At 67.2% G+C, this 98813-nt stretch carries 103 protein-coding genes and 4 tRNA genes; 58 read left to right on the forward strand and 49 right to left on the reverse strand.

The window, feature by feature from the left end; all coding sequences use genetic code 11:
• Positions 1 to 66: 66 nt before the first annotated feature.
• Both ICN82_RS05430 and ICN82_RS05435 read left to right on the forward strand, forming a co-directional pair.
• Complete coding sequence (locus tag ICN82_RS05430) at positions 67 to 1896, forward strand: ABC-F family ATP-binding cassette domain-containing protein (RefSeq protein WP_193180513.1); 1830 nt, start codon at positions 67 to 69, stop codon at positions 1894 to 1896.
• Between the two features lie 122 nt (positions 1897 to 2018).
• Positions 2019 to 2306, forward strand: coding sequence for a hypothetical protein (locus ICN82_RS05435; RefSeq protein ID WP_193180515.1), 288 nt, complete (start codon positions 2019 to 2021; stop codon positions 2304 to 2306).
• Here ICN82_RS05435 and ICN82_RS05440 read toward each other — a convergent pair.
• The 7 genes from ICN82_RS05440 to gyrA all read right to left on the reverse strand — a co-directional run bounded on the left by ICN82_RS05440 (position 2270) and on the right by gyrA (position 11141).
• Positions 2270 to 2884, reverse strand: coding sequence for a TetR/AcrR family transcriptional regulator (locus tag ICN82_RS05440; RefSeq protein ID WP_193180517.1), 615 nt, complete (start codon positions 2882 to 2884; stop codon positions 2270 to 2272). The genes ICN82_RS05435 and ICN82_RS05440 overlap by 37 nt on opposite strands.
• Complete coding sequence (ppk2, locus tag ICN82_RS05445) at positions 2877 to 3755, reverse strand: polyphosphate kinase 2 (RefSeq protein ID WP_193180519.1); 879 nt, start codon at positions 3753 to 3755, stop codon at positions 2877 to 2879. Before ppk2 ends, ICN82_RS05440 begins: the two co-directional genes overlap by 8 nt.
• A 42-nt stretch (positions 3756 to 3797) precedes the next feature.
• On the reverse strand, positions 3798 to 4724 hold the full coding sequence (gene metA, locus ICN82_RS05450; RefSeq protein ID WP_193180521.1) for a homoserine O-acetyltransferase MetA: 927 nt from the start codon (positions 4722 to 4724) through the stop codon (positions 3798 to 3800).
• A 40-nt stretch (positions 4725 to 4764) separates the two neighbouring features.
• Entirely contained in the window at positions 4765 to 5628 is an 864-nt protein-coding gene (locus ICN82_RS05455; RefSeq protein ID WP_193180523.1) for an ATPase, read from the reverse strand.
• Positions 5629 to 5743: 115 nt separating this feature from the next.
• Positions 5744 to 6778: a glycosyltransferase family 2 protein gene (locus tag ICN82_RS05460; protein ID WP_193180525.1), complete on the reverse strand. Its 1035-nt coding sequence runs from the start codon at positions 6776 to 6778 to the stop codon at positions 5744 to 5746.
• A 149-nt stretch (positions 6779 to 6927) separates the two neighbouring features.
• Positions 6928 to 8064, reverse strand: a complete 1137-nt coding sequence (locus tag ICN82_RS05465) for an OmpP1/FadL family transporter (protein WP_193180527.1) — start codon at positions 8062 to 8064, stop codon at positions 6928 to 6930.
• 338 nt (positions 8065 to 8402) lie between these two features.
• Positions 8403 to 11141 (reverse strand): DNA gyrase subunit A, encoded by a 2739-nt coding sequence (gene gyrA, locus ICN82_RS05470; RefSeq protein ID WP_193180529.1) that lies wholly within the window; start codon positions 11139 to 11141, stop codon positions 8403 to 8405.
• A gap of 188 nt (positions 11142 to 11329) precedes the next feature.
• On the opposite strand from gyrA, the gene ICN82_RS05475 reads away from it, so the two are divergent.
• Positions 11330 to 11599: an usg protein gene (locus tag ICN82_RS05475; protein WP_193180532.1), complete on the forward strand. Its 270-nt coding sequence runs from the start codon at positions 11330 to 11332 to the stop codon at positions 11597 to 11599.
• A gap of 137 nt (positions 11600 to 11736) precedes the next feature.
• The gene (gene coaD, locus ICN82_RS05480) at positions 11737 to 12237 is read left to right on the forward strand and encodes a pantetheine-phosphate adenylyltransferase (RefSeq protein ID WP_193180534.1); all 501 of its coding nucleotides are present in this window, start codon (positions 11737 to 11739) and stop codon (positions 12235 to 12237) included.
• A 34-nt stretch (positions 12238 to 12271) separates the two neighbouring features.
• On the opposite strand, the gene ICN82_RS05485 is transcribed toward coaD, so the two are convergent.
• The 11 genes from ICN82_RS05485 to ICN82_RS05535 form a co-directional block, all read right to left on the reverse strand.
• The gene (locus ICN82_RS05485; protein WP_193180537.1) at positions 12272 to 12436 is read right to left on the reverse strand and encodes a DUF1127 domain-containing protein; all 165 of its coding nucleotides are present in this window, start codon (positions 12434 to 12436) and stop codon (positions 12272 to 12274) included.
• A 278-nt stretch (positions 12437 to 12714) separates the two neighbouring features.
• Positions 12715 to 13716, reverse strand: coding sequence for a type I glyceraldehyde-3-phosphate dehydrogenase (gene gap / locus ICN82_RS05490; RefSeq protein ID WP_193180545.1), 1002 nt, complete (start codon positions 13714 to 13716; stop codon positions 12715 to 12717).
• Between the two features lie 152 nt (positions 13717 to 13868).
• On the reverse strand, positions 13869 to 14234 hold the full coding sequence (locus ICN82_RS05495) for a hypothetical protein (protein ID WP_193180547.1): 366 nt from the start codon (positions 14232 to 14234) through the stop codon (positions 13869 to 13871).
• Positions 14235 to 14432: 198 nt separating this feature from the next.
• Positions 14433 to 15437, reverse strand: coding sequence for a type I glyceraldehyde-3-phosphate dehydrogenase (gap, locus tag ICN82_RS05500; protein WP_193180555.1), 1005 nt, complete (start codon positions 15435 to 15437; stop codon positions 14433 to 14435).
• A gap of 266 nt (positions 15438 to 15703) precedes the next feature.
• A complete protein-coding gene (gene grxD / locus ICN82_RS05505; RefSeq protein ID WP_193180557.1) occupies positions 15704 to 16069 on the reverse strand; it encodes a Grx4 family monothiol glutaredoxin in 366 nt (121 codons plus the stop codon).
• Between the two features lie 239 nt (positions 16070 to 16308).
• On the reverse strand, positions 16309 to 16551 hold the full coding sequence (locus ICN82_RS05510; RefSeq protein ID WP_193180559.1) for a BolA/IbaG family iron-sulfur metabolism protein: 243 nt from the start codon (positions 16549 to 16551) through the stop codon (positions 16309 to 16311).
• Between the two features lie 139 nt (positions 16552 to 16690).
• Positions 16691 to 18850, reverse strand: a complete 2160-nt coding sequence (purL, locus tag ICN82_RS05515) for a phosphoribosylformylglycinamidine synthase subunit PurL (RefSeq protein ID WP_193180561.1) — start codon at positions 18848 to 18850, stop codon at positions 16691 to 16693.
• A gap of 116 nt (positions 18851 to 18966) precedes the next feature.
• Positions 18967 to 19437 carry a host attachment family protein gene (locus ICN82_RS05520; protein ID WP_193180570.1) on the reverse strand — a complete coding sequence of 157 codons (471 nt, stop codon included), beginning with the start codon at positions 19435 to 19437 and terminating at the stop codon, positions 18967 to 18969.
• On the reverse strand, positions 19413 to 19802 hold the full coding sequence (locus ICN82_RS05525) for a DUF4112 domain-containing protein (protein WP_193180572.1): 390 nt from the start codon (positions 19800 to 19802) through the stop codon (positions 19413 to 19415). Before ICN82_RS05525 ends, ICN82_RS05520 begins: the two co-directional genes overlap by 25 nt.
• Entirely contained in the window at positions 19789 to 19947 is a 159-nt protein-coding gene (locus ICN82_RS05530) for a YqaE/Pmp3 family membrane protein (RefSeq protein ID WP_193180573.1), read from the reverse strand. The genes ICN82_RS05525 and ICN82_RS05530 overlap by 14 nt, the downstream gene beginning before the upstream one ends.
• Before the next feature lie 248 nt (positions 19948 to 20195).
• Positions 20196 to 21107 carry a LysR family transcriptional regulator gene (locus ICN82_RS05535; protein ID WP_193180574.1) on the reverse strand — a complete coding sequence of 304 codons (912 nt, stop codon included), beginning with the start codon at positions 21105 to 21107 and terminating at the stop codon, positions 20196 to 20198.
• A 148-nt stretch (positions 21108 to 21255) separates the two neighbouring features.
• Between ICN82_RS05535 and ICN82_RS05540 the strand changes: the two genes are divergently transcribed.
• The 5 genes from ICN82_RS05540 to ICN82_RS05560 all read left to right on the forward strand — a co-directional run bounded on the left by ICN82_RS05540 (position 21256) and on the right by ICN82_RS05560 (position 25475).
• Positions 21256 to 22158 carry a lysophospholipid acyltransferase family protein gene (locus tag ICN82_RS05540; protein WP_193180575.1) on the forward strand — a complete coding sequence of 301 codons (903 nt, stop codon included), beginning with the start codon at positions 21256 to 21258 and terminating at the stop codon, positions 22156 to 22158.
• Complete coding sequence (locus ICN82_RS05545; RefSeq protein WP_193180576.1) at positions 22158 to 22979, forward strand: glutamate racemase; 822 nt, start codon at positions 22158 to 22160, stop codon at positions 22977 to 22979. The genes ICN82_RS05540 and ICN82_RS05545 overlap by 1 nt, the downstream gene beginning before the upstream one ends.
• Positions 22980 to 23003: 24 nt before the next feature.
• Positions 23004 to 24029 (forward strand): N-acetyl-gamma-glutamyl-phosphate reductase, encoded by a 1026-nt coding sequence (gene argC, locus ICN82_RS05550; protein ID WP_193180577.1) that lies wholly within the window; start codon positions 23004 to 23006, stop codon positions 24027 to 24029.
• 7 nt (positions 24030 to 24036) lie between these two features.
• Positions 24037 to 24480: a cytochrome c maturation protein CcmE gene (ccmE, locus tag ICN82_RS05555; protein WP_193180578.1), complete on the forward strand. Its 444-nt coding sequence runs from the start codon at positions 24037 to 24039 to the stop codon at positions 24478 to 24480.
• Positions 24481 to 24566: 86 nt separating this feature from the next.
• On the forward strand, positions 24567 to 25475 hold the full coding sequence (locus tag ICN82_RS05560; protein WP_193180580.1) for a lysophospholipid acyltransferase family protein: 909 nt from the start codon (positions 24567 to 24569) through the stop codon (positions 25473 to 25475).
• Between the two features lie 3 nt (positions 25476 to 25478).
• On the opposite strand, the gene ICN82_RS05565 is transcribed toward ICN82_RS05560, so the two are convergent.
• A complete protein-coding gene (locus ICN82_RS05565) occupies positions 25479 to 26147 on the reverse strand; it encodes a DUF1223 domain-containing protein (RefSeq protein ID WP_193180582.1) in 669 nt (222 codons plus the stop codon).
• 239 nt (positions 26148 to 26386) lie between these two features.
• Here ICN82_RS05565 and acnA point away from each other — a divergent pair, with 239 nt between their 5' ends.
• From acnA to ribD, 4 genes are all read left to right on the forward strand, one after another.
• Complete coding sequence (acnA, locus tag ICN82_RS05570) at positions 26387 to 29134, forward strand: aconitate hydratase AcnA (RefSeq protein WP_193180584.1); 2748 nt, start codon at positions 26387 to 26389, stop codon at positions 29132 to 29134.
• A gap of 119 nt (positions 29135 to 29253) precedes the next feature.
• The gene (locus ICN82_RS05575) at positions 29254 to 29691 is read left to right on the forward strand and encodes a hypothetical protein (protein WP_193180586.1); all 438 of its coding nucleotides are present in this window, start codon (positions 29254 to 29256) and stop codon (positions 29689 to 29691) included.
• A gap of 107 nt (positions 29692 to 29798) precedes the next feature.
• Positions 29799 to 30269, forward strand: coding sequence for a transcriptional regulator NrdR (nrdR, locus tag ICN82_RS05580; protein ID WP_193180588.1), 471 nt, complete (start codon positions 29799 to 29801; stop codon positions 30267 to 30269).
• 4 nt (positions 30270 to 30273) lie between these two features.
• Complete coding sequence (gene ribD, locus ICN82_RS05585; RefSeq protein ID WP_330998965.1) at positions 30274 to 31371, forward strand: bifunctional diaminohydroxyphosphoribosylaminopyrimidine deaminase/5-amino-6-(5-phosphoribosylamino)uracil reductase RibD; 1098 nt, start codon at positions 30274 to 30276, stop codon at positions 31369 to 31371.
• 57 nt (positions 31372 to 31428) lie between these two features.
• Here ribD and ICN82_RS05590 read toward each other — a convergent pair whose 3' ends face one another.
• The 3 genes from ICN82_RS05590 to recA form a co-directional block, all read right to left on the reverse strand.
• Positions 31429 to 31719 carry a DUF1330 domain-containing protein gene (locus tag ICN82_RS05590; RefSeq protein ID WP_193180591.1) on the reverse strand — a complete coding sequence of 97 codons (291 nt, stop codon included), beginning with the start codon at positions 31717 to 31719 and terminating at the stop codon, positions 31429 to 31431.
• Positions 31719 to 34379: an alanine--tRNA ligase gene (gene alaS / locus ICN82_RS05595; protein WP_193180592.1), complete on the reverse strand. Its 2661-nt coding sequence runs from the start codon at positions 34377 to 34379 to the stop codon at positions 31719 to 31721. The genes ICN82_RS05590 and alaS overlap by 1 nt, the downstream gene beginning before the upstream one ends.
• Before the next feature lie 158 nt (positions 34380 to 34537).
• The gene (gene recA / locus ICN82_RS05600; protein ID WP_193180593.1) at positions 34538 to 35611 is read right to left on the reverse strand and encodes a recombinase RecA; all 1074 of its coding nucleotides are present in this window, start codon (positions 35609 to 35611) and stop codon (positions 34538 to 34540) included.
• 365 nt (positions 35612 to 35976) lie between these two features.
• Between recA and clpS the strand changes: the two genes are divergently transcribed.
• The 3 genes from clpS to ICN82_RS05615 are packed head-to-tail and all read left to right on the forward strand — an operon-like array spanning position 35977 to position 38129.
• The gene (clpS, locus tag ICN82_RS05605; RefSeq protein WP_226898309.1) at positions 35977 to 36297 is read left to right on the forward strand and encodes an ATP-dependent Clp protease adapter ClpS; all 321 of its coding nucleotides are present in this window, start codon (positions 35977 to 35979) and stop codon (positions 36295 to 36297) included.
• 21 nt (positions 36298 to 36318) lie between these two features.
• Positions 36319 to 37326: a class I SAM-dependent methyltransferase gene (locus ICN82_RS05610; RefSeq protein ID WP_193180595.1), complete on the forward strand. Its 1008-nt coding sequence runs from the start codon at positions 36319 to 36321 to the stop codon at positions 37324 to 37326.
• A complete protein-coding gene (locus ICN82_RS05615) occupies positions 37323 to 38129 on the forward strand; it encodes an SDR family NAD(P)-dependent oxidoreductase (protein WP_193180596.1) in 807 nt (268 codons plus the stop codon). Before ICN82_RS05610 ends, ICN82_RS05615 begins: the two co-directional genes overlap by 4 nt.
• On the opposite strand, the gene ICN82_RS05620 is transcribed toward ICN82_RS05615, so the two are convergent.
• Together ICN82_RS05620 and ICN82_RS05625 are read right to left on the reverse strand one after the other, a co-directional pair.
• Positions 38110 to 38496, reverse strand: a complete 387-nt coding sequence (locus ICN82_RS05620; RefSeq protein ID WP_193180597.1) for a hypothetical protein — start codon at positions 38494 to 38496, stop codon at positions 38110 to 38112. The two genes, ICN82_RS05615 and ICN82_RS05620, sit on opposite strands and share 20 nt — an antisense overlap.
• A 184-nt stretch (positions 38497 to 38680) precedes the next feature.
• Positions 38681 to 39343, reverse strand: coding sequence for a hypothetical protein (locus ICN82_RS05625; protein ID WP_193180598.1), 663 nt, complete (start codon positions 39341 to 39343; stop codon positions 38681 to 38683).
• Positions 39344 to 39837: 494 nt separating this feature from the next.
• On the opposite strand from ICN82_RS05625, the gene ICN82_RS05630 reads away from it, so the two are divergent.
• From ICN82_RS05630 to ICN82_RS05640, 3 genes are all read left to right on the forward strand, one after another.
• Positions 39838 to 43452, forward strand: a complete 3615-nt coding sequence (locus ICN82_RS05630; RefSeq protein WP_193180599.1) for a vitamin B12-dependent ribonucleotide reductase — start codon at positions 39838 to 39840, stop codon at positions 43450 to 43452.
• Between the two features lie 349 nt (positions 43453 to 43801).
• Complete coding sequence (locus tag ICN82_RS05635; protein ID WP_193180600.1) at positions 43802 to 44389, forward strand: P-loop NTPase family protein; 588 nt, start codon at positions 43802 to 43804, stop codon at positions 44387 to 44389.
• A 35-nt stretch (positions 44390 to 44424) separates the two neighbouring features.
• The gene (locus tag ICN82_RS05640) at positions 44425 to 45291 is read left to right on the forward strand and encodes a 50S ribosomal protein L11 methyltransferase (protein ID WP_193180601.1); all 867 of its coding nucleotides are present in this window, start codon (positions 44425 to 44427) and stop codon (positions 45289 to 45291) included.
• Between the two features lie 91 nt (positions 45292 to 45382).
• Here the strand turns inward: ICN82_RS05640 and ICN82_RS05645 are convergent, their stop codons facing one another.
• Complete coding sequence (locus ICN82_RS05645) at positions 45383 to 45586, reverse strand: DUF1127 domain-containing protein (RefSeq protein ID WP_193180602.1); 204 nt, start codon at positions 45584 to 45586, stop codon at positions 45383 to 45385.
• A gap of 313 nt (positions 45587 to 45899) precedes the next feature.
• Between ICN82_RS05645 and ruvC the strand changes: the two genes are divergently transcribed.
• Genes ruvC through ruvB form a run of 3 tightly spaced genes read left to right on the forward strand, consistent with a single transcriptional unit; the run spans position 45900 to position 48140 of the window.
• Positions 45900 to 46406, forward strand: a complete 507-nt coding sequence (gene ruvC / locus ICN82_RS05650; protein WP_193180603.1) for a crossover junction endodeoxyribonuclease RuvC — start codon at positions 45900 to 45902, stop codon at positions 46404 to 46406.
• Entirely contained in the window at positions 46403 to 47083 is a 681-nt protein-coding gene (ruvA, locus tag ICN82_RS05655; RefSeq protein ID WP_193180605.1) for a Holliday junction branch migration protein RuvA, read from the forward strand. The genes ruvC and ruvA overlap by 4 nt, the downstream gene beginning before the upstream one ends.
• A 34-nt stretch (positions 47084 to 47117) precedes the next feature.
• Positions 47118 to 48140 carry a Holliday junction branch migration DNA helicase RuvB gene (ruvB, locus tag ICN82_RS05660; protein WP_193180607.1) on the forward strand — a complete coding sequence of 341 codons (1023 nt, stop codon included), beginning with the start codon at positions 47118 to 47120 and terminating at the stop codon, positions 48138 to 48140.
• Between the two features lie 145 nt (positions 48141 to 48285).
• Here ruvB and ICN82_RS05665 read toward each other — a convergent pair.
• From ICN82_RS05665 to ICN82_RS05675, 3 genes are all read right to left on the reverse strand, one after another.
• A tRNA-Gly gene (locus tag ICN82_RS05665) sits at positions 48286 to 48359 on the reverse strand.
• 80 nt (positions 48360 to 48439) lie between these two features.
• Entirely contained in the window at positions 48440 to 49360 is a 921-nt protein-coding gene (locus ICN82_RS05670) for a tyrosine recombinase XerC (protein WP_193180609.1), read from the reverse strand.
• Positions 49357 to 50052, reverse strand: coding sequence for a DUF484 family protein (locus ICN82_RS05675; RefSeq protein WP_193180611.1), 696 nt, complete (start codon positions 50050 to 50052; stop codon positions 49357 to 49359). The genes ICN82_RS05670 and ICN82_RS05675 overlap by 4 nt, the downstream gene beginning before the upstream one ends.
• A 136-nt stretch (positions 50053 to 50188) precedes the next feature.
• On the opposite strand from ICN82_RS05675, the gene ICN82_RS05680 reads away from it, so the two are divergent.
• A complete protein-coding gene (locus ICN82_RS05680; protein ID WP_226898304.1) occupies positions 50189 to 50995 on the forward strand; it encodes an alpha/beta hydrolase family protein in 807 nt (268 codons plus the stop codon).
• Between the two features lie 111 nt (positions 50996 to 51106).
• Positions 51107 to 51760, forward strand: a complete 654-nt coding sequence (fsa, locus tag ICN82_RS05685; protein WP_193180613.1) for a fructose-6-phosphate aldolase — start codon at positions 51107 to 51109, stop codon at positions 51758 to 51760.
• A 151-nt stretch (positions 51761 to 51911) separates the two neighbouring features.
• Here fsa and ICN82_RS05690 read toward each other — a convergent pair whose 3' ends face one another.
• From ICN82_RS05690 to ccmI, 5 genes are all read right to left on the reverse strand, one after another.
• Positions 51912 to 52418 (reverse strand): bactofilin family protein, encoded by a 507-nt coding sequence (locus ICN82_RS05690; protein WP_193180615.1) that lies wholly within the window; start codon positions 52416 to 52418, stop codon positions 51912 to 51914.
• Positions 52402 to 53712, reverse strand: a complete 1311-nt coding sequence (locus tag ICN82_RS05695) for a DUF5930 domain-containing protein (RefSeq protein WP_193180616.1) — start codon at positions 53710 to 53712, stop codon at positions 52402 to 52404. The genes ICN82_RS05690 and ICN82_RS05695 overlap by 17 nt, the downstream gene beginning before the upstream one ends.
• 386 nt (positions 53713 to 54098) lie before the next feature.
• Positions 54099 to 54329, reverse strand: coding sequence for a DUF1289 domain-containing protein (locus ICN82_RS05700; protein ID WP_193180617.1), 231 nt, complete (start codon positions 54327 to 54329; stop codon positions 54099 to 54101).
• Positions 54322 to 54804, reverse strand: a complete 483-nt coding sequence (gene ruvX / locus ICN82_RS05705) for a Holliday junction resolvase RuvX (RefSeq protein ID WP_193180618.1) — start codon at positions 54802 to 54804, stop codon at positions 54322 to 54324. The genes ICN82_RS05700 and ruvX overlap by 8 nt, the downstream gene beginning before the upstream one ends.
• On the reverse strand, positions 54801 to 56030 hold the full coding sequence (gene ccmI, locus ICN82_RS05710) for a c-type cytochrome biogenesis protein CcmI (RefSeq protein ID WP_193180619.1): 1230 nt from the start codon (positions 56028 to 56030) through the stop codon (positions 54801 to 54803). The genes ruvX and ccmI overlap by 4 nt, the downstream gene beginning before the upstream one ends.
• Positions 56031 to 56312: 282 nt before the next feature.
• Between ccmI and ICN82_RS05715 the strand changes: the two genes are divergently transcribed.
• Entirely contained in the window at positions 56313 to 56468 is a 156-nt protein-coding gene (locus ICN82_RS05715; RefSeq protein WP_193180620.1) for a hypothetical protein, read from the forward strand.
• Between the two features lie 261 nt (positions 56469 to 56729).
• On the forward strand, positions 56730 to 57332 hold the full coding sequence (locus tag ICN82_RS05720) for a superoxide dismutase (RefSeq protein ID WP_193180621.1): 603 nt from the start codon (positions 56730 to 56732) through the stop codon (positions 57330 to 57332).
• Between the two features lie 63 nt (positions 57333 to 57395).
• Here the strand turns inward: ICN82_RS05720 and xth are convergent, their stop codons facing one another.
• Positions 57396 to 58193, reverse strand: coding sequence for an exodeoxyribonuclease III (gene xth, locus ICN82_RS05725; protein WP_193180623.1), 798 nt, complete (start codon positions 58191 to 58193; stop codon positions 57396 to 57398).
• Positions 58194 to 58342: 149 nt separating this feature from the next.
• Between xth and ICN82_RS05730 the strand changes: the two genes are divergently transcribed.
• Positions 58343 to 59425: a sulfotransferase gene (locus ICN82_RS05730; protein WP_193180624.1), complete on the forward strand. Its 1083-nt coding sequence runs from the start codon at positions 58343 to 58345 to the stop codon at positions 59423 to 59425.
• 43 nt (positions 59426 to 59468) lie between these two features.
• On the opposite strand, the gene ICN82_RS05735 is transcribed toward ICN82_RS05730, so the two are convergent.
• Positions 59469 to 59795, reverse strand: a complete 327-nt coding sequence (locus tag ICN82_RS05735) for a HesB/IscA family protein (RefSeq protein ID WP_193180700.1) — start codon at positions 59793 to 59795, stop codon at positions 59469 to 59471.
• A gap of 84 nt (positions 59796 to 59879) precedes the next feature.
• Here ICN82_RS05735 and ICN82_RS05740 point away from each other — a divergent pair, with 84 nt between their 5' ends.
• The 7 genes from ICN82_RS05740 to scpB all read left to right on the forward strand — a co-directional run bounded on the left by ICN82_RS05740 (position 59880) and on the right by scpB (position 66843).
• On the forward strand, positions 59880 to 61031 hold the full coding sequence (locus tag ICN82_RS05740) for a deoxyguanosinetriphosphate triphosphohydrolase (protein WP_193180627.1): 1152 nt from the start codon (positions 59880 to 59882) through the stop codon (positions 61029 to 61031).
• Between the two features lie 93 nt (positions 61032 to 61124).
• A complete protein-coding gene (locus ICN82_RS05745) occupies positions 61125 to 61565 on the forward strand; it encodes a hypothetical protein (RefSeq protein WP_193180629.1) in 441 nt (146 codons plus the stop codon).
• Positions 61566 to 61673: 108 nt separating this feature from the next.
• A complete protein-coding gene (gene argS, locus ICN82_RS05750) occupies positions 61674 to 63419 on the forward strand; it encodes an arginine--tRNA ligase (RefSeq protein WP_193180631.1) in 1746 nt (581 codons plus the stop codon).
• A gap of 87 nt (positions 63420 to 63506) precedes the next feature.
• Positions 63507 to 64373 (forward strand): SPOR domain-containing protein, encoded by an 867-nt coding sequence (locus tag ICN82_RS05755; protein ID WP_193180632.1) that lies wholly within the window; start codon positions 63507 to 63509, stop codon positions 64371 to 64373.
• A 3-nt stretch (positions 64374 to 64376) separates the two neighbouring features.
• Positions 64377 to 65372: a glycoside hydrolase family 3 N-terminal domain-containing protein gene (locus ICN82_RS05760; RefSeq protein WP_193180641.1), complete on the forward strand. Its 996-nt coding sequence runs from the start codon at positions 64377 to 64379 to the stop codon at positions 65370 to 65372.
• Complete coding sequence (locus tag ICN82_RS05765) at positions 65369 to 66148, forward strand: segregation and condensation protein A (protein ID WP_193180643.1); 780 nt, start codon at positions 65369 to 65371, stop codon at positions 66146 to 66148. The genes ICN82_RS05760 and ICN82_RS05765 overlap by 4 nt, the downstream gene beginning before the upstream one ends.
• Positions 66145 to 66843: an SMC-Scp complex subunit ScpB gene (gene scpB, locus ICN82_RS05770; protein WP_407943748.1), complete on the forward strand. Its 699-nt coding sequence runs from the start codon at positions 66145 to 66147 to the stop codon at positions 66841 to 66843. The genes ICN82_RS05765 and scpB overlap by 4 nt, the downstream gene beginning before the upstream one ends.
• Positions 66844 to 66958: 115 nt before the next feature.
• On the opposite strand, the gene ICN82_RS05775 is transcribed toward scpB, so the two are convergent.
• The 3 genes from ICN82_RS05775 to ICN82_RS05785 all read right to left on the reverse strand — a co-directional run bounded on the left by ICN82_RS05775 (position 66959) and on the right by ICN82_RS05785 (position 70237).
• Complete coding sequence (locus tag ICN82_RS05775) at positions 66959 to 67525, reverse strand: cytochrome b (protein ID WP_330998966.1); 567 nt, start codon at positions 67523 to 67525, stop codon at positions 66959 to 66961.
• A gap of 177 nt (positions 67526 to 67702) precedes the next feature.
• Positions 67703 to 69517, reverse strand: coding sequence for a translational GTPase TypA (gene typA, locus ICN82_RS05780; RefSeq protein ID WP_193180647.1), 1815 nt, complete (start codon positions 69515 to 69517; stop codon positions 67703 to 67705).
• 93 nt (positions 69518 to 69610) lie between these two features.
• Positions 69611 to 70237 carry a YitT family protein gene (locus ICN82_RS05785; protein WP_193180649.1) on the reverse strand — a complete coding sequence of 209 codons (627 nt, stop codon included), beginning with the start codon at positions 70235 to 70237 and terminating at the stop codon, positions 69611 to 69613.
• Between the two features lie 363 nt (positions 70238 to 70600).
• On the opposite strand from ICN82_RS05785, the gene ICN82_RS05790 reads away from it, so the two are divergent.
• Positions 70601 to 71404 (forward strand): hypothetical protein, encoded by an 804-nt coding sequence (locus ICN82_RS05790; RefSeq protein WP_193180651.1) that lies wholly within the window; start codon positions 70601 to 70603, stop codon positions 71402 to 71404.
• Positions 71405 to 71446: 42 nt separating this feature from the next.
• Here ICN82_RS05790 and ICN82_RS05795 read toward each other — a convergent pair whose 3' ends face one another.
• Entirely contained in the window at positions 71447 to 72661 is a 1215-nt protein-coding gene (locus tag ICN82_RS05795; protein WP_193180653.1) for an NADP-dependent isocitrate dehydrogenase, read from the reverse strand.
• 194 nt (positions 72662 to 72855) lie between these two features.
• Here ICN82_RS05795 and ICN82_RS05800 point away from each other — a divergent pair, with 194 nt between their 5' ends.
• Positions 72856 to 74034 carry a DUF2235 domain-containing protein gene (locus ICN82_RS05800; protein ID WP_193180655.1) on the forward strand — a complete coding sequence of 393 codons (1179 nt, stop codon included), beginning with the start codon at positions 72856 to 72858 and terminating at the stop codon, positions 74032 to 74034.
• Between the two features lie 9 nt (positions 74035 to 74043).
• On the opposite strand, the gene ICN82_RS05805 is transcribed toward ICN82_RS05800, so the two are convergent.
• The gene (locus ICN82_RS05805) at positions 74044 to 74616 is read right to left on the reverse strand and encodes an HD domain-containing protein (protein ID WP_226898305.1); all 573 of its coding nucleotides are present in this window, start codon (positions 74614 to 74616) and stop codon (positions 74044 to 74046) included.
• The gene (locus tag ICN82_RS05810) at positions 74613 to 75266 is read right to left on the reverse strand and encodes an alpha/beta hydrolase (RefSeq protein WP_193180657.1); all 654 of its coding nucleotides are present in this window, start codon (positions 75264 to 75266) and stop codon (positions 74613 to 74615) included. Before ICN82_RS05810 ends, ICN82_RS05805 begins: the two co-directional genes overlap by 4 nt.
• Before the next feature lie 152 nt (positions 75267 to 75418).
• Here ICN82_RS05810 and iscR point away from each other — a divergent pair, with 152 nt between their 5' ends.
• The 10 genes from iscR (at position 75419) to ICN82_RS05860 (ending at position 83629) form a co-directional block, all read left to right on the forward strand.
• A complete protein-coding gene (gene iscR, locus ICN82_RS05815; RefSeq protein WP_193180659.1) occupies positions 75419 to 75877 on the forward strand; it encodes a Fe-S cluster assembly transcriptional regulator IscR in 459 nt (152 codons plus the stop codon).
• Positions 75874 to 76923: a cysteine desulfurase family protein gene (locus tag ICN82_RS05820; RefSeq protein WP_193180661.1), complete on the forward strand. Its 1050-nt coding sequence runs from the start codon at positions 75874 to 75876 to the stop codon at positions 76921 to 76923. The genes iscR and ICN82_RS05820 overlap by 4 nt, the downstream gene beginning before the upstream one ends.
• A 45-nt stretch (positions 76924 to 76968) precedes the next feature.
• Positions 76969 to 78501 carry a Fe-S cluster assembly protein SufB gene (sufB, locus tag ICN82_RS05825; RefSeq protein WP_193180712.1) on the forward strand — a complete coding sequence of 511 codons (1533 nt, stop codon included), beginning with the start codon at positions 76969 to 76971 and terminating at the stop codon, positions 78499 to 78501.
• A 134-nt stretch (positions 78502 to 78635) separates the two neighbouring features.
• Positions 78636 to 78947: a heavy metal-binding domain-containing protein gene (locus ICN82_RS05830; protein WP_193180714.1), complete on the forward strand. Its 312-nt coding sequence runs from the start codon at positions 78636 to 78638 to the stop codon at positions 78945 to 78947.
• A 136-nt stretch (positions 78948 to 79083) separates the two neighbouring features.
• A complete protein-coding gene (sufC, locus tag ICN82_RS05835) occupies positions 79084 to 79839 on the forward strand; it encodes a Fe-S cluster assembly ATPase SufC (protein WP_193180663.1) in 756 nt (251 codons plus the stop codon).
• Entirely contained in the window at positions 79839 to 81125 is a 1287-nt protein-coding gene (locus tag ICN82_RS05840; RefSeq protein WP_193180665.1) for a SufB/SufD family protein, read from the forward strand. The genes sufC and ICN82_RS05840 overlap by 1 nt, the downstream gene beginning before the upstream one ends.
• Entirely contained in the window at positions 81125 to 81631 is a 507-nt protein-coding gene (locus ICN82_RS05845) for a YIP1 family protein (protein ID WP_193180667.1), read from the forward strand. The genes ICN82_RS05840 and ICN82_RS05845 overlap by 1 nt, the downstream gene beginning before the upstream one ends.
• Positions 81632 to 81640: 9 nt before the next feature.
• Positions 81641 to 82267 (forward strand): YIP1 family protein, encoded by a 627-nt coding sequence (locus ICN82_RS05850; protein ID WP_193180669.1) that lies wholly within the window; start codon positions 81641 to 81643, stop codon positions 82265 to 82267.
• Complete coding sequence (locus ICN82_RS05855; protein ID WP_193180671.1) at positions 82260 to 83480, forward strand: cysteine desulfurase; 1221 nt, start codon at positions 82260 to 82262, stop codon at positions 83478 to 83480. The genes ICN82_RS05850 and ICN82_RS05855 overlap by 8 nt, the downstream gene beginning before the upstream one ends.
• Before the next feature lie 72 nt (positions 83481 to 83552).
• A tRNA-Arg gene (locus ICN82_RS05860) sits at positions 83553 to 83629 on the forward strand.
• 562 nt (positions 83630 to 84191) lie between these two features.
• Here ICN82_RS05860 and ICN82_RS05865 read toward each other — a convergent pair.
• The 4 genes from ICN82_RS05865 to ICN82_RS05880 all read right to left on the reverse strand — a co-directional run bounded on the left by ICN82_RS05865 (position 84192) and on the right by ICN82_RS05880 (position 86310).
• A tRNA-Ser gene (locus tag ICN82_RS05865) sits at positions 84192 to 84281 on the reverse strand.
• A gap of 351 nt (positions 84282 to 84632) precedes the next feature.
• Positions 84633 to 85382: a helix-turn-helix transcriptional regulator gene (locus ICN82_RS05870; protein ID WP_193180673.1), complete on the reverse strand. Its 750-nt coding sequence runs from the start codon at positions 85380 to 85382 to the stop codon at positions 84633 to 84635.
• Position 85383: 1 nt separating this feature from the next.
• Positions 85384 to 85824, reverse strand: a complete 441-nt coding sequence (gene aroQ / locus ICN82_RS05875; RefSeq protein ID WP_193180674.1) for a type II 3-dehydroquinate dehydratase — start codon at positions 85822 to 85824, stop codon at positions 85384 to 85386.
• A 96-nt stretch (positions 85825 to 85920) separates the two neighbouring features.
• Positions 85921 to 86310, reverse strand: a complete 390-nt coding sequence (locus ICN82_RS05880) for a RidA family protein (RefSeq protein WP_193180676.1) — start codon at positions 86308 to 86310, stop codon at positions 85921 to 85923.
• A 222-nt stretch (positions 86311 to 86532) separates the two neighbouring features.
• On the opposite strand from ICN82_RS05880, the gene ICN82_RS05885 reads away from it, so the two are divergent.
• From ICN82_RS05885 to ICN82_RS05920, 8 genes are read left to right on the forward strand one after another with little or no spacing between them, the layout of a single operon-like run.
• Entirely contained in the window at positions 86533 to 87546 is a 1014-nt protein-coding gene (locus ICN82_RS05885) for an ABC transporter substrate-binding protein (protein WP_193180678.1), read from the forward strand.
• Entirely contained in the window at positions 87546 to 88349 is an 804-nt protein-coding gene (locus tag ICN82_RS05890; protein WP_226898306.1) for an ABC transporter ATP-binding protein, read from the forward strand. Before ICN82_RS05885 ends, ICN82_RS05890 begins: the two co-directional genes overlap by 1 nt.
• The gene (locus tag ICN82_RS05895; protein ID WP_193180680.1) at positions 88336 to 89214 is read left to right on the forward strand and encodes an ABC transporter permease; all 879 of its coding nucleotides are present in this window, start codon (positions 88336 to 88338) and stop codon (positions 89212 to 89214) included. Before ICN82_RS05890 ends, ICN82_RS05895 begins: the two co-directional genes overlap by 14 nt.
• Positions 89211 to 90476: a cytosine deaminase gene (locus ICN82_RS05900; RefSeq protein WP_193180681.1), complete on the forward strand. Its 1266-nt coding sequence runs from the start codon at positions 89211 to 89213 to the stop codon at positions 90474 to 90476. Before ICN82_RS05895 ends, ICN82_RS05900 begins: the two co-directional genes overlap by 4 nt.
• The gene (locus tag ICN82_RS05905; RefSeq protein ID WP_193180682.1) at positions 90473 to 91876 is read left to right on the forward strand and encodes an FAD-binding oxidoreductase; all 1404 of its coding nucleotides are present in this window, start codon (positions 90473 to 90475) and stop codon (positions 91874 to 91876) included. The genes ICN82_RS05900 and ICN82_RS05905 overlap by 4 nt, the downstream gene beginning before the upstream one ends.
• A gap of 43 nt (positions 91877 to 91919) precedes the next feature.
• Entirely contained in the window at positions 91920 to 92501 is a 582-nt protein-coding gene (locus ICN82_RS05910) for an NAD(P)H-dependent oxidoreductase (protein WP_193180683.1), read from the forward strand.
• Positions 92502 to 93146: an NAD(P)H-dependent oxidoreductase gene (locus tag ICN82_RS05915; RefSeq protein WP_193180684.1), complete on the forward strand. Its 645-nt coding sequence runs from the start codon at positions 92502 to 92504 to the stop codon at positions 93144 to 93146.
• Positions 93147 to 93203: 57 nt separating this feature from the next.
• On the forward strand, positions 93204 to 93992 hold the full coding sequence (locus ICN82_RS05920; protein ID WP_193180685.1) for a creatininase family protein: 789 nt from the start codon (positions 93204 to 93206) through the stop codon (positions 93990 to 93992).
• Positions 93993 to 94039: 47 nt separating this feature from the next.
• Here ICN82_RS05920 and ssb read toward each other — a convergent pair whose 3' ends face one another.
• Positions 94040 to 94585 carry a single-stranded DNA-binding protein gene (gene ssb, locus ICN82_RS05925; protein WP_193180686.1) on the reverse strand — a complete coding sequence of 182 codons (546 nt, stop codon included), beginning with the start codon at positions 94583 to 94585 and terminating at the stop codon, positions 94040 to 94042.
• 154 nt (positions 94586 to 94739) lie between these two features.
• Here ssb and ICN82_RS05930 point away from each other — a divergent pair, with 154 nt between their 5' ends.
• The 3 genes from ICN82_RS05930 (at position 94740) to ICN82_RS05940 (ending at position 96734) form a co-directional block, all read left to right on the forward strand.
• Positions 94740 to 95351 carry a lytic transglycosylase domain-containing protein gene (locus ICN82_RS05930; RefSeq protein ID WP_407943749.1) on the forward strand — a complete coding sequence of 204 codons (612 nt, stop codon included), beginning with the start codon at positions 94740 to 94742 and terminating at the stop codon, positions 95349 to 95351.
• A gap of 140 nt (positions 95352 to 95491) precedes the next feature.
• The gene (locus ICN82_RS05935; RefSeq protein WP_193180688.1) at positions 95492 to 96181 is read left to right on the forward strand and encodes a hypothetical protein; all 690 of its coding nucleotides are present in this window, start codon (positions 95492 to 95494) and stop codon (positions 96179 to 96181) included.
• 118 nt (positions 96182 to 96299) lie between these two features.
• Positions 96300 to 96734, forward strand: a complete 435-nt coding sequence (locus ICN82_RS05940) for a CBS domain-containing protein (protein WP_193180690.1) — start codon at positions 96300 to 96302, stop codon at positions 96732 to 96734.
• Between the two features lie 24 nt (positions 96735 to 96758).
• Here the strand turns inward: ICN82_RS05940 and ICN82_RS05945 are convergent, their stop codons facing one another.
• Together ICN82_RS05945 and ICN82_RS05950 are read right to left on the reverse strand one after the other, a co-directional pair.
• A complete protein-coding gene (locus tag ICN82_RS05945; protein ID WP_193180692.1) occupies positions 96759 to 97238 on the reverse strand; it encodes a disulfide bond formation protein B in 480 nt (159 codons plus the stop codon).
• A 20-nt stretch (positions 97239 to 97258) separates the two neighbouring features.
• Positions 97259 to 97837, reverse strand: coding sequence for a YqaA family protein (locus tag ICN82_RS05950; protein WP_193180694.1), 579 nt, complete (start codon positions 97835 to 97837; stop codon positions 97259 to 97261).
• A 345-nt stretch (positions 97838 to 98182) separates the two neighbouring features.
• Here ICN82_RS05950 and ICN82_RS05955 point away from each other — a divergent pair.
• Positions 98183 to 98266, forward strand: a tRNA-Leu gene (locus ICN82_RS05955).
• A gap of 275 nt (positions 98267 to 98541) precedes the next feature.
• Here ICN82_RS05955 and ICN82_RS05960 read toward each other — a convergent pair.
• Positions 98542 to 98751 carry a thioredoxin domain-containing protein gene (locus ICN82_RS05960; RefSeq protein WP_226898308.1) on the reverse strand — a complete coding sequence of 70 codons (210 nt, stop codon included), beginning with the start codon at positions 98749 to 98751 and terminating at the stop codon, positions 98542 to 98544.
• Between the last annotated feature and the right edge of the window lie 62 nt (positions 98752 to 98813).

Consider the following 98813-nt stretch of genomic DNA (forward strand, 5'->3'; position numbering starts at 1 on the left):
GGCCGCGGCGGGGCGCGGGCGCGCGAGGGCCTTGACGCCGGGCGCAGCGCGTCATAGCTCGCCGCCATGGCGCGCGCACCCCTTCTCCAGTTATCCGGCATCTCCCTCACCTTCGGCGGCAATCCCGTCTTCGACGGGCTCGACCTTGTCGTCCAGCAGGGCGACCGCGTCGCGCTGGTCGGGCGCAACGGCTCGGGCAAGTCCACCCTGCTGAAGGTTATGGCCGGGCTGATCGAGCCGGACCAGGGCGCACGGGTCCTCAGCCCCGGCACCTCCGTGGGCTACATGGATCAGGATCCGGACCTGTCGGGCTTTGCCACGCTGGGCGATTACGCGGCCCGCGACCTGGATCCGGCGGAAAGCTACAAGGTCGAGATGGTCGCGGAAGGCCTGAAATTCGACCCGGCCATGCCGGTGGGCACGGCCTCGGGCGGGCAGAGGCGGCGCGCGGCGCTGGCCAAGCTGCTGGCCGAGGCGCCCGAGCTGATGCTGATCGACGAGCCGACCAACCACCTGGATATCGAGGCGATCGCCTGGCTGGAGAAGACCCTGGCCGAGACGCGGGCGGGCTATGTGCTGATCTCCCACGACCGGGCCTTCCTCAACGCGCTGACCCGTGCGACGCTGTGGATCGATCGCGGGTCGGTGCGGCGTGCCGAGCAGGGATTCGCGAAATTCGAGGAATGGCGCGACAAGATCTGGGCCGACGAGGACGAGGCCCGCCACAAGCTGGACCGCAAGATCAAGGCCGAGGCCCGCTGGGCGGTGGAGGGCATCTCAGCGCGGCGCAAGCGCAACCAGGGCCGCGTGCGCGCGTTGCAGGGGCTGCGCGAGGAACGCGCCAGCCAGATCCGGCGCCAGGGCACGGCCGCGCTGAGCCTTGCCGAGGGGCCGCAATCGGGCAAGCGGGTGATCGAGGCGAAGGGGCTGACCAAAAGCTTCGGCGACAAGCCCATCGTGAGGGATTTCGACCTGCGCGTGCTGCGCGGCGACCGCGTGGCCATGGTCGGCCCGAACGGCGTGGGCAAGACGACGCTGCTGAAGATCTTGACCGGCGAGATCGCCCCGGATGAAGGCAGCGTGCAGCTGGGCACCAACCTGGAGATCGCGGTCTTCGACCAGAATCGCGCGCAGCTGGACCCGGAGGCGACGCTCTGGGACAGCCTGACCAACGATCCGCAGATGTCGGTCTCGGGCCGGTCCGACCAGGTGATGGTGCGCGGCCAGGCCAAGCATGTGGTCGCCTATCTGAAGGATTTCCTCTTCGACGAGGCGCAGGCGCGCGCCCCGGTCAAGTCGCTCTCGGGCGGCGAGAAGGCGCGGCTCCTGCTGGCGCGGATCATGGCGCGGGAATCGAACCTGCTGGTGCTGGACGAACCGACCAACGACCTGGACGTGGAGACGCTGGACCTGCTGCAGGACGTGCTGGGCGAGTATGACGGGACGGTGATCCTGGTCAGCCATGACCGCGATTTCCTCGACCGCGTGGCCAGCACGACCATCGCCATGGAGGGCAATGCCCGCGTCACCGCCTATCCGGGCGGCTGGAGCGACTACCAGGCGCAGAAAGACCCCGCGCCGTCCGAAGACGCGGGAAGGCCCAGGACGGAAAAGCCGGTACAGGCTGCCGCCGCCGCGCCGGGGCCCGCGCCGAAACCGGCGGCAAAGCCGCGGCTGAGCTTCACCGAGAAGCACCGGCTGGAGGAGCTGCCCGCCACGATCGCGCGGCTGGAGGCGGAGATCGCCAAGCTGGAGCAGCTGCTGGCCGATCCCGATCTGTTCACCCGCGAGCCGGTCAAGTTCCGCAAGGCGACCGAGGCGCTGGTGGCCCGGCAGGAGGCGCTGTCCTCGGCCGAGGAGGAATGGCTGGAACTCGAGGAGAAGGCCGGCGGCTGAGGGAATCCTCCCGCCGGTAACCGCTCTGCCTCTTTTCCTGCCGGATGCGGTCGGGCTTCACCCCGGATTAATCCTGCCAACCATAGGCTTCGCCCGTGGGAATGACAGGAAGGTGGTGCCAGGTGAGACCCGGACCGGATGACCATGGCAGGGATGACCTGCTTTGCGCAGAAGTCGCGGAGCTGACCCTTGATCTGCGCAACTTCTCCTATGCCCTGAGCGATGTCTTTGCCGATGCCAGGGTGCCGGACCGGCCGGAGATGGCGGCGGCGATCCTGGCGCTGAAGGCGCGCTCGGAGGGTCTCGCCGATCGGCTGGATCGCGCGGCGCGGGAAACGGGGCCGCTGGCCGCTGCCTCGCGGCTGCAATCCGCTCAATCCGGCGCGATCAGGCCCAGTCCGCGCAGGTAGATGCCGATCCCGGCCTCCAGCAGTTCCTCCGCCGCGAAGGGCGAGCGGCGCCCGGGCGCGCCGCGGGCATAAAGCTCGACCACGCCGTGGCTCATCGCCCAGATATGGGCGCTGAACATCGCGGCAGGGGGGCGTTTGCCGGGCGGGATGCGTTCGCTGAGCTTTTCGGCGGCGCGTTCCAGAACGCCGCGGGCCCGTGCCGCCGCAACGGCCAGCTCGGGGCTGCGATTGACCGAGATGCCGCTTTCGAACATGGCGACGTAATGGCCCGGATACTTGCCGGCAAAGGCCAGATAGGCCCGTCCCGTCGCCTCGAAGGCGGCGACCGCGGTGGGCCGTCCCTCGTCGAAGGCGTAGTCCATCAGGTCGGCGAAGATCTCGTAGCCCTGGCGCGCCGCCTCGGCGATGAGATCCTCGCGCCCCTGGAAATGCCGGTAGACCGCGGCCGGCGTGACGCCCGCGGCCTTGGCGGCCTCGGAAAGCGTGAAGCCGGTGGGGCCCTTCTCGGCAATCAGGACCAGCGCCGCCTCGACCAGCGCCTGGCGGAGGTTGCCGTGATGGTAGCCGCGCTTAGGCATGGAAGAGGTCGGGACCTCCGCAGATCTGCGGATCGGGGGCGCAGGCAACCTCTTCGTCGCGCCCGGCATAGGGGATCTGGTGCAGGACGCTGCGGATCGCGGCGATGCGGGCCCGTCTCTTGTCGTCGGACCGGATCACCGTCCAGGGCGCGGCAACGGTATGGGTCGCATCGAAGGTCTCGCGGATCGCCTCGCCGTAATCGTCCCATTTCTTCAGCCCGTCCACGTCCACCTGGCTGAGCTTCCATTGCTTCAGGGGATCCTGCTCGCGGGCGAGGAAGCGGCGCAGCTGTTCCGCGCGGCTGACCGTGAGCCACAGCTTGACCAGGTGGATCCCGTCCTCGATCAGCGCGGTCTCGAAATTCGGGCAGAGCCGGAAGAAGCGGGCGCGTTCCTCGGTCGAACAGAATCCGAAGACCTTCTCGACCACGCCGCGATTGTACCAGGAGCGGTCGAAGAGCGTGATCTCGCCGGCCGCGGGCAGGTGCGGCATGTAGCGCTGCAGGTAGAACTGGCTCTGCTCGCGCGGGCTGGGGGCGGAGAGGGCCACGACCCGGGCAACGCGGGGGTTCATGTTCTCGCGGAACCGCTTGATCGTGCCGCCCTTGCCGGCCGCGTCGCGTCCCTCGAACAGCACGACGACGCGCAGCCCCTCGCGCTGGACATGGGTCTGGAACTTGGCCAGCTCGATCTGCAGCCGGTACAGCTCCTTTTCGTAAAGCTTGGCCTCCATCCGTTCGGGATAGGGATAGGCCTCGCCCAGGATATCGTCCTTGGAGGCGCCGGCGATCGCCTCGCGGATCTCCGCGGGGGCGTCGCTTTCGTAGAATCGGCTGATCTCGCCGCCGAAGGGCAGGGTTTTCTTGCTCATGGCATCACCTTGCCCGAGCCGCCGCCGCGACGCCAGCCCGTGTCACGTCTGCGGGGTTCCGATCCTGGAGAGATCGAATTGCGTGGTCTGGTAGATCTCGTTGATCCAGTTGCCGTAGAGCAGATGCGCATGGCTGCGCCAGCGGTTCAGGGGGGCGCGTGACGGGTCGTCATCGGGATAGTAGTTGCCGGGCACGTTGATCGGCGTGCCCGTGGCGACATCGCGGTCGTATTCGTGCTTCAGCGTGTCGCTGTCATACTCGAAATGGTTGAAGATATAGAGCGCGCGATGGCCCGGATCCTCCACCAGGCAGGGGCCGGTCTCGTCGCTGCCCAGCAGGATGCGCAGGCCCGGCACGGCCTCGATCTCGGCCTGCCGCATCTCGGTCCAGCGGCTGACGGGGATCACGAAATCATCCGAGAAGCCGCGCAGATAGGGCGAGGCGGGGGCGAGGTTGCGATGGCGGAAACAGCCGAAGGCCTTCTGCGGCAGGATGTGTTTCTGCACGCCGTGCAGCGCGTAGATCATCGCCATGCCGCCCCAGCAGACGCCGAAGGTCGAATGCACGTTGGTCTGGGTCCAGGCGAAGACCTCGCGCAGCTCGTCCCAGTAGGTGACCTGGTCGAAATCCAGGTGCTCGATCGGGGCGCCGGTGATGATCAGCCCGTCGAACTTCTCGTGCTTCACCTCCTGGAAGGGGCGGTAGAAGGTCTCCATGTGCTCGGCGGCAGTGTGGCGCGACTGGTGTTCGGTCATGCGGATCAGCTGGAAGTCGATCTGCAGCGGCGTCGCCCCGATCAGCCGCGCGAATTGCGTCTCGGTCGTGATCTTCTTGGGCATCAGGTTCAGCAGGCCGATCCTCAGCGGCCGGATGTCCTGATGCGCGGCGCGGGTGTCCGACATGACCATGACGCCCTCGCGGTCCAGCACGGAATATGCGGGCAGCTCGGCGGGCAGGGTGATGGGCATTGTCGGTCTCCGGATGGGTCAGGCGTCGGATGTAGCCGTCTCAGCCCCGCGCCTCAAGGGCCCGGGCGATGAGGTCGTTAAAACCGGCCTCGTCGCGGACCTCGGCCACGTCGCGCGCCTGCACCGTGACCCCCCAGTTTTCCGCCATCGCCTTGTAGCGCGGGCGGCGATGGGCGAGGGCGCGGGCATACATCCAGCGGATGAAGGCGTCGGGATCGACCCCGGTCTCGTCCAGGCGGTGTTCCCGCAGGTACTCGGCCCAATGCGTCCGCAGGAAACCGGGTTCGTAATACATCGGCTTGGGCGCGCGGTCGAAGCGGGCCACCAGCGCGTCGCGATGTTCGGCCGTGTCCTCGATCCAGACCATCAGCGCGGTCTGCGACAGGGCGGTCAGGACCGGATCGGCCGGATCCTGCGGATCGACCACCTCGCAGATCGACCCGCCGCTGTCGCAGACGAAATTGCCGTATCCGTAGAGATCCTTCGCGCGGCGCACGAAATGGGCCGTGTCCAGCAGCGCCGAGATCTCGGCCGTGCGATGCTGTTGCTGGCGCAGCATGTATTCCTCGAAGGGCAGTCCGCCCCGGGCCGGATCGCCGGGCTTGCCCAGATAGGTCGAGAGCGGCGCGAGATTGTCGAAGGTGATGTTGGAGGCGATGTAGATCGAGTCCGAGCGCAGCAATTCGGCCAGGAAGGGATTGCGCATCGCCTCGCGCTTGAAGTTGTCGACGATATGCTCGCCCATGTAGCGCGTGCCGATGCGGTAATCGACCGAGTAGTGGAACCAGTCGCCGGCCGCGCGCAGCGTGTTGGACAGATGGGTCTTGCCCAGCCCCGACATGCCGAAGAGCAACACGCGCTTCTCGGTCGTCGCGCGCCAGTCCTGTGCGGTGGGAAGCGTCATGGGAACCCCGTCCTGCTATCGTCTACGGCGTCCGCCTAGCAGCGCGCGGGGGCGGGGTTCAATGGCCATTTCGCCGCCGCGCGAGGGCACCGGGCGCCCCCGGGGGGCGCCGGGGTCAGGCGGCGTGCGCCGCGCGTGCCATCACGTCCAGCCCGACCGGATGCCATTTCCGGCCGAAGACGCGCATCTCCGGGTCGGTCTGCGGGCAGGGGCCGGGAAGCCCGGTCTCCAGCAGCATCGACCGGTCCACCGCCACCAGCAACCCGTGTTCCTCCAGGCGGATCAGCATCTCGGTCCGGGTGGTGGTGAATTCGTCGAAGACTTCGCGCATGCCGTCCTCGCCCTTCGCCTCCAGCTGGCGTTCGAGCATGTCGAAGATCTTCTGCTTGCGCAGATCGCCGAAGGGGCGGTAGCCGCCGTGATACATCCGGTAGCGGGCCTTGACGGCAAAGGTTTCGCGGTCGCGGTTGGGGCAATGGGCCAGCATCAGCCGCCGCATCAGCCGCGGCTTCAGCTTCTCGCCGCCATTCACCCGCGCGCGATGCACGCCGAAGACCAGGTCGGGCACCCCGGTCCGCACGATGACCTTGCCGTCGATATGGCTGAGAAACCCGGTGGGAACATCCTCCCAGAACCGGGGAAAGGCCCGCTGGTGCAGTCCGCGCTCCTGTTCGGTCAGTCCGACGCGCCCGCGGAAATAGGTCACCGGCAGGCGCGGATCCAGCGGCAGCAGCAATTCCCAGGGTTCCGCCCGGACCGACAGCACCTCCTGCGGCAGGTTGCGCAGCAGCCGTTTCAGCGGCACTTCGCTGAACAGGAACTCGTCGATGTCGATATGGGCCAGCCATCCCTGGCCGCAGCGCTGATAGGCATCGGTCGCGTTCTGGTCCTGGCGGTGCTGGAACCGCTCGGGCCGGGTCTTCCAGGAGGTCGCGGCCCAATAGGCGTCGTCGCAGCGGATGACCGTCACCCGCGGATCCGGCCCGCGGGCGCCGGGGAAGTCGTGATCGGGCCGGTCGAGATAGATGAAGACATGCGACGCGCCCGCCGCAAGGTGGAAATCGATGAAGGCGTGGATTTCGGGGCTGGGATTGATCGTCGTGCTGACGGTCGCCCAGCTGGCCGGCGCGGAAGGGGACTGGGAGGACATGGGGCGCTCGGAAAAAGGAAGAAACAGAAGGGAAACTTCCATGGATGCGCCGAGGATGCAAGCGCTTAGCCGGTCCTGCTGCCTCCTGACGCGCGGCCGCCCGCCGCCGCCGGTTCCGGGCGGCCCGCGGGCCGCCCCGGCGGGGCGGATCAGAAGCGGTAGCCCACCTTCACCCCCAGCGAGACCGCCTCGTTCCCGGAGAAATCGGCCCGCGCGACATCGGCGGTCTGCGCCTTGGCATCGCCCAGCCACGTATAGCGCAGCCCCGCCGAGATATCGACCGCGCCGATCGTGTACTTGCCGCCCAGCCGCAGCGCCTGGCTGCCATGGGTGGGGGCCAGCGGCGAGACCATGTCGTCGCCATCGACATCGTCGTAGATATAGGCCAGCGAGGCCGAGAAGGCCTCGGTGAAGCGGTGGCCCAGGCCGATCGTGTAGGTGATGCTGTCATCGAGCGAGACCAGCCCCGTGCCGGTCAGCGCGGTGAACTGCTCGGGCTCCACCTTGAACTGCGAATGATCGACCCAGCGGATCTGCCCGAAGGCCAGCCAGTCGGGCGCGATGCCGGTCTGCAGGTCCAGGTTAAGCGCGCGGGGCGTCTTGACCTTGGTCTTGCCGGATGTGCCCAGGCTGGTGCCGCCAAGCGTCTCGCGCGTGTCGAATTCATGCTCGATTTCCGAGAAATATGTGACCGCCACCAGCAGCGCGATATCGGGCCGTTCATAGGCGCCGCCCAGCAGGTAGCCATAGCCCTCGTCGCTGTCGAGCTTGACCTCGTAGCCCGAGACCGCGCCATAGCCCAGCCCCGACAGGCCGATCGATCCGTCCGCCGTCTGCCGCCTGATCCCGCCATGCAGGCTGAAACGGTCATCGATGCGATAGCGCCCGATCAGCGACAGCGTGTAGCTGTCCGCTTCGGCGAAGGTGCCGCCCAGCATGGAGCCCGCCGCTTCGTTGTAATCGACATCGACGCCGAAATCCTCGCCCCCCATGAAGATCAGCGAGATGCGTTCGTTCAGGTCGTATTTCAGCCCGAAGCGCAGCAGGTCGAAATCGGCTGCCACATCGTCATAGCCTTGGCCGCTGTTATATCCGAAGAAGGGCAGGCCCTGCGGTTGCGCGACATCGCGGCCGCTGACATCGGGCCAGGTGCGGGCGAAGCCCAGCTCGACGTAATTGCCCTGCTCGAACAGAAGCCCGACCTCCTGGCCGGATCTGTCGATGCCGCCCGCCTGCGCGGCCGCCGCGGCGCCCAGCCAGGCGAAACCGGTGATGATTGCCTTCATGTGATCCTCCCTCCCGGCCGGATTGCTGTTGGTTTTTCGGCGGCCGGACCCCTTATCGGTGCGCCATGAGGACGCGCAGGTCAATTCCGTGATCCGCTTCCGGACCTCCTCGGACACCGCCGTGACGCAACGTTTCCGCGGCGGCGGTCGGTCCGGCCGGGATCATGATGCCGCAAGGGCAGGCCGGGCGTCGATGCCGTTCCCGGCGGGGGGCGGCGGAAAGCCGGGGGGATGGGCAGGAAGGACACAGCCGCCCCGGCAGGCGGGACGGCTGTCTTCGGCCCGGGCAGGGCCTCGATGGGATGTCAGGCGGGGCGGCCGCGACCGCCCGCCGGATATCATTCCTCGGCGCCGCCCTCGGGATCGGCCTCTGTCTCGCCCTGATCGGCGATCCAGGCGACAGAGACGACCTCCTCGCCCTCGGCGGTGTTGAAGACCCGCACGCCGCCCGCCGCGCGCGAGCGGAAGGAAATCCCCGCCACGGGGCAGCGGATCGACTGGCCGTTGGAGGTGGCCAGCATGATCTGGTCGTCCAGCATCACCGGGAAGCTGGTGACCAGCCGCCCGCCGCGCATGGCCTTGTCCATCGCCGCCACGCCCTGGCCGCCGCGGCCGCGCACCGGGTAGTCATGCGAGGAGCTCAGCTTGCCGAAGCCGCGCGCGGTGATCGTCAGGATCAGATCCTCCGCCGCCGACATTTCCGCATAGCGGTCCTGCGGCAGGGCGACATCGGCCACGGCCTCCTCGTCCTCGGTCTCGGCCTCCTCGGTCATCCCCTCGACGGCGCGGCGCATCTTGAGATAGGCGGCGCGTTCCTCGGAGCTGGCCTCGAAATGGCGGATCACCGACATGGCGACGACGCTTGCATCGCCGGGCAGCTTGATGCCGCGCACGCCGGTGGACTTGCGCCCCTTGAACACCCGCACCTCGGTCACCGGGAAGCGGATCGCACGGCCCAGGTCGGTGAACAGCATCACGTCATCCTCCTCGGAACAGATGCGTGCATTGACCAGTTTGACGCCCTCGGGCAGGTCCATCGCGATCTTGCCGTTGCGCATCACGTTGGTGAAATCGCCAAGCGCGTTGCGCCGCACGTCGCCCTCGGAAGTGGCAAAGACGATATGCAGTTCGTTCCACTGCTCCTCGGGCCGGTCGACGGGCATGATCGCCGCGACGCCGACGCCCGGGTTGATCGGCAGGATGTTGACGATCGGCTTGCCGCGCGCCGAGCGGCCGCCCTGGGGCAGGCGCCAGGTCTTCAGCTTGTAGACCATGCCGTCGGTGGTGAAGACCAGAAGAGGCGTATGGGTATTGGCCACGAAAAGCGTGGTGACCACGTCCTCGTCCTTCATGGACATCCCCGACAGGCCCTTGCCGCCGCGGCGCTGCGCGCGGTAATCGGCCAGCGGCGTGCGCTTGGCATAGCCGGTCTGGGTGATGGTGACGACCATGTCCTCGCGCTCGATGAGGTCCTCGTCCTCCATGTCGCCGGACCATTCGGTGATCTCGGTGCGGCGCGGCACGGCGAAGGCGGCGCGCACCTCGCGCAGCTCGTCGGAGATGATCGACATGATCCGCTCGCGCGAGCGCAGGATATCCAGGTATTCGCGGATCTTGCGGGCCAGCTCTTCCAGCTCGTCGGTGACTTCCTTGACGCCGATCTGGGTCAGCCGCTGCAGGCGCAGGTCGAGGATCGCGCGGGCCTGGGTTTCCGACAGGTTGTAGGTCCCGTCCTCGTTCATCAGATGGGTCGGATCGTCGATCAGGCGGATATAGCCCGCGATCTCGTGGGCGGGCCAGCGGCGGGTCATCAGCGCCTCGCGCGCCTCGGCCGGGTCCGCGGATTGCCGGATGGTCTGCACCACCTCGTCGACATTCGACACGGCAACGGCCAGGCCGCACAGGACATGGCTGCGCTCGCGCGCCTTGCGCAGTTCATAGGCGGTGCGCCGCGCCACGACCTCTTCGCGGAAGGAGATGAAGGAGCTGAGGAACTTGCGCAGGGTCAGCTGTTCGGGGCGGCCGCCGTTCAGCGCCAGCATGTTGCAGCCGAAGGAGGTCTGCATCGGCGTGAAGCGCCACAGCTGGTTGAGCACCACGTCCGGCGTCGCGTCGCGCTTCAGCTCGATCACCACGCGCACGCCGATCCGGTCGGATTCGTCCTGCACATGGGCGATGCCCTCGATCCGCTTCTCGCGCACCAGATCGGCGATCTTCTCGATCATCGCCGCCTTGTTCACCTGATAGGGGATCTCGTCCAGCACGATGGCATAGCGGTCCTTGCGGATCTCCTCGATCCGGGTCTTGGCACGGATGATGACCGAGCCGCGGCCCTCCAGATAGGCCTTGCGCGCGCCGGACCGGCCCAGGATGATGCCGCCCGTCGGGAAATCGGGGCCGGGCACGTATTCCATCAGGTCGGCGCTGTCGAGATCGGGATTCTCGATCAGCGCCAGCGTGGCATCGACCACCTCGCCCAGGTTGTGCGGCGGAATGTTGGTGGCCATGCCGACCGCGATGCCGCCGGCGCCATTGACCAGCATGTTGGGGAAACGGGCGGGCAGAACGGAGGGTTCGCGGTCCTTGCCGTCATAGTTGTCCTGGAAATCGACGGTCTCCTTCTCGATATCCTCGAGAAGCGCCATCGCCGATTTCTGCATCCTGACTTCGGTATAGCGCATGGCCGCCGCGCTGTCGCCATCCATGGAGCCGAAATTGCCCTGGCCATCCAGCAGGGGCAGCGACATGGAAAACGGCTGCGCCATCCGCACCAGCGCGTCGTAGATCGCCGCGTCGCCATGCGGGTGGTATTTCCCCATCACGTCGCCGACCGGGCGCGCGGATTTGCGATAGGGTTTCTCGTGGCTGTTGCCGGTTTCGAACATTGCATAGAGAATGCGCCGATGCACCGGCTTCAGCCCGTCGCGCAGATCGGGGATCGCGCGGCTGACGATCACGCTCATCGCATAGTCGAGATAGCTCGACTTCATTTCCTCCGCAATCGAAACGGCCGGACCCTCGTAGCGAGGCGCCGGATTTTCGTCTTTGTCGTCAGGGGTTTCCGGGGTGTCGCTCATTTCTGCCTGCTTGCTTGTGACTGAGGGGTCCAGCTGTGACGACGGGTATAACAGAGGGGCGGACAAGCCTGCAATCACGCAGTCGCGGCTGTGTCATCATCCATTCATGGAGAGTGACAACAGTTTGTTTTCGTTGACCTTTAATTCGACTCGGGCAGCATGGAAGGGCATGAACCACGAGGTCGAGAATGGCAGCAAGCGAAACCGAACTGATGCTGAAGGGCTACGGGCTGACAACCGCCGAGATGCTGTACCGGATGCCGGATTACCGCAGCGTGCTGAACAGCTTCGTCTGGCAGGATTACGATCTGGCCCCGGACTATCCGCGATTGTTCAAGTTCATCGAATTCTGGCAGGGCGAGATCGAGGGCCCGCTTCATTCGGTCCGCTTCACCCATCGCAAGATGATCGCGCCCGGCGAGTGGCGCAACGTGGTGGGCGAATTCCGCTATCACTGACCGCGGGCGGCCCGCCCGGGTGGCGCCGCGCCAACGGTTCCGAAACAAAATTGCGCGCGGCTTGCCAACATTCTTGAATCCGCGGCGGTTTTGGGGTGGTCTGCCCGCCAATCACTGGCGACGAGGGACCGCCCAATATGCGTACTGGTTTGTATCCGGGCACGTTCGACCCGCTTACCATGGGTCACGTGGACATCATCAAGCGCGGCTGCAAGCTGGTCGATCACCTGGTGATCGGCGTGGCGATCAATCGCGACAAGGGCCCGCTCTTCTCGCTGGAGGAGCGGGTCGCGATGATCGAGGCCGAGACGGAGATGCTGTCCGAGGGCAGCAATTGCCGCATCACGGTGCATCCGTTCGAGAACCTGCTGATCCATTGCGCCGAGGATGTGGGGGCGAACGTGATCCTGCGCGGGCTGCGCGCCGTGGCGGATTTCGAGTACGAATACCAGATGGTCGGCATGAACCGCGCGCTGAGCCACGAGATCGACACCGTCTTCCTCATGGCCGAGGCCCAGCATCAGGCCATCGCGTCGAAGCTGGTCAAGGAAATCGCCCGGCTGGGCGGCGACATCTCGAAATTCGTCACCCCCGCCGTGCAGGCGGCGCTGATGGACCGGGTGGCCGAGCGCCGCTAGGCGGACGGTCCGGCCGGGCCGGACCGGTGCCGTCTCAGTAGCCGTAGACCGAGCGATGCGCGACGGCGCGGAAATCGGCGCGGCTCAGCCCCAGATCGGCGGCTTCGCGGTCGGAGAGCAGGTTCAGTTCGCTCAGCGTGCGGCGGAAACGCCCGCGCTGTTCGAAACGGCTTTTCCAGGTGTTCACGATCTTCGTCATTTTCGGCCTCGTCGGATGGGTCTGTCTGCGGTGTTGACCCATAGATAGGCGATGGCGCTAGCGGCAAAAACCGCCAAACGGGCAGTCCCGCCATGCGTGCGCCGCAATGCAGCGTAAATTATTCTTTCACCAGTGCATGGGGTTGCGGGGCGTGATTGCAGCTGGTGCATGGCAGCCCTGCTGCAACCGTATCGTGGGGGATGGGGCAGGCACGGGGCATGAAAAAACCGCGCAGCGGGGGCTGCGCGGTTTCGCATCTTTCGTCGGGGGGCAGGCGCTCAGAGCGTCTTGCCGATCTCCGCCGCGGTATCGACCATGCGGTTGGAGAAGCCCCATTCATTGTCGTACCAGCTGAGGATCCGCACCATGTTGCCGTCCAGAACCTTGGTCTGATCGGCCGCGAAGGTGGAGGAATGCGGGTCGTGGTTGAAATCCATCGACACCATCGGACCGTCCGCATAGCCTAGGACGCCCTTCAGCGGGCCCTCGGCCGCGGCCTTGATCAGCGCGTTGACCTCCTCGGCGGTGGTGTCGCGGGCGGCCTCGAAGGTCAGGTCGACGCAGGACACGTTCGGGGTCGGCACGCGGATCGCGACGCCGTCGAGCTTGCCCGCCAGTTCCGGCATCACGAGGCCGATGGCACGGGCGGCGCCGGTCGAGGTCGGGATCATGTTCATCGCCGCGGCGCGGGCGCGGTACAGATCCTTGTGCATCGTGTCCAGCGTCGGCTGGTCGCCGGTATAGCTGTGGATCGTCGTCATGAAGCCGCGGGTGATGCCGATGCCTTCATGCAGGACCTTGGTGACCGGCGCGAGGCAGTTGGTGGTGCAGGACCCGTTGGAGATCACCTTCTGCTCGGCGGTGATCGTTTTGTCGTTCACGCCGAAGACGACCGTGTTGTCGGCGCCCGAGGCAGGGGCCGAGACCAGCACGCGCGCCGAGCCGTTTTCCAGGTGCAGCGCGGCCTTCTCGCGGGCGGTGAAGATGCCGGTGCATTCCATCGCGATATCGACATTGGACCAGGGCAGTTTCGCGGGATCGCGTTCCGCGGTGACCTTGATCTTTCCCTTGCCGACATCGATCCAGTCCTCGCCGGTCGTGACCTCGCCCTTGAAGCGGCCATGGACACTGTCATAGCGGAACAGATGGGCGTTGGTCTCCACCGGGCCCAGATCGTTGATGGCGACGACCTCGATATCGGTGCGCCCGCTTTCGATGATTGCGCGCAGGACGTTGCGGCCGATGCGGCCAAAACCGTTGATTGCGACCTGAATGGCCATTGATGCCTCCCTTTCATGGTGCAGGGGTCGGCGTTAGCCCTAACAGGTCTGTCGATGCCGTCAACAGGAAGCTGGTGGCGCTAACAGGGGTAAAAGGACGCAACCGCCCCGGCCGGTGCGGTGCCGACCGGGGCGGTGCGGGGCGCTGCATCCTAGCTGTCGCGGGCCGCCATGGCGCGCAGCTCGTCGGAGGCGGCATCGCTGCGGGCTTCGGCGCTGTCGGCAGCGGTTTCGGCGATCTGCGCGGCGCCCTCTGCGGTGCTCTGCGCGGCTTCGGCGCGGTTCTCGCGGCTTGCCTGCACCGCCTCCGCGACCTGTTCGGCGCTGCCGGTGACGGCCTCGGTCGCATGTTGCAGGATCTCATGCTGGGATTGCACGACCGACCGCGTTGCCTCCTGTCCGCGCTCCTGCGCGTGGATGGCGGCCTCGGCGGCCTTGCGGCGGGCCTCGGCCTGCGCCTCGGCGACCGCGGTGATGGCGCGACCTGCGCCGACGGGAATTTCGCTGTGTTCGGACATCGTTTCCTCCTCCGGGGTGGGAAAGGCAGCACCGCCATGGGCTGCACGTTCCGGGGAGGAACGAGGAGAGAGGCCGCGTGTTCCGCCACGCGATGACGCCACGGCAACATTCCGCCCGGCGCCCGGCCCGCGACGGGAATGGCCCCGGCTCGGGGGCCGGGGCGGGACGGCGCGCGGGACCGGCGCCGGGGCGGCAGGTCAGTGCAGCAAGCGCCCCATCGCCGCGGCGGTATCGGCCATGCGGCAGGAGAAGCCCCATTCATTGTCATACCAGGCCAGCACGCGCACCGTGCGCCCGCCGACGACCTTGGTCTGTTCGGGGGCGAAGATCGAGGATTGCGTCGTGTGGTTGAAGTCGATGGAGACCTTTGGTTCGGGATCATAGCCCAGCACGGCGCGCATATGGCCTTCGGCCGCCTCGCGCACCACCTCGTTGACATCGGCGACGGTGACGTCGCGCCCGGCCTCGAAGGTCAGGTCCACACAGGAGACATTCGGCGTGGGCACGCGGATCGACGATCCGTCCAGCCGGCCCTCCAGTTCCGGCAGGACCTCCTTCAGCGCCCTTGCCGCGCCGGTGGAGGTGGGGATAATCGCCATCGCCGCGGCACGGGCGCGGTAGAGGTCGCTGTGGCGGCGGTCCAGCGTCGGCTGGTCGCCGGTATAGGAATGGATCGTGGTCATGATCCCGCGCTCGATGCCGATGGCGTCATTCAGCACCTTGGCCAGCGGCGCGAGGCAGTTCGTTGTGCAGGAGCCGTTGGAGACCAGCGTGTCCGTGTCCAGCAGGCTGCGATGGTTGACGCCGTAGACGATGGTCTTGTGCACGTTCTTCGCGGGGGCGGAGAACAGCACCTTGCGCGCCCCGCGATCCAGGTGGACGGCGCCCTTGTCTCCGTCATTGAACTTGCCGGTGCATTCCAGCACGACATCCACCCCGCTCCAGTCCAGCTCGCGCGGCTCGTAGGTGGAGAAGACGCGGATCGGGCCGCGGCCCATGTCCAGCATGTCGCCCTCCACCTTCACCGTGCCGCCGAAGCGTCCATGGATGGAATCGTATTTCAGAAGATGCGCATTGGTCTCGATCGGGCCCGTGGCGTTGATCTTGACCACCTCGACATCGTTGCGGCCGCTTTCGGCGATATGGGCGAGCGTGCAGCGGCCGATGCGGCCGAAACCGTTGATGCCGATGGTGATCGTCATGGGACAGGCTCCTGAACAGGGCTGCAGGGCGGTCGGGGACACGCCGAGCCGGTGGCGAACTGGCCTCGGTATACCCGTGCGTACAGCGCCGAAAAAGCCAAAAAGACAATCAACAGAATGTGTTAGCGGTAAAGGTGGGGTGTTAGCGCGACCGGTTGCGGTAACTGTTCTGCGCCGCGGCGACACAAGCGGGAAAAACAGGCCAGGCGCGCGAATCCGCTAGCGGTAGCGGGCGGCCGGGACGCGCAGGCGCCCCGGCTGCGGGATCAGGCATTGGCCTGGCGGATCTTCTCGGCGGCATCCTTGGAGAAGGCGACGCCTTCCTTTTCGAACAGCGCGTCGAGTTCGCCCGACAGCGTCATCTCGGTGATGATGTCGCAGCCGCCGACGAATTCGCCCTTGACGTAAAGCTGCGGGATGGTCGGCCAGTCGGAGAAATCCTTGATCCCCTGGCGGATCCCGTCATCGGCCAGGACATTCACGTCGGCGAAGTCCACGCCCATGAAGTTCAGCACGCCCGCCACGCGGCTGGAGAAGCCGCATTGCGGCATCATCTTGGTGCCCTTCATGAACAGGACCACGTCATTGGAGGTCACGGTGTCCCTGATCTGCTCTTCCACGGTGGTGGTCATGCGTTGTCTCCTTGGTCTGTGGGCGGCGCGGCCCGCCTCGGGCGGAAACCGCCATGGCAGGTGCTCTGTGCGCCGATCTGGTCGTTGCGTCTCAGAAGCGCCCGGTACCCGCGGATATCGGTCGCCTCAAGTCCCAGCTCGGGATCCCCCTCCATCCCGTCCGCGCCGGATCCAGGCTTCCGCGAAAGCGGCCAGCACCAGCAGCGCGGCAAGCAGGACGGGGATCCAGAGCGTTGCGCTCACTCCGGCGCCTTGGTGGTCAGCGCCAGCGCGTGCAATTCGCCCGCCTTGCCGTCCATCCGGCCCTTCAGCGCGGCATAGACGGCGCGCTGCTGCTGCACGCGGTTGAGGCCGCGGAAGCTTTCGTCGATGACCTCCGCGGCATAATGGTTGCCGTCCCCGGCCATGTCGGTGATCTGGATCTGTGCCTGCGGGAAGGTCTCGCGCAGCAGGGTCTCGATTTCCTCGGCTTGCATCGGCATGAGAGTGTCCTTTGTGTCTGTCGAAATCTAGGGCCGCCGCATCCGCCCCGCAAGGCGGAAACGCGCCGATCCCCCCATGCGCAGGGCGCACGGGGGGAGGCGGGGCAGTCCCGGAGGGCGGGGCGGTCCGCTGCGCGGATCAGCCCAGCGTGGCGGCGAAACTGTCGCGATAGAGCGCCAGGAGATCGGCCAGCGGCGCGGTGGCGCCGCCGAGGCTGACCGTGTCGCCGCCGAAGCGGCCGACCACGGTGGCCGGGATCCCCTTGCCGCCGGCCAGGACCAGCAGCTCCTCCGCCTCGTCGAAGCTGCAGGCCAGCAGGTAGCGCGCCTGGTCCTCGCCGAAGAGTTCCTCCGTCGTGGCGGGCTCGAGCGTCACGCCGGTCCCGGCGGCGGCGGCCATCTCGAAGGCGGCCAGCGCCAGGCCGCCATCGCCCAGATCGGTCGCGGCATTGACCAGCTTGCGGTTGTTGCGCAGGAACACGCCATGGCGGCGCTCGGCCTTCAGATCGACGGCGGGGGCATCGCCCTCGGCGCGGCCCAAGAGTTCCCAGATCAGCGCGGACTGGCCCAGATGGGTGCCCGGCGCGCCCAGCAGGACCGCCAGGTCGCCTTCCTCGGGGCGGCTGCCGATCAGGTTCTTCGCGTTCTTCAGCAGGCCAACCGCGCCGATCGTCGGCGTCGGCAGGATCGCCTTGCCGTCGGTCTCGTTGTAGAGCGAGACGTTGCCCGAGACGATCGGCATGTCGAGCGCCGCGCAGGCCTCGCCGATGCCTTTCAGCGCGCCGACGAACTGGCCCATGATCTCGGGCTTCTCGGGATTGCCGAAATTCAGGTTGTCGGTCGTGGCCAGCGGCTTGGCGCCCGCCGCGGTGAGGTTGCGATAGGCTTCGGCCACCGCCTGCTTGCCGCCCTCATAGGGGTTCGCCTGCACGTAGCGCGGCGTCACGTCGGAGGTGAAGACCAGCGCCTTCTTCGTGCCGTGGACGCGGATCGCGCCGCCGCCGAGGCCCGGACGGCGCACGGTATCGGCCATGACCATGTGGTCATACTGTTCGTAGACCCAGGATTTTGAGGCGTGGTTGGGCGACCCGACCAGCGCGCGCAGCCCCTCGATGGCGTCGATCTGGGGCAGCTCGCCGAGCGGCGCGGCGGGCGGGGTCTCCACCCAGGGGCGGTCGTATTCGGGCGCCTCGGAGGAGAGTTTCGACAGGGGAAGATCGGCCTTCACCGCGCCGCCATGAACGATGACGAACCGGTCCTCGGGGATGGTCTCGCCGACGATGGCGAAGTCCAGTTCCCACTTGTCGAACACCGCCTTGGCGACATCCTCCTTCTCGGGATTCAGCACCATCAGCATCCGCTCCTGGGATTCCGACAGCATCATCTCGTAGGCGGTCATGTGCTCCTCGCGAACCGGCACCTTGTCGAGGTCCAGCCGGATGCCCAGGCGGCCCTTGTCACCCATCTCCACGGCCGAGCAGGTCAGGCCTGCCGCGCCCATGTCCTGGATCGAGATGACCGCGCCGGTCTGCATCAGCTCCAGGCAGGCCTCCATCAGTCGTTTCTCGGTGAAGGGGTCGCCGACCTGCACGGTCGGGCGCTTCTCCTCGATCGTGTCGTCGAATTCCGCGCTGGCCATGGTGGCGCCGCCGACGCCGTCGCGGCCGGTCTTCGCGCCCAGATAGACGACCGGCATGCCCACGCCCGAGGCGGCGGAGTAGAAGATCTTGTCGGCATCGGCCAGCCCGGCCGCGAAGGCGTTGACCAGGCAGTTGCCGTTATAGGCCGGGTGGAACCGCACCTCGCCGCCGACGGTCGGCACGCCGAAGCAGTTGCCGTAGCCGCCCACGCCCTCGACCACGCCATGCACCAGCTGCCGGGTCTTGGGATGGCCCACCTCGCCGAAGCTGAGCGCGTTCATCGCCGCGACCGGGCGCGCGCCCATGGTGAAGACGTCGCGCAGGATGCCGCCGACACCGGTCGCCGCGCCCTGGTAGGGTTCGATATAGGAGGGGTGGTTGTGGCTCTCCATCTTGAAGACCACGGCCTGTCCGTCGCCGATATCGACCACGCCCGCATTCTCGCCGGGACCGCAGATCACCTGCTCGCCGGTGGTGGGCAGGGTGCGCAGCCACTTCTTCGACGATTTGTAGGAGCAGTGCTCGTTCCACATGGCCGAGAAGATGCCGAGTTCGGTGAAGCTGGGCACGCGTCCGATGATCTCCACCAGACGGTCGTACTCGTCGGGCTTCAGCCCGTGGGCGGCGATCAGGTCAGGGGTGATCTCTGGCTCGTTCATGGGGTCCGTCCGTTCCTGGGTTTGGCGCACCTCTAGCGGCAGGCGCGGCAAAGCGGAAGGCCGGTGGACCGCCCCGCCGCGAAAAAAGCGGCGGAACGGCAGGGCAGGGGTGGCGCTCAGGCGGCTTCGGCCATTTCCCGGGCCACGATCCGCTCGACCTCGTCGAGGGGGACATTGGTCACCACCTTGGGAATGTCGAGAACCAGCCGCGCCTGCACCTCGCCGTGAAGCTCCTTGCGCAGGGTGGACAGGACCGGTCGGCTGGCGAGGATGACGAGCGTGTCGAACCGGCCCGCATGGGCGGACTTGTAGAGCATGTCCGCCAGATCGGTTGCGAAGCGTTCCTTCTCCAGCTGGTGCCAGTCGGTTTCCTCCACCGAGGAGCGCTGGACCGAGGGGCCGTCGTTGAACCGCCCCGCGCGGTCGGTCTTCCAGTCGCCGGATGGCGGGTTCTCCTGCTCCTCCTTGGAGATCACCGCCAGGTTCATGTCGATCTCGTCGCCGACATTGCGCAGGAACAGCGCCTTCTCGCCATCCGCGATCAGCACCCAGGCGCCCTGTTTCAATCCCGAATTGCGTTCGGCCATCTCGTTTCCTCCTTCTTTTCATGCATGCGGGCCATTTCCCGCGACAGGAGCGCCACGTTCCGGCGGTTCGCCTTGAACGCCAGGTCGAAGACATCCCCCGCCAGCGGGACGGAGCCCAGCACCGTGTCGAGGCCGACATTCAGCCCCATCCGCGCCAGCACCCGCTTGCGCGCTCCGAGGCGGTGCGCCTCGTAGATCACGTAGAGCGACGGCAGGGCGGTGGCCGCGTCGCCGATCCCCGGGACCAGCAGCCCGATCAGGGAATCCCAGCCGAAGCGGATGCCGAAGAGGCTGAACCGCGCATCCATCAGCGCGGCGATCCGCTCGGCCCGGGCCAGCCGCCCTGCGCGCTCAGCGTCTTGCAATGATCCACACCGCGTGGACGATGCCGGGGATATAGCCCAGCAGGGTCAGCAGGATGTTGAGCCAGAAGGCTCCGCGCAGGCCGACCTGCAGCGCGACGCCCAGCGGCGGCAGCAGGATGGCGATGACGATCCGCAAGAAATCCATGAGTTTCCCACCTTTGGCTTATGTCTCGTGCTTCGGCAGGACAACGTGGCGGGGGCTGGGCGGTTCCGTGCCGCCTGCGCAGGACTGCCGGGAGGCGGGCAAAAAAAATGGCCGAGACGAAGCTCGGCCAAAGTCCAACAGGGAGGTAGAAGAAGGCCAAAACCTTCATCTGTCGCCGACATATGCGGCCCATCCCTGCCTTTCAAGGTGAAAATTTCCGCAGTTGCGAAATATCGGCGGATACGGGCCTATTCGCTCGCGCCTGCAGAAATCTGGGCATTGCGGCGATAGGTGGCGATCTCTTCCATCACGAAGTCGCGGAAGGCGGCGATGCGCTTGGACTGGCGCAGTTCCTCTGGATAGGCCAGATAGACGGGCACCTCGCCGCTGTCGACATCGGGCAGCACCCGCACCAGGCCGGGCACGTCATGGGCGACGTAATGGGGCAGCACGCCGATGCCCAGATGGTTCAGCACGCCCTGAAGGACGCCGAAGTAATTGTTCACCGTCAGCAGGGACGGCATGTCCTCGGCCATCAGCGCCTGCACCATCCGCAGCCCGGCCATCACCTGGAAGCTGGTGGCGTTCTGGCAGATCAGGCGGTGGCTGCGCATGTCGGCGCGGGTCACGGGGGTGCCGTATTCATCCAGGTACTGCTGGGTCGCGTAGAGCCGCATGTGCACCGCCATCAGGCGCTTGCGGATCAGGTCGGCCTGGGACGGTTCCTTCATGCGGATGGCGACATCGGCCTCGCGCATCGGCAGGTCCAGCACCCGTTCCTCCAGCATCAAGTCGATCTTGAGATCGGGATATTTCTTGTAGAGCGCGGGCAGGCGGGGCACCAGCCAGAGCGAGCCGAAGCCCGTGGTGGTGGTCACGCGCAGCTCGCCGAAGACCTCTTCCTCGCTGTCGCGGATCCGCGCGGCGGCGGCATCGAGCCGCTTGACCATCGCCGAGGTCGCATCGAACAGCAACTCGCCCTGCTCGGTCAGGATCAGCCCGCGGGCATGGCGGTGAAACAGCGTCGTGTTCAGCGACGTCTCCAGCGCCCGGATCTGGCGGGAGACCGCCGATTGCGACAGATGCAGGTGCTCGCCCGCGTGGGTGAGGCTCCCCGCATCCGCAACTGCGTGGAAAATCCGTAGCTTGTCCCAGTCCATGATCCTGCCCGTGTTGATCGTACCAAACCTGACATGGGCTGCCGAGGATTGCAATTATGAGAAATCAGCTTTGCGCCTGGACTATGGCCCCCTTGCCGCAGGAGGCGTCGCGCTGATATTCAGCCTGTCACCCAGACGAGGACAGCCCATGGGCCGCATCGGCCGAGACGACCAGCAGCACAGGCGCGAGATAGCGCGCGACATCAGCTATGCAAGCTCCGCAGGCAGCCGCGGCGGGCGGGCCGTGATCCGCGTGATGGAGAACGCCACGGGGCGGATCCGGCTGATCCGCCAGGCACGGGGATATGAACAGGATGTCGCGCAGGGGCGCGATTTCTGGGAGGTGATGGCCGAACGCTACGGGCTGTCGCTGCGCATCCTGTCGGGCAGCCTGTCGAACATCCCCGCGACCGGGCCGGTGGTGGTGATCGCCAACCATCCCTTCGGCATACTCGACGGCCTGATGATGGGGCTGATCCTGCGCCGGGCGCGCGGCGATTTCCGCATCCTCGCCAACCAGGTCTTCCGCCGCGCCGAGGACCTGGAGAAGGTGATCCTGCCGATCAGCTTCGATGACAGCCGCGAGGCGGTGCTGGCCAACCTGGAGACCCGGCGCGCGGCGCTGAGCTATCTTGCCGCGGGCGGCGCGATGGGAGTGTTCCCGGGGGGCACGGTCTCCACCTCGCTCACCCCGTTCGCGCAGCCCATGGACCCGGGCTGGCGCAGCTTCACCGCGCGCATGATCGCGAAATCCGGCGCAGCGGTGGTGCCGGTCTTCTTCGTCGGCCATAATTCGCGGTTCTTCCAGCTGGCCAGCCACCTGCACCAGACGCTGCGGCTGGGCCTCCTGATCAAGGAGTTCAAGGCGCGGGTGAACCGCCCCGTCGATGTGGTGATCGGCGCGCCGATCCCGCCCGAGGCGCTGGCGCCTTATCTCGGCGATGCGCGCGCGATGATGGACTTTCTGCGCGAAGCCACGTATCGCCTGTCTCCGACGCCCGTGAAATCCATGGGCTACGGGTTCGAATTCGAGGAAAAGCACCGGAACTGATGGCTGTCGGAATCTTCGACTCAGGCCTGGGCGGACTGACCGTCCTGGACGCGGTGTCCCGGCGCCTGCCGGATGTGCCCTTCGTCTATTACGGCGACAATGCCCACGCGCCCTACGGGGTGCGCACGGCCGATGACATCTACGACCTGACCACGCGGGCGGTGACGCGGCTGTGGGAGGCGGGCTGCGACCTGGTGATCCTGGCCTGCAACACCGCCTCGGCGGCGGCGCTGCGGCGGATGCAGGAAACCTGGATCCCGGCGGACAAGCGCGTCCTGGGCGTATTCGTGCCGCTGATCGAGGCGCTGACCGAGCGGCAATGGGGCGACAATTCCCCGCCGCGCGAGGTCGAGGTGAAGCATGTCGCGCTATTCGCCACGCCGGCCACCGTCTCGAGCCGCGCCTTCCAGCGCGAACTGGCCTTCCGCGCGATCGGCGTCGATGTCGAGGCCCAGCCCTGCGGCGGGCTGGTCGATGCGCTGGAGGCCGGCGACGAGATCCTGGCGGAGGCGCTGGTGCGGTCCCATGTCGAGGCGCTGAAGCGGCGGATGCCGCAGCCCGAGGCGGCGATTCTGGGCTGCACGCATTACCCGATCCTCGAACATGTCTTCCAGGAGGCGCTGGGGCCGGGGGTTCGGGTCTATTCCCAGGCCAACCTGGTGGCTGCCAGCCTGGAGGATTACCTGCGGCGGCATCCGGGGATGGAGGGGCCGGGCCGCGAGACGCGGTTCCTGACAACCGGCGATGCGCGCGCCGTGTCCGACAAGGCGACGCAGATCCTGCGACGACGCATCGCCTTCGAACATGTCGACCATATCTGACCTACTGATCCGCAAGGACCTGCCATGACCAAGAAAATCGCTGTCCTCGGCGCCTCGGGCTATACCGGGGCGGAACTTGTCCGGCTGATCGCCACCCATCCCTCCTTCGAGATCGCGGCGCTCAGCGCCGACCGCAAGGCGGGGCTGCCGATGGGCGAGGTCTTCCCGCATCTGCGCCATCTCGACCTGCCGGTGCTGCAGAAGATCGACGAGGTCGATTTCTCCGGGATCGACCTGGCCTTCTTCGCGCTGCCCCACGGGGTCGCCCACGGGCTGGTCCGGCAGATCCCCGACCATGTGAAGATCGTCGATCTTTCCGCCGATTTCCGCCTGCGCGACGCGCAGGAGTACCGCAAGTGGTACAAGCTCGACCATGGCGCGATGGATCTGCAGCCCGCCGTCGCCTACGGCCTGCCCGAGATCTACCGCGACCGGATCGCGGGGGCGCGGATCACCGCCAATACGGGCTGCTACGTGGCGACCTCGCTGCTGCCCTTGATCCCGCTGCTGCGGGCCGGGGCGGTGGGCGCGGAGGATATCGTGATCGACGCCAAGTCCGGGGCCTCCGGCGCGGGCCGCGGCCTGAACGAGCCGCTGCTCTTCTCCGAGGCCAATGAGGGGTTCAAATCCTACGGCGTCGCCGGGCATCGCCACATGGGCGAACTGGACCAGGAACTGAGCCTGGCCGCGGGCCGCCCGGTGCTGGCCGCCTTCACGCCGCATCTGGTACCGATGATCCGCGGCATGCAGGCGACGATCTACGCTGCGGGGGATGCGGCGGAAATCCAGGCGGTGCTGGAAAAACAGTATGCCGGCGAGCCCTTCGTCGATATCCTGCCGATGGGCGCCATTCCCCAGACCCAGCATGTCAAGGGATCGAACCTGTGCCGGATCGCGGTCCATGCCGACCGCCGCCCGGGCCGGGTCATCATCCTGTCGGTGCTGGACAACCTGATGAAGGGCGCCTCGGGGCAGGCGCTGCAATGCGCCAACATCATGCTGGGAGAGGCGGAGACCGCGGGGCTGAACCTGGCCCCGGTCTTCCCGTAAGAGGCCGATGAGGGGACTGAAGAAGAAACGCCGCATCCAGATCGTCCTGCTGGCCGTCATCCTGCTGGCAGTGTCCAGCGGGCTGATCGGCTATGCGATGCGCGACGGCATCAACTTCTTCCGTTCCCCCAGCCAGGTGATGGCCGAGCCCCCGCGCGAGGCCGAGGTGTTCCGCATCGGCGGCTTGGTCGAGGAAGGCAGCCTGGTGCGCGGCCAGGGGGAGACGATCACCTTCCGCGTGACCGATGGCGGCGCCTCGGTCGCGGTGGCCTATACCGGGGTGCTGCCCGATCTCTTCGACGAGGGTCAGGGGATGGTCGGCACCGGGCGCTATGTCGGCGGGGTCTTCCGCGCCACCGAGATCCTGGCCAAGCATGACGAGACCTACATGCCCAAGGAAGTCATCGACGCGCTGAAGGAACAGGGCGTCTACGAGGCGCCGGAAAGCTGATCGCGGCGGGCGCGCGATTGCCGCCCGGGGTGATCGCGGCTAAGACCGGGGCAAGGCGGCCGGACCGCCCGGACGGAGCAAGGACCATGGCGAAAAAGACGAAATCCGCGCGGCAGGCCGCCTGGGAAGCGGCGGCGATCCGGGCCTTGCTGAGCTGGCCTAAGGTCCTGCCTTTCGGGATGCGCCGCGCCGTGGTGGCCTGGCTGATGGCCTGGATCGTGGCGCCGGTGGCGGGCTATCGCGGGCGCATCCGCGCCAACCTGGCCCATGTGATGCCCGACCTGCCCGAGCCCGAGATCCGCCGCCTGATGCGCCGCGTGCCGGCCAATGTCGGGCGGATGCTGACCGAACTGGCCGCGGGCGAGGAATTCCTTGACCTGCTGCGCGACGAGCCGCTGACCGGTCCGGGGGTCGGTGCGCTGGACGAGGCGCGCGCGGCGGGCCGTCCGGTGATCGTCGTCTCGGGGCATTTCGGCAATTTCGATGCGATGCGCGGGGTGCTGGCGCTGCGCGGCCACCGGATCGGCGCGATCTACCGGCCGCTGAACGATGCCGCGCTGGATGCGGATTTCCTGGCCATGCTCACCGCCATCGCCGAGCCGGTCTTTCCGCGCGGCCGGGCCGGGCTGGCGCGGATGATCCGGTTTCTCAAGCAGGGCAATGCGGTGGCGATCCTGCCCGACCAATACGTCAATCGCGGCGAGGCGCTGACCTTCTTCGGCCAGCCTGCGCCCACGGCGCTGTCGGCGGCGGAGATGGCGCTGAAATACGATGCGCTCCTGGTGCCGGTCTATGGCATCCGGCGCGGCGATGGCGGATTCGACCTTGTCGTCGAGGCGCCGGTGCCCCATGGCGAGGCGCGTGCCATGAGCCAGGCGCTGAATGACAGCCTCGAGGCACGCATCCGCGACAACATGGACCAGTGGCTTTGGATTCACCGTCGCTGGAAACCTGCGCGCCAGGCGAAACGGGCGGCGCGCGCGGCGAAGGGCTGAGGCCTAGCGCGCGGTAGCGGCCGCGATCACCGGGCCCTGGCCGCGTTCCTGCAGCAGCACCGCGACCGGCTGGTCGCCGGTCACCGGCAGGTCGAATTCCTCGGGCGCCTCGCCGGACCAGTATTCGGCCAGGTGCAGGTCGGTGACGATATTGGTATAGGTGATCTTGCGCCCGGCATTCTCGCCCTTGCCGATCTTGACCGTCGCTTCGGGCTGGTAGCGCAGCAGGTACAGCTCGGAGGGGGGGACGGCATCCCCGGTGGGGGCGACGGTGACGCGCAGCATGTCGCCGTCGCGGGCCGCGTCGACGCGGGCGGCGGGGATCTGGGCGCGGATTTTCTGGATCATCGCCTCGATCTTCTCGGCCTTGTGGCCCACCACGGCCGACAGGCCCTGGACGATCATCTGCGGCGTATAGACCATGCGTTCGCCGAATCCCTGGGCATAGGTCTTCTGGCGATGTCCGTATTCGCGGCTGCCGAACGTGTCCGTCCAGCCGATGTAATCCCAGTAATCGACATGGAAGGAGAAGGCGAGCACGTCCTTCTCGGTGGCCAGCTGGCTCAGCAATTCGTCCGCGGGCGGGCAGGCGGAACAACCCTGCGAGGTATAGAGTTCCAGAACAACCACCGGGTCAGCCGCCGCAGGAAGTCCCAACAGGGTCAGGCTCATGCACGTCGCACCGAGGATATGTCGCATTTCAGTTCCGTTCTGCCGCCAGTCCGCGGAATGGATAGGCCATAGCCCCGCATGGCGCCAATCACCCTTTTGCGAGAGCATGGCAGGTGTTGCAGCGCAACAGTTGCCTTCCGCATACCGAGGTATACATAACCGATCAGCCTTCACTTGCCGCAAGCGGCGGTGGTGGTGCATACCGGTGGCATCGACCCACTCATCCGAGAGGCAGACCCATGACCATTCAAGTCGGCAACGACAGTTCCAAGACCCGCAGGACCCTGACGGTCGGAAATTCCAGCATCGCCTATTACTCGATCCCGGCGGCGCAGGAGGCCGGGCTGGGGGATTTCTCCAATCTTCCGGCGGCGCTGAAGGTGGTGCTGGAGAACATGCTGCGCTTCGAGGATGGCGGGCGGACGGTCTCGGTCGATGACATCCGCGCCTTTGCCGAATGGGGCGCCAAGGGCGGGCGCAACCCGCGCGAGATCGCCTATCGCCCGGCGCGCGTGCTGATGCAGGATTTCACCGGCGTTCCCGCCGTGGTCGACCTGGCGGCGATGCGCGACGGGATCGTGGCGCTTGGCGGCGACCCGGACAAGATCAACCCGCTGAACCCGGTGGACCTGGTGATCGACCATTCGGTGATGATCGACGAATTCGGCAATCCGCGGGCCTTCCAGATGAATGTGGACCGCGAATACGAACGCAACATGGAGCGCTATGTCTTCCTCAAATGGGGGCAGAAGGCGTTCAACAATTTCCGCGTGGTGCCGCCGGGCACCGGCATCTGCCACCAGGTGAACCTGGAATATCTCGCCCAGACCGTCTGGAGCGACGAGGACCAGAATGGCGAAACCGTTGCCTATCCCGACACGCTGGTGGGCACGGACAGCCACACGACCATGGTCAACGGCGCGGCCGTGCTGGGCTGGGGCGTGGGCGGCATCGAGGCCGAGGCCGCGATGCTGGGCCAGCCGATCTCCATGCTCATTCCCGAAGTCGTCGGGTTCAAGCTGACCGGCGAAATGGTCGAGGGCACGACCGGCACCGACCTGGTCCTGAAGGTCGTGGAGATGCTGCGCGCCCATGGCGTGGTGTCGAAATTCGTCGAGTTCTACGGCCCCGGGCTGGACAAGCTGCCGCTGGCACAGCGCGCCACGATCGCGAACATGGCGCCCGAATACGGGGCGACCTGCGGCTTCTTCCCGATCGATGACGAGACGCTGCGCTACATGCGCACCACCGGCCGGGACGAGGATCGCATCGCGCTGGTCGAAGCCTATGCCAAGGAAAACGGGTTCTGGCGCGGGCCGGATTACGACCCGGTCTATTCCTCCACGCTGGAACTGGACATGGCGACCATCGTTCCCGCGATTTCCGGCCCCAAGCGGCCGCAGGATTTCCTGCCGCTCGAAGGGGCGGGCTCGGCCTTCAAGAAGGTCGTGGCCGGGTTCCGCGGCATCGATGTCTCCGGCGCGGCGCAGGACATGGCGGCCGAGGGGGACACGGTCGTGGCCGAAAAGCCGTTGATCCGCACTGCGAAGGTGGATGGCGAGGAATACGAGCTGAAGGATGGGTCCGTGGTGATCGCCTCGATCACCTCCTGCACCAACACGTCGAACCCCTATGTCCTGATCGGGGCCGGTCTGGTCGCGCGCAAGGCGCGCGAGATGGGACTGAACCGCAAGCCGTGGGTCAAGACCTCGCTGGCGCCGGGCTCGCAGGTCGTGACCGAGTACCTAGAGGCGGCCGGGCTGCAGGAGGACCTGGACGCGGTGGGCTTCAACCTGGTGGGCTATGGCTGCACCACCTGCATCGGCAATTCGGGCCCGCTTCAGCCGCAGATTTCCAAATCGATCAACGACAATGACCTGATCGCGACGGCCGTGCTGTCGGGCAACCGCAATTTCGAGGGGCGGATCTCGCCGGATGTGCGGGCCAACTACCTGGCCTCGCCGCCGCTGGTCGTGGCCTATGCGCTGGCGGGGGACATGAATATCGACCTGGCCCGCGATCCGATCGCCGAGACCCCGGATGGCACGCCGGTCTACCTCAAGGATATCTGGCCCAGCGACGCGGAAATCGCGGAACTGGTGGACAAGGTGGTGACCCGCGAGGCCTTCCAGTCGAAATATTCGGATGTCTTCAAGGGCGACGAGAAATGGCAGGCGGTGGAAACCACCGACGCCAAGACCTATGACTGGCCGCCCAGCTCCACCTATATCCAGAACCCGCCCTATTTCCAGGGCATGACCATGGATACCGTTCCGATCGCGGATGTCGAAGGCGCCAAGATCCTGGCGGTACTGGGCGACATGATCACCACCGACCACATCTCGCCGGCGGGATCGTTCAAGGAATCCACGCCGGCCGGGAAATACCTGACCGAGCGCCAGGTCGCGCCGCGCGAATTCAACTCCTACGGCTCGCGCCGCGGCAATCACGAGGTGATGATGCGCGGCACCTTCGCCAATATCCGCATCAAGAACGAGATGCTGGAGGGGGTCGAGGGCGGCTATACCAAGGGGCCGGACGGCGAACAGACCTCGATCTTCGACGCGGCCATGGCCTATCAGGCGCAGGGCACGCCGCTGGTGATCTTCGGCGGCGAACAGTATGGCGCCGGCTCCTCCCGCGACTGGGCGGCGAAGGGGACGGCCCTGCTGGGCGTCAAGGCGGTCATCGCCGAAAGCTTCGAGCGGATCCACCGGTCGAACCTCGTCGGCATGGGCGTCATCCCCTTCGAGTTCACCAATGGCGACACCCGCAAGTCGCTGGGCCTGACGGGCGAGGAAACCGTGTCGATCAAGGGGCTGGTGGGCGTCAAGCCGCAGCAGGAAGTCCCCTGCGAGATCACCTTCGCGGATGGCACCACCAAGACCATCACGCTGAAATGCCGGATCGATACCGGCGTGGAGATCGAGTATATCGAGAATGGCGGCGTGCTGCATTACGTGCTGCGCAACCTGGCGCGCAGCTGATCGCGCCGATGCCGCCGACCGGAGGGCCCGCCCGCGCGCGGGCCTTTCCACGACACCATCCCGGGCTCCGCGTGCCATCCCGGCACCGGCCGGTCCGGGCCAGAAGAAGGACTTCGTCGATGCGCGCCGCCGCCCTTGCCGCCTCTCTTGCCATCCTGGCGCTATCCGCCTGCGACACGCCCAGCCCGGCGGCGGGGGGCTCCGTCTACAAGGCGATGAACGGCCGCCGCGTCGTGCCGCTGCGCGAACCCGCCGGGGCGTTCGAGGTGCTGGCCCTGCCCGGGGATGCCGGGCCGCAATTCTTCTGTGCCGCCGCCGATTACGCCTATACGATGCGCGGCGCGCGGCCGGTGGACCGGGTGGTCATCGTGCGCAGCGCGGGCGACAGCCTGACCCATCCGGGCACGCGCGGCGTCGCCTTCCGGATCATGTCGCGCGACGAGGCGCCGCCGCTGGACGGGGTCTACCTGAATCCGCGCAAGCAGGGCGAGGCTGCCACGATCGGACATGCCAGGCAGCTGTGCCGCCGCCCGGTCAGCTGGTTCGGCGATGACTGAGGCAATGGAACCATAAATCTTGGGGCTGCGTTTCGGGACTACCCAAGAGGTCGGGGCTTCCCTATAGTTGCGGTGGAAGATGAGCCGCAAAGACCGACGGAGGCCCCATGCGCTGCCCATTCTGCGGAAATGTCGACACCCAGGTGAAGGATTCCCGCCCGGCCGAGGACCATGTCGCGATCCGCAGGCGGCGGTTCTGCCCGGAATGCGGAGGGCGGTTCACCACTTACGAACGGGTGCAGCTGCGCGACCTCGTGGTGATCAAGTCGACCGGCCGGCGCGAGGATTTCGACCGCGACAAGCTGGAGCGCTCGATCCGCATCGCCTGCCAGAAACGCCCGATCGAGCCGGAGCGCATGGAAAAGATGATCTCCGGCATCGTCCGGCGGCTGGAAAGCCTCGGCGAGCAGGACATTCCCTCCAAGACCATCGGCGAGATCGTGATGGAGACCCTGGCCCGGATCGACACCGTCGCCTATGTCCGCTTTGCCAGCGTCTACAAGAACTTCCAGGCGGCCGACGATTTCGACAAGTTCGTCTCGGAATTGCGCCCCGGCGCCATGCCCCCCGAGGTCTGAGCCGGTGACGGACGACAGGCGCTTCATGGCGCTTGCCCTGTCGCTGGGGTCGCGGGATTTGGGCCATGTCTGGCCGCGTCCCGCGGTCGGCTGCGTGCTGGTGCGCGACGGGCGCATCCTCGGCCGCGGCTGGACCCGGGGGCAAGACGGCCCGCATGGCGAGGCGATGGCGCTGGCACAGGCGGGCGAGGCCGCGCGCGGCGCGACGGCCTATGTCACGCTGGAACCCTGCGCCCATTTCGGCCGCACGCCGCCCTGTTCGGCCGCGCTGGTGCGGGCGGGCGTGGCGCGGGTCGTGTCGGCGCTGGAGGATCCCGACCCCAGGGTGGCCGGGCGCGGACACGCCATCCTGCGCGAGGCGGGGATCGCGGTGGAGGCGGGGCTGATGGCCGCCGAGGCGCGGGAGACCCATGAAGGGTTCCTGCGGCGGATCCAGCAGGGGCGGCCGATGCTGACGCTGAAGCTGGCCACCAGCTTCGACGGGCGCATCGCCACGGCCTCCGGCGAAAGCCAGTGGATCACCGGACCTGCCGCGCGGCGCATCGTGCATCTTCAGCGCGCCACGCATGATGCCGTCCTGATCGGGGCCGGCACGGCGCGCGACGACGACCCGATGCTGACCGTGCGGGGACTAGGCATCGCCCGGCAGCCGGTGCGGGTGGTGCTGTCGCGCCGGCTGGACCTGCCGGACCAGGGGCTCCTGGCGCAAAGCGCGGACAAGGTGCCGCTATGGCTGGTGCACGGCGCGGATGTGCCGGCCCGTCGGCGTGCCGCCTGGACGCAGAAGGGCGCGGTGCTGGTGGAGGCCGCGACCGGGGCCGACGGCCAGATCGACCCTGCATCGGCGATGCGGGCCTTGGCGGCGGGCGGGCTGACCCGGATCTATTGCGAAGGCGGGGGAACGCTGGCGGCAACGCTGCTTCAGGCCGACCTCGTCGACCGGCTGATCGGCTTCACGGCCGGGCTGGCGCTGGGGGCGGAGGGACGGCCCGCGCTGGGGGCAATGGGCCTGTCGCGTCTTGCGGAGGCGCCGCGCTTTGAGCTGGTGCGCTCGCAGGCGGCCGGTCCCGATCTTCTGCATCTGTGGCGGCGCAGGAGCTGAGCCGCTCCGGCCGATTGGCATAGCAGGCCGGGCAGGGCGCCCGGCCGCGGCCGGTGATCAGTCCTCGATGATCTCCACGAAGACCATGTCGCGTTCCGCAGCGCCCTCGGCAAAGCTCAGCGCGTGCTGGTATTCGGGACTGTTATAGCAGGCCTCGGCCGCCTCGATGCTGTCGAAGCGCAGAACCACGTTGCGCGGCCGCTCATTGCCTTCCATCCACTTGTAGCGCGTTCCGCGCGCCAGGAATTTCGCGCCGTATTTCTCCAGCGCGGGACCGGCAAGCTTCACATACTTGCCGTATTCCTCTTCGTTGGTGACGTTGACATGGGTGATCCACAGCGCAGCCATCACAAATCCTCCAGCATGCGTTCGACAACAGCCAGCGCCTCGGGCGCCTTCGAGGCATCGGCGCCCCCGGCCTGGGCCATGTCGGGACGGCCGCCGCCGCCCTTGCCGCCCAGTTCCGCCGCCGCCGCCTTGACCAGATCCACCGCTGAGATGCGATCGGTCAGATCCCCGGTCACGCCCGCGGCCACCGCCGCCTTGCCGTCGGCATCGGCGATCAGGACCACGACGCCGGAACCCAGACGGTCCTTGTGCGCGTCGATCAGCGGCCGCAGATCCTTGCCCGACACGCCCGAAAGGCTCTGTCCGAGGAAGGTGATGCCCTTGATGTCCCGGGTCTCGGGGCCAGAGGACCCGCCGCCGCCCATGGCCAGGTCGCGGCGCAGCTGCGCCACCTCGTTCTGCAGGGCGCGACGTTCCTCAAGCAGGGCCTGCACCCGTGCCGGCACGTCATCGGCCTGGGATTTCAGCAGTCCCGCGGCTTCGGACAGCGTCGTCGCCTGACCGGCGAGGTGGTCGAAGGCCGCCTGTCCGGTCAGCGCCTCGATCCGGCGGATGCCCGCCGAGGACGCGCTGTCGCCGAGCAGGACGAACATTCCGATCTCGCCCAGCCGCGCCACATGGGTGCCGCCGCAGAGTTCCAGGGAATAGACATCGCCCGACACGCCCTTGCCCGATCCCGCCTGCCGGCCCATCTGAACGACGCGCACCTCGTCGCCGTATTTCTCTCCGAAAAGCGCCTGCGCGCCCAGCTCGCGCGCCTCGTCCGGCGTCATGATGCGGGTTTCCACCTGGCTGTTCTGGCGAATCATCGCGTTCACGTCGGCCTCTATGCGCGTCATCTCCTCGGGCGTCACCGCCTTGGAATGGCTGAAATCGAAGCGCAGCCGGTCCTCGGCATTCAGCGAGCCGCGCTGTGCCACATGGCTGCCCAGCACCTCGCGCAGCGCCTCGTTCAGAAGGTGCGTGGCCGAGTGATTGGCGCGGATCGCCGCGCGGCGGGCATGATCGACGATCAGCTCGGCACCTTGGCCTGTGGAAATCGTGCCTTCGGTCACTTCGGCGAAATGGATGAAGACACCGGCGGATTTCTTCGTGTCCGTGACGGTCGCGGCGCCGGTTGCAGTCTGCAACCGCCCGGAATCGCCGACCTGTCCGCCGCTTTCGGCATAGAAGGGCGTCTGGTTGACCACGATCTGCACGGTCTCGCCCTTGGCGGCTTGGGGCGCGGTCTGCCCGTCCCGGACGATGGCCAGAAGCTGCCCCTCGGAATATTCGTCCTCGTAGCCGAGGAATTCGGTCGGACCGTGCTTCTCGGCGATGTCGAACCAGATCGCGGCATCCGCGGTCTCGCCCGAGCCAGCCCATGCGGCGCGGGCCTTGGCCTTCTGTTCGGCCATCGCGGCGTCGAAGCCGTCCGTGTCGACCGTGTGGCCCTTCTCGCGCAGCGCATCCTGGGTCAGGTCGAGCGGAAAGCCATAGGTGTCGTAAAGCTTGAACGCGGTCTCGCCGGGCAGTTCCGCCCCGTCGGGCAGGTCGACCAGCGCGTCATCGAGCAGCTTCAGCCCCCGGTCGAGCGTCTGGCGGAACCGGTTTTCCTCCAGCCGCAGCGTTTCCTCGATCATCGCCTGCGCCTGGCCGAGTTCCGGATAGGCCTGGCCCATCTGCTGGACCAGCGCCGGGACCAGCCGGTGCATCAGCGGATCCTGCGCGCCCAGCAGGTGCGCATGGCGCATCGCGCGGCGCATGATCCGCCGCAGGACGTAGCCGCGCCCGTCATTCGAGGGCGTCACCCCGTCGGCGATCAGGAAGGAGGTGGACCGCAGGTGATCGGCGATGACGCGGTGATGCACCTTGCCCGGCCCGTCCGGATCGGCGCTGGTCGCATTGGCCGAGGCCTCGATCAGCGCGCGCATCAGGTCGGTATCGTAATTGTCGTGCTTGCCCTGCAGCAGCGCGCCGATCCGCTCCAGCCCCATGCCGGTATCGATCGAGGGCTTGGGCAGGTTCTCGCGGCGCCCGTCCTCGAACTGCTCGTACTGCATGAAGACGAGGTTCCAGATCTCGATGAACCGGTCGCCATCCTCCTCGGGCGAACCGGGCGGGCCGCCCCAGACATGGTCGCCGTGGTCGTAGAAGATCTCGGTGCAGGGACCGCAGGGGCCGGTGGGGCCGGCCGACCAGAAATTGTCGTCCGTCGCGATGCGGATGATCCGGTCATCGGGCAGGCCCGCGACCTTCTTCCAGATCTGCACGGCCTCCTCGTCGGTATGGTAGACGGTGACCAGCAGGCGGCTCTTGTCGATGCCGAATTCGCGGGTCAGCAATTCCCAGGCGAAGGGGATCGCCTCTTCCTTGAAATAATCGCCGAAGGAGAAATTCCCCAGCATTTCAAAGAATGTATGGTGCCGCGCGGTGTAGCCGACATTGTCCAGGTCGTTATGCTTGCCGCCGGCGCGCACGCATTTCTGCGCGGTGGTGGCGCGGGTGTAGTCGCGGGTCTCGACGCCGGTGAAGACGTTCTTGAACTGCACCATCCCCGCCGCGGTGAACATCAGCGTCGGATCGTTGCGCGGGATCAGCGGCGAGCTGTCCACGATCGCGTGGCCATTGCGTCCGTAATAGTCGAGGAAGGTCGTGCGGATATCGTTCAGGCTTGCCATGGCTCAGCGTCTCTTGCCGGTTCGGTTCCCGCCTCTCTAGCCTTCCCCGGTCGGGGTGTCCACACGCGCGGCGCCTGCGTCAACGAGGGGCGCGCATATGAGAAAACCCCGCCCGGACGGGGCGGGGCCTGCAGGATCGGGCCGCGATGGCGACGGCGTCAGTCCTCCGTGAGCGCGTCGCCGCCTTCGTCTTCGCCCATGTGGAAATCCAGCCCGTGGGCGGCGCGGATCTGATCCTCGATCTCCAGGGCGATCTTGGAATTCTGCCGCAGGTAGGTCTTGGCATTCTCGCGCCCCTGGCCGATGCGCTCGTCGCCATAGGAATACCAGGACCCCGATTTCGCCACGACCCCGGCCTTGACGCCCAGATCCAGCAATTCGCCCATCTTGGAAATGCCTTCGCCATAGACGATGTCGAACTCGACCTGCTTGAAGGGCGGGGCGACCTTGTTCTTGACGATCTTGACGCGGGTGGCGTTGCCGACAACCTCGTCGCGATCCTTGACCGAGCCGATGCGGCGGATGTCGAGCCGCACGGAGGAATAGAATTTCAGCGCGTTGCCGCCCGTGGTCGTCTCGGGCGAGCCGAACATGACGCCGATCTTCATGCGGATCTGGTTGATGAAGATGACCATGCATTTCGACCGGCTGATCGAGGCGGTCAGCTTGCGCATCGCCTGGCTCATCAGGCGGGCCTGGGCGCCGACCTGGGCATCGCCCATGTCGCCCTCGATCTCGGATTTGGGGGTCAGGGCGGCGACGGAATCGACGACGATCATGCTGACCGCGCCGGAGCGCACCAGCGTGTCGGTGATCTCCAGCGCCTGCTCGCCGGTATCGGGCTGGCTGATCAGCAGGTCATCGAGATTGACGCCCAGCTTGCGCGCGTATTGCGGATCGAGGGCATGTTCGGCATCGACGAAGGCGCAGATCCCGCCCTTCTTCTGTTCCTCGGCCACGCAATGCAATGTCAGCGTGGTCTTGCCCGAGCTTTCGGGCCCGAAGATCTCGATCACCCGGCCCTTGGGCAGGCCGCCGATCCCCAGCGCGATATCCAGGCCGAGCGAGCCGGTGGAGGTCGCCTCGATTTCCTGTACCGCGCCGTTCTGGCCGAGCTTCATGATAGAGCCCTTGCCGAATTGCCGCTCGATTTGCGCCAGAGCGGAATCCAGCGCCTTCTGCTTGTCCATACTGCGTGTCCCGCCCAGATCGAGGAGGTTTGCCGAAGCCATTTTGCCTGTCCTTATCTCATGCCCGCCAAGGGGCGGCAATGCCGGTTCTGTTCTGCTCTTGTTCTCAATATGGAGAACAGACGGGAACATTTCAACTTAAAATCTTTCCTGCACTATCGGGACGACTCGTTAAGGCAGATTTAAGCCGCGCGGCGACCCGGCGGCGCGGCGGATTGCCGACCGGGCCGGATGCGGTTGTGACATTCTTGACCAAATCGTCCTTAATATTGCCGCGACTCGGTCTCCGGCACCCTGTTGCGGCCGCAAGGCTCTTTCATCATCCGGAGCGCGACGTATATTGTGCCGCACCTGAGAGAACCCGAAGAGCCCCCGGAGCCTGCCACGTGCCTCATTTCGAACCGATCCTGTCCGGAAAGGACGGCAAGACCGACGACGATGCCGGGGTCATCACCAGGACCAAGCCCCGGACGAAACGTCCGCCGCTGTACAAGGTGCTGATCCTGAACGACGATTATACGCCGATGGAATTCGTCGTGCATGTGCTGGAGCGGTTCTTCGGCCTGAGTCACAGCCAGGCTTTCGAATTGATGCTGACGGTGCACAAGAAGGGCGTCGCGGTCGTCGGCGTATTTTCCTTCGAAGTGGCGGAAACCAAGGTGGGGCAGGTGATGGATTTCGCCCGCCGCCACCAGCATCCGCTGCAATGCACCATGGAAAAGGAATAGCGGCCCGCGGGCCGGTCTCCCATGCTGAAACGTATTTCCCTGGCGCTCGAGACGGGCGCCGCACCGATGCCCGCAAGCGGACGCATCGCTGTCTTCGATCCTCCCGCCGCACCGCTCCTGCCCGGCATCGACCCCGCGCGGATCGAGGTGGTCTCCGCCTCGGCGCGGCTGCATGCAGATTGCGCGCGGGCGGGGATCTCCGCCGTCGAGCAGCCGCGTGGCAGCTATGCCGCCGCTCTGGTCTGTCTGGACCGGTCCCGTCCCGCGGCGCGGTTGCAGATTGCAACCGCCGTCGCCGCACTGCCCGAAGGCGCGCCTATTCTGGTCGACGGGCAGAAGACCGACGGGGTGGACCCCGCCATGAAGGATTGCCGGGCCCGGGTCGAGATATCCGACAGCTATGTCAAATCGCATGGCCGACTGTTCTGGTTCGCCGCCGCGCCCGTCTTCGGGGACTGGGCGGCGCTTGCCGCGGACTGGCCGGCGGTGGAGGGGTTCCGCACCGCCCCGGGGGTGTTTTCCGCCGACGGGGTGGATCCCGGTTCGCTGCTTCTGGCACGGACGCTTCCTGTGCTGAAGGGCGCGGGGGCGGATCTGGGGGCGGGCTGGGGCTATCTTTCGGCAGCGGTCCTGAAAAACGACGCCGTGACGCGATTGCACCTGGTGGAGGAGGATGGCCGCGCGCTGCGGGCCGCCCGGGCCAATCTGGACGATCCCCGGGCGCGGTTCCACTGGGCAGATGCCACGGCCTGGCAGGAACCCGAGGGGATGGAATTCGTGATCTCCAACCCGCCTTTCCATGCCCGGCGCGAGACAAGCCCCGATCTGGGCCGGGCCTTCATCGCGGCCGCGGCGCGGATGCTGGCGCGGCACGGGCGGCTGTGGATGGTTGCAAACCGCCATCTGCCATATGAGGCGGAACTGGCGGCGCGGTTCGGTTCCGTCAGGGAAGTGGTGGCCCAATCCGGCTACAAGGTGATAGAAGCCGGCCTTCCGAAATCCGTCCGGGACCCAAGGAGACGCGCATGAGCCTGTCCGTCGAAGGAAAGACCGCCATCGTGACGGGGGCGGCTAATGGCATCGGCCTGGCCGTCTCGCGCCATCTGCTGGACCAGGGCGCGCATGTCATGATGGTCGATATGGACGAGGCCAAGCTGACCGAGGAATTCGGCGCGCTGCCCGATCGCGAGAACGCGGCCTGGTTCGCCGGCGACCTGCGCGAGAGGCTGACCCTGGCCAACCTGATGTCCGCCACGCTGGATGCGTTCGACCGGCTGGACATCCTGGTCAATGCCAGCCGCCAGGTCACGGCCGAGGACCCGCTGGCCGTGGCGGGGGACGAGACGCTGAAGGAGCTGCTGCAGCAGAACCTGATGCCTGCCTACCGGCTCAGCCAGCTTGCCGCGAAGCGCATGATTGCCCAGGCCGAGGGCGGCGACGAGGACGCGCCTGTCGGTTCGATCATCAATGTCTCTTCCATCGCGGCGCGCCGTTCGCCGCCGGAATTGCTGGCCTTCTCGGTTTCGACCGCGGCGCTGGACCAGCTGACGCGCTCGCTGGCCGTGGCGCTGGCTGAACATCGCATCCGCGTCAATTCCGTCGCCTTCGGTTCGGTCATGTCCGACAGCCTGAAGACGACGCTGAAGGAGAATCGCGGCTACCGCGAGGATATCGTGGAGAACACGCCGCTGCAGCGCATCGCGGGGCCCAAGGAGGTGGTGGAGACGGTGCAGTTCCTCGCCTCGGAGGGCTCGGCCTTCATGACCGGTCAGATCCTGACCATCGATGGCGGCCGCACGCTGGTCGATCCGGTCAGCGCGCCGGCGCACTGACCGCGACGGGCCGCCCCTGGGCCGAGCAGCTGGATCCGCCCAGCTGTTCGCGCTTCAGCAGCAGGGAGTCCAGCTTGCGGCGCTCGGATTCCGGATCCACCGCGACGCGCCGTTCATAGGTGTTGGGGTAGTTGTCGAAACACCATCCCAGATGACCATAATAGCCCGAGCGGCCGCAGAAGGACAGGCCGACGCTGACATCGCGGGTCTCCGTCTGGTAGGCATAGCCACGGGCCAGGTTCTGGCGCGTCTCCTCGATCAGCGCATCCAGGTGACGTTCCTCGCGGCTCAGCCCGCGTTCGCAGCGCTCCTGGGCAGTGCCGCAGGCGGCCAGCAGCATCAGAACCGAAAGAACATGGGCGCGCATCCGAAAGCCTCCGTCAAGACACGCCGTCACCATGTGGGAACCGCCCTCCGGCGTCAACCACGTCACCTTCGGCGGCATTTGCCCCCGGCGGAGGCGTCGGGCGGTGCGCGCCGGATCGGAAAGAGGCGTCCCGGTCCCGCTGGCTGCCGCCCGTCCCCGCGGCGCGGGGGCGGGCTTCGGTCCGTCAGCCCCGGCGACGGCGGCGCAGCAGCGCGGTCATGGCCAGGGCAGAGGCCATGGCAAGGGCGGTCGGGGGCACCGGAACGGGGGCGACCGGCGGGGGCGGGGAGTCCGAGCCGCCGCCACCGCCGCCTCCGGTCCCGCCATCGATGATGGTCCGGTCGCTGATGCCGCCGGAGCCGCCCGAGGAGCTGCCGCCGCCGGGCAGGCGCCCGCCGGGCGTGTAGACCTCGAACGGGTCGGACCGGTCGCGGTCGCCGTCGGGGCGATCAACTTGGCGCGACCCGTAGCCGGGGGTCGTGGCAGCGACCGACGTCACGGAGATGCCGGGGAAGAGATCGACGAAGCCGTCGGAAACCCTGCGGGTGACTTCGGGGGTCAGCGGCGCCTGCACGGGTTCCAGCCCGGCATATTCGTCGGGGCTGTCCGAGCTGCAGATCTCGGTCCGGCGGTCCTGGTAGCCGGACCATTCCTGGTCGGTCGCGGCCCGGCCCAGGATGTTGCGGGCATAGGACTCGCGGCTCAGCGCGGCGTCGCAAGGGCGTTCGATGCAGACCGGCGGCGGGCGCGTTCCCTTGAAGCCTTCGCGCCATGCGGATTCGAGATCCGCCTCGCGAACGCAGGTCTCGCCGAGGAAGTCGTTGTAATAGGGAACCGTTCCGGCCATCGAAATGCCCGGAAATCCGGCCAGTCCGAGGCCGAAGCATACCAAAAGGGCGCGCGAAATTGCGCGGCAAGAAGGTGACATCAGGCGTCTCCCCCGTGAACGATTCTGTGTGTGTCTGAAGGTTGATCTAGGCCTGACCCCGGGTGAATGCACGGGTTTTGAATGATTAAAGTAAATCAATATACGTCAGGATATATCCCGTTTACCCGGGGGATAGGTGGCCTATCCGAACCATTTGTTGGGGTGTCAACGACTAAAACCACCAGCTGTAGTGATTTCTTCGTTGACGTGATGGGGGAGGACACGTTTAGTTGAGGTCAGGCGATGGCTGACCGCAACATCTGGTGTCATCGCCGATCGGGGGACATTTCGGCAGCTATATCTTGTGGCCCTGCCAGGCCACCGAGCCGTCTTGCGCATCCCCGTCCCAGGCGAAAGGCGGCAGCCCCTTCCTTCGGGCTGCGCAGAACCGGCAGCGATCCGCAGAGGCCCGCATGAAGATAGAGCGCACCTTCACCACCGACGACGCGGATGCCTATGCCGGGCTCGATTTCAAGCGGGTCTCTTCCGAGATCCGCAATCCCGACGGGCAGGCAGTGTTCCGCCTTGACGGGGTGGAGGTGCCCGCAGGCTGGAGCCAGGTGGCCTCGGACGTCCTTGCACAGAAATATTTCCGCCGCGCGGGCGTGGCGGCGCGGCTGAGGAAGGTGCCCGAGAAAGGCGTGCCGGACTGGCTGTGGCGCGCCGAGCCGGATCGCGAGGCGCTGGAGGGTTTGCCCGAGGAGGCCCGCTTCGGCGGCGAGACCTCTGCGCGGCAGGTCTTCGACCGGCTTGCCGGGGCCTGGACCTACTGGGGCTGGAAGGGCGGCTATTTCACGGCCGAGGCGGATGCCCGCGCCTATTTCGACGAGATGCGGCTGATGCTGGCCCGCCAGATGGCGGCGCCCAACAGCCCGCAATGGTTCAATACGGGGCTGCACTGGGCCTACGGGATCGACGGACCTTCGCAGGGACATTTCTATGTCGACCCCTTCACCGGCGAGATGGTCCAGTCGGCATCGGCCTACGAGCATCCCCAGCCCCATGCCTGCTTCATCCAGTCGGTCAGCGACGACCTGGTGAATGCGGGCGGCATCATGGACCTCTGGGTCCGCGAGGCGCGGCTGTTCAAATACGGCTCGGGCACCGGCACGAACTTTTCAAGCCTCCGGGCCGAGGGCGAAGCCCTCTCCGGCGGCGGCAAGAGCTCCGGTCTGATGGGTTTCCTGAGGATCGGCGATCGGGCAGCGGGCGCGATCAAGTCGGGCGGCACGACCCGGCGCGCGGCCAAGATGGTGATCTGCGACGCGGATCACCCGGATATCGAGGACTTCATCAACTGGAAGGTGAAGGAAGAGCAAAAGGTGGCGAGCCTGGTGGCAGGCTCGAAGATGCACGAGATGCATCTCAACCAGATCTTCGCCGGGATTGCCCGATGGGACGGCAGCATCGAGGATGCCACCGACCCGGCGAGGAACGACGCCCTGAAGACGGCGATCCGCAAGGCCAGGAAGGCCATGATCCCGGAAACCTATGTCAACCGCGTGCTCCAGTACGCGCGGCAGGGCTACAGCTCGATCGAGTTTCCCAGCTATGACACCGACTGGGACAGCGAGGCCTATGGCACGGTCTCGGGTCAGAATTCCAACAACACGGTGCGGGTGACGGATGCTTTCCTGGAGGCGGTCCGCGAGGATGGCGACTGGGCGCTGCTGCGGCGCACGGACGGCAAGGTGGCCAAGGTCCTCAAGGCGCGCGACCTGTGGGAGCAGATCGGTCATGCCGCCTGGGCCTGCGCCGATCCGGGGCTGCAGTTCCACGACACGATCAATGCCTGGCATACCTGCCCCGAGGATGGCCCGATCCGCGCCTCCAACCCGTGTTCGGAATACATGTTCCTCGACGACACGGCCTGCAACCTCGCCTCGCTGAACCTGGTCGCCTTTCTCGGCGACGGGCAGTTCCGGGCGCGGGATTTCATGCAGGCGGTGCGGCTTTGGACCCTGACGCTGGAGATCAGCGTGGCCATGGCGCAGTTCCCATCCGAGGCGATCGCGCGGCGATCCTGGGAATTCCGCACGCTGGGCCTGGGATATGCCAATATCGGCGGGCTGCTGATGAGCCTCGGCCATGGCTATGATTCCGCCGAAGGGCGGGCGCTCTGCGCGGCGATCACCGCGATCATGACCGGCACCGCCTATGCGACCTCGGCCGAGATGGCCGCCGAGCTGGGCGCCTTTGCGGGGTACCAGCGCAATGCCCGCCACATGCTGCGGGTGATCGGCAACCATGCGCGCGCCGCCGAGGGGCAGGCCGGGGGATACGAGGGGCTGTCGGTGGCACCGGTGCCGCTGGACCGCGCCGCCTGTCCCGATTCCGAACTGCCCCGCCTGGCGCAGGCCGCCTGGGCGGAGGCGCTGCGGCTGGGGCAGGCCCACGGGTTCCGCAATGCCCAGGCCACCGTCATCGCCCCGACCGGGACGATCGGGCTGGTGATGGATTGCGACACGACCGGGATCGAACCCGATTTCGCGCTGGTGAAATACAAGAAGCTGGCGGGTGGCGGCTATTTCAAGATCATCAACCGCGCGGTGCCCGGTGCGCTGGAGAGGCTGGGCTATGCGGCGGACCAGATCGCGGAGATAACCGCCCATGCCGTCGGGCACGGCACCCTGGCCACGGCGCCGGAAATCGATCACACCGCCCTGATCGGCCATGGCTTCGGCCCGCAGGAAATCGCCAAGGTCGAGGCGGCCCTGGCCACCGCCTTCGATATCCGCTTCGTCTTCAATCAATGGGTGCTGGGCAAGGATTTCTGCACCGGCGTGCTGGGCATTCCCGAGACGCTGATGGCCGATCCGACCTTCGACATGCTGGCGCATCTGGGCTTTTCCGCGCGCCAGGTCGAGGCGGCCAATGACCATGTGGTCGGAACCATGACGCTGGAGGGCGCGCCGCATCTGAAGCCGGAACACCTGGCCGTCTTCGACTGTGCCAGCCCCTGCGGCCGACGCGGGCGGCGGTGCCTGTCGGTCGAGAGCCACATCACCATGATGGCGGCGGCGCAGAGCTTTGTCTCGGGGGCGATTTCCAAGACGGTCAACATGCCGGGAGATGCCACCATCGCCGCCTGCCAGGAGGCCTATGACCTGAGCTGGCGGCTGGGGGTTAAGGCCAATGCGCTCTATCGCGACGGCTCGAAGCTGAGCCAGCCGCTGGCGGCGGCGCTGATCGGCGAGGACGATGAGGCGGCCGAGACGATGGAGATCGGCACGCCGCCGCAGAAGGCGCAGCTGCTTGCCGAGAAGATCGTCGAACGCATCGTCGTCAAGGAGGTGCGCGCCGCGCGCGAAAGGCTGCCGGAGCGGCGCAAGGGCTATACCCAGAAGGCGATCATCGGCGGGCACAAGGTCTATCTGCGCACCGGCGAATATCGCGACGGGTCGCTGGGCGAGATCTTCATCGACATGCACAAGGAGGGCGCGGGGTTCCGCGCCATGATGAACAACTTCGCCATCGCCGTCTCGGTGGGGCTGCAATACGGCGTGCCGCTGGAGGAATTTGTCGAGGCCTTCACCTTCACCCGGTTCGAGCCCGCGGGGATGGTGCAGGGCAACGACTCGATCAAGTCGGCGACCTCGATCCTCGACTACATCTTCCGCGAACTGGCGGTCAGCTATCTCGACCGCACCGACCTGGCGCATGTCGAGCCGCAGGGCACCAGCTTCGACACGCTGGGCGGCGGCGTCGGAGAGAGCCTGCCGGGACCCGCGGCGCCCGGCGCGGGCTCGCGGTCGCTGGAGGTGCTGCGCCAGATCAGTTCCTCGGGGTACCTCAGGAACCGCGTGCCCGCGGACCTGGTCGGCGGGGGGTTGGGCTTCGATGCGGTGCTCGACCCGCCCCGCAGCCGCGCCCCGGCCGCGACGGAGGTCCGGGCCCAGGCCCGAACGCAGGCGCGCCTCCAGGGATTCGAGGGCGATCCCTGCGGCGAATGCGGCAACTACACGCTGGTGCGCAACGGCACCTGCCTGAAATGCAACACCTGCGGCGGAACGTCGGGCTGCAGCTGATCCCATTTCCTTTCCGGTGGCGGCACCGCCGCCTCCGGCCGCTCCCGGGTCGCAGGCAGACAACCACGATCGAGCAGAAGAAGATCGAACCTGGACAGCGATACTCGCCCCCGCGCAAGCGGGGGCTTTTTCCATCCGTGGCGGCGCGGCACGGGCTGAATGAGGCCTGCAGGGGCGGCTTGCGCGCGACCTGGGGTGCCGGGGCACCCGCGCCGCCTGCACCCGCCCAGAATTGCGGCAGTGCGGCGGGGATTTCGCCGCATCCGCATGGTCGCGCTTGGCAGCGCGATCCGTCATGGCCTATTCATGTGCCAGTCTTTCGATCCCAATGGACTCGCAGGGGGCGGCCATGCGGCACGAGACCTGGTCTAAGAAACGCAGCGGCTGCCGGATCCACATTTTCGGCGCTTCCGGATCGGGCACCTCCACCCTGGGGCGGGCGCTGGCCGGGGCGCTGGCCTCCCAGCATTTCGACAGCGACGATTTCTACTGGATGCCGACCGATCCGCCCTTCTGCGAGCGCCGCCCCGAGGCGGAGCGCCTGGCGCTGATGCAGGCGGTCTTCGTGCCGCGCAGCGACTGGGTGCTGTCGGGATCGCTGGAGCGCTGGGGACTGCCCCTCGCGCCGCGAGTGACGGTCGGGATCCACCTGTCGCTGGAACCCGAGATCCGGCGCGCCCGGCTGGAACGGCGCGAGGCGCTGCGCTGTGCCTGCGGGCGCGGCTGGGGGCAGCCCTTCTGCCAGCGCTGCACCGCCTTCCTGTGCTGGGCCGACCGCTACGAGGCGGGCGACCGCCCCGGGCGCAACCTGCAGGTCGATGGCGACTGGGCGCGCGCGCTGGCCTGTCCGGTGCTTCTGCTGGACAGCAGCTGGCCCGTGACGGAACTTGTCGGGACCGTCCTGGACAGGCTTGACCAGATGACGGCGCTGGCCTAGGGCCGGGGCCTGTTCCCTTCACCCCCGAGGACCCCATGCCCACCTGGACCGCCCTGACCACGCTTGCCGATCGCGACAAGGCGGAGGCGCTTGCCGAGCGCCTCGAGGAGATCGAGCCCGAGCCCTACGGCGTCGGCGCCTTCGAGATGGAGGACGGATCGGGCCTGTGGGAAATCGGCGGCTATTTCACCGAGGCCCCCGACGAGGTGGCGCTGGCGCTGCTGGCGGCGGCGCATGGGGCGAAATCCTTCACGGTCTCGGAACTGCCGGAAACCGACTGGGTCGCCAAGGTCCGCCGCGAACTGGCCCCGGTCGAGGCCGGGCGGTTTTGGCTGTATGGCAGCCATGATGCCGACAGCCTGCCCGATGACAAGGTGTCTCTGCTGATCGAGGCGGCGATGGCCTTCGGCACCGGCCATCACGGCACCACCCAGGGCTGCCTGACCGCCTTCGACCGGCTGCTGAACCAGGGGTTCGCCACGGGCCCGGTGGCCGATATCGGCTGCGGCACGGCGGTTCTGGCGATGGCGGCGGCAAAGGTCTGGGACATCGTGCCGGTGGCCAGCGATATCGATCCCGTCGCGGTCGAGGTGGCGCTGGCCAATGCCGCGGCCAACGGGCTGGAAGGCCGGATCCACGCGATCGAGGCGACCGGCTTCGACCATCCCGACCTGGCGGGGCATTTCCGGCTGATCTTCGCGAATATCCTGAAGGGACCGCTGATCGATCTGGCCCCGGACATGGGCCGCGCCGTCGCGCCGGCGGGCGCGATCATCCTGTCGGGGCTGCTCAACGACCAGGCCGGGGAAGTGCGTGCCGCCTACGAGGCGGAGGGCTTTGCGCTGGACGATCACCTGGTGCTGGGCGACTGGTCGACACTGACGATGATCCGCGCCGCCTGATCCGGCTCCGCGCGGCCCGCGGAAACGACAAAGCCCCGGTCGCAGGACCGGGGCTTTTGATTTTGCGCGGCGGTGCCGCGTCCGGGCCGGATCAGGGCTTGGAGAAATCCATGTGGCGGATGTCGTAGCGCGAGATCCCCAGATCGGCCAGTTCCCGGTCGTCCAGCGCGTAAAGCTCGGCGCGCGCGGTCTCGGCTTCGCGCCAGCGGGTCCAGGCGGCGCGGGCGCGGTCGATGAGGGCGGCGGGGCCGTGGCCGGCGGTGCGGGGCAGGGTGTTGGTGGTGATGGCGGCCATGTCGGTTGTCCTCTTCTCGGATCGGGCGGATGTGTCAGGACGGCTTCGATGCCGTTCGCAACAGCAGATAGGCCCCGCCGATCGCGGCCACAACCGACAGGAGAGCAAGTCCCCCTTGCGCCGGGCGCATGTCTTCGCAGTTGCAGCAAGTACCTGTTAAGCCAGCCGCCTCCAGCGTTGCCCGGCCCTGCGCGGCAGGCGATTGCGACCTTGCCCCCGCGACAGGCCTGCGAAAGCATTTGCCGGATGTTCGCTTTTCGTGCTAGCCACGGGCAAAAGCGAATGACAACAACACGGGCAGGGCGGGCAGGCCATGCGCATCATCGGCATAGACCCGGGCCTGCAGCGGCTCGGTTGGGGCGTGATCGAGTCCGAGGGCTCGCGCCTGCGCCATATCGGCAACGGCGTGCTGCTTTCGGGGCAGGGGGCGCTGGCGGAGCGGCTGGCGCGGCTGTTCCACGCGCTCAGCGAGGTGGTCGCGCGCTTTGCCCCCGACGGGGCGGCGGTGGAGCAGACCTTCGTCAACAAGGATGCGGCCGGCACGCTGAAACTGGGCCAGGCGCGCGGCATCGCGATGCTTGTTCCGGCTCTGGCCGGGCTGGAGATCGGCGAGTATGCTCCGAATGCGGTCAAGAAGGCGGTGGTGGGCGTGGGACATGCCGAGAAACATCAGGTGGAACACATGATCCGTCTCCAGTTCCCGGGGGTGACGCTGGCCAATGCCGACGCGACCGATGCGCTGGCCATCGCGCTGTGCCACCTGCGCCACAACCAGGCCAGCCACAGGCTGAACGCCGCGATCCTGAGGGCAAGGGGATGATCGGCCGCCTTTCGGGACAGCTGGTCTACCGCGCGACCGACCATGTCATGATCGATGTGCAGGGCGTGGGCTACCTGGTCTATTGCGCCGAACGGACGCTGGCCGGCCTGCCCGCCCCGGGCGAGATGGTCTCGCTCTATACCGACATGCTGGTGCGCGAGGACCTGCTGCAGCTTTTCGGGTTCCGCACCCTGGCCGAGAAGGAATGGTACCGTCTGCTGTGCACGGTGCAGGGCGTGGGGGCCAAGGCGGCGCTGGCGATCCTTTCCGCGCTGGGTCCGGACGGGACCGGACGGGCGATCACGCTGGGGGATGCCAATGCGGTGCGGCAGGCCCAGGGGGTCGGCCCGAAACTCGCGCAGCGGATCGTCATGGAGCTGAAGGACAAGGCCGCGAATGTGCTGGCCATGTCCACCCCCATCGCCGCCGCGCCCGCCATGGCGCGCCCGGTCCCGCGGGGCGCGGCGCCGCCGGTCGAATTGATCGAGGCGCCGGAGCCCTTGCCCGAACCCGTGGCGGACAACCGCCAGGCGGATGCGATCTCGGCGCTGGTCAATCTGGGATATTCCATGACCGAGGCGGCGACCGCCGTTGCCCGCGCCGCGCAGGATGCCCCCGAGGCCGATACCGCCCAGCTGATCCGCGCCGGGCTCAAGTCGCTGATGCCGAACGGATGAGCATGGCGGACGACGCCCGGGAGGGATGGCACTCATGAGCGATCCGCTTCAGATGACGCCGGAGGAGACGCCGGAGGATCGCGACCGCGCCCTGCGGCCGCGGCAGCTGGAGGCCTTCATCGGCCAGGCGGAGGCGCGGGCCAACCTGGCGGTCTTCATCCAGTCCGCCCGCCAGCGCGCGGAGGCGATGGACCACACGCTGTTCCACGGCCCGCCCGGCCTGGGCAAGACGACGCTGGCGCAGATCGTGGCGAACGAGCTGGGCGTGGGGTTCCGCATGACCTCGGGGCCGGTCCTTGCCAAGGCGGGCGATCTGGCCGCGATCCTGACCAATCTGGAGGCGCGCGACGTCCTTTTCATCGACGAGATCCACCGGCTGAACCCGGCCGTGGAGGAGGTGCTGTACCCCGCGATGGAGGATTTCGAGCTGGACTTGGTGATCGGCGAGGGCCCGGCCGCGCGCACCGTGCGGATCGAGCTTCAGCCCTTCACCCTGATCGGCGCCACCACGCGGCTGGGACTTCTGACCACGCCGTTGCGCGACCGGTTCGGGATTCCGGTGCGGCTGCAATTCTACACGGTGGAGGAACTGACGCTGATCGTCAGCCGGGGCGCGCGCCTGCTGGGCGTGCCCTGCGATCCCGACGGCGCGGTGGAGATCGCGCGCCGCGCCCGTGGCACGCCGCGGATCGCCGGGCGGCTGCTGCGCCGGGTGGTCGATTTCGCCCTGGTCGAGGGGGACGGACGGATCACGCGCGCGCTGGCGGATGGCGCGCTCACCCGGCTGGGCGTCGACAATCTGGGTCTCGACACCGCGGACCGGCGCTATCTGCTGCTGCTGGCGGAGGCCTATGGAGGCGGTCCGGTGGGCATCGACACGATTGCCGCCGCCCTGAGCGAGAGCCGCGATGCGCTGGAAGAGGTGATCGAGCCCTTCCTGCTGCAGCAGGGCATGATCCAGCGCACGCCGCGCGGCCGGATGCTGGCCCGCGCCGCCTGGGATCACCTCGGCCTGATCGCGCCGCGCCCCGCGGATCAGGGCAATCTCTTCGACTGACCGGTCGCCGGGCATGGATCGGCCCATGGCGCGGACTGGGGGGGCGCAGGGGGCCTCCGCCGACCCCGCGGCACCGGAGGCGGCCGCGCCGACAGCGGCGGGATCGACGCATCCTGGTCCGGTCCGGAGGAATTCAGGGGAATGCTGGAGCGGGTGAAGGGAATCGAACCCTCGTCGTCAGCTTGGGAAGCTGCTGCTCTACCATTGAGCTACACCCGCTTGCGAGGCTCCGGATATCCGCCCCGGAGAGGGGCGTCAAGCGGGTTTTCGCAAGGCACCGCGCCGCCTTGCCGGGCGCGTCACCCGCGCGGATGCGCCCCGTGATAGACATCCATCAGCCGCGCCGCGTCCAGCGCGGTATAGGCCTCGGTGGTCGAGAGGTTGGCATGTCCCAGAAGCTCCTGGATGGTGCGCAGATCGCCGCCGCGGTTTAGCAGGTGGCTGGCGAAACTGTGGCGCAGCGCATGCGGCGTGGCGGTGGCGGGCAGGCCCAGCTGCAGGCGGGTGGCGCGGATCACCTTCTGGATGGCGCTCTGGCCCAGCTCGCCGCCGCGCGCGCCGCGGAACAGCGGCCCGCCGGGCGAGAGGTCGAAGGGACACAGGCGGCGATAGCGTTCCACCGCTTCGCGGGCCACGGGCAGCACGGGCACCACGCGTTCCTTGCCGCCCTTGCCGATGATGCGCAGGCTGTCGGCCAGGGGGGCCTGTCCCGCATCCAGTCCCAGCGCCTCGGAGATCCGCAGACCGCAGCCGTAAAGCAGCGTCACCACCGCAACGTCCCGCGCCGCCACCCAGGGGTCGCGCGCCTGCAGCTCCACCGTCTGCAGGACCGCGCGGGCGGCATCCTCGGTCAGCGGGCGCGGCAGCTTGCGGGTATAGCGCGGCGAACGGGTGGACAGCACCGCGGTCGCATCGAATCCCTCGCGCTCGGACCACCAGTTGTAGAAGCTCTTGACCGCCGACAGCGCCCGCGCCCGCGACCGGGCGGCCAGCCCCTTGCCGGTTTCGTGGGCCAGCCAGGCGCGCATCGCCGTGAGGTCGACCTCGCGCAGCCTTGCGGGGGCGGCGCCGCCTTCCAGATAGCCTGCCATGAAGCCCAGATAGTCGCGCAGATCGGCGCCATAGGCCAGGATGGTGGCGTCGGATGCATCGTCCAGCGCCTTCAGCGATGTCAGCCAGCGTTCCAGCAGGTCCCGCGTGGCGGGGGGCAGGCCGATCATCCGATCAGCCCGCGCAGCGTCCGTTCGCAGCAGCGCCCGAACAGGGTCAGCAGGTCGGTGGCATGGCCGGGCAGGTACTGGTCGGCATCGGCGGAGCCGATCGCCAGAAGCGCCGGCGGCGCGGTATCGCCCAGCTCCAGCCGGAACAGCGCCTCGCTGGCAACCGGGCCGCGGCTTTCGTCATGCAGGCGCGGCATCTTCTCGGGCACGCGGCGCAGCGCCACGGGCACCGGACGGCCGGACCGCCAGCTGTCGATATAGCGGGTGATGTCGCCGGTCCCCACCGGCACCAGCACGGGGTGCTCCATCGGCATGCGGCCCTCCACCAGGATGCGGATCGAGGCGGCGCGCAGGATGTCGGCGACGTCGCTGCCCAGGCAGTCGAGGAAGGCCTCCAGCTGCAGCGGGGCGATCATGGCGAGGATCGCGCGATGCACCTGGGACGTGGTGGAGACATTGTCATAGGCGGCCGAGATCACCGTCTGATGGGTGGTCTCCAGCCGCGCCAGCCGGTCCTCCAGCCGGGCGATGGCCAGGCCGCGCAGGTCGATGACATTGCCGCCGCGCAACCCGTCATCGGCCGCGATCAGCGCCGCCATCAATTCGGTATCCTCCAGCACGGCGGAGGGGTTTGTCAGGATCTGGTCGCGCACATCCGGCTTTACCGCCGTCGCCGTGTCGGTCTGTGTCATCTGCTCTGCTGCCTCGGGCGTTGTTGTTGTGCCGAGGCTAGCGCATTTTCTCACCCTTGGGAATCGCCGAACCCTTAACGGCGGCGCCCGCTGCGTCTAGGCTGGCGCTTTGACGACCCCGAAAGCGAGTGATCCCATGTCCGACCTGCCGCCCGATCCCGCCGTGACCCTGCTGGGCGACGGGCCCGCCCCCGCGATGGAGGGGGAATGGCCCGACCGGCAGGTGCTGCGTGTTGCACGGCCCGAATTGCATGCCCTGGCGGTGACGGCGCCCCGGGGCCGGGTGCTGATCCTGGCCGGGGGCGGCTATGCCCGGCTGATGTACGACAAGGAAGGCATGGAGGTGGCCCGCTGGCTGGCCCGCGCGGGGCTGGAGCCGCATCTGCTGCTGCACCGGCTGCCCGGGCAGCCGGATGGCGCGGGCGGCACCTGGCCCGCCGATGTCGCGCTGCAGGACGGGCTTGCCGCGCTGGCGCATCTCGACGCGCTGGAGCCGCTGCCGCTGTTCATCCTGGGGCTGTCCTCGGGCGGGCACCTGGCGGGGGTGCTGGCCTGCCACGCGCCGCAGGCGGCGGGGGCGCTGATCGGCTATGCGCCGCTGAACGCCAATCACCGCGACCACAAGTTCCCGCCCGGCAAGCCGGATTACCCCCCGGCGGAAAAGCAGGATTTCTACGATGCCTGGCCGGTGGGCCTGGCGGCGCATCCCCATGGCGTGCCGCGGGTGCCGCTGTTCCTGGCCTATGCGCTCGGCGACCGTTCGGTGCCGGTGCAGCATCTGACGCGCCTGCTGGAGACCGCCGCCGCCGAGGGTCTGGATGCGGATGCGCATGTCTTCGGACGGGCCCCGCACGGATTCGCCCTGCGCGACCGTTCCGGCAGCCATGCGGACTGGCCGCAGCTGGCCCTTGCCTGGATGGACCGGCGGCTGGCCTGCGGCTGAGCGCCGGCTTTTGCCGCGGGCGCGGGCGGCCTATCAGCGCAGGGACTCCCCCGGCGCGGCTGTTTGCGGTAACAGGAATGCGACCCTCTGGGGAGGCCAAAGGAGAGAGCCATGAAATTCTTTGTCGATTCCGCCGATATCGACGCGATCGCCGAACTGAACGACCTGGGCATGGTCGACGGCGTGACCACCAACCCGTCGCTGATCATGAAATCGGGGCGCGACATCCTCGAGGTGACGAAAGAGATCTGTGCCCTGGTCGAAGGCCCGGTTTCCGCCGAGGTGGTTTCGGTCGACGCGGAGCAGATGATCGCCGAGGGCCGCAAGCTGGCCGAGATCGCGCCCAACATCACCGTCAAGGTGCCGCTGACCTGGGACGGGCTGAAGGCGTGCAAGGTGCTCTCGGGCGAGGGCAAGATGGTCAATGTCACGCTGTGCTTCTCGGTCAACCAGGCGCTTCTGGCGGCCAAGGCGGGGGCGACCTTCATCTCGCCCTTCATCGGGCGGCTGGATGACATCAACCTCGACGGGATGGAGCTGATCGCCGATATCCGCGAGGTCTACGACAATTACGGCTTCGAGACCCAGATCCTCGCCGCCTCGATCCGCTCGGCCAACCATGTCGCCGAAAGCGCGCGCATCGGGGCCGACGTGATCACCGCCCCGCCGGGCGTCATCAAGGCGCTGGCCAGCCATCCGCTGACCGACAAGGGGCTGGCCGCCTTCCTCGCCGATATCGAGAAGACCGGGCAGAAGATCCTCTGATCCGGCGGATCGCCGCAGCATCGGGGCCGGGCCGCGGGGCGCCGGCCCCTTTGCGTTTCCGGCCCTGTCCGGCCCGGGACCGCCGCGCCAGCGAAAAGGGCGCATGGGGAACCATGCGCCCTGAAAGACGGTACCGAAGGCCCTGGACGGGTCAGCCCTGGCCGGGCGCAGGGCCTTCCGCGGCCTGGCGCGAGGCGGGCGGCGGCAGCGCCTCCTTGGCCTCGGCAAGCGGGTTTTCGTTGCGCTGCACCGAACCCTCGAAATGGGCCCCGGCCTCGATCGCGATGGTCTTGTGGATGATGTCGCCCTCGACACGGGCGGTGGAGGTCAGCCGGACCTTCAGCCCGCGCACCCGGCCGATCACCCGGCCATTGACCACCACGTCATCGGCGACGATCTCGCCGGAGACCACGGCGCCTTCGCCGACGGTCAGAAGCTGGGCGCGGATGTCGCCCTCGACCTTGCCCTGCACGGTGATGTCGCCCTGGGTGCGGACATTGCCGATGACCGTCAGGTCGGAGGACAGCACCGAGGCGGGCGCCTTCGGTGCTGCGGCCGGACCGGGCGCCGCCACGGGGCTGCGCGGTTCCGCCGGGGGCTTCTCGGCCTCGGCTGCAGGCTTGGATACCGGATCGGTGAGCTTATTTTTCTGAAACATCGCGCGCTGCCGTCATATAGGTCATGGGGTTGGTCGGCTTGCCCCCCACACGGACCTCATAGTGCAGGTGCGTGCCGGTGGAGCGGCCCGAATTACCCATAGCACCGACGACATCACCTTTCGAGACTTTCTGCCCGACCTTCACGCCAAGCTTCGACATGTGGCCATAGCGCGTCTCGATTCCATATTCGTGCCGGATCGTGACCAGCCGGCCATAGCCCGACATCCAGCCCGCATGCGTCACCACCCCGTCGGCGGTGGCGTGGATCGGCGTGCCGTAGGCGGCGGCGAAATCGACGCCCTCATGCATGCGGCCCCCGCCGCGGATCGGATCGCGCCGATAGCCGAAGGGCGAGGTCACGCGATACTTGGTCTCCAGCGGCTCGGCCACGGGCAGCGCATCCATCGCCATCGAGTACAGGTTCAGCGTCTGCATGTGGGTCAGGATGTTGTTGGCGCGCCGGGTCTCGGGCGCGGCCTCGCCGCTGGTCGACAGGGCGATCGGGGTCAGGGGGCCGCCCTGGCCGTCCTGGCGGTTGCGCATGGTTTCGATCAGGCTGTCGGGATTGAGCCCCAGCCGCGCGAACATCTGGTCCAGCGGCTCCATCGAGACGGCCACCGCGTCCTCGAGCTTGGAGAAGATGCGGTCGTTCTTCTCGTTCTCGAGACGCAGGGTCAGGTTCAGGTCGGCCAGCTCGGCTTCGTTCCGTGCCAGTTGGTCGGCCAGAGCCTGACGCTCCTCGGCCATGTCGCCGAGCGCATCGGTCATCAGCGCCAGCGCGGCATTGTCCGCGGCATCCGAGGCCTCGCCCTGTTCCAGCGCTGCCAGCCGCTGCGAGGCCGAGTCGAGCTCGCCCTGGGCGGCGCGCAGCTGCGTGCGCAGCATGTCGGCCTCGTCGGTCTTTTCCTTCTGCGCCAGCTCGGCATCGAAGATGCGGGTCTGAAGCCCGGAGAGCTGGTCGAGAAGCGTCGCGAACTGCTCCTGCGCGGCCAGCGCCTCCATGTGGCGGCGGTCGCGTTCCGAGGCCAGCGCATTGATGCGGGTCTCGTAGACCGCGCGGTCCGCCTCGGCCTGTTCGCGCGCGGCGCCGCCCTGCATGAACTGCACGGTGACCAGCGCCGTCGCCGTCACGGTCCAGCCCACCAGCATCACGCCCCCGGCCCAGGCCAGGACCTGGTCGCGGGTCTTCAGCCGCACGAAACGGGTGCCGGCGCCGGATTTCAGGAAAATGCGCTTCTCCGCAAAGGGACCGGTCCGCTCCCTCGGGGCGGCCTCGAAACTTAGCGACTTCATCCACACACTCCCCTGCTGGTCCGTCTTCCGCGACTTGACATGCCTGTGAACCTCGGGGGGGAGGCATAGCGGCAGACGGGCAGGGCAGCAACATCTAGATAGGTCGCAGGCCGGGCAGGAGATATCTGGGGGGACATCTCGGCGAAAACTCGCCGAAATTGACCTGTGCCGGGCGAATGGCCGCCGATGCGGCAATTGCGCAACATGGGCGGGCCGAACCGGCGTTTAATCTCGTCCGGACAGAGGTTTGGCGCAGAAATTTACGTTGCGGCAGGCCGGTTTGGGAGGGCTCATGCCCCGATCGGCCCGTCCTGTCGAACAGGGGCGCACCAGGGGCGGTCCGGGCCGGCAGTGCGGCGCGCGGGGCGGAATCACCCGGGGCGCGGTCAGTCCTGCCCCTGGCCGGTGGGACCGGCCGGGCGGCGCCGCCGGCGGCGCCGCTGCGGCACCAGCCCCGCGCGCCCCGGCAGCTGGGCCAGGATCTCCGCGCGTTCCTGGTCGCCATACATCTTCCAGCGGGCGATCTCCTCGACGCTGCGCAGGCAGCCGATGCAGATCCGGGCCTCGTGATGCACCGTGCAGACCCCGGTGCAGGGGGAGTTCAGCTTGTCACCCATGGGCGTCTCCTTGCAGGTGCCGCAGCCGGTCCAGGGCGCCCTGAAGGATGAACCCTGCGGCGACATGGTCGATCACCTCGGCACGGCGGCGGCGCGAGGTATCCGCCTCCAGCAGGGCGCGTTCGGCGGCCACGGTCGACAGCCTCTCGTCCCAGAACCCCATGGGCAGCGGCGTCAGCGCGGAGAGGTTGCGCGCGAAGGCGCGGGTCGATTGCGCCCGCGGCCCCTCGCTGCCATCCATGTTGCGCGGCAGGCCCAGGATGATCCCCGAGACCTGGCGTGCCTCGAGGATCGTCAGCAGCGCCGCCGCGTCGAGCGAGAATTTCTTGCGCCGCACCGTCTCGATCGGGCTGGCGACGCCGCGCATCGTGTCGGAGACGGCGACGCCGATCGTCTTGGTGCCCAGGTCCAGGCCTGCCACTGCGCCGAAGCGCGGCAGCGCCTCCGCGAATTCCGCCAGATCATCCGTTATCACAGGTTCAGCCCCGCCTGTCGTGCCGCCGCGTCCAGTTGTGCCATCGCGGCCGGGTCGGCGGCAAAGCTGCCCCGGGCCTCGTCATAGATCGCCTGCGCGCGCCCGGTCTGGCCCAGCACGCCGAGCGCGCCGATCAGCCGGGCCCATTCCGCCGCGCTGCCGCCCTGGTCGGCCAGCCGCGCGGCCAGCCCTTCGACCATGCCCTCGACCATCGCCTGCCGGTCGCCGTCGGACAGATCCTGCGCGGCCGCGATATCGGCGGCCTCGGGACCGGGCAGGGCAGGCGCGGCCGGCGCGGCCGGGGGCGTGTAGCGGATGCCCGCGCGCTGCGCCGCCTGTCCGATCTGCGCGCGGATCGGCGCGACCCAGGGCGCATCGGGTCGGCTCTGCTCCAGCAGGTCGCGCCACAGGCCGAAGGCGATGTCGGGCCGCCCGGTCTGGTCATGCATCAAGGCCATGTAATAGCGCGCCAGCGGATCGCGGGGATCGCGCGCCAGCGCCTCGTCCAGGGCCGTCTCCGCCTCGGGGCTGACATAGCCGCCCGCGGCCATGACATAAAGCTCGGCCAGTTCGGACCAGCCGCTGGCCGGGGCTTCCGCGCCGGTCAGCTCCAGCAGGCGCCGCTGCGCCTCGTAGGCGGCGGTGAAATTTCCCAGATTGGCCTCGTTCTGCGCCAGGAGCTGGAAGCCGCGCGGATCGCTGTCGCGTTCGGCCACGGTGCGGCGCAGCTGCGCGACCAGTTCCAGATATTGCGGATCGGCCTGCGGCGGCGGGGCGGGGGGACGCTCGGCCTCGGCCGCCGCCTGGGAAGGGCGTTCGGCGCGCATCCGCGCGGCCATCTCCATGCGGTGCTGCAGCGGCAGATCGCCATAGCCCGGGGCGCCCAGCCAGTCATAGGTGGCGATCGAACCGCCCAGCAGGACAGCCGCTCCGGCGGCCATGGCGGCGCGCGTGGCCCATCGCGGCGCGGCGCCCGGCCGCCGGGTGGCGCGCTCGCGATCCGCATCGAGGATGCGCCGCGAGATCTCCAGCCGCGTGCGTTCGGCCGTCCCGGGGGCGATCACCCCGCGCTCCAGGTCGCGCTCCAGCTCGGCAAGCTGTTCGCGATAGACGGCGATGTCGAAATCCGCGGCGGAGCGCCCCCCGGGCCCGCCGCGCGCCATGGCGCGCAGGAGCGGGAAAAGAACGACCAGCGCCATCAGGCAGGAGAGGATCCAGAAACTCATGGTTCCGACATAGGCGCTCTGCGGGCCGGGCAAAAGCCGGATTCGCCGGGAGCGGATCCCGGGCGCTTGCCGCACGTCCTGCGATGCATGGGTTTCACATTAAAATCACCATGTAACGTGTTGATTTCATGTAGTGCCGTATTGGACTGTATGAGGTTCGACCAGTAACAATCTGATTGGAATAGATTAATCGGAATTTGCCCGTGGAGGGCGCCGGAATGGGAACCGGAATGCCGCCAAGGCGTTCTCGTCGGGAATGAACATAAGAACGGAGCAGATCACATGGCACGCAAATCCCTCAATGCAACCCTGACCTTCATTCTCGGCCTGTGTCTGGCGGCGCTGGTGGGGACCGTCGCCTATGTCTATACCGGCGGCGATTTCGGCGGGGAGAGCGAGGCGGAGATCCAGATCGATCTGCCCGGCGACAACGGCTGATCCGGCCGGGGCGCCGGGTGCCGTCATGACATGTCCCGCGACAACCCGTCCCGGCGTTGCGCGCGTCTCGACACTGCCCGGCGCTCTTTCGCGGGGCCTTTCCTTTCAACATGTTGGCGAAGACAACGCCCGGGATGGAGGAAAGTTCCCGCCGCCGCGGCATGTCCCGGAAAAACCCCGCGGCGCCGCCTGCCGGGGTTGACGCGCCGCCGAAGGAGGCCTCTATACGGGGCAGAACTCAAAACCTGTGAGGGGTCCAAAATGGCTTTCGAACTTCCCGATCTTCCCTATGCCCATGACGCGCTTGCCGATCTGGGCATGTCGAAGGAAACCCTCGAGTTTCACCACGACATCCACCACAAGGCCTATGTCGATAACGGCAACAAGCTGATCGCCGGGACCGAGTGGGAAGGCAAGTCGCTGGAAGACATCATCGCGGGCACCTACAATGCCGACGCGGTCGCCCAGAACGGCATCTTCAACAATGCCTCGCAGCACTGGAACCACATCCAGTTCTGGGAAATGATGGGCCCGGGCACCGGCGCGATGCCGGGCGAGCTTGAAAAGGCGATCACCGAATCCTTCGGCTCGGTCGACAAGTTCAAGGAAGAGTTCTCCGCCGCGGGCGCGGGCCAGTTCGGCTCGGGCTGGTGCTGGCTGGTGAAGGACAGCGATGGCAGCCTGAAGGTCACCAAGACCGAGAATGGCGTGAACCCGATCTGCTTCGGCCAGACCGCGCTTCTGGGCTGCGACGTGTGGGAACATTCCTACTACATCGACTTCCGCAACAAGCGCCCGGCCTACCTGTCGAACTTCCTCGAGAAGCTGGTCAACTGGGAAAACGTGGCTTCGCGCCTCGGCTGAGCCCGGTTCCACCGCTGATCGCGAGGGCCCGCTCCGCAAGGAGCGGGCCCTTTGCGTGCGGGCTCAGGCGGCCAGCTCGATCCAGACCGGCACATGGTCCGAGGGTTTCTCGCGGCCGCGCACGGGCTTGTCGATCTGGGCATCCTCCAGGAGGTCGGCCGCCTGCGGCGACAGCAGCAGGTGGTCGATGCGGATGCCGTTGTCGCGGTCCCATGCGCCGGCCTGGTAGTCCCAGAAGGTGAAATCGCGCAACCGCGCGGCGGGCGGGCGGTGCGGTTGCACGGCGCGGATCGCATCGGTCAGCCCCAGCGCCAGCAGGCGCCGCCATGCCGCGCGGGTTTGCGGCAGGAACAGCGCGTCCTCCGTCCAGGCCTCGGGGCGGGCGGCATCCTCGGGCTGGGGGATGATATTGTAGTCCCCGGCGAAGATCACCGGTTCCTCCAGCGCCAGCAGCTCGGTCACCCGTGCTTCCATCCGGGCCAGCCAGGCCAGCTTGTAATCGTATTTGGGCCCCGGTGCCGGATTGCCGTTGGGCAGGTAGAGCCCGCAGACCCGCACCGGGCGCGCGCCGGTCACGGTGGCCTCGATCCAGCGCGCCTGGGGGTCCGCATCGTCGCCGGGAAGGCCCCGGGTGACATCCTCCAGCGGCAGGCGCGACAGGATGGCGACGCCGTTGAAGCCTTTCTGCCCATGGGTCTCCACCCGGTAGCCGCGGTCCTCGAAAGGCTCGTGCGGCACGCCCTCATCGACCGATTTCAGCTCCTGCAGCAGCGCGACATCCGGCCGGGCCTCGTCCAGCCAGTCCAGCAGCGCGGGAAGCCGCGCCTTGATGCCGTTGATGTTGAATGTGGCGATCTTCATGCGTCCGGTCCCTTTCGCGCCTGCGGATGTGCCGCAGGTCGTCCGAGGGGCGGGCCCGTGTCAAGGCGTCCCTGCGTCGGCGAGGTTCTGGCCGTCGCGCACGCCTTGGGGTAGAAGATCTGAAACGGCCGCAGCAGACGGGGTAGCGCGTGAAGAAGTTTCTTTTTTGTCTCGGGGTGACAAAGGGCGGTACGACCTGGCTGCATTCCGCGCTGGTGCGCAATCCCGGCATCGGCCGCGTGCCGCGCAAGGAAATACACTATTACCTGCGCCAGTATGGCGGGGTGGACCGGCTGGGCGATGCGGCGCGGCTGGCGGCCTTTGCCCAGCACTGCAAGCGCGCCAGCTTCGTTCCGCCGGAGCAGGAGAAGGGCCGCGCGCTGCGCACCGATCCCGCCGATTACGGCAGTCCCTGGGACGAGCAGATGGCGGCGAACTGGGCTGCGGGCGGTGTCAGCATGCAGCGCTACAACGCCTTCCTGCGCTCGATGGACTGGTACAAGGGTTTCCTGCGCGGCCCGGTGGATGACCGCTGGTATCGCGGGCTGTTCGACGGCGTCGCCGCGCATAAATGGGCCATCGATTTCAGCACCACGAGTTTCCAGGCGAACGAGGCCGGGTTCCGCCACATGGCCGGGATCGCCGAGGATGCGCGGGCGATCATCATTCTGCGCGATCCGATCGAGCGGCTGTGGTCGCACATGAAATTCCATGCCGACGTGACCCGCGACATCCTGCGCATGAAGGTCTGGAGCACGGCGACGCTGCGCGATTTCGCCAGCCACCATCAGCTGGTCGATGCCAGCTTCTACGGCGATGCCGTGGAAAACATGCAGCGCCATTTCGGCCCGGAGCGGTCGCTGGTGCTGAATTTCGAGGATATCGCCCGGCGGCCGCAGCCGCTTTTCGACGATGTGCAGGATTTCCTGGGGCTCGATCCCGTGGATCTGCCGCGCCGCGGCGAGACCGATGCGCGCATCATCAATGCCTCGGCCCGCATCCCGATGCCCCGGGGGTTGATGGCGCATGTCGCGGGCGAGTTCGAGCGCGACCTGGAACGCGTGGCGAAGGCGGGGGTCGGCTTTGTCGAGCCCTGGATCGAGAATGCCCAGCGGCATCAGCGCGAGAAGCCCGCGCCTGAATTCTGGGGAATGGTCCCGCTGGCCAAGCGCGCCATTAACTATGTCGCGGATGACCGCAAGCGCCGGCAGGCGCTGCAGGACGCCCCCTGAACGGCGGCGCGGGCCCTCCGCCGGGGCGGCCCGCGCCGCGGGGTCACATCGAGAAGCTGGTGCCGCAGCCGCAGGAGGAGGCGGCGTTGGGGTTCTCGATCACGAAGCGCGCGCCGATGAGTTCCTCGGAAAAGTCGATGACCGCATCCGACAGGAAAGGCAGCGACACCTCGTCGACGATGACCTTCTGGCCTTCGCCTTCCAGCACCAGATCGCCCTCGCCGGGATCGTCCAGCGTGATCTCGTACTGGAACCCGGAACAGCCGCCGCCTTCGACGGCGACGCGCAGCGCCTTGTGCTCGGGGGCGGATTCGTTGATCTCGGCGAGGCGGCGGAAGGCGCGTTCCGTCACTTTCGGGGGCAGGGTCAGGTCCATCTGGCGATCTCCGCTCTTGGAAGCTCAGGTGAGGGAATATAAGGGTTGCGCGACGCACAGACAAGAAAGCAGCACACCATGTGCCAGCCCTATGCAAGCGATCCCGCGCATCTGCGCGGTCGTCTCCATCCCGAGCAGGAATCCGGGTTCCGTTCGCCCTATCAGCGCGACCGCGACCGGATCATCCATTGCAACGCCTTCCGGCGCCTCAAGCACAAGACCCAGGTCTTCGTCGAGCACGAGGGCGATTACTACCGCACCCGGCTGACCCATTCCATCGAGGTGGCGCAGGTGGCGCGGACCATCGCCCGCGCGCTGGGGCTCAACAGCGACCTGACCGAGGCGGTGGCGCTGGCCCATGATCTGGGCCACACGCCCTTCGGCCATACCGGCGAGGATGCGCTTCAGGCCTGCATGGAGCCCTGGGGCGGCTTCGACCACAATGCGCAGGCGATCCGCATCGTCACCCGGCTGGAAACCCAGTACGTGGCCTTCGACGGGCTGAACCTGACCTGGGACTGCCTGGAAGGCATCGCCAAGCATAACGGCCCGGTGACCGGCCCGGTGCCCGCCGCGCTTGCCACCTACAATGCCCAGCACGATCTGGAACTGCACACCCATGCCAGCGCCGAGGCGCAGGTGGCGGCGCTTTCGGACGATATCGCCTATACCAATCACGACCTGCTGGACGGGCTGCGCGCGGGACTTTTCGCCGAGCAGGACCTGACCGCGCTGCCGGTGCTGGGGCCCGCCTTTGCCGAGGTCGACCGGCTCCATCCCGGGGCCGAGCGGATCCGCCGCCGCCACGAGGCGCTGCGGCGGGTCTTCGGCGTGATGGTGGGCGACCTGATCGAGACCAGCCGCGAACGGATCGCCACGATCGCCCCCGGATCCGTGCAGGATATCCGCGAGGCGGGGATGCCCGCGATCCTGTTCTCCGACCGCATGTGGAGCGAGCTGAGGCAGATCCGCGCCTTCCTGTTCGAACGCATGTACCGCGCCCCTTCGGTCATGGCCAAGCGCGTGGAGGCCGAACGGATCATCCGCGATCTCTTCCCGCTGTACCTGTCGCGTCCCGACCTCCTGCCGGGGCGGTGGCAGCCCCGGATCGCGCTGGCCAGCGATGCGCAGCTGGCGCGGATCGTCGCCGATTACATCGCCGGGATGACCGACCGCTATGCGATCCGCGCCCATCACGACCATTTCCCGGGCACGCTGGAGACGCTGTGACCTGCCGCGCGCGGGGCAGGGATTCCCGGCTGGCCTCCGGCACGGTTTGTTCCGATCCTCGATCCCGGACGGAAAGCCGGACGGGGGCGGGCGATGGCGGAATTCCTTCACGGGCTGGCGCAGAATCTCGACGCGCTGGCCAAGGTCATGGTTGCACTTGGCGGGCTGATCGCGGCCGCGCTGGGGCTTTTGAGGCTGCTGCCGCGCCGTGGCAGGCCCCGGGGCGCCGCGGCGCGCGATACGCCGCCGCCGGACGGCCGGGAGGACCCGCCGCCGCGGCCCGGACCGGGGCGCAGCGATGCCGTGGCGGCGCGGGTGCCGGGATGGAAGCTGGCGCTGCGGGCGGCGATCTGCTTCGCGCTGGCGATGGTGTTCTCCGGTCTGTCGGATCTGGCATGGGATCCCTTCCTGCAGCCGGTGCCGGGGGGCGGCTTCTTGCTGCTGGTCGTGCTGACCATGGCCTGCCTGGCCGCGATGCTGTGGTTCGCCGGCCGGCTGGCGCTGCGCGGGCTGCGGTTCGTCTTCCGCAACTGACGCGGGGGCGGCATGGCAGGCGCGCCGAAATGACCGGGGCGGACCGGGCCGGGCGTTGACGCGCCGCGACAGGATGCTACTACCCGGCCGGTGGCAAAGGTGGACGTGATGAACCTGTTTTCCGAAGTGAAGGACCTGGTCCTGACCCAGCTCGAGGCTCTGGCGGAGGAAGGACTCCTGCCCGGTGGGCTCGACATGCAGAACGTGACCGTGGAGCCGCCGCGCGACGCCTCGCATGGCGACATGGCGACCAATGCGGCGATGGTGCTGGCCAAGCCCGCGGGCAAGAAGCCCCGCGAGATCGCCGAGGCGCTGGCCGCCAGGCTGCTGGCCGATCCGCGGGTCGAGGCGGCCGATGTGGCCGGTCCGGGCTTCCTGAACCTGCGCCTGACGGCCGCCACCTGGCAGGCGGAGGTGGCGCAGATCCTGACCCATGGAATCACCTATGGCCGCTCGGGCCTGGGCGCGGGCAAGCGGATCAATGTCGAATATGTCTCGGCGAATCCCACCGGACCGATGCATGTGGGCCACACCCGGGGCGCGGTGTTCGGCGATGCGCTGGCCTCGCTTCTCGACTATGCCGGCTACGAGGTCACGCGCGAATATTACATCAATGACGGCGGCGGGCAGGTCGATACCCTGGCCCGTTCGGTCTACCTGCGCTACCTCGAAGCCCATGGCCAGGAGGTCAGCTTTCCCGACGGGACCTATCCGGGCGATTACCTGATCGCCGTGGGCGAGACGCTCAAGGACCGGGTCGGCGAGGCCTATATCGACCAGCCCGAAGAGGTCTGGCTGGAGGAGATCCGCAGTTTCGCCACCGAGGAGATGATGGCCCTGATCCGCGAGGACCTGGCCGCGCTCGGCGTGAAGATGGACAATTTCTACTCCGAGAAATCGCTCTACGGCACCGGCCAGATCGAGAAGGCCCTGGCCGACCTGAAGGAGAAGGGCCTGATCTATCAGGGCGTGCTGGAGCCGCCGAAGGGCAAGACCCCCGAGGATTGGGAACCGCGCGAGCAGACGCTGTTCCGTTCCACCGCCCATGGCGACGATGTCGACCGCCCGGTGATGAAATCCGATGGCGCCTGGACCTATTTCGCCCCCGATATCGCCTATCATTATGACAAGGTTTCAAGGGGTTACGACGCGCTGATCGATGTGTTCGGCGCCGATCACGGCGGCTATGTCAAACGCATGAAGGCCGCGGTCGCGGCGCTTTCGGGCGGGCGCGTGCCACTGGATGTCAAGCTGATCCAGCTGGTCAAGCTGTTCAAGGACGGCGCCGAATTCAAGATGTCGAAACGCGCGGGCACCTTCGTGACGCTGCGCGACGTGGTCGACCAGGTCGGCCCCGACGTGACCCGGTTCGTCATGCTGACCCGCAAGAACGACGCGCCGCTGGATTTCGATTTCGACAAGGTGCTGGAGCAGTCCAAGGACAACCCGGTCTTCTACGTGCAATACGCCCATGCCCGGGTCTGTTCGGTTCTGCGCAAGGCGGCGGAGCAGGGGGGCGACATCTCGGATGCGGCCCTGTCGCGGGCCGACCTGTCCGGCCTTGCCGATCCGGCCGAGCTGAAGCTTGCGCGGACCCTGGCCGAATGGCCGCGCCTGGTGGAAATCGCGGCGCGCGGAAACGAGCCGCATCGCATCGCCTTCTACCTCTACGATCTGGCCAGCGACTTCCACGCCTTGTGGAACCGCGGCAACGACAATCCCGCGCTGCGCTTCGTCCAGGATGGCGATCCCGCGGGGACATCGGCGAAAATTGCGCTTCCGCGTGCGGTCGCCGTTGTGATTTCGGCGGGTCTTGGTATTCTTGGCGTGACCCCGCTGGAGGAAATGCGCTGATCTAACGGCGACCCCGGCGGCGGGCATTGAGGCAGAACCGCAGACAAGAGGACGGGCCGGTCAACAGGTCCGCCGCATGGGGCATAGATGGCAAACCCGGAATTCACCGAGGACTTCACGCACGACGTCTCCTCCGAGGCTGTCGTTTCCTCCTTCATGGGCTGGCTGGGCGCAGGCTGTTCGCTGGCGCTGGTCGTCGGCGTCGGCTGGTGGGGCTATGACCTGGCCATGCGCGAGACGAACGGCATCCCCGTGATCGCCGCGCTGGAGGGTCCGGCCCGGGTCGCCCCCGAGGATCCCGGCGGATTCGAGGCCGCCCACAAGGGCATGTCCGTCACCGAACTCTCCTCGGCGGCCGATGTGATTCAGCCCGAGCAGATCACCCTGGCCCCGGCGCCGGTCGCGCTGCAGGACACCGACCAGCCCGTCGCCGAGATCGCCCCGGTCGCCAAGGCGCGCACCCTGCGCGACGCGGTCAACGAGGCCCTGCAGGATGCCGGCGTGCTGCCGAGCGCCGCGGAGGCCGCGCCGTTTCCCGACGACGCCGGCTCCGCCATCGCCGCGCCGCTGCCGCCGACGATCATGAATTCCGCGCCGCGCCCGTCGCGCCGCCCCGATCTGGGCGTGGTCAGCCGTGCCGCCTATACCCCCGCCGCGCCGGAGCCCGAGATGCGCCTGGACCTTGATCCGCAGCTTCTGGCGGTGGGCACCCGGCTGGTGCAGCTGGGCGCCTATGACAGCGAAGCCACCGCAACGGCCGAATGGAGCCGCATCAGCGGCCGGTTCTCGGGCTATTTCGCGGGCAAGCAGCGCGTCATCGAACGCACCGAACGCAACGGCAAGGTGTTCTACCGGCTGCGCGCCCATGGCTTCGACGATCTCGCGGATGCGCGCCGCTTCTGTGCCTCGCTCCAGGCGGGCGGCGCCGACTGCATCCCGGTCCAGGTCCGCTGATCCATGCCTCTTTCCGCTGCGATCCTCGGTCTCGAGGGGCCCGCGCTGTCGGCGTGGGAAAAGGGATTCTTCGCCGAGGCCGCGCCCTACGGGTTCATCCTCTTCGCGCGCAATGTCGACACGCCGGAGCAGCTGCGCCGCCTGACCGCCGAGCTGCGCGAGACGGTCGGCCATGACGCGCCCATCCTGATCGACCAGGAAGGCGGGCGGGTGCAGCGGCTGGGCCCGCCGCATTGGCGCGCCTGGCTGCCGCCGCTGGAACAGATGCGCCGGGCCGCGCCGGGGCTGGCGGGGCGGGCGATGTTCCTGCGCTATCGCCTGATCGCGGAAGAGCTGCGCGCCCTGGGGATCGACACGAATTGCGCGCCCATGGCCGATGTGGCGATGGCCGACACCCATCCCTTCCTGCTGAACCGCTGCTATGGCGACGACCCCATGACCGTCACCGCCGCCGCGCGCGCCGCTGCCCAGGGGCTTCTGGCGGGCGGGGTTCTGCCGGTGCTGAAACACATCCCCGGCCATGGCCGCGGCACCGCCGACAGCCACCTGGAATTGCCGCGGGTCGCGGCATCGCTGGAGGATCTGCGCGCCGTCGATTTCGCCGCCTTCCAGGGGCTGGCGGATCTGCCGATGGGGATGACCGCGCATATCGTCTATCCGGCGCTGGATCCGGATCTGCCGGCCACCCAGTCGCCGGCGGTTCTCGATGTCGTGCGGCGCGAGATCGGGTTCGACGGGCTGCTGATGACCGATGACCTGTCGATGCAGGCGCTCTCGGGCAGCTTTGCCGAACGCGCGCGGCTTTCGCTTGCCGCGGGCTGCGATGTCGTGCTCCACTGCAATGGCCGACCCGAGGAGATGGAGGCGGTCATGGCAGGCACCGGCATGCTGGAAGGCAGGGCGCTGTATCGCGCGCATCGCGCCATGATGATGCGCGGCGCGGTCGACCCGATCGACACGGCCGCGGCGGAGGCCGAGCTGGCGGAGATCCTCGGGTGACGGAGCCGGGCTCCAATGTCACCGAGATCGATGCCCGCCTTGCCGCCGAAGCCCTGATCGTCGATGTCGACGGGTTCGAGGGGCCGCTTGACCTTCTGCTGTCGCTGTCGCGCACCCAGAAGGTCGACCTGCGCACCATTTCCGTGCTGGCCCTGGCCGAGCAATACCTGTCCTTCGTCGACCGCGCCAAGGCGCTGAGGATCGAGCTGGCCGCCGATTACCTGGTGATGGCGGCCTGGCTGGCCTTCCTCAAATCCAAGCTCCTGCTGCCGCCCGATCCCAAGGAGGACGGGCCATCGGCCGAGGAGATGGCCGATCACTTGGCCTTCCAGCTGGAACGCCTGGCGGCGATGCGCGAGGCGGCGGCGCGGCTGATGGGGCGTGACCGGCTGGGGCGCGACGTCTTTGCCCGCGGCATGCCCGAAGGCATCTCCACCCATCGCAACGTGATGTACCAGGCGACGCTGCTGGATCTGATGCAGGCCTATGCGCGGATCCGCACCAAGGACGATTTCCGCCCCTATGTCATGGACCGCGAGGCGATCCTGACGATGGAACAGGCGCTGGACCGGCTGCGCGGGATGATCGCCTTTGCCGGGCAGTGGTCGGACCTGGCCAGCTATCTGCCGGTGGAATGGCAGGGGGACAGTGCGCGGCGGCGGTCCTCGCTGGCCTCGACCTTTGCCGCGACGCTGGAACTTGCCAAGGAGGGCCGGGTGGAGTTACGGCAATCCGACATCTTCGGCCCCATCGAGCTGCGCAAGACACCTGAATGACAGACCAAGACGACGACATGCCGCCCGGCGCCGATCCCGAGGAACTGGGGGCGCTGGAGGATCCCGGCCTGTTCGATGCCCCGCCTTTGGCGGAGCAGGAGCGGATGGTGGAGGCGATGCTGTTTGCCACCTCCGAGCCGCTGACCCTGCGCGAGATGGGCACGCGGATGCCGCAGGGCTGCGATCCGGCAACGGCGGTGGCGATGCTGCAGAACCATTATCGCGGGCGCGGCGTCAATGTCGTGCAGGTGGGCGGGGCCTGGGCGCTGCGCACCGCGCCGGATGTCTCCTTCCTGATGCAGAAGGAGGTGGTGGAGACCCGCAAGCTCAGCCGCGCCGCCATCGAGACCCTGGCCATCATCGCCTATCACCAGCCCGCCACCCGCGCCGAGATCGAGGAGATCCGCGGCGTGGCCGTGTCGCGCGGCACGATCGACCTGCTGCTGGACCTGGACTGGATCCGCATTGGGCGGCGGCGCGAGACGCCCGGGCGCCCCGTCACCTTCATCGTGACCGAGGCGTTTCTGGACCATTTCTCGCTTTCCTCGGCGCGCGACCTGCCGGGGCTGGGGGAATTGCGGGCCGCGGGGCTTCTGGATGCGCGGCGCATGCCGGGCCAGCAGGAGGATGCGGCCGAAACCGACGATGCCGGGCCGGAGGACGAAGAGGACGAGGGCCAGGAGGAAATGTTCTGATCCGCCTGAGGATCGTCCCGCAACATATTGAGAACAAACAACCCCCGGTCCGTCAGGCCCGGGGGTTTCATCTTGCAACTGTCGTGATCGGCTGAAGTTGCCGGATGCAACCGGGTCAGGCGCGCCCGGCCATGCGGCGCAACGTGCCGTCGCGCCACAGGCCTTCATGCAGCCCGACCATCGCGACATGGCCCGCCACCAGGGCCGCCAGCACCCATCCGCCTTCGCCATGCAGCAGGCTGCCCAGCGTCATCATCCAGTCGACATTCTCGGCGCGCGGTGCGGTGACGGGAATGCCGAAGGGGGCAAAGCCGCGGGTGGATCCGATGGCGCGCAGGATCGCCGTCAGCGGCACCAGAACGATCAGCAGGTAGAGCGCGCCATGTCCCAGCTTCGCCCCCAGCGCCAGCAGGCCCGCCCCATGGCCGGGGCGGCGGTTGCGCATTGCAACCATCCAGATCACGCGCAGCAGTGCCAAGAGGAAGATCGCCACCCCCAGATTGCCGTGATGCGCGCGGAAGAACTGGAAGGCGGCGCCCTGTCCGAAGAGCTGCTTGATGCCCATCCCGGTCAGCTGCCACAGCACCATCAGCGCCAGCGCCCAGTGCAGGACCCGCGTGACCAGGCCGTAGCGCTGCGGCGTATCCACCAGGCGGTGACGGAGGGAGGCGGGTCTGGTCACGGGCTCATCCTGCTGCATTATCCTGTTGCGGTCTTATGACCGCCGCGCCGCGCGAAGGCGATAGCCCGGATGCGCAAGCGCGCGGTTTCCCGGGGGACAGGATGTCGCCCCCGGACGGCAAACGGCGCCTCCCGGGCGGGAGGCGCCGTCGCGGTCCTGTCGGATCCGGTGGCCGGATCAGGCGGATTTGGCCATCCGTTTGCGCTCATGCGGGTCGAGATAGCGCTTGCGCAGGCGGATCGCGTTGGGCGTCACCTCCACCAGTTCGTCATCGTCGATATAGGCGATGGCCTGTTCCAGCGTCAGGGTGGTGGGCGTGGTGAGGCGCACCGCGTCATCGGTGCCCGAGGCCCGGACGTTGGTCAGCTTCTTGCCCTTCAGCGGGTTCACTTCCAGGTCGTTGTCGCGCGAATGCTCGCCGATGATCATGCCGGTATAGACCGGCTCCTGCGCGCCGATGAACATCTTGCCGCGATCTTCCAGGTTCCACAGCGCATAGGCCACGGAGGTGCCGTTCTCCATCGAGATCAGCACGCCCGCGCGGCGGCCGGGGATCGCGCCCTTGTGCGGGGCCCATTCGTGGAACACGCGGTTCATCACGCCGGTGCCGCGGGTATCGGTCAGGAACTCGCCGTGATAGCCGATCAGCCCGCGCGAGGGGACCAGCGCGATGATCCGGGTCTTGCCGCCATTCTGGCGCATCTCGGTCATCTCGCCCTTGCGCGGGCCGGTCAGTTTCTCGATCACCGCGCCGGAATATTCGTCATCGACATCGATCGTGACTTCCTCGACCGGCTCCATGCGCACGCCGTCGACTTCGCGGAACAGCACCTGCGGGCGGGAGATCGACAGTTCGAACCCCTCGCGGCGCATGTTCTCGATCAGGACGCCCATCTGCAATTCGCCGCGGCCCGCGACCTCGAAGGCCTCGCCGCCGGGGGTGTCGGAGATCTTGATCGCGACGTTGGATTCCGCTTCCTTCATCAGGCGGTCGCGGATGACGCGGGATTGCACCTTGTCGCCGTCGCGGCCCGCCAGGGGGCTGTCATTGATGCCGAAGGTGACGGTGATGGTCGGCGGGTCGATCGGCTGGGCCGGGATCGCATCGGTGACCGCAGGATCGCAGATCGTGTCGGCCACGGTGGCCTTGGCCATGCCCGCGAGGCTGACGATGTCGCCCGCCTCGGCCATGTCGATCGGCTGCTGCGAGAGGCCGCGGAAGGCCAGGACCTTGGTGACGCGGAACTGCTCGATCCGGGTGCCGTCGCGCGACAGCGCGTTGACGGTGGTCCCGGCCTTCAGCGTGCCCGACTCGACCCGGCCGGTCAGCAGGCGGCCGATGAACGGGTCGGCGCCCAGCGTGGTGGCCAGCATGGAGAAGGGCTCGTCGCGCTTGGCGATCTGCTTGGGGGCCTCGACATGGCTGAGGACCAGGTCGAACAGCGCCGAGAGATCCTTGCGCGGGCCGTCCAGTTCCGCATCGCACCAGCCGTTGCGGCCGGAGGCGTAGAGCGAGGGGAAGTCCAGCTGTTCGTCATTGGCATCGAGCGAGGCGAAGAGGTCGAACACCTCGTCCAGCGCGCGGTCGGGTTCGGCATCGGGCTTGTCGACCTTGTTCAGCACGACGATCGGTTTCAGCCCCAGCGCCAGCGCCTTGGAGGTGACGAATTTCGTCTGCGGCATCGGGCCCTCGGCCGCGTCCACCAGAAGGACGACGCCGTCGACCATCGACAGGATCCGCTCCACCTCGCCGCCGAAATCGGCGTGGCCGGGCGTGTCGACGATGTTGATGCGCGTGCCCTTCCACTCGACGCTGGTCGCCTTCGCGAGGATGGTGATCCCGCGTTCGCGTTCCAGGTCGTTCGAATCCATGGCGCGTTCGGTCGTCGCCTGGTTCTCGCGGTAGGTGCCCGACTGTTTCAGGAGTTCGTCCACCAGGGTCGTCTTGCCGTGGTCGACGTGTGCGATGATCGCGATGTTGCGCAGATCCATGGGAGCCGTCCTTGTCTGAAGTTGCCGTGGCCCTACAGCGCCGCAGCGCGGAAGGCTAGACCTAAAGACAGCGGAATTGATCCATCGGGCGTGTTACCGCGCGATATAGCGGTCCCGGCGGTGGTTGAAGGCGATCAGCCCGTTCAGGATCACGGCACCGATGAGCGAGTAGAACACCACCGTGAAGGGGAACAGCAGCGCCGCGACCGCAAACAGGACGGCATCGACGATCAGCTGGACATAGCCTGCACGGAATCCGAAATTGTCCTGGATGTAAAGCGCCACGATGCCCAGCCCGCCCAGCGACCCGCCATGGCGGAAGATCGCCAGCAGGCCGATGCCGGTGACCGTGCCGAAGAAGAACACGCCCAGCAGGGGGTTGAGATACTCGATCCGGAACCCCAGCGGCATGTAATCGGTGCAGACCGACAGCGCCGTGACGCAGCCCAGCGATTTCAGCGCGAAGCGCCAGCCCATGCGTTTCACGGCGATCCAGTAGAAGGGCAGGTTGATGACGAAGAACACCTTTCCGAAGGAAAACCCGGTCAGGTAGGAGATGATGACGGCGGCGCCCGCCGTCTGGCCGGTCATCAGCCCCAGATGCGTCAGCAGCACCAGCCCCAGCGAACACATCACGATGCCGGTGCCCAGCCCCTGCACGTCGTCAAGCGCGGTGTGGCGGACGGCATCGGGATCGGGAACGGGCATCGGCGCGGGCATGGGCGGGTCCATCTGCTGGGCATGGGCGAATTAGGGCAACGTTACTGACGTTCCGCGGAAGCTGCAAGCGCGGCATGATGCAGGCGCGGCAAGACCTGATCCGTGCGGAAATCCGCACATATCGGGCCCCGCGATGTATGGTTTTCCGCACAGATCAAGGCCCGCACAGGGGCGGGCCGCGGCCTGGCGGCGGCGATTTCCCATCTGTCCCAAGGGGCTGCGCCAAGGCGGCCCCGCGCGGCGCCGCCGCGGCTTGGCAGGCGGGGGCGGGCTCCTAGGCTCTGACCCATGCCGGGGAGGAGCCGGCATGACGCGACACAGACGACCCCGCACGCATCGGGGCGGATCTCGGGGAGGGATCACATGGAACAGATCACATTGCGGCGCCTGGCGGCGCCTGTCCTGCTGGCATGGCTGTCGGGCGGGGCGGTCATGGCCGAGGGCCCGGCGCCCGAGGTGCGCGCGCCCCAGGCCGAGAACCCGTCCCGGGTGCTCCTGGTCGGCAACAGCTATCTCTATTACAGCGACAGCCTGCACAACCATGTCCGCCGGATGGTGATGGCCGATGACGATGCCGCGGCGGACCGGCTGCAGTACAAGTCGGCCACGATCGGCGGGGCGCGGCTGCGCGATCACGACATAGACCGGCTGACGACGCCCGGCGCGATCGGGGTGGCGGAGCCTTTCGAGCTGGTGATGCTGCAGGGCCATAGCGGCGCGGCGCTTTCGGAGAAGAACCAGCAGGTCTATCGCGACGCGGTGGTGGCGGCCAATGAGGTCATCCGCGACCGCGGCGGCCATGTGGCGATCTACATGCCGCATGCCTATGTCGCCCCGCATAAAAGCGCCAGCCCCGAGAATACCGGGACGAATGACGCCTTCTATACCGGGATCGGCAACGAGCTGGACGCGCTGGTCGTGCCGGTGGGGCTGGCCTTCGAGGAGGCCTATCGCCGCCGGCCCGAGATGGCGCTGCAGCAGCATTACGACGGCAGCCACCCGACGCTGCTGGGGTCCTACCTGGCGGCGGCGACGGTCTACGCGACGCTCTACGGCGCGAACCCGGTGGGCAATGACTACGATTATTTCGGAAATATCGGGGCCGAGGATGCGGCCTTCCTGCAGGAGGTCGCCCGCGACACGGTCGCGGCCTACCAGTCCCGCTGAGGGCAGCGGCCGGCCGGGGCATGCCCGGCCGGCCGCGCGCGGTCAGCCGACCAGCGCCTTGTTGAGGTTCTCGTCGATCTTCTCGAGGAAGCCCATCGTGGTCAGCCAGCCCTGGTCCGGCCCGACCAGCAGGGCGAGGTCCTTGGTCATGTGACCCGATTCCACGGTCTCGACGATGGTCTTCTCCAGCGTGGTGGCAAAGGCCATCAGCGCGGTGTTCTGGTCCAGCTTGGCGCGGTGCTTGAGCCCGCCGGTCCAGGCGAAGATCGAGGCGATGGAGTTGGTCGAGGTCGCCTTGCCTTCCTGGTGCTGGCGGTAATGGCGGGTGACGGTGCCATGGGCGGCCTCCGCCTCGACGATCTTGCCGTCGGGCGTCATCAGCTGCGAGGTCATGAGCCCCAGCGAGCCGAACCCCTGCGCCACGGTGTCGGATTGCACGTCGCCATCGTAGTTCTTGCAGGCCCAGACGAACTTGCCCGACCATTTCATCGCGCAGGCGACCATGTCGTCGATTAGCCGGTGTTCGTACCAGATGCCCTTGGCCTTGAACTTCTCCTCGAACTCCTCCTCGTAGACCTTCTGGAACAGGTCCTTGAACCGGCCGTCATAGGCCTTGAGGATGGTGTTCTTGGTCGACAGGTAGACCGGCCAGCCGAGGTTGAGCCCGTAATTCATCGAGGCGCGGGCAAAGTCGATGATGGAACTGTCGAGGTTGTATTGCGCCTGCGCGACCCCGGCGGAGGGGGACTGGTAGACTTCGCGCTCGATCACCTGGCCGTCATCGCCCTCGAATTTCAGGATCAGCTTGCCCGGGCCCGGCATCAGGAAGTCGGTGGCGCGGTACTGGTCGCCGAAGGCATGGCGGCCGATCACGATCGGGTGGGTCCAGCCGGGAACGAGGCGCGGCACGTTGCGGCAGATGATCGGCTGGCGGAAGACGACGCCGCCCAGGATGTTGCGGATCGTGCCGTTGGGGCTGCGCCACATCTTCTTGAGGCCGAATTCCTCCACCCGCTGCTCGTCCGGGGTGATGGTCGCGCATTTCACCGCGACGCCGATCTCGCGGGTCTTCTCGGCCGCGTCGATGGTGATCTGGTCCTCGGTGCGGTCGCGTTCCTGGATGGACAGGTCGTAATAGAGGAGATCGAGGTCAAGATAGGGAAGGATCAGCTTCTGCTTGATGAAATCCCAGATGATCCGGGTCATCTCGTCGCCGTCCATCTCGACGATCGGGTTGTCTACCTTGATCTTGGTCATCGGTGGTCCTCTGAGTCGGGAGCGTTGGGTGGTTCTCATGCCGCATTACAGCATTTCGCGGGTCGGGGCCAGTATTGCATACGTTGGTATACAGATTTGACCCTGCGACGGCCGACGCAGCGGAAAGATCGTCGTTGAGAGTCGCGGCGTCAGGCGTCATGCTTCCCCTTGGATAAGGCTAAGGTGAATTTGCCATGAAGCGCATCGCGATTTTCTGCGACGGAACCTGGAACCGCAGCGACCGGGTCGTGCTGGAGGCCGAGGGTCGGCCCGTGACCAGCATCCTGCGCCTGTCCGAAGCGGTGGCGCAGGGCGCCGTGGCGGACGGGACCGAACAGATATCCTTCTATATCGACGGGGTGGGCACGCCCGAAACCGCCGGCCGGCTGCGCCACGCGGTCGACAAATACGGCGGCGGCGCCTTCGGCTGGGGGCTGGACGACAAGATCCTCAAGGCCTACCGGTTCCTCGTGCGCCATTACCGCCCCGGCGACGACATCTTCCTGTTCGGCTTTTCCCGCGGGGCCTATGCGGCGCGGTCGCTGGCGGGGCTGATGCGCAATTGCGGACTGCCCGATCGCGACGATCGCGACCTGCTGGGGCACCTGATGGGCGTCTATCGCAGCCGCGACCCCGAGGATGCCCCCTGGACCGAGCGGGCACGGCGCCTGCGCGAATGGGTCAATCCCCGGCTGGCCACGGATCCTGCCGAGCTGGCGGAGCGGACGGGCGATTGCAGCTTGCTGCGCATCGCTTACATGGGGATCTTCGACACGGTGGGCGCGCTCGGCGTGCCCGAGTTGTGGCCGGGACTGGCGCGGGTGAATGCCCGCTACCGGTTCCACGACCAGCAGCTCAGTTCCATGGTCCGCGCGGCGCGCCACGCGATTTCAATAGACGAGCCGCGCATCACCTATAAATCCGTTCCCTGGGACGCGGCGCGGATCGATGCGCTGAATGCCGCTGCCGAAGCGGCGGGCGCGATGCCCTTCCGCCAGATGTGGTTCCCAGGCGTGCACGGCACGGTCGGCGGATCGCTGGCGCCGGGGCATGAGGGGCTGGGCATGGCGGCGATGGGCTGGATCGCCGAGGGGGCCCGGGCGGCGGGGCTGGAATTCGATGCGGCGCGGCTGGATCCGATGCTGGCGCTGGCCGATCCCGCAGGCCCCTTCGGCAGTCCCGATCTGGAGTACGGGGCCGTGGACCGTCTGACCTTGCGCCGCTTCGATTATCAGCGTCCGCCGGTTCCGGGCGCGGCGCAGGTGTCGGATGTCGCGCGGGCGCGCTGGCACCTGGAGGAAGGAGGCGCGGGCTTTCCCTATCGGCCGGTGCAGCTGCGCGGCGTGGCGGCGGCGGAGGGATGGCCGGGCTGAGCGCCGCGCTCAGCGGGCGAAGAAGCCGGTGATCCGCGGCCAGATCCAGTCCCACAGCACCGGCGCGCCGCGCCGGACGGCGGGGGCGATGCGGGTCTCGATCTTCTCGGGGGTGACCTCGTAGCGTTTCCAGTTCACCCCGTCGGTCGCGAGGTTCAGCAGGGGCGGCTGGAACCGGTCCAGCGCCTTGGCGAATTGCGCCTCGGGCGTTTCGGCCGCCTCGAATTCGTCCCACAGCGCGCGCAGCTCGGCGCCCTGGTCGGCAGGCAGCAGCCCGTAGATGCGATCGGCCGCGCGCCGTTCGGCCGCCTCCTGCGCCGCCGCATCGACCACGCCGTGGATCGGCATGTCGCCTGCATCCACCTCGACGATGTCATGCAGGATCAGCATGCGGATCACGCGGTTCAGGTCGATCCCCGGCGCCGCATGTTCCCCCAGCACCAGCGCGAACAGCGCCAGGTGCCAGGAATGCTCGGCCGAGTTCTCGGGGCGGGAGCCGTCCCCGATGGGGGTGGCGCGCGTGACCTGCCGCAGCCGCTCCGCCTCCATCAGGAAATCGATCTGGCGGTCGATCCGGCTCAACGGGTGCTTTCGGTCAGGCGCCGCTTGACATAGTCGCTGACCGAGCCGGTGAGGGTCTCCATATGCGGGTCCTCGTAGAAATGGCCCGCGCCCTCCACCTCGGTATGGGTGATGGTGATGCCCTTCTGCTCATGCAGCTTGCCCACCAGCGACCTGGTATCGGCCGGGGGCGCGACGCGGTCATTGGTGCCGTTGATCACCAGGCCCGAGGACGGGCAGGGCGCCAGGAAGGAGAAGTCATACATGTTCGCGGGCGGGCTGACCGAGACGAAGCCGGTGATCTCGGGGCGGCGCATCAGAAGCTGCATGCCGATCCAGGCCCCGAAGGAGAAGCCCGCGACCCAGCAATGTTTGGCGTTCTGGTTCATCGACTGCAGGTAATCCAGCGCCGAGGCCGCGTCGCTGAGCTCGCCGATGCCCTGGTCGTATTCTCCCTGGGACCGGCCCACGCCGCGGAAGTTGAACCGCAGCACGGTGAAGCCCATGTTGAAGAAGGTGTAATGGAGGTTGTAGACCACCCGGTTGTTCATGGTTCCGCCGAATTGCGGATGCGGATGCAGGATGATCGCGATCGGGGCGTCCTTGATCTTCTGCGGGTGATAGCGCCCCTCCAGGCGCCCTTCGGGTCCGGGAAAAATGACCTCAGGCATAGGCTGCTCAGTCTCTCCAGCTCACCGGTGCTGTTCCTTGACGGAGATAGCGCCGGTCCTTAGACGTGTGTCGCACCGCCACGGGCATGACGGCATCGTGAGGCACGTATACATCCCGCAGCCATGGGTCAATGGGAACGGAGGGCGATAGGATGAAGCTCAGCACAAAAGGCCGCTATGCGATGGTGGCGCTGACCGATCTTGCGCTTCAGAAAGGGGCCGAGCCGGTGAGCCTGGCCGATGTCGCGCGGCGGCAGGACATTTCCGTGGCATATCTGGAACAGCTCTTCGTCAAGCTGCGCCGCGCCAAGCTGGTGGAATCCGTGCGCGGCCCGGGCGGCGGGTACCGCCTGGCGCGGCCGGCGACCGAGATCCGGGTGTCGGAGATCCTGGCGGCGGTGGATGAAACCGTCAGCGCGCTGCACAAGGGCGCGGCCGCCTCCGGCGGGCTGTCGGGATCGCGCGCGCAGTCGCTGACCAACCGGCTGTGGGAAGGCTTCTCGGCGCATGTCTATGTCTTCCTGCACCAGACGCGCCTGTCGGATGTGGTCAAGAACGACCTGGCCCCCTGTCCGGCGGTGCCCAGCCTTTTTGCCATCATCGACGAATGAGACAGCCGCGGGCCTATCTGGACTGGAACGCCACCACGCCGCTGCGCGCGGAGGCGAAGGCGGCGATGATCCAGGCGATGGAGATTGCCGGCAATCCCTCCTCGGTCCATGCCGAGGGCCGCGCGGCCAAGGGGATGCTGGAAAAGGCGCGGGGGCGCATCGCCGAGGCGCTGGGGGCGATGGCCGCCGATATCGTGTTCGTCTCGGGGGCGACCGAGGCGGCGGCGCTGGCGCTTGCGGATCGCAACCTGTCCTGCGCCGGGGTGGAGCATGACGCCGTGCGCGCCTGGTGCCGCGAGGACCTGCCGGTGGATATGGGTGGCAAGGTGCAACTGCCGGCGGATCCCTCCGGTTGCACATTGCAACTGGCGAATAGCGAAACCGGCGTGATCCAGGATCTGCCCGAGGGGCTGGCAGTGTCGGACCTGACGCAGGGCTTCGGCAAGGTGCCGGTGGGATTCGACTGGTCGGGCATCGACATGGGCTTCGTTTCCGCACACAAGCTGGGCGGACCCAGGGGGATCGGTGCGCTTGTGCTGCGCCGCGGTCTCGACGTCACCGCCCGGCTCCGGGGCGGCGGGCAGGAGATGGGGCGCCGCTCCGGAACGGAAAACCTGATCGGAATCATGGGCTTCGCCGCCGCCGCCGAGGCGGCGCAGCGCGACCTGTCCGACGGTGTCTGGGAGGCTGTTTTTGAACTTAGAAAAATTCTAGAAAGCGGCTTGGCCTCGGCGAACACTTCTACTATTTTTGTCGGGAAAGACAGCGCGCGTTTGCCCAATACCTCGATGATCGCCACTCCGGGCTGGAAGGGTGAGACGCAGGTGATGCAGATGGACCTGGCCGGTTTCGCCATCTCGGCGGGCTCGGCCTGTTCCTCCGGCAAGGTGACGGCAAGCCAGGTGCTGACGGCCATGGGATACGATGCGGAGACGGCGGCATGCGCCATCCGCGTCTCGCTCGGGCCTCGGACGACAAGGGACGAGGTGTCCCGCTTCGTCGAGGCCTGGGCGGCAGCGAACCGCCGGCGCAGCGCGCGGGCATAACAGATATGCGGGCGGGGGGCGTCCGCAGAGGGAAAGGCTTTCGTGATGACCGCTTTGGACAGCACAGCATCCGTCAAGGAAGGCGTCGACCAGGAGACTGTCGATGCCGTCCGCAACATGGGCACGTACAAGTACGGCTGGGATACCGAGATCGAGATGGACTATGCCCCGAAGGGGCTGAACGAGGATATCGTCCGCCTCATCTCGACCAAGAATGACGAGCCCGAATGGATGACGGCGTGGCGCCTGGCGGCCTATGAGCGCTGGACCCAGAAGGAAGAACCGTCCTGGGCGATGGTCGATTACCCGAAGATCGACTACCAGGACCAGTATTACTATGCGCGTCCCAAATCCATGGAGACCAAGCCCAAGTCGCTTGACGAGGTCGATCCCAAGCTTCTGGAAACATACCAGAAACTGGGAATCCCGCTGAAAGAGCAGATGATCCTGGCGGGCGTCGAGGGTGCGGGCGAGTCTCCCTCGGACGCGGCCCCCGAACGCAAGGTCGCGGTGGATGCGGTCTTCGATTCCGTCTCCGTCGGCACCACTTTCCAGAAGGAGCTGAAGGAGGCGGGCGTGATCTTCTGCTCGATCTCCGAGGCGATCCGCGAGCATCCCGAACTGGTGAAGAAATACCTGGGCTCGGTCGTGCCGGTTTCGGACAACTTCTTCGCCACGCTGAACTCGGCCGTCTTCTCCGACGGTTCCTTCGTCTACGTGCCGCCGGGCGTGCGCTGTCCGATGGAGCTGTCGACCTATTTCCGCATCAACGCGGAGAATACCGGCCAGTTCGAACGCACGCTGATCATCGCCGACAAGGGCAGCTATGTCAGCTATCTCGAAGGCTGCACCGCCCCCCAGCGCGACACGACCCAGCTGCATGCGGCGGTGGTGGAGATCATCGTCGAGGAAGATGCCGAGGTGAAATACTCCACGGTGCAGAACTGGTTCCCCGGCGACGAGAACGGCAAGGGCGGCATCTACAACTTCGTCACCAAGCGCGCGGATTGCCGCGGCGATCGGGCGAAGGTGATGTGGACGCAGGTCGAAACCGGATCGGCCGTGACCTGGAAATACCCGTCCTGCATCCTGCGCGGCGAGGAGAGCCAGGGCGAGTTCTATTCCATTGCGATTGCAAACAACTACCAGCAGGCCGATACCGGCACCAAGATGGTGCATCTGGGCAAGAACACCAAGTCGCGGATCGTCTCCAAGGGCATTTCGGCCGGACGGGCGCAGAACACCTATCGCGGCCTGGTCTCGATGCATCCCAAGGCGAAGAATTCGCGCAACTATACCCAATGCGACAGCCTGCTGATCGGCGACCAGTGCGGCGCGCATACGGTCCCCTATATCGAGGTGAAGAACAACTCCAGCCGGGTGGAGCACGAGGCGACCACCTCCAAGGTGGATGACGACCAGCTGTTCTATTGCCGGTCGCGGGGCATGGACGAGGAAGAGGCCGTGGCGCTGGTCGTCAACGGGTTCTGCCGCGAGGTCCTGCAGGCGCTGCCGATGGAATTCGCCATGGAGGCCCAGCAGCTGGTGGCGATCTCGCTGGAAGGCTCGGTCGGCTGAGCCCGACCGGTTGCAGATGAAAACCGGCGCCTGTCCTGTTGAAAACACGGGCGGCGCCGCAAGGATCGCAACTGGCCCCGAGGCCGCAGGAGACCGGCATGAGCAACCCCTGGAGCAAGTCGAAAGGCACGGCCATGATCGTCACGACCACGCCCAATGTCGAGGGCCGCAGCATCACCGCCTATCACGGCATCGTCGTGGGCGAGGCGATCCTGGGGGCCAACGTGTTCCGCGATATGTTCGCGGGCATCACCGACATCATCGGCGGCCGCTCAGGCGCCTATGAGCGGTCGCTTGGCGAGGCGCGGGAAACCGCGCTGCACGAGATGGAGGAGCGCGCCCGCGCCGCGGGCGGCAATGCGGTGGTCGGCGTCGATATCGATTACGAGGTCATCAACAACATGCTGATGGTCTCGGCCTCGGGCACTTCGGTGACGCTGGGCTGACCGGCCCGCGTTTCCACATGAACTTTGCGGCGCATACCATTGGTATGGGCTGATTTATTTTCGCAGCCGCGCGATCGCGGCGCAATACCGGCTTCGCCCGCGACCCGGGCGACACAGATGAGGAAGAGGACGTAACATGCTGGAAATCAAGGGACTGGAAGTCAAACTTGAAGAAGAGGACAAGCAGATCCTCAAGGGCGTCGACCTGAGCGTCGAGGCCGGCAGCGTGCATGCCATCATGGGCCCCAACGGCTCGGGCAAATCGACCATGTCCTACGTGCTTTCGGGGCGCGACGGCTACGAGGTCACCGGCGGCAGCGCGACGCTCAACGGCGAGGACCTGCTGGATCTGGACCCCGAGGAACGTGCCGCCAAGGGCCTGTTCCTGGCCTTCCAGTACCCGGTGGAGATCCCCGGCGTCGGCAACATGACCTTCCTGCGCACCGCGCTGAACGCCCAGCGGAAGCTGCGCGGCGAGGATGAGATCAGTTCCACCGAGTTCCTGAAACTGGTCCGCGCCCGCGCCGCCGATCTGCAGATCGATGCCGAGATGCTGAAGCGGCCGGTCAATGTCGGCTTTTCCGGCGGCGAGAAGAAGCGCAACGAGATCCTGCAGATGGCCATGCTGGAACCGAAGATGTGCATCCTCGACGAGACGGATTCCGGCCTCGATGTCGATGCGATGAAGCTGGTTTCCGATGGCGTGAACGCGCTGCGCGACGAGGGCCGGGCCTTCCTGGTCATCACGCATTACCAGCGCCTGCTGGACCATATCCGCCCCGACGTGGTGCATATCATGTCCAACGGCCGGATCGTGAAATCCGGCGGCCCCGAACTGGCGCTGGAAGTCGAGAAGAACGGCTATTCGGACATCCTGTCGGAGGTGGCGTGATGGGCGCGCTGGCGAAACCCAGGGCGGATGCGCTGGAGGCGCGGCTGGCGGCGCTGCAGCTGCCCGAGGGCGGCTGGGCGGAGCCCGCGCGGCGCGATGCGCTGGCGCGGCTGTCCGCGACCGGCCTGCCTCAGGGCCGCGACGAATACTGGAAATACACCCGGCCCGACACGCTGAACGCGCCCGAGGCGCCCGAGGCGGCGCTGTTCGCGGGGTCCGAGACGCTGATCTTCTCGCAGCGCGAGCGGCTGAAGATCACCTTCGTGGACGGCGTCTTCGATCCCGACCAGTCCGATGCGCTGGAACTGGAAGGCATCACCATCGAGCGCCTCTCCGAGGCGGCGAACAGGGATATCCACTGGGCCAAGGACTTGTACGGCGTTCTTGAAGCGCGCGGACAGGATCCGGTGGCGCGTCCGCTGGCGGCACTGAACACCGCCTTTGCCGCGGACGGGATCCTGATCCACGTCACGGGACGCCCGTCGAAACCCGTCTCGCTGGTCTACCAGCATCGCGGCACGCGGTCCGACGCGATCCTGCACCATGTCGTGAAGGTCGAGTCCGGCGCCGAGATGACGCTTCTGGAAAACGGCCCGGCGGCGGCGCGGTTCAACAAGGTGCTGGAGGTGGATGTCGCCGATGGCGGGCGGTTCCACCATGTCCGTGCGCAGGGGCGCGACCATGAACGCCGCGCGGCCACGCATATCTTCGCCCGTCTGGGGCGGGAGAGCCTGTTCAAGTCCTTCACCATGACGGCCAACGGCGTGCTGACGCGCAATGAATGCGTGATCGAGTTCACCGGCGACGATGCGGTGGCCCATGTCGCGGGCGCCTCGATGGGCGATGGCGATTTCCATCACGACGACACGGTCTTCATCACCCATGACGCGGTGAATTGCGAAAGCCGCCAGGTCTTCAAGAAGGTGCTGAGGAATGGCGCGACCGGCGTCTTCCAGGGCAAGATCCTGGTGAAGAAGGATGCCCAACAGACCGATGGCTACCAGATCAGCCAGTCGCTGCTGCTGGACGAGGACAGCCAGTTCCTGGCCAAGCCCGAGCTGGAGATCTATGCCGATGACGTGGCCTGTTCGCATGGCTCGACCTCGGGGGCGATCGACGATGACGCGCTGTATTACCTGCGTTCGCGCGGCGTGCCGCGCCGCGAGGCGCAGGACATGCTGACCCTGTCCTTCCTGGCCGAGGCGCTTGCCGAGATCGAGGACGAGGACCTAGCCGAGGAAATCCGCGAAAGGCTGGAGGCCTGGCTGTCGCGGCGCCGCGGCTGATGGGGCTTCTGCCGGATATCGCGGCCAGCTATCGCCGTCCGGGCCGGGTGGTCCGGCGGCGGCTGGACGCTCCGGCGGCGGAAGGCCGGGCGCTGGCCTGGCTTCTGCTGGGCTGCGCGCTGGTCTATGTCGCGCAGCTGCCCCGCCTGGCGCGGGAGGCGGCGCTGTCCGGCCAGGGCGACCTTGCGGGGCAGGCCGCGGCCGAGCTGGTGCTGTGGCTGTTCTTCGCGCCGCTGGTCTTCTACGGGCTGGCGGCGCTGAGCTGTGTCGTTGCGCGTTTGGCCGGGTGGCGTCCCGGCTGGTACGGCGCCCGGGTTGCCGCCTTCTGGGCCTTCCTGGCGGCCGCGCCGCTGTGGCTGGCGCGGGGTCTGGTGGCGGTGCTGGCCGGGCCGGGGCCGGTCCTTGACGCCGTCACGGCGGCGGCGCTGGCGGGATGGCTGGTGATCTGGGCGCTTTCCCTCCGCGCGGCGGCGATGCGCATTGCCGGGCCCGGCGGGCTGGCTTAGGGGAGGGTCATGACACCGCGCCTTACCGAATTCACCCTTGGGGGTATCCTGACCCTCGTCTTGGCCACGCTGCGCGATCCGCGCGGCACCGGCCGCCAGATCCTGTCGATGCAGCTGCCGGTCCCCGTGCTGTGGCTGCTGCTTGTCACCATCGCGGTCTGGACCGCGCTTCTGGGCCAGACGGCCGCCGTCCTGCTGCTTCCGGGGGATGCGGCGGAAGGCGGCTTCACCATAGGGCCGCTGGGCGTGGCCGCCATGCAGGTCGGCGGATTGCTGGCCACGGTCCTGGCCGTGCATCATCTGGGCCGGCTGATGGGCGGGCAGGGCACGCTGGAACGCAGCCTGCTGCTGATGAGCTGGCTCGAAGTGGTCATGCTCTGCGTGCAGATCGTGCAGCTTGCCGTCCTGCTGGTCTTTTCCGTCCTGGGTGCGGCGACCCCCGGCCTGTTCGTGGTCGTCGCCAGCTTCGCGCTGATGATGTGGGTCTTCACCGCCTTCGTCGCCGAGATCCACGGGTTCCACAATCTCTGGCTGGTCTTCCTGATGATCATCGTGTCCGTCCTGGCGATCAGCTTTGTCCTGTCCCTGGTCCTGTCCATGCTGGGCCTCACCTTCACCGGAGGCGGCTTTGCCTGACATCGAAAAGATCCGTGCCGATTTCCCGATCCTGTCGCGCGAAGTGAACGGCAAGCCGCTGGTCTATCTCGACAACGGCGCCTCTGCGCAGAAGCCGCAGGCGGTGATCGATGCGGTCACCCGCGGCTATGCCGAGGAATATGCCAATGTCCATCGCGGGCTGCATTACCTGTCGAACCTGGCGACGGACCGGTACGAGGCGGTGCGCGGCAAGGTCGCTCGGTTCCTCGGGGCGCGGCACGAAGACGAGATCGTGTTCACCTCGGGCACGACGGAGGGGATCAACCTGGTCTCCTATGCCTGGGCGGCGCCGCGGTTCCAGCCCGGCGACGAGATCGTCCTGTCGGTGATGGAGCACCATGCCAATATCGTCCCCTGGCATTTCCTGCGCGAACGCCAGGGCGCGGTGCTGAAATGGGTGGAGACAGACGCTATGGGGGCGCTGGATCCGCAGCGCGTGATCGACGCGATCGGTCCGCGCACGAAGCTGGTCGCCATCACCCACCTGTCGAACGTGCTGGGCACCAAGGTCGATGTGAAGGCGATCTGCGAGGCGGCCCGCGCAAAGGGCGTTCCGGTCCTGGTCGACGGCTCGCAGGGGGCGGTGCACATGCCCGTCGATGTCGAGGAGATCGGCTGCGATTTCTACGCGATCACCGGGCACAAGCTCTATGGTCCCTCGGGCTCCGGCGCCATCTGGATCCGCAAGGAGCGGATGGCCGAGATGCGGCCCTTCCTGGGCGGCGGCGACATGATCCGCGAGGTCACGCGCGACGCGGTCAGCTATGCCGATCCGCCGATGAAATTCGAGGCGGGCACGCCCGGCATCGTCCAGACCATCGGCCTGGGCGCGGCGCTGGACTATCTGATGGATCTGGGCATGGAGACCGTCGCGGCGCATGAGGACCGGCTGGCCGCCTATGCGCGGGCGCGGCTCGACGGGCTGAACTGGGTCAATGTCCAGGGGCAGACCCCGGACAAGGCGGCGATCTTCTCTTTCACGCTGGAGGGGGCGGCGCATGCGCATGACATCTCCACCGTGCTCGACAAGAAGGGCGTGGCGGTGCGCGCGGGCCATCATTGCGCGCAGCCGCTGATGCAGCATCTGGGCGTCTCGGCGACCTGCCGCGCGTCTTTCGCGCTTTACAATACCGAGGCCGAGATCGACCGGCTGGTCGAGGCGCTGGAGCTGTGCCACGACCTGTTCGCCTGAGCGGAAAATCCTGCCGGGACAGCGATTTTTGCGATTGCATGTCCCGGCCACCACTCCTATACACCGCTGCACGCACCCATAGCTCAGCTGGATAGAGCGCTGCCCTCCGAAGGCAGAGGTCTGAGGTTCGAATCCTCATGGGTGCGCCATAAAATCAAACACTTGCAGTCTGTTCTTGATCTGGTTGCGGCCGGGTTTCGGTCGCGCGCCGCGCGGAACGCGCGCCCGGCAGCGGCATGGCCGAAGCGGGCCGCCTTCTTCTGCCTGCGCAAGCCGTTCCCGGCATCGCCCCGTTATCGCGGAATTCGAACCTGCCCGAAATCACCTCGGCTTCGGTCCCGGCGGCAGCCTCGTCCAGCGCCGCTGCGCCGGGCGGCGCATGCGCTTCTGATCTTGCGGGGGCATCAAGCCGGGCAGACAGGGGCGATCGAGGCAATGCAGGCCGCGACATCGCCCCGATCGCGAAGGTATCGCTGCGCGCGGCGGCCGGCGCCCTGTCGCGGCTCGATGCCGCGGGCCTCGTCCGGCGCGGCGATGGCAGTCTGAATGTCCTGGATATCGCCGGATTGTCCCGGGCGGCGGTGGCCGGCAAGCCCGGCCTCGGGACGCTCCGCCTCGATCGGCCAAGGCGGGCGGAAAGGTGCAGGCCGCTCCGGCGGCGCGTGCTCCGCGTCGGGCGGCACAGGCCCAGGCCACTGATATGAAATGATATGGCGGAGAGACAGGGATTCGAACCCTGGAGACGGTTACCCGCCTACACACTTTCCAGGCGTGCGCCTTCGACCACTCGGCCACCTCTCCGTGGAGCGCCTCTTAGCCCGGGCACGGCAGGGAGTGCAAGAGCCACCGGCCAAGAAAAAGCGGTAGGCGGAAAAAAAAGAAACGGCCCGGGCTTAGCCCGTGCCGCTCCTCCCGGCAGGGCGGGGAAATGGGGATGTCCCGCCTGCCTGCTTCGTCCCGGCCGGGACCATGTTCGGCCGGAGCGCGGGCCGAGGCAAGGCCGCCGCAATTTCGGCCCTGGCCCGGCGTTCCCTGGCTTTCGCCACCAGCAATCGGGAACGGGCCGACTATCCATTTTAACGCTTGGTCAAGACAGTGCGGATTTCCTGACCGGGCCGGGGGCAGGCGCCGGGACGGGCCGGTGCCCCGCGCCTACCCCTCGATGACGAAGATCTGGTTCTGGAAGGAGGCTTTCAGGACGGCCTGCGCGGTCGTGTCCACATCCAGCGCCTCGCGCGCCAGGCGCAGGTGCTTTTCGATGGTCGCGGCGGTCAGGCCCATGATCGTGGCGATGTCCTGGGTGGTCTTGCCGTCGCCGACCCATTCCAGCGTCTCGCGCTGGCGCTTGGTCAGGCTGCGCTTGGTATGGGTGAAGGGCAGGTCGATGATCTTCAGATGCGCGACGTTGTTCATCAGCACGATCTCGCGCCCGTGGCGGGCCCACATCGCGTCCAGCTCGGCCTGGGACGTGCCGCGCGCCCCGGTCAGCGCGATCGCCCCCTTCGAGCGGCGCGAGGAATTGTTGAAACTGACCGAATAGCCTGCCGTGACGCCCTGGGCGCGGTTGAACTCGACCACCTTCAGCTCGGACGGGGTCATGCCGCCGCTGGCGTCATTGATCCAGCCCCAGCTGCAGGCGCCGACATTCTCCGACGCCCATTTCACCATCGGCGCATGGAAATACATGTTCTCGCCGATGAAGCGGTCGGTATAGGCCGCGTCATGATTGGTCAGGATCAGCAGATCCTCCGGCGCGCCGAAGGAATTGGCGGTGCGGAACCGGGTGAAGCCGTAGATCAGCCGGTCGAAGCCGAATTCCGCCATGGCCTCCACATGGATCTGCCAGACCTGTTCCATCGTGTGGGCGTCGATCACCGCTTCCAGGTAATCCCTTAAGTCCATGTCACTTGCTCCTCAAATGTCCCGCCAGGGCGCGCAGGGCCAGCGGGTAGCCGGCCGTGCCGAATCCGCAGATCTGGCCAAGCGCGACCCGTCCGATGTAACTTTTATGACGAAATTCCTCGCGCGCATGGATATTGGAGACATGCAGCTCCACCACCGGCAGCGCGACGGAGGCGATCGCATCCATGATCGCCAGCGAGGTATGGGTATAGGCGCCGGCATTGATCACGATGCCGTCGCGCGTGCCGCGGCAGGCGTGGATCTCGTCGATCAGGACGCCTTCGTGGTTCGACTGGATGCAGGTGATCTCCGCCTCCAGCTCGGGTTCCAGCGCCTTGCACATCGCATCGACCTCGGCCAGCGTGGTGGCGCCGTAGACCTCGGGCTGGCGGGTGCCCAGCAGGTTGAGGTTGGGGCCGTTGAGGACGAGAAGGCGCAGCATAGATCGGTCTCCATCAGGGGGCGTGCGCGGACCTTCCGCGACCGCCGGGCGCGCCCTGACTACGCCGAAACCCGGCTTGACGCCAGAGAAACGAGGTCACGCCGCCGCCGCAAGCACTTCGACTTCCACCACGAATTCCGGGCGGGTGAAGCCCGCGACGATCACCAGCGTCGAGGCCGGAAGCCGTGTCACCGCCGCCAGCCATTCGTCGCGCACCTTCATGTAGCCCGCCATATGCGCGCGGTCCGTGACATAGGCATTGATGCGCACCGCATCGGCCGGACCCATCCCGGCCTCGGCCAGGATCGCGTCGATATTGGCAAAGCAGATGCGCGCCTGCGCCTCCGCGCCTTCGGGGACGGAGCCGTCGGCCGCCTGGCCGAGCTGGCCCGATGTCGCCACAAGGCGCTGGCCGGGGGGCAGTTCGACGCCATGGGCATAGCGGGCGAAGGGCGGGGCAATCTGGGGCGGAGAGAGGACTCGCATATCGATGTGCTGGCGCGGCGCGGGGCGTTTGGCAAGGCGGAGCGTCTGACGATGCATCATTTGCCTATACTTTAGACAGATATGACTGCCTTACCTGTGGGCAATCTGAAAAAGTCGCGTAATTCGGCATCATGCGCTTTTCCCGGACGCCGCCCCGGGCAAACCTCCGGGCAAGATCGCCGGACACGGATCCGGAAGACAGAGACAGGGAGTCCCGCAGATATGGCAAACTTCGTTCTGACCGCCGGTGCCGCCTTCGCGGTGCTGGGCACCGCCGCGGCCGCGCAGGATCTGACCGAGGTCAGCTTCGGCACCAACTGGGTCGCGCAGGCCGAACATGGCGGCTACTATCAGGCCGTGGCCGACGGCACCTATGAGGCCTGCGGGCTGGACGTGACGATCGTGCCGGGCGGGCCGCAGGCCAACAACCGCGCGCTGATGATGGCCGGGCGGATCCAGTTCAACATGGGCGGCAACATGCTGCAGGCCTTCAGCGCCGTGAAGGAAGGCATCCCGCTGGTCGTGGTCGCCGCGACCTTCCAGAAGGAGCCGCAGATGCTGATGACCCATCCCGGCCGCGTCTCCTCCTTCGAGGAACTGACCGGCCTGGACACGATGATCATCGGCGATAACGGCTTCCAGTCCTATTACCAGTGGCTGATCACCGAATACGGCTTCGATGCGGGCAAGCGCGTGCCCTATACCTTCAACCCCGCGCGCTTCATCTCCGACGAGGATTCCGCCCAGCAGGGCTATGTGACCTCCGAACCTTTCGCGGTGGAAAAGGAAGGCGGCTTCGCCCCGGATATCTGGCTGCTGGCCGATCACGGGTTTTCCACCTATGCCACGCTGATCGAGACGATGCAGGCGACGATCGACGAGTCCCCGGAGGTGGTGAAGTGCTTTGTCGAGGGCTCCGCCATCGGCTGGGCGAATTTCCTCTATGGCGACAACGCTGCGGGCATCGCCGCGATCAAGGCCGACAATGCCGAGATGACCGATGACCAGATCGCCTTCTCCATCGAGAAGCTGAAGGAATTCGGCCTGGTCGATTCCGGCGACGCGCAGGAGCTGGGCATCGGCGCGATGACCGATGAGCGCAACCAGGACTTCTACCAGAAGATGGTCGCCTCCGGCGTGATCGAGGACGGGATCGACATCGCCTCTTCCTACACGACCGAGTTCTCCAATTCCGGGGCGGCGCTGCCGGTGGTCAAGGCGCTGACCGGCAAGTGATGCAGCCGGACTTGCACCCTTCGGACGCCCCGGTCGGGGCGCGGCCGCCGCTTCTGGCGATGCAGCATGTCGACAAGGTGTTCGGCCGCGACGTGGTGGCGCTGCGCGACATGGACCTGGAGGTCGGGCAGGGCGATTTCATATCCCTGCTCGGCCCCTCGGGCTGCGGCAAGTCCACGGCGCTGCGGCTGATCGCGGGGCTGTCGCATCCCAGTTCGGGCTCCATCCGCTGGGCCCGGGACCGGGTGGATGGCGACCTGTCGGTCGTGCTGCAGGAACCGACGCTGATGCCCTGGGCAACCGTGGCGCAGAACGTGTTCCTGCCCTTCCGCCTGCAGGGGCGGCGGTTCCGCGCGGTGCGCGACGAGATCCTCGAGGCGCTGAAACTCGTCGGGCTGGAGAAATTCCAGAATGCCTATCCGCGCGAATTGTCGGGCGGCATGAAGATGCGCGTCTCCATCGCGCGGGCGCTGGTGACGCGGCCGCGGCTGATGCTGATGGATGAACCCTTCGCCGCGCTGGACGAGATCACGCGCTTCAAGCTCAATAACGACATCCTCGCCCTGCGCGAGAAGATCGGCTGCACGGTGATCTTCGTCACCCATTCGGTTTTCGAATCCGTCTTCCTGTCGGACCGGATCGTCGTGATGGCGGCCCGGCCGGGGCGGGTGATCCGCGAATTGCGGGTCGATGAACCCTATCCGCGGGGCGAAGCCTTCCGGACCTCGGCGGAATATGCCGCGCAATGCCGCGCGGCCTCGGAGGCGCTGAAACAGGCGATGGGGGCCCATGATGAGCATTGACGCAGATCACGGGTTGCAACCTGCAACCGCAGGATCCGGCCTGGTCGATGCCGAGGAACTGGCCCGGCTGCGCCGCCGCCGTGCCGAACGCATCGGCCAATGGGTGCTGCCCGCGCTGGTGGTGATCCTGACCATCATCGCCTGGGACCGCATCGTGGTCTGGGGCGGGATCCCGCATTACATCCTGCCGCGTCCGGGCCTTGTCGCCGCGACGCTGGTCGAGGACTGGCCGCTTCTCTTCGAGTCGCTTCTGGTGACGCTGCAGATCACCCTGGGGGCGCTGGCCATCGCCGTTCTCGGCGGCGTCGGCCTGGCGGTCCTGTTCACGCAGTCGCGCTGGATCGAGATGAGCTTCTTTCCCTACGCGGTCATCCTGCAGGTCACGCCGATCGTCTCGATCGCGCCGCTGATCTTCATCTATGTCGACAGCAAGATCGCAGGCCTCTTGATCTGCGCCTGGATCGTCGCCTTCTTCCCGATCCTGTCCAATACCACGCTGGGGCTGAACTCGGCCGATCACAACCTGCGCGACCTCTTCAAGGTCTATGGCGCCACCCGCTGGCAGAGGCTGCGGTTCCTGCAGCTGCCCTCAGCCTTGCCTTATTTCCTGGGCGGGCTGCGCATCGCCGGGGGGCTGTCGCTGATCGGGGCGGTGGTCGCGGAATACGTGGCCGGGACCGGCGGGATCGGCTCGGGCCTGGCCTTCCGCATCCTCGAGGCGGGCTACCGGCTGAACATCCCGCGCATGTTCGCGGCGCTTCTGCTGATCGCCCTGACGGGGATCGTCATCTTCGCCTCGCTCTCCTTCCTCAGCCACATGCTGCTGCGCAAATGGCACGAAAGCGCGATCAAGAGAGAAACATGACCAGCTTCAAGACCTTGCCGGAGGGTCCCGTGACCCTCCGGAATGTGACCGTCCCCGGTTGCATATTGCAATCACCGCAGGACCTGATCCGTACCGACCTGCATGTCGCGGATGGCCGTCTGACGGATGTGCCGGGGAAGGCGGTGGAGATGGGCGGGGCCATGGTCTTTCCCTGCTTCATCGACATGCATACCCATCTGGACAAGGGTCATATCTGGCCGCGCAGCCCCAATCCCGACGGCACATTCATGGGGGCGCTGACCACGGTGGGCCGGGACCGCGTCGCCCGCTGGAGCGCCGGGGATGTCCGTCGCCGCATGGAATTTTCCCTGCGATGTGCCTGGGCGCACGGGACCCGCGCGATCCGCACCCATCTGGACAGCCTGCCGCCGCAGGACGAGATCAGCTGGCCGGTCTTCGCCGAGATGCGCGACCTTTGGGCCGACCGGATCGCGCTTCAGGCCTCCTGCCTGGTGGCGGTCGATACGATCGATTTCGACGGCCGGTTCCGGCGCACGCTGGACCTGGTGGTTGAACATGGCGGTGTCCTGGGGATGGTGACCTATCCCTGCGCCGATCTCGAAACCCGCCTGTTGAAATTCCTGAAACTGGCCGAAGACAGAGGGTTGGACGTCGACTTTCACGTGGATGAAACGATGGATCCGACGGTCGACTCCCTGCGCAGCATCGCGCAGGCGGTGATCGCCACCGGGTTTCCGCATCGCGTCACGGTCGGCCATTGCTGTTCGCTCTCCACCCAGGACGACGCGACCGCCGCCCGCACCATGGATCTCGTGGCGCAGGCGGGCCTTCATGTCGTGAGCCTGCCGATGTGCAATCTCTACCTGCAGGATCGCGGCCCCGGCACCCCGCGCAGGCGCGGCATCACGCTGGTCCATGAATTGAAGGCGCGCGGGGTCAATGTCTCCTTCGCCTCCGACAATACCCGCGATCCGTTCTATGCCTATGGTGATCTCGACATGATCGAGGTGATGCGCCAGGCCACGCGGATCGGCCATCTGGACCATGACGCGACCGACTGGACCAACGCCTTCCTGGCCAATCCCGCCCAAGCTTGCGGTTTGCAACCACCGTCACTGGCGCTGGGGGCCCCGGCGGATCTGGTGATCTGCAAGGGGCGCGACTGGACAGAACTCTTCGCTCGCCCGCAATCGGACCGCATCGTGCTGCGCGCGGGGCGCGCCATCGACACCGCATTGCCGGACTATTCAGATCTCGACGACCTCATGGAGCCCGCATGACCCCGAATATCGCCGCCGCCAAGGCCGACCTCGCGCATCTGGAGATCGAGGAGCGCGAGGCCACGATCCGTTCCATGAGCCGCGATTTCTTCTGGTATTCGCCGGTGCTGAAGGCCCGGCTGGACCATGTCGTCGCGGATTTCGTGGTCTATCCGAAATCCGAAGACGAGATCCTTGAAATCCTGGCAACCTGTTACCGGCATGACTGCCCGGTGACGACGCGCGGTGCGGGGACCGGGAATTACGGCCAGGCCATGCCGCTGGCCGGGGGCTGCGTCATGTCGCTGAAAAATCTCAACCGGGTGAAGGAGGTCCATCCCGGCCGCGTCATCGTCGAGCCGGGCTGCCTGCTGAAGGATCTGGATGCGCATTGCCGGGCGGATAGCGGGCAGGAACTGCGCATGTTCTCCTCCACCTGGGCGACGGCGACGATCGGCGGTTTCATCGCCGGCGGCTCGGGCGGGATCGGCTCCTGCACCTGGGGGGCGCTGCGCGATCTGGGCAACATCATCCGGTTGCGGGTTGCAACCATGGAAGAGACCCCGCGGATCCTGGAATTCCGCGGCGAGGAACTGGCCCGCGTCAGCCATGCCTACGGCACGAACGGCATCATCACCGAGATCGAGATGCCCTTGGCCCCGGCCTATGACTGGGTCGATCTTTTCGTGACCTCCGACAGCTTTCCGGAGGCGGCCGCCTTCGCCCGCGACCTGGCCAAGGAGGACGGCATCCTCATCAAGTTGGCCAGCGTCTACGAGGCGCCGATCGCGCATGAGTATTTCCAGCGGGTGAAGCCGCATGTCTCGGCCGAGAGCAACCTTGTTGGCCTGATGGTGGCGCCTCACGCGATGGAGGCCTTCCTGACCTTCCTGGGGCGGCGGCCGGGGCTGCGGCTGATCTATCGCTCGGACGCGGCGGATTGGGACCGCAAGCCCGGCCCGGTCTTCGAATATGGCTGGAACCACACGACGCTGCGCGCGCTGAAGGTCGATCCGTCGATCACATACCTGCAGATCCGCTATGGCGGGACCGATCCGCTGGAAAAGGTGGAAGCGATGCGCAATGCCTTCCCCGATGGGGAGGTCATGCAGCATCTGGAAGTGATGCGGGAGAACGGAAATACCATCTTCGCCGGGCTTTCCATGGTAAAGTTCACCTCGGAACAGCGGCTGGACGAAATCGTCCGGATCCATGAGGAGGCAGGATGCCTGATCTTCAATCCCCATCGCTACACGCTGGAGGAAGGCGGTCGGCAGATGGTCGATGACCGGCAGCTGAAGTTCAAGCGCGAGGCCGATCCCAAGGGATTGCTGAATCCCGGCAAGATGATTTCCTGGGATGTGCCCGACTGGGATTATTCGCGCATGTATGCCTATGAAAAGCTCCAGGCCGCGGAATGAGGCGGTTTCCGATTGCAAGTTGCAACCTGCGGGGAGAGCGGGGATGAGCCGGGCGCTTGTGCTCTTCGCCCATCCCTGTCCCGAAAGCTTTTCCACCGCACTGCATGGCGAGGTGGTCGCCAGGTTGCAGGGAAGGGGCTGGGAGGTCGATGATTGCGATCTCAATGCCGAAGGGTTCGATCCCGTCCTGAGCGAGACGGAGCGGCGTTTCTACCACGAGGCCGACAGCGATCGCGGCGCCGTGCAGCCCTATATCGACCGGCTGATGGCGGCGGACGCGCTGGTGATGGTGTTTCCGGTCTGGAATTTCGGCTATCCCGCGATCCTGAAAGGGTTCCTGGACCGGGTCTTCCTTCCCGGCGTGTCCTTCCGGCTCGAGGGTGGCAAAGTGAAACCGAACCTGACCCATATCCGCAAGCTTGCCGCCGTCACGACCTATGGCGGAACGCGCTGGCGCGCGATCGGGGCAGGCGATCCGCCGCGCAAATGCGTGACCCGGGCCGTGTGGCACGTGACGCGGCCGGAGCGGATGCGCTATCTGGCGCTGTACGACATGAACCGCGCGGATGACGCGAGACGCCGCCGGTTCCTGCAGAAGGTCGGCCGCGAGATGGAGAGTTTTTGAATGCGCGCGCTGGTTGTCTTCTGCCACCCGGACCCGGAGAGTTTCACGGCCGGGGTCCTGGCCGTGGTGCGGGAGCGCCTGGCCGCGGCCGGGGCGGAGGTGCGCGTCAGCGACCTTTATGCCGAAGGGTTCGATCCGGCATTGAGCAGGGCGGAACTGGCCGGGTATCTGGACAGCCCGGCCAATGAGGCGCCGGTGGCCGCGGAGGTGGAGAACTTGCGCTGGTGCGACACGCTGATCTTCGTCTATCCGACCTGGTGGTACGGGCTGCCCGCGGTGCTGAAAGGCTGGCTGGACCGGGTGATGCTGCCGGATGTGGCCTTCCTGATGCCGGACCAGCACAATGCCACGATCCGCCCCGGCCTGGCCCATGTGACGCGGCTGGGGGTGTTCACCACCTGCGGGGCAAGCTGGGGGCTGACCCGTTTCGTCGGCGCGCCGGGGCGGCGCACGCTGCTGCGGGGGCTGCGGCTGCTTTGCGCGCGGCGCTGCAGGACGGCCTTCGCCGCGCATTACCTGATGGACAGTTCCAGCGCCGAAAGCCGCAGGCGGCACCTGGCGCGCGTCGCGCGGCGGCTGGACAAGTTCCTGGACATGCCAAGGGAGCGCCGCGGCATGTCGCCGGTTGCACATTGCAACCAATGAATCCGGCGCCGGTTGCAGGATGCAACCTGTGCGGAAGAGATCCCGAAGGAGACCGAGATGAGACGGCTAGACTGGGCCGAATACCGATTTGCCGAATTCGCGGAGGCCGATCCCGAGAAGACGATCGCCATCCTGCCCACCGCGGCAATCGAACAGCACGGGCCGCATCTGCCGGTGGGTACCGACATGATGATCGCGGAGGGCATGCTGGCGCGGCTGCGCGCCGCCTGTCCCGATGACCTGGATCTCCGCATCCTGCCGGTGCAGGCGGTGGGCAAGTCGAATGAGCATCTGCATGCCACCGGCACGCTGAGCCTGAGCGCGCAGACGGCCCTGGGCGCCTGGACGGAGATCGGCCTGTCGGTGGCGCGCGCCGGGCTGCGCAAGATCGTCATCGCCAATTCCCATGGCGGCAACCTGGACCTGTGTTCGATCCTGTCGCGCGAATTGCGGGTGCGCGCCGCGATGCTGGCGGTGAAGACGCAATGGATGAGCTTCGGCCATCCCGAGGGGCTGTTCAGCGAGACGGAGCGGCGCTTCGGCATCCATGGCGGCGACGTGGAGACATCGCTGATGCTGGAGTTCCGGCCGCATACGGTCGAGATGAGCCGCGCGCAGGATTTCCGGTCCAGCGCCGAGACGGCCGCCATTCCGCCGATCGGGCCGACCTCCTATGGCTGGGTCTCCACCGACCTGAACCCCGAGGGGACGGTCGGCGATGCGCGTGCCGCGACCGCGCAGAAGGGCGCGGCGATGGCCGATCACGCGGTGGCGGGGTTCATCGGCCTGCTGCGGCAGGTGCGCGACACGCCGCTGCCCCCGCCGGTGCGCGTCGCGGGGAGCTGACCCGCACATGAAAAGGGCCGCCCGGAGGCGGCCCTGAGCGGATCGGATCAGAACGGGATCTCGTCGTCGAGATCGCCGCGGCCGCCGCCGCCGAATCCGCCGCCCGAAGAGCTGCCCCCGCCATAGCCGCCGCCAGAGGAAGAGGACCCGCCGCCGCCGCCATAGCCGCCCGAGCCGCCGCCATAGCCGCGATCATCGCCGCCGTCATTTCCGTATCCGCCGCCCGAGCCGCCGCCTTCGCCGCGCCCGCCCAGCAGGGTCAGCTCGCCGCGGAAGGGCCGCAGCACGATCTCGGTGGAATAGCGGTCCTGGCCGGACTGGTCCTGCCATTTGCGGGTCTCCAGCTGGCCCTCGATATAGACCGTGGATCCCTTGCGCAGGTACTGTTCCGCGATCTTGGCCAGCGGTTCGGAGAAGATCGCCACCGAGTGCCATTCCGTGCGCTCGCGGTTCTCGCCGGTATTGCGGTCGCGCCAGCGTTCGGAGGTCGCGATGCGCAGGTTGCAGACCTTGCCGCCATTCTGGAAGGTGCGCACCTCGGGATCGCGCCCCAGATTGCCGATCAGAATGACCTTGTTCACTGACCCTGCCATGGGATCTCCCTTGCTCGTCTTGGCTGCGGCCTTCCTGTTACTAGAGCCGGTCCGGGGCGGCAAGCGATCCGGAGCCCGGCGCGGTCCGTTCCTGTGGATTCATCCCCGCCTTGTCGCTATAGTGCGCCCAAGAAACGCGGCAAGAGGCAGATCTATGCGGGCAGTGAAGCGGGCGAGCGGAGCCGCAGCGGTGGCGGCAGGCGTATGGATTGCGGCAGGCGGCATGGCCGCGGCGCAATCGGTTTCGGCGGATCGCGGCAACCTGTTCCGCCAGCAGACCAGCTTTCTCGACAAGCGCGGGGCCACGCAATACGCCTATTCCGAGAGGCTGATGCCGCAATCGGCCTGGAATGGCGAACTGAGCCTGCCCCCGGCACGCGGGGGCAATGCCAAGTACCGCAAGATCTACATGCCCATGGCCTCGGAGGCGGCGCGCCGCCACGGCATCCCCGAAAGCCTGTTCACCCGGCTGGTGCAGCAGGAAAGCGGCTGGAACCCCAATGCGGTGTCCCACAAGGGGGCGATCGGCCTGGCGCAGCTGATGCCGGGCACGGCGCGCCTGATGGGGGTGGATCCGACCGATCCGCGCCAGAACCTGGAAGGCGGGGCGCGCTATCTGCGCCAGCAATACAACCGCTTCGGGTCCTGGCGGCTGGCTCTGGCAGCCTATAATGCGGGGCCGGGCGCCGTGACGCGCCATAACGGCGTGCCGCCCTATCGCGAGACCCAGCAATACGTCACCGCCATCCTCGCCGGGCTGGGCTGATCCGGACGGAGAGGAGGGCGGAGGCGGTCCTCTCCGTGTGATCGCATCCTGTCCGTAAGTATCGCCTGGATCAGCTTCTGTGCCTTCGCCCGCACCGTACCGCGCTGCTAGAGAGGCTTCGTCAACCGATGGAGCCGCACATGACCCTGTCCTTCCGCATCGCCGCCCTTGCCGCCATTCTGGGCCTTGCCGCCGTTCCGGCCGTGCAGGCCGCGACCTGCGCCGATGAGGGATTCGCCGGGATCGTGCAGAATGTCTCGGCCACGGGCAGCGCGGGGAATTCCGGCTGCTACCTGGGCGGACGCAACAACGACACCCAGAACCCGGTCTATGCGGTGGATGCGGATGCCATGTTCGGTGCGACCGGCTGGGTGACGCTGACCAAGACCGACACCGGCTCGGGGCGCTACGAAGGCGGGAACGCCTATGGCGTGACGGTTTCGGGCAATGGCTATTCCGGCAGCTGGTCGGTGGGCAGCAGCGTCTGGGACGACTACGCCGCCTTCATGATCGTGCTGAAGGGCGGCAAGGGCGGAATGGCACCGGCCAATTACGTGGGCTATGCCTTCACCATGGCCGACGGTCTGTCCGGCAGCTATGCCTCGCCCTTCGCCAAGCGCGGCACGACCGAGATCAGCCATGTCACCGTCTACGGCATCCGCGCCGCGGATGCGCCGCAATTCGCGGCGATGAACGCCGCCTTCGGCTCGGCCGCCGCGGCCCCGGCGATGGCGCCCGCCCCCGTGCCGCTGCCCGCGGCGTCGCTGGGCCTGGTCTCGGGCCTGGCGCTGCTGGGCGGCCTGCGGCTGCGCCGCCGCCGCCGCGGCTGAGCGGGCCGGGTTTCTCGGCTCCGGGTTCCGCGCCGGCTTGACAGGTCTTTATGTCGCAGCGACTCTGGGTGCAGCAGCCATCCTGCCCCGGCAGGACGCGTCACATGGGGAGAGAAGCATGCAAGTCGGACAGATCCTGAAGTCGAAGGCCCAGAGCGGCGTCGTCACCATCACGCCGGACCAGACGGTGGGCGCCGTGGCGGAGCTGCTGTCCTCGCGCAAGATCGGCGCGGTGATCGTCTCGACCGACGGACGGCGTGTCGACGGCATCCTGTCGGAGCGCGACATCGTGCGCGAGCTGGGCCGCCGCGGCGCCATCTGCCTGGAGGACAAGGCCAGCCAGATCATGACCGCCAATCCGGTCTGCTGCGAGATCGGCGAGAATAGCGACGAGATCTTCGCCAAGATGAACGAGGGCCGGTTCCGTCACATGCCGGTCGTCGAGGAGGGCGAGATGATCGGCCTGATCTCCATCGGCGACGTGGTCAAGGCGCGGCTGGCCGAGATGGCGATGGAGAAGACCGCGCTGGAAGGCATGATCATGGGGTTCTGAGCCCCGTCTCCGGACGGCGGCGGATCAGCGCCGCCAGGCCGCGGCGAAGGTCGCGATCCACAGCGCCAGGAGCAGCAGCGAGAAGATCGCGTTGAAATTGGGCATGCTCAGCCCGGCCAGGTCCCAGGCGATCTCATCGCAGCGCACCAGCGGCGCGTTCATGATCTGGTCGAAAAGCGCGCTGCCCTCCAGCCCCTGCTGCGCCGAGGAGGTGCAGGTGGAGGGGCCGTCCCACCAGTGCCGCTCGACCCCGCTATGGAAGATCCCCAGCCCGGTGCTGACCGTCATCGCCGCGGCCCCCGCCAGCGCGCAGAGGCGCACCCGCCCGGTGGTTGCCGCCGCCACGCCCAGGATCGCGGCCAGCGCATGCGGCCAGCGCTGCCACAGGCACATGGGGCAGGGCGGGATGGCGCCGATATACTGGAAGCCGAAGGCGCCGAGCAGCAGGCCCAGCGATCCGGCGCCGGCAAGAAGCGCGGCACCGCGCGGAAGGGAAAGGGTCATAAGGTCGTCCGAGGCCGTCGTCAGAGGTACTTCACTAGGACGAAACCGCCCAGAAGCAGAATGCAAAAGATGGTGAACATCAGCCCGAGCCGCTTCTCGATGAAGCTGCGCACCGGCGGGCCGAACTTCCACAGCAGCGCCGCCACCAGGAAGAAGCGCAGCCCCCGCGCGAGGATCGAGGCGAGGATGAAGACCGGCAGCGACAGGCCGGTGGCGCCCGAGGTGATGGTGATGACCTTGAAGGGAAAGGGCGTGACCCCCGCGATCAGCACCGCCCAGGCGCCCCATTCGTTGTAGCGCTGCCGGAATTCGTCGAATTGCGCCGCCTTGCCGTAGATATCCAGCACCCAGCGGCCCAGCGATTCGAACAGCCCGTAGCCGATGTAATAGCCCGCCAGCGCCCCGGCCACGGAGGACAGGGTGCAGACCGCCGCGATCCGCCACGCGCGCTGCGGGGCGGCGATGATCATCGGGATCATCAGGATGTCGGGAGGGATCGGGAAGACGGAGCTTTCGGCGAAGGAGACGGCTGCCAGCGCCCAGAGCGCATGGCGCGTTGCGGCCAGGCTCATCGTCCAGTCGTAAAGCTTTCGGATCATACGCAGCACCGTGCTCGAACTTCCACGGTGATGCCCGCCCCGTGCCGCGCGGTCAATCCGGCAGGCTTGTGCCCTGCTGTCGCAGCAGGCCCGCAGGAAGCGGCCAATGCAGTTGACCTGACCCGGGCCGCAGCGTATCTGCGAGATCTGGGCCCGCGTGGCGCAATGGCAGATGCAGGGGCAGGCCCACGGCATTTGCCCCGAAAGGCGAATCGTTTCCGGGGCGTTGCGCCGAGCGATCGGTCCTCGGGACCGGGACAGGCCATGCGCGCCGGATCGAGCCCGACGGCGCAGCGGGCAGGACAGGGCTCCGCTCTCCGAGGCTACCGCCGGGGAGCGTCAAGTGCGGGTGTGGCGGAACGGTAGACGCGAGGGTCTCAAACACCCTTTCCGCAAGGAGTGTCGGTTCGAGTCCGACCACCCGCACCAACCGCGCCCGGCCCGCGATCTCCGGCTTTTCCACGGCAGCCTCCTGCCGCAGGCGCAGGACGTCCGCCTTGTCCGGCACCCCTTTCCCCGTCGGCGTCGAGTCCGGCCCTGTCCCGGGCCGGGGCAACCGCATGATGCAGATCCGGGAAATTGCCGCGCGGAATTCTCATCGCCGATATGCACGGCAAGGATCTGCAGCAGGGCGACGGGATCGGTGGGATCTGGTCGCGGAGGATCGTTTCGGGCAGAAAACTCACCATCCAAGTATCGATAAATTAATGGTAAAACCGCCTTGGGAGAAACCTAGGCGCCAATAATGTGCTCGCTGACGCATTAAGGCGCATGTAGTCAGGCGCCTTCTGCTCCTTCTTGCTGAAATTAATCGGCACCAGCCGGTAGTCGATCTGCGCTTCATGCAAGAAGATCAGTGGCTTCCAGCCGTTCATGGTGTTGGCGGTGTATAGAACGATATCAGGCCGCGTCATTGCTAAGCTCCACTAAGGTCGTGGCAAGGTGGGCGTCGAACCGGGCGAGGTCGGAGGCCACG

It is taken from the genome of Mangrovicoccus algicola (assembly GCF_014903745.1).
In the GTDB taxonomy this organism is placed as follows: domain Bacteria; phylum Pseudomonadota; class Alphaproteobacteria; order Rhodobacterales; family Rhodobacteraceae; genus Mangrovicoccus; species Mangrovicoccus algicola.

What these genes read in the sequence shown, in the direction of transcription:
- metA (WP_193180521.1), bottom strand. Translation starts at nt 4,724, where the DNA reads ATGCCCATCACCCTGCCCGCCGAGCTGCCCGCATATTCCGTGCTGGAC.
- typA (WP_193180647.1), bottom strand. Translation starts at nt 69,517, where the DNA reads ATGGATCTGCGCAACATCGCGATCATCGCACACGTCGACCACGGCAAG.
- ppk2 (WP_193180519.1), bottom strand. Translation starts at nt 3,755, where the DNA reads ATGAGCAAGAAAACCCTGCCCTTCGGCGGCGAGATCAGCCGATTCTAC.
- ICN82_RS05670 (WP_193180609.1), bottom strand. Translation starts at nt 49,360, where the DNA reads ATGATCGGCCTGCCCCCCGCCACGCGGGACCTGCTGGAACGCTGGCTG.
- gap (WP_193180545.1), bottom strand. Translation starts at nt 13,716, where the DNA reads ATGGCCATTCAGGTCGCAATCAACGGTTTTGGCCGCATCGGCCGCAAC.
- ICN82_RS05950 (WP_193180694.1), bottom strand. Translation starts at nt 97,837, where the DNA reads ATGATCCGAAAGCTTTACGACTGGACGATGAGCCTGGCCGCAACGCGC.
- ICN82_RS05700 (WP_193180617.1), bottom strand. Translation starts at nt 54,329, where the DNA reads ATGGGTGACAAGCTGAACTCCCCCTGCACCGGGGTCTGCACGGTGCAT.
- ICN82_RS05760 (WP_193180641.1), top strand. Translation starts at nt 64,377, where the DNA reads ATGCCTCTTTCCGCTGCGATCCTCGGTCTCGAGGGGCCCGCGCTGTCG.
- ICN82_RS05645 (WP_193180602.1), bottom strand. Translation starts at nt 45,586, where the DNA reads ATGGCCGCCATCACCACCAACACCCTGCCCCGCACCGCCGGCCACGGC.
- ICN82_RS05535 (WP_193180574.1), bottom strand. Translation starts at nt 21,107, where the DNA reads ATGGACTGGGACAAGCTACGGATTTTCCACGCAGTTGCGGATGCGGGG.
- ICN82_RS05495 (WP_193180547.1), bottom strand. Translation starts at nt 14,234, where the DNA reads ATGTCCGAACACAGCGAAATTCCCGTCGGCGCAGGTCGCGCCATCACC.
- ICN82_RS05680 (WP_226898304.1), top strand. Translation starts at nt 50,189, where the DNA reads ATGTCCGACCTGCCGCCCGATCCCGCCGTGACCCTGCTGGGCGACGGG.
- ICN82_RS05475 (WP_193180532.1), top strand. Translation starts at nt 11,330, where the DNA reads ATGGCAGCAAGCGAAACCGAACTGATGCTGAAGGGCTACGGGCTGACA.
- ICN82_RS05615 (WP_193180596.1), top strand. Translation starts at nt 37,323, where the DNA reads ATGAGCCTGTCCGTCGAAGGAAAGACCGCCATCGTGACGGGGGCGGCT.
- ICN82_RS05790 (WP_193180651.1), top strand. Translation starts at nt 70,601, where the DNA reads ATGGAACAGATCACATTGCGGCGCCTGGCGGCGCCTGTCCTGCTGGCA.
- ICN82_RS05690 (WP_193180615.1), bottom strand. Translation starts at nt 52,418, where the DNA reads ATGTTTCAGAAAAATAAGCTCACCGATCCGGTATCCAAGCCTGCAGCC.
- ICN82_RS05795 (WP_193180653.1), bottom strand. Translation starts at nt 72,661, where the DNA reads ATGACCAAGATCAAGGTAGACAACCCGATCGTCGAGATGGACGGCGAC.
- ICN82_RS05720 (WP_193180621.1), top strand. Translation starts at nt 56,730, where the DNA reads ATGGCTTTCGAACTTCCCGATCTTCCCTATGCCCATGACGCGCTTGCC.
- nrdR (WP_193180588.1), top strand. Translation starts at nt 29,799, where the DNA reads ATGCGCTGCCCATTCTGCGGAAATGTCGACACCCAGGTGAAGGATTCC.
- ICN82_RS05895 (WP_193180680.1), top strand. Translation starts at nt 88,336, where the DNA reads ATGATGAGCATTGACGCAGATCACGGGTTGCAACCTGCAACCGCAGGA.
- alaS (WP_193180592.1), bottom strand. Translation starts at nt 34,379, where the DNA reads ATGGCAAGCCTGAACGATATCCGCACGACCTTCCTCGACTATTACGGA.
- ICN82_RS05840 (WP_193180665.1), top strand. Translation starts at nt 79,839, where the DNA reads ATGGGCGCGCTGGCGAAACCCAGGGCGGATGCGCTGGAGGCGCGGCTG.
- ssb (WP_193180686.1), bottom strand. Translation starts at nt 94,585, where the DNA reads ATGGCAGGGTCAGTGAACAAGGTCATTCTGATCGGCAATCTGGGGCGC.
- ICN82_RS05800 (WP_193180655.1), top strand. Translation starts at nt 72,856, where the DNA reads ATGAAGCGCATCGCGATTTTCTGCGACGGAACCTGGAACCGCAGCGAC.
- ICN82_RS05890 (WP_226898306.1), top strand. Translation starts at nt 87,546, where the DNA reads ATGCAGCCGGACTTGCACCCTTCGGACGCCCCGGTCGGGGCGCGGCCG.
- ICN82_RS05675 (WP_193180611.1), bottom strand. Translation starts at nt 50,052, where the DNA reads ATGACACAGACCGACACGGCGACGGCGGTAAAGCCGGATGTGCGCGAC.
- ICN82_RS05915 (WP_193180684.1), top strand. Translation starts at nt 92,502, where the DNA reads ATGCGCGCGCTGGTTGTCTTCTGCCACCCGGACCCGGAGAGTTTCACG.
- ccmE (WP_193180578.1), top strand. Translation starts at nt 24,037, where the DNA reads ATGAGGGGACTGAAGAAGAAACGCCGCATCCAGATCGTCCTGCTGGCC.
- ICN82_RS05565 (WP_193180582.1), bottom strand. Translation starts at nt 26,147, where the DNA reads ATGAGCCTGACCCTGTTGGGACTTCCTGCGGCGGCTGACCCGGTGGTT.
- ICN82_RS05440 (WP_193180517.1), bottom strand. Translation starts at nt 2,884, where the DNA reads ATGCCTAAGCGCGGCTACCATCACGGCAACCTCCGCCAGGCGCTGGTC.
- ICN82_RS05850 (WP_193180669.1), top strand. Translation starts at nt 81,641, where the DNA reads ATGACACCGCGCCTTACCGAATTCACCCTTGGGGGTATCCTGACCCTC.
- ICN82_RS05870 (WP_193180673.1), bottom strand. Translation starts at nt 85,382, where the DNA reads ATGGACTTAAGGGATTACCTGGAAGCGGTGATCGACGCCCACACGATG.
- ICN82_RS05745 (WP_193180629.1), top strand. Translation starts at nt 61,125, where the DNA reads ATGGCGGAATTCCTTCACGGGCTGGCGCAGAATCTCGACGCGCTGGCC.
- ccmI (WP_193180619.1), bottom strand. Translation starts at nt 56,030, where the DNA reads ATGAGTTTCTGGATCCTCTCCTGCCTGATGGCGCTGGTCGTTCTTTTC.
- ICN82_RS05695 (WP_193180616.1), bottom strand. Translation starts at nt 53,712, where the DNA reads ATGAAGTCGCTAAGTTTCGAGGCCGCCCCGAGGGAGCGGACCGGTCCC.
- ICN82_RS05910 (WP_193180683.1), top strand. Translation starts at nt 91,920, where the DNA reads ATGAGCCGGGCGCTTGTGCTCTTCGCCCATCCCTGTCCCGAAAGCTTT.
- argS (WP_193180631.1), top strand. Translation starts at nt 61,674, where the DNA reads ATGAACCTGTTTTCCGAAGTGAAGGACCTGGTCCTGACCCAGCTCGAG.
- ICN82_RS05740 (WP_193180627.1), top strand. Translation starts at nt 59,880, where the DNA reads ATGTGCCAGCCCTATGCAAGCGATCCCGCGCATCTGCGCGGTCGTCTC.
- ICN82_RS05455 (WP_193180523.1), bottom strand. Translation starts at nt 5,628, where the DNA reads ATGACGCTTCCCACCGCACAGGACTGGCGCGCGACGACCGAGAAGCGC.
- argC (WP_193180577.1), top strand. Translation starts at nt 23,004, where the DNA reads ATGACCAAGAAAATCGCTGTCCTCGGCGCCTCGGGCTATACCGGGGCG.
- ICN82_RS05510 (WP_193180559.1), bottom strand. Translation starts at nt 16,551, where the DNA reads ATGCCGATGCAAGCCGAGGAAATCGAGACCCTGCTGCGCGAGACCTTC.
- ICN82_RS05625 (WP_193180598.1), bottom strand. Translation starts at nt 39,343, where the DNA reads ATGGCCGGAACGGTTCCCTATTACAACGACTTCCTCGGCGAGACCTGC.
- ICN82_RS05430 (WP_193180513.1), top strand. Translation starts at nt 67, where the DNA reads ATGGCGCGCGCACCCCTTCTCCAGTTATCCGGCATCTCCCTCACCTTC.
- ICN82_RS05830 (WP_193180714.1), top strand. Translation starts at nt 78,636, where the DNA reads ATGATCGTCACGACCACGCCCAATGTCGAGGGCCGCAGCATCACCGCC.
- ICN82_RS05465 (WP_193180527.1), bottom strand. Translation starts at nt 8,064, where the DNA reads ATGAAGGCAATCATCACCGGTTTCGCCTGGCTGGGCGCCGCGGCGGCC.
- ICN82_RS05530 (WP_193180573.1), bottom strand. Translation starts at nt 19,947, where the DNA reads ATGGATTTCTTGCGGATCGTCATCGCCATCCTGCTGCCGCCGCTGGGC.
- ruvC (WP_193180603.1), top strand. Translation starts at nt 45,900, where the DNA reads ATGCGCATCATCGGCATAGACCCGGGCCTGCAGCGGCTCGGTTGGGGC.
- ICN82_RS05845 (WP_193180667.1), top strand. Translation starts at nt 81,125, where the DNA reads ATGGGGCTTCTGCCGGATATCGCGGCCAGCTATCGCCGTCCGGGCCGG.
- ICN82_RS05940 (WP_193180690.1), top strand. Translation starts at nt 96,300, where the DNA reads ATGCAAGTCGGACAGATCCTGAAGTCGAAGGCCCAGAGCGGCGTCGTC.
- grxD (WP_193180557.1), bottom strand. Translation starts at nt 16,069, where the DNA reads ATGACCACCACCGTGGAAGAGCAGATCAGGGACACCGTGACCTCCAAT.
- gap (WP_193180555.1), bottom strand. Translation starts at nt 15,437, where the DNA reads ATGACGATCACCATCGGCATCAACGGTTTCGGCCGCATCGGCCGCTGC.
- sufB (WP_193180712.1), top strand. Translation starts at nt 76,969, where the DNA reads ATGACCGCTTTGGACAGCACAGCATCCGTCAAGGAAGGCGTCGACCAG.
- ICN82_RS05920 (WP_193180685.1), top strand. Translation starts at nt 93,204, where the DNA reads ATGAGACGGCTAGACTGGGCCGAATACCGATTTGCCGAATTCGCGGAG.
- ICN82_RS05960 (WP_226898308.1), bottom strand. Translation starts at nt 98,751, where the DNA reads ATGACGCGGCCTGATATCGTTCTATACACCGCCAACACCATGAACGGC.
- ICN82_RS05820 (WP_193180661.1), top strand. Translation starts at nt 75,874, where the DNA reads ATGAGACAGCCGCGGGCCTATCTGGACTGGAACGCCACCACGCCGCTG.
- ICN82_RS05545 (WP_193180576.1), top strand. Translation starts at nt 22,158, where the DNA reads ATGGCTGTCGGAATCTTCGACTCAGGCCTGGGCGGACTGACCGTCCTG.
- ICN82_RS05460 (WP_193180525.1), bottom strand. Translation starts at nt 6,778, where the DNA reads ATGTCCTCCCAGTCCCCTTCCGCGCCGGCCAGCTGGGCGACCGTCAGC.
- aroQ (WP_193180674.1), bottom strand. Translation starts at nt 85,824, where the DNA reads ATGCTGCGCCTTCTCGTCCTCAACGGCCCCAACCTCAACCTGCTGGGC.
- ICN82_RS05755 (WP_193180632.1), top strand. Translation starts at nt 63,507, where the DNA reads ATGGCAAACCCGGAATTCACCGAGGACTTCACGCACGACGTCTCCTCC.
- xth (WP_193180623.1), bottom strand. Translation starts at nt 58,193, where the DNA reads ATGAAGATCGCCACATTCAACATCAACGGCATCAAGGCGCGGCTTCCC.
- sufC (WP_193180663.1), top strand. Translation starts at nt 79,084, where the DNA reads ATGCTGGAAATCAAGGGACTGGAAGTCAAACTTGAAGAAGAGGACAAG.
- ICN82_RS05560 (WP_193180580.1), top strand. Translation starts at nt 24,567, where the DNA reads ATGGCGAAAAAGACGAAATCCGCGCGGCAGGCCGCCTGGGAAGCGGCG.
- ICN82_RS05630 (WP_193180599.1), top strand. Translation starts at nt 39,838, where the DNA reads ATGAAGATAGAGCGCACCTTCACCACCGACGACGCGGATGCCTATGCC.
- recA (WP_193180593.1), bottom strand. Translation starts at nt 35,611, where the DNA reads ATGGCTTCGGCAAACCTCCTCGATCTGGGCGGGACACGCAGTATGGAC.
- ICN82_RS05635 (WP_193180600.1), top strand. Translation starts at nt 43,802, where the DNA reads ATGCGGCACGAGACCTGGTCTAAGAAACGCAGCGGCTGCCGGATCCAC.
- scpB (WP_407943748.1), top strand. Translation starts at nt 66,145, where the DNA reads ATGACAGACCAAGACGACGACATGCCGCCCGGCGCCGATCCCGAGGAA.
- ruvA (WP_193180605.1), top strand. Translation starts at nt 46,403, where the DNA reads ATGATCGGCCGCCTTTCGGGACAGCTGGTCTACCGCGCGACCGACCAT.
- ICN82_RS05575 (WP_193180586.1), top strand. Translation starts at nt 29,254, where the DNA reads ATGCGCGCCGCCGCCCTTGCCGCCTCTCTTGCCATCCTGGCGCTATCC.
- ICN82_RS05540 (WP_193180575.1), top strand. Translation starts at nt 21,256, where the DNA reads ATGGGCCGCATCGGCCGAGACGACCAGCAGCACAGGCGCGAGATAGCG.
- ICN82_RS05485 (WP_193180537.1), bottom strand. Translation starts at nt 12,436, where the DNA reads ATGACGAAGATCGTGAACACCTGGAAAAGCCGTTTCGAACAGCGCGGG.
- coaD (WP_193180534.1), top strand. Translation starts at nt 11,737, where the DNA reads ATGCGTACTGGTTTGTATCCGGGCACGTTCGACCCGCTTACCATGGGT.
- ICN82_RS05785 (WP_193180649.1), bottom strand. Translation starts at nt 70,237, where the DNA reads ATGCCCGCGCCGATGCCCGTTCCCGATCCCGATGCCGTCCGCCACACC.
- ICN82_RS05935 (WP_193180688.1), top strand. Translation starts at nt 95,492, where the DNA reads ATGACCCTGTCCTTCCGCATCGCCGCCCTTGCCGCCATTCTGGGCCTT.
- ICN82_RS05885 (WP_193180678.1), top strand. Translation starts at nt 86,533, where the DNA reads ATGGCAAACTTCGTTCTGACCGCCGGTGCCGCCTTCGCGGTGCTGGGC.
- fsa (WP_193180613.1), top strand. Translation starts at nt 51,107, where the DNA reads ATGAAATTCTTTGTCGATTCCGCCGATATCGACGCGATCGCCGAACTG.
- ICN82_RS05905 (WP_193180682.1), top strand. Translation starts at nt 90,473, where the DNA reads ATGACCCCGAATATCGCCGCCGCCAAGGCCGACCTCGCGCATCTGGAG.
- ICN82_RS05900 (WP_193180681.1), top strand. Translation starts at nt 89,211, where the DNA reads ATGACCAGCTTCAAGACCTTGCCGGAGGGTCCCGTGACCCTCCGGAAT.
- iscR (WP_193180659.1), top strand. Translation starts at nt 75,419, where the DNA reads ATGAAGCTCAGCACAAAAGGCCGCTATGCGATGGTGGCGCTGACCGAT.
- ICN82_RS05640 (WP_193180601.1), top strand. Translation starts at nt 44,425, where the DNA reads ATGCCCACCTGGACCGCCCTGACCACGCTTGCCGATCGCGACAAGGCG.
- ICN82_RS05880 (WP_193180676.1), bottom strand. Translation starts at nt 86,310, where the DNA reads ATGCGAGTCCTCTCTCCGCCCCAGATTGCCCCGCCCTTCGCCCGCTAT.
- ICN82_RS05715 (WP_193180620.1), top strand. Translation starts at nt 56,313, where the DNA reads ATGGCACGCAAATCCCTCAATGCAACCCTGACCTTCATTCTCGGCCTG.
- ICN82_RS05610 (WP_193180595.1), top strand. Translation starts at nt 36,319, where the DNA reads ATGCTGAAACGTATTTCCCTGGCGCTCGAGACGGGCGCCGCACCGATG.
- ICN82_RS05620 (WP_193180597.1), bottom strand. Translation starts at nt 38,496, where the DNA reads ATGCGCGCCCATGTTCTTTCGGTTCTGATGCTGCTGGCCGCCTGCGGC.
- ICN82_RS05945 (WP_193180692.1), bottom strand. Translation starts at nt 97,238, where the DNA reads ATGACCCTTTCCCTTCCGCGCGGTGCCGCGCTTCTTGCCGGCGCCGGA.
- ICN82_RS05810 (WP_193180657.1), bottom strand. Translation starts at nt 75,266, where the DNA reads ATGCCTGAGGTCATTTTTCCCGGACCCGAAGGGCGCCTGGAGGGGCGC.
- acnA (WP_193180584.1), top strand. Translation starts at nt 26,387, where the DNA reads ATGACCATTCAAGTCGGCAACGACAGTTCCAAGACCCGCAGGACCCTG.
- purL (WP_193180561.1), bottom strand. Translation starts at nt 18,850, where the DNA reads ATGAACGAGCCAGAGATCACCCCTGACCTGATCGCCGCCCACGGGCTG.
- ruvB (WP_193180607.1), top strand. Translation starts at nt 47,118, where the DNA reads ATGAGCGATCCGCTTCAGATGACGCCGGAGGAGACGCCGGAGGATCGC.
- ICN82_RS05930 (WP_407943749.1), top strand. Translation starts at nt 94,740, where the DNA reads ATGCGGGCAGTGAAGCGGGCGAGCGGAGCCGCAGCGGTGGCGGCAGGC.
- gyrA (WP_193180529.1), bottom strand. Translation starts at nt 11,141, where the DNA reads ATGAGCGACACCCCGGAAACCCCTGACGACAAAGACGAAAATCCGGCG.
- ICN82_RS05590 (WP_193180591.1), bottom strand. Translation starts at nt 31,719, where the DNA reads ATGGCTGCGCTGTGGATCACCCATGTCAACGTCACCAACGAAGAGGAA.
- ICN82_RS05520 (WP_193180570.1), bottom strand. Translation starts at nt 19,437, where the DNA reads ATGGCCGAACGCAATTCGGGATTGAAACAGGGCGCCTGGGTGCTGATC.